This is a genomic window from Anaerostipes hadrus ATCC 29173 = JCM 17467 (genome assembly GCF_030296915.1).
GTDB lineage: Bacteria > Bacillota > Clostridia > Lachnospirales > Lachnospiraceae > Anaerostipes > Anaerostipes hadrus.
In genome coordinates this window covers 2,603,015-2,718,357 of the sequence record NZ_AP028031.1, presented here as the reverse complement: position 1 = coordinate 2,718,357, position 115,343 = coordinate 2,603,015, and the positions used below count along the sequence as shown (strand labels likewise).

Below are 115,343 nucleotides of genomic sequence, written 5' to 3'. Positions count from 1 at the left end.
ACAAAAAGAAATTGTATTAGATGACGATGGATTTGTCATTGGAAGTTCCGCACAAGGAACAGATCATCAATTAGAAGGAACCGGGATCAGTCGGAGACATATAAGATTTTATAAAGAAGATGGAAATGTATGTTGTGAAGATCTCGATTCGACAAATGGTATAAAGATCAATGGTGTAAAATTAAATGGGAAAAAGAATAAAAAAGCAGTATTAAAAGAAGGAGATTGCATAAAGATCGGACTTGAGGAGTTTTATTTTAAACAAGACTAGCCTCTGTGTTATAATAGTAGATACATAAATCAAAGCGGAGGAAATTATGTATCAGAAAATCATAGAATTGTTAAGGATTCATGGATATATGAAAAATGATACCGAAACAGGGCCATGTTATGTAAAGAATATCAATGGAAGAAATAAATGTGTGTTCGTGATATTTGATAAGAACCCGGATGGAAGTAGTATTTTAGAAGAAGATCTATATCATTTGGAAGACCATGCAAGGCAGCTGTTTGGTATGGATTGTGCTGTGTTGACGCTTATCTTGTCGCAGGATGATAAACCAGTATTTCTTGATCCAAAGGATCAGTTCGATGATCTGTATGGACCATTATCCATAGTATTAGCACAGAATGAGGCAAGTCAAGCAGGGCAAGGATTGGAAATAGAAGTGAAAGATAATAAAAGTGTCAAGGATTTCTGGAGATCGCTCTATCAATATAAAGCGACTCTTCTGATCTTTACAGCTAATTTGATCTGTTTTATTCTGACAGAAACTTATGGAGACAAGATCTATGATTCATTTGCCTGTAATGCATATAGGATAAAGAAACTGCATGAATATTATAGACTATTTACGTCAAATTATCTGCATTTTGGATGGGATCATTTCTTTAATAATATGGCAGTTTTCTTGCTCCTTGGATCTTCTTTGGAGAAAGTGATCGGAAGTGTGCGGTATGTCATTCTTTATACCGGAGCAGGCATTGCCGGAAGTATCATTTCTGTAGCATATTACAGCATGATAGGGCAAGATGTGTTGTCGGCAGGAGCTTCTGGTGCGATATTTGGATTAGTCGGTGCTCTTGCAGCAATATTTTTATTCTGCAAAGAACAACGACAGAGATTCGATGGATTTGGAATCTTTCTAATGATCGCAGGAAGCCTGTATCATGGATTCCAGAGTGGAACAACCGACAATGCAGCTCATATCGGAGGATGTATTGCTGGATTTATTTTGTCAATGCTTCTGTACGTGTTGGGCAGTTTAATTGCTGCTCATAAGCAGGGAAGATCAGTGTGAAAGTTGTTCCCTGATTCGGTGCAGAATCAATATGGATCTTAATATGAAGATCGCGAGCAATATTTTGTACAACGGATAATCCAATTCCGTTTCCGCCGGGATGGAAGGATACACCACGGTAGAAAGCTCTCGATTGCTGTTCTGTGGTCATTCCGATTCCAGTATCGGATAAATTTAATACAATATGTCCCTGTTCTTTGCTTAAGTGGACTGTAATATGTGTAATATAAGGAGATCGGCAGGTCTCCTTTTTTTGTTGGATCGCTTTGACGGCATTGGAGATCAGATTATGAAATAACTGAAAAAGTTTTGATCTTGCACCGTAAACGTAAAAAGCGGTTCCGGGGTCTGCCTGAATAAAGAAGCGAATCTGTTCTTTATGGAGATAATAAGACCAGGAAGAACGGATTTCACTGATCACGCTGATCAGGTCGAGTGGTTCCATGGCGGCAGAAGATTCTTCTGCTGGTGCCAGAAACTGATGAATGAAATCAAATAAAGAAGAAAAATCATCTTTCATACGGTTCCAATGGTCATTTCTGGTAAGTGTATCATATGTTTTTTCAATGCACTGAATCTGTCCGTAGATGAGAGTCAGAGAATTGTTTATCTCATGTGAAAACGTAGAAAGTTCTTGTAAATCGTTCATTGTTGGCTCCTCTTGTAATTAAATTTCCTCTTTTATTATCGGAAAAAATAAGATTAAGGGCAAGAAAAAGCGTTCAAAAAAGTTCGATGTTTTCTGTCAAAAAACAATCATTGAAAAAGGATAGATACTCATGGTAAAATATAATGAAGTATGGCTATATGTCATATTTCAAAATAGAAGGGGGCATATGATATGTCTTACATGGCTTTATATAGAAAGTTCCGGCCAACACGTTTCAGTGAAGTAAAAGGTCAGGATCATATTGTGAAGACGCTTGAGAATCAGATGAGGACTGGGCGGATTGGTCATGCATATCTGTTTTGTGGGACAAGAGGTACTGGTAAGACAACAGTAGCCAAGATCCTTGCGAAAGCAGTAAACTGCGAACATCCAGTCGATGGGGAACCATGTGGAGAATGTGAAGTTTGCAAAGCAATCGCAGAAGGAAGTTCCATGAATGTGATCGAGATCGATGCAGCATCCAATAATGGTGTTGATAATATCCGAGAGATCAAGGAACAGGTACAGTATTCACCTGCAACAGGAAAGTACAAAGTTTATATCATCGACGAGGTGCATATGTTGTCTATAGGTGCTTTTAATGCATTGTTAAAGACACTGGAAGAGCCGCCAGAATATGTTATATTTATTCTTGCGACAACAGAAGTTCACAAGATACCGATCACGATCTTATCCAGATGTCAGAGATATGATTTTCATCGTATCACGGCAGCAACGATCAAGAAGCAGCTATCAGATCTGATGGAACAAGAACATGTTGATACAGAAGATAAGGCGTTGGAATATGTGGCACGAATGGCAGACGGTTCCATGCGTGATGCGTTGAGTTTGCTGGATCAGTGTATTGCATTTTATCTCGGTGAGAAATTAACATATGATAATGTTCTGGAGGTGCTGGGAACTGTTGATATTCAAGTGTACAGTGATCTGTTGGATATGATTCTTTCGCAGGATATCAATGGCGTGATGGATCTTCTGGAAGATGTGGCGAGACAGGGAAGAGAATGGTCACAATTTATTACAGATTTCCTATGGTATTTAAGGAATCTGCTCTTAGTTGGTCAAGGAAATGCTGCAGAGGAGGCATTGGAAGTATCAACAGATCAGTTGAAATTGCTGCAGGAGAAAGCACAGCAGGTGGAAGAAAACACACTGATCCGTTACATCAGAATCTTATCCGAATTGTTAGAGCGTATACGTTATGCGACATCCAAGAGAGTCCTTGTGGAAGTTGAGATGATGAAGATGTGCAGGCCACAGATGGAAGCAGACACAAACAGTCTGGCCGACAGGGTGAGACAGTTAGAACAGCAGTTAGAACAGTTGCTACAGTCAGGAATCCCAGTACAGCAGGCGGCACAAGCAGGACAAAATCAAATAGCACTGCAACAGGAAGTAAAATCAGAACAAGATCCTGTCGAACAGTTAAATGAGAAGTTTCCACCAGCAAAAGTTGAGGAACTTATAGAACTTGTGAATCACTGGAGAGATGTCAAACGCAATCTGTCACCACAGATGAAGTATTGTTTACAGAGAGCAACACTTTCGGTCAACGAAGAAGGAACTGCGTTAAGAGTACTGTTCCCAAAAGAAATGAACGTGGAAAGTGGATATTTCTTAGAGGAACCAGAGCGTATTGAACAGCTTAAGCAGGAATTATCAAGACAGTCTGGCAGAGATGTCGAACTGGAAGTTAGTGTGATGAATACAGATAATGATGACAGTGATATGATCAATTTAGACTGCATTCATATGGATGTAAAAATAGAAGATTAAAATGAAACTTATAAAAATGAATTTTCAGGAGGAATGAACAATGGCAAAAAGAAGTGGTGGATTTCCAGGTATGGGTGGAAATATGAATCAGCTGATGAAACAGGCACAGAAGATGCAGAAACAGATGGAGGAAACAACAAAAGCGTTAGAAGAATCCACATATGAAGCAACAGCAGGCGGTGGAGTCGTAAAAGTTGTTGTATCTGGTAAAAAAGAAGTAGTTTCTGTACATTTAGAAGAAGAAGTTGTAGATCCAGATGACGTTGAAATGTTAGAAGATCTGATCGTAGCTGCTACAAATGAAGCACTTCGTAAGATGGAAGAAGATTCTCAGGAGAAGATGGGAAAAGTCACTGGTGGATTAGGAGGAATGGGTGGAGGATTCCCATTCTAGATAGAGTGAGAGACTATGGATTATTACAGTAATCAGATCACACAGTTGATCGAAGAACTTGGGAAACTCCCCGGAATTGGACCTAAATCCGCAGGAAGACTGGCATTTCACATTATCAATATGCCACAGGATCAGGTGCAGAAATTGTCAGATACGATCATTTCCGCAAAGACTAATGTACATTATTGCAAAGAATGTTGTACACTGACAGACAATGAGATCTGTCCGATCTGTGCGAGTGACAAACGTGATCACAGCACGATCATGGTCGTTGAGAACACGAGGGACTTAATGGCGTATGAGAAGACAGGAAAATACGAAGGTGTCTATCATGTTTTACATGGAGCAATTTCTCCGATGCTTGGAATTGGTCCAGATGATATTCGTCTGAAAGAGCTGATGGCGAGACTGCAGGGAGATGTCAAAGAATTGATCATAGCAACAAACTCCAGTCTGGAAGGTGAGACAACAGCGATGTATATCAGCAAACTTGTCAAACCAACAGGCATCAAAGTCAGTAAGATCGCAAGCGGAGTTCCGGTTGGAGGAGATCTGGAATATATAGATGAAGTAACGTTACTTCGGGCATTAGAAGGACGTACCGAAATATAAAAATAAAAAAGAAGCTTTGGCTAAAGAAAAATGTTGATCAACGACATAAAACTTAAGTCAAGGCTTCTTTTTACATTATATAATCATAAAACAAAAAGAAAGAACCGACTAGCTAGGTCGGTTCTCTCTTTTAAAACAATAAGGAGAGGATTTTCATCCTCAAGAGGGGTAGGATTTGAAAGTATTAACTACTTTACGATTTTTATTATCACATAAAAATGTGTCCAAATTGTGAACAAAATACACATTTTTTGTGAAAATGGAATAATATGATATAAGTGTCAAAAGCATAATTGATCAGAGGTCTTTTCTTGAAAAACAATAGTAAATGGGATAAAATACATCTAAACAGAGTAATATGTAAACTCTCAAAATAAGAACACACAGGAAGGAAGATATATAATATGAAGAAAGAAGATTGTATTTTTTGTAAGATCGCAGGTGGAGAGATTCCATCAAACACAATTTATGAAAACTCTGAGTTTAAAGTGATCATGGATATTGCACCAGCATCCAAAGGGCATGTACTGATCATTCCGAAAGAACATTTTAAAGATATCTATGAGATTGATGCGATCACAGCAGGAAAATTATTCCAGTTAGCAACAGTTGTTGCGAGAGCATTAAAAGAAGTGCTTCACTGTGATGGATTAAATGTTTTACAGAACAACGGACTGATCGCAGGTCAGACAGTATATCATTTCCATATGCATTTGATCCCAAGATATGAAGGGGATGACGTGACGATCGGATGGAAAGAACATTCCACAGAAGATATCGATATGGAACAATTAAGACAGGATATTAAAAAGGCACTCTAGGAGAGAAATATGGCAAAAACTTCATGGAAACCTGGAAATATGATCTATCCTTTGCCAGCAGTTATGGTGACTTGCAGAGATAAAGGTCAGGATAACATCATTACGATCGCATGGACAGGGACGATCTGTACGAATCCGCCAATGACGTACATTTCTGTCCGCCCAGAGAGACATTCTTATGAAATGATCAAGAATAGTGGAGAATTTGTGATCAACCTGACAACAAAACAGTTAACAAGAGCAACGGATTTCTGCGGAGTACGTTCAGGAAGAGATGTTGATAAATTCAAAGAAGCAAGATTGACAAAAGAAGAAGCACAGGTTGTGGATGCACCGATCATCGCAGAAAGTCCGGTAAATATCGAATGTAAAGTAGAGAAGATCGTACCACTTGGCTCACATCATATGTTTATGGCGAAAGTTGTCAATATTATGGTGGATGATGATTATATGGAAGACAACGGACGCTTTGCACTGGAAAAAACGAATCCGTTGATCTATTCACATGGCGGATATTATGAAACAGGAAAGAAATTAGGAACCTTTGGCTACTCAGTAAGAAAGAAAAAGAAAAGGAAGAAACCAAATGGCAGAAAAAAATAATAACTACATATTGATCGGGATGCCAGGTTCTGGAAAGAGTACGATCGGAGTACTTCTTGCCAAAGCCTTGGGTTATGATTTTGTGGACACAGATCTTGTGATTCAGCAAAAAGGAGGTGGTTTGCTAAAAGAGATCATCGCAAGAATCGGGAATGACGGATTCAAACAATTGGAAGAAGACGTCAATGCTTCGATCGATGTAAATAAATCCGTGATCGCACCTGGAGGAAGTGCTGTTTACAGTGATAAAGCAATGAGACATTTTAAAGAAATCGGGACTATAATTTATTTAAAACTAGATTACCAGACAGTAAAACGCCGCCTTGGGAACCTCAAAGCAAGGGGGGTAGTACTAGAAAAAGGTCAGACATTACGTGACCTGTATAATGAAAGAATTCCATATTATGAAAAATACGCAGATATCACAGTAAAACTGGATAAATTATCCATCGGGAACTCCTTAGAAAAAGTGTTGGAAAACCTCTAATAGTATGCTATAATATAATCTGTATGATTTTAAATAATTACCGAAAGATAGAAATTAGGTTTAATAATATAGATAGATAGAGATAATTGAGGTGTATCATGGAACAGTATATCATTAAAGGTGGTAACCCATTAGTAGGAGAAGTAGTAATTGGCGGTGCGAAGAATGCAGCACTGCCTGTTTTAGCTGCGGCAGTAATGACAGACGGAAAATGTATGATAGATAATATGCCAGATGTAAGAGATATCAATGTTTTACTTCAGGCGATGCAGGAAATTGGAGCAGATGTAGACAGAACAGGAAAACACGAAGTAACGATCAGCGGAAAAGGAATTCATCCAGAGTGTGATGTAGACAATGAATTCATCCGTAAGATCAGAGCTTCTTACTATTTGATCGGTGCTTTACTTGGTAAATACAAGAGAGCAAGAGTTGCACTTCCAGGTGGATGTGAGATCGGAAGCCGTCCGATCGACCAGCATATCAAAGGATTTAAGATGCTGGGAGCCCAGATTGAGATTGAGAATGGTATGATCAGTGCAACAGCAGAGGAATTAAAGGGAGCCCATATTTACATGGACGTTGTTTCTGTAGGAGCGACGATCAATGTTATGATGGCAGCATCGCTTGCTAAGGGAAATACGATCATCGAGAATGCAGCAAAAGAGCCACATGTCGTTGATGTAGCGAATTTCTTAAACAGTATGGGAGCAAAAATTCGTGGAGCAGGAACTGATGTCATCCGTATCAAGGGTGTTGAGAAGTTTGGAGATTGTCAGTACTCCATTATTCCAGACCAGATCGAAGCTGGAACATTTATGACAGCAGCAGTCGCAACAAAGGGTGACATTATGATCAAGAATGTTATTCCAAAGCATTTAGAAGCAATTTCTGCAAAATTAATCGAAATTGGAGCAGAAGTTGTAGAATTCGATGACGCAGTACGTGTATCAGCGACAAAACGTCTGGAATCTACAAACATTAAGACATTACCATATCCTGGATTCCCAACGGATATGCAGCCACAGATGGCGGTAACACTTGCATTATCCAATGGAACAAGTGTGATTTCAGAGAGTATTTTTGAAAATCGTTTTCGCTATGTGGATGAACTGACAAAGATGGGAGCAACCATTCAGGTCGATGGAAGAACTGCGATCATCAGCGGAGTTGAGGGATTTACAGGAGCTGATGTACACGCCCCAGACTTAAGAGCTGGAGCAGCCCTTGTCATTGCAGGATTATCTGCAAAAGGATTTACAACCGTCAGCGATATTGGATATATTTATCGTGGATACGAACAGTTTGAACAGAAGCTTAAACAATTGGGTGGAGAGATTCAGCTGGTTAACAATGAAAAAGAAGTTGCAAAGTTTAAGTTAAAGATAGGATAAAAGGAGAATTGCCTGAATGAGACAATACCTGAAAAACGAAGTGTTCAAAGTATCCAAGTGGGTAGAATTATTTATATCAGCGATCATTATGATCGCAGTCATCGGAGGAACAATCTATCTGGTAAAAGATGTGGTACAATTAATGATGAATTACCCAACATCCAGAGATATTTATAAATTTGTTGGTGTAGCGTTTAATCTCGTCATTTGTATCGAGTTTGTAAAGATGCTTTGTAAACATACCCCAGATACGTTAGTAGAAGTTATGATGTTTGCCATTGCAAGGCAGATGATCGTGGAACATACGAGCCCACAGCAGAATCTTATAGTAGTTTTAGCGATCGCGATTTTATTTGCGATCAAGAAATTCTTTTTTGGAAAGTTTGATGATATAGATAAGACAGTATTTTTGCCAACTCAGAGAATTTCAAGTGTCAATGAACTGGTTCATGTGGAAATTCCAAAAGAAACACAGCATCAGACATTGGGAGAATTACTTGAGAAACGAATTGGAACAGAGAGTGGGAATTTTCAGGTAGGTCAGTGTTGTTTCTTTGAAGGAGGAGCACTTCGTGTTGCCAAGGTAAAGAATGGTAAGATAACACAGATCGAAGTTATCCGGAGTAAGAATGCACCGGTTGTGTTAAAGAGGTAAATAAAGGCCCGGAATCCTTCGGGTCTTTTCATGATATTTTACAAATAACAGATATATTTTAAGAAAGGATAATAGAATGGATAAAGTATTATTCACATCAGAGTCCGTGACAGAAGGACATCCAGATAAAATCTGTGATCAGATTTCTGATGCAATCTTAGATGCACTTTTAGAACAGGATCCAATGAGCCGTGTTGCATGTGAGACTTGCACAACAACAGGAATTGTTATGGTCATGGGAGAAATATCTACAAAAGCATATGTAGATATTCAGAAAATTGTCCGCGATACTGTTCGTGAGATTGGATATACAAGAGGTAAATATGGATTTGACGCTGATACATGCGGTGTTATTACAACAATCGATGAACAGTCCAGTGACATTGCCATGGGTGTAGACAAAGCACTAGAAGCAAAAGAGAATAACATGACAGATGAAGAGATCGACGCAATTGGAGCCGGAGATCAGGGAATGATGTTTGGATTTGCTACTAATGAAACAGAAGAGTACATGCCATACCCAATCTCTCTTGCACATAAGCTTTCAAGACAGTTAACAAAAGTGAGAAAAGATGGAACATTGTCATATTTAAGACCAGATGGTAAAACACAGGTAACTGTAGAATATGATGATGGAAAACCAAGTCGTCTTGATGCAGTTGTGTTATCTACACAGCATGATCCAGATATCACTCAGGAGCAGATTCATGAAGATATCAAACGTGAAGTATTTGATAAGATCCTTCCAGCAGATATGGTTGATGATGAAACAAAATTCTTCATTAACCCAACAGGAAGATTCGTGATCGGTGGACCACACGGAGATGCAGGGTTAACAGGAAGAAAGATCATCGTAGATACATACGGTGGATACGCACGCCATGGTGGTGGAGCTTTCTCTGGAAAGGACTGTACAAAAGTAGACCGTTCTGCAGCTTACGCAGCACGTTATGTAGCGAAGAACATTGTAGCAGCCGGATTAGCTGACAAATGTGAGATTCAGTTATCTTATGCGATCGGTGTAGCAGAGCCAACATCTATCATGGTTGATACATTTGGAACAGGAAAGAAATCCAATCAGGAATTGGTAGACCTGATTCGTAAACATTTTGATCTGCGTCCAGCGGGAATCATCAAGATGTTAGATTTAAGAAGACCAATCTATAAACAGACAGCAGCATATGGACATTTCGGAAGAAATGACCTTGATCTTCCTTGGGAGAGACTTGACAAAGTTGATCTGTTAAAAGGTGAATAAAACGAAACACATCACTAGGCAACTCAGGAGGAAATCGAGTGAAAAATGAATTAGTGATCGTCATCGATTTTGGTGGTCAGTATAATCAGTTAGTTGCACGCCGCGTTCGCGAGTGCAATGTATACTGCGAGATTTATTCTTACAAGATCGGTATCGATAAAATCAAAGAAATGAATCCAAAGGGAATCATCTTAACAGGTGGACCAAACAGTTGTTACGAACCAGATTCCCCAACATACAGCAAGGAATTATTCGAACTTGGAATTCCAGTTTTAGGATTATGTTATGGAGCACAGCTGATGCAGCATGTCCTTGGAGGAAAAGTAGAGAAAGCCGAAGTCAGCGAATATGGTAAAACAGAAGTGCTGATCGACAAGAAAGATTCCAAGTTATTTGAAAATGTATCAGAAAAAACAATCTGTTGGATGAGCCATACAGACTACATCTCACAGGTAGCTCCAGGATTTGAAATTTCTGCACATACAGCAGATTGTCCAGTTGCAACAGCTGAGAATGCAGATAAATCTTTATATGCGATCCAGTTCCATCCAGAAGTACTTCATACAGTCGAAGGAAAGACAATGCTTTCCAACTTCGTATTAGGAGTCTGCGGATGTGCAGGAGATTGGAAGATGGATGCTTTCGTAGAAAGCACAATTAAAGAAATCCGCGAGAAAGTCGGAGATGGAAAAGTATTACTTGCCTTATCAGGAGGAGTAGATTCATCCGTAGCAGCCGGATTATTATCAAGAGCCATTGGAAAACAGTTAACATGTGTATTCGTCGACCACGGATTATTACGTAAAGACGAAGGAGACGAGGTAGAAGGCGTATTTGGAGAAAATGGACAGTTTGATCTAAACTTTATCCGTGTCAATGCACAGCAGAGATACTATGACAAATTAAAAGGAGTCACAGAACCTGAAGCAAAACGTAAGATCATCGGAGAAGAATTCATCAGAATCTTCGAAGAAGAAGCAAAGAAGATTGGTGCAGTAGACTTCTTAGCACAGGGAACGATCTATCCAGACGTCGTAGAAAGCGGATTAGGTGGAGAATCAGCAGTCATCAAATCCCACCACAACGTAGGAGGATTGCCAGACTTCGTAGATTTCAAAGAAATCATCGAACCATTACGTGACCTGTTCAAAGACGAAGTAAGACAGGCAGGACTACAGTTAGGAATCCCAGAAAGACTCGTATTCCGCCAGCCATTCCCAGGACCAGGACTAGGAATTCGAATCATCGGAGAAGTCACAGAAGAAAAAGTAAAAATCGTTCAGGACGCAGACGCGATCTACAGAGAAGAAATCGCCAAAGCCGGATTAGACAGAGAAATCAACCAGTATTTTGCAGCATTAACTAATATGCGAAGTGTTGGAGTAATGGGAGATTTTAGAACATATGATTATGCAGTAGCATTAAGAGCTGTTAAGACAATCGACTTTATGACAGCAGAAGCATCTGAGATTCCTTATGAAGTATTGAATAAGGTAATGAACAGGATTATTAATGAGGTTAAGGGAGTTAACAGAGTAATGTATGATTTAACTTCTAAGCCACCTGGAACTATTGAGTTTGAGTAGCTTGAAAAATCGCGGAAAAGCCCATAAATAAAGGCTTTGCGGGATGTCGAAAGACCAAATGGAGTGCAAATGGAGTTTAAAAATTATTTTTTTCTCTTGTTTATATTCCAGATTCACCTGCAAATTTCGTGAAATCAGTTATTCTCATAAAATAAAATTAGAGTAAATATGAAGAACAGTTTGTTTTGATTGAAGTGATTTTCGTCAAGGCAGACTGTTTTTTTGTTGCCTGCATTTAGAAAACAGATACCACAGAAAGGTTCTTTATTTTCGATGAGCTTAAACTCCATGACACAGTAATCACACTGATGGAGAATTAAAAAACAAGAAAATTTGATAAATTTCGGAAAATGATGTCCGATTTTGTATCTGCCAGTACAGAGTATATGAAGAGATAAATATTCAAAACACAGGAGGTACTGATTATGCAGAACAAATTATTTTTAAAGGCAGCCGATATATGTGAACTTCTGGAAGTAAAACAGACATCGGCTTATGAGATCATCGGAAATCTGAACAAGGAACTGGAAGAACAGGGCTACCTGACGCTTAGAGGAAAAGTTCCGACAAAGTATTTTGTGAAGCGTTTCTACGGTGTGGAAGATACTTGTGAGATTCCACAGGAAGAGGGAAAGGAATGGTTTCATGCGTAAGAGAAAAATGTATTTATCAGTGGAAGACATTGCAGAACTCTTTGGATTATCAGTTTCGTTTGCTTACCGGGTGGTGGAAAGAATGAATGCCGATCTGGCAAGCAAGAACTATTATGTGATTCTCGGTCGGGTGCCAACCCGCTATGTAGAGGACAAGATCTATGGTCTGGAACACGTTGAGCAGTATTTGAAGGAGGATAAAGCGGTATGAGTATGATGCAGGAAAAAATGTATATGGATGTGGATGATGTGTGTGCAATTCTTGGAGTTTCAAAAACTTATGCATATAGTCTTAATGGGGTTTTGGATTTTTATGTTGATTATGGATTTACTTCTTCCATTTACGATGATTGGTTTTGGAAGATATTTTATGAAAAAGGCTCCAAAGGAAATAAATTCAGTATTTGGATATCGGACTTCGATGTCTATGAAGAACAAAGACACATGGGAATTTGCTCATAAATATTGTGGTAAAGTTTGGTATGTCTGTGGAATGGTTATGTTGCCGATAACAGTAATATTCATGCTTTTAGTAATTGGAAAAAATGAAGATTGTGTTGGGAGTATAGGAGGAATTATCTGTGGTGTTCAACTTATTCCTTTAATTGGATCTATTCTCCCAACAGAAATAGCATTAAAAAAGAATTTTGATAAGAATGGAACAAGACGATAAATTCAAGTTTGCCGAAATATCTTTCTAACTTTCCCCATTTTACAGGCTTTCCAGCCTATTCATTAGTGAAATGATATGTATTTTCCCTTATTTTTGCCCTTATGAGATAATCGTAAGGGAAATAAGGGAAAGTTTTATTTAGTCGTTGCCTGCCACTTTATCAAGTAGTCTTGCAGATTCACGCTTGGCTTTTCTTGTAGAGTGTGCATAGACATTCATGGTGGTACTGACATCTGAGTGTCCTAACAGTTCCTGTACATCTTTTGGTGCTGCTCCATTTGCCAGAAGGTTGCTTGTGTAGGTGTGCCGCAGCTGGTGAAAATGAAATCCTTCAAATCCATCCAGTTTCTGAGCAATCTTCCTGCAAACAATTCCTAACGTGCTTGGCAGTTCCAGACTTCCATCCGGTCTTAAGCAGACAAAGGATATTTCCTTATAATCCTCTGGAACGTTCTCTGTTCCGTCCAGATGATAGAACTCATAGTAAACTCTGTTTTTGTCCTTTACTTCTCTGTAGTAGTTTTTGTGGTAAAGTTCTCCGTACTGCATTCGGTTTTTAAGCTGTTCCTTTCGGGCATTGCGAAGAATCTCAGTCAGCGTATCTCCAAAATCAACAATCCTTACTTTCCTCCTCTTGGTCGGTCCGATGATATTCTTATGCCTTGAACCATCATAGCGGATACTGCGTCTGATTGTAAGGCACTGTTCTTCAAGATTTACATCCTGCCATGCCAGACCACAGGCTTCACCGATACGAAGTCCTGAATAATAAGCTATCTGGATTGGAAGAATTGCCGGTGGATTGTAATCCTGTAGAAATTCAATCAGTCTTTCATAATCCTCTCGTGGAATTGGCTGTATATCACCATCCATGTCATCATCAGAAAACAGGTCAACCTCATCCGTCTGGTATTTCAACTTAATATACTGCATCGGATTGAAAGTGATATATTGCTTTGGTGATACTGCAAATCGGAATGACTGCTGTAATACTGCCGAGAAAGAACGAATGTAATCTTTGCTGTAACCTTTTCTTTCTGAACCATCGGGATAAGTACCACCAAAGGAAAGCAGATCGAAGAAGGCTTGTAAATGCTCAGATGTTACATTTTTGAGCTTTCTTTCTGAAATTGGATGTTTCTTGATATTGGTAATAGCACCGAGGTAATTCTGGACTGTCCCATTACTGAGAGTACCGGTCTTTAATTCTTCCTCTGCCCATATATCAAGTAATTCTCCAACTGTAATATTTTCCGACTTTGCAATGAATTTCTTGCTTTCGTAATCGTCCATTGCCTGACGGAGCAGTTTTTCTGTTTCACTCTTGCTTTCTGTTCCAGCGTATTCTTTCTGAACCAGATTGCCGCTTGCATCTTCTACATAGAAGCGGTAGTACCATTTCTTTCCTTTTTTTCTTACAGATCCTTTTGCCATAATCGTGTGTCTCCTTTCGATATTAGACAATCGGAACTGATGAAATGCTTCTTGCGTGTAAGTATATCATAACTCCGGTTGTCGTTCTATACCGAATCGGAATCCTCATACAAAACTTCTGATAAAAGATTTTCAAGCCTTTGTTCTGCCATTTCTGGTTTCTTGGAATAGAGCCTTACAATATCTGCCATGTCATTAAAGGCATTAACAGTATGGGTGATCTCCCGGAGAAACATAATCTCGTTATATTCATCATTCGATTCAAACCCCATTACCTTTGCAATATCCGCTTCATTCGTGTTACCCTTGTAATTCTTGCAGGCAAACTGGAATGATTCCAGAAACAGGTTATATTGCTTTAACATTAACAGCAGTAAATCTTTTGAAAAAGCATCTTCCTTTTTACTAAGGTCGAGAGGTAACTGTTTGAGAATATCGCCCATTGCATCACGAATCTGTAATTCTTTCTTATCCGTAATATCGGTTTCGTATTCATCGGTTTCACCTCTGAGCCATTCAATAGATACATGAAGTGCTTCCGAAAGACCTTCCAACACCATCTTTTTGGTATTGTCAATCGAACCATTCTCATAACGCAGGATTGTGGAAGCTGTAACTCCCATCTTCTCTGCAACATAAGGCTGTGTCAGATTTAATTCCAGACGACGCTGTTTTGCCCTGCTGCCTATCAGCTTGCGTAGTTCTTTATCTTTCATGCTGATTGCCTCCTTTTTCGGTATGTATGAATTATAGCATGTACCTCACATAATTGCAATATGCAATCCGATAATTATTTTTAAAATTTCATAATGCTTGACAACGCAATATAAAACCGCTATACTAACAGCACAACAAAATTGCATAATGCAATTTGTGGGGAGGTGACAAGATGACGGAAAGAAAGATTGCATTATCCATCGAGGAAGCAGCCGACTATACAGGAATTGGCAGAAACACTTTGAGAAAGCTGGTTGAATGGAAGAAACTTCCGGTATTAAAGGTCGGAAGAAAAGTCCTTATTAAAACTGACATTCTGGAAAAGTTCATGGAAGCCAACGAGGGACGAGATCTGAGGGATAAAGGGAATGTAAAAGCTGTCACAAGAAATGTGGCAACTTAAAAAGGCGGCTTCCTACGAAACCGCCAAAGGTTCTATCAGACCGAAGCCATGATATACCTACACGCAAGGGGATTATACCATGTGCTTCTCCTGATATGCAACCGGGAACTGTTGTTTATCGGAAAAAGAAAGGATGAAGACGATATGGCGAAATCAACAAAGACTTATGAAGAAAGAATACGTGCATTAGAGAAAAAGGAACAGGAAAGCATTGAAGCTACAAAAAAGCTCATTGCACAGCGGAAGGAACTGGAAAAGCGAAAGAAAGCAGAGGAAAGTAAAAAACGAACCCACAGGCTCTGTCAGATTGGTGGCGCAGTGGAATCGGTTCTTGGCTGTCCGATTGAGGAGGAAGATTTACCAAAGTTGATAGGCTTCTTAAAAAGGCAGGAAACAAACGGAAAGTTTTTCTCAAAGGCGATGCAGAAAGAGCCACTTACAGATATGGAGGAAGTGTAATGGCGGAGGGAGTGGTTTTTCCATTCCCTTCATTGCCTTTGAATGAAGGGCGCACTTATGGACAACCAGAGGTCATCCTTATAAGTTTGCCACAAGTGGCAACCGGTCTGCGCTTACGCTTGCCGGGCTCGTTCCGTCGGCGGGGCTTTCAGCCAGACCTGCTCATGCCGCAGGGGGCACTCTTGCGCAGAGGGCGTTCCGACAGCTTCACTTCTGCCAAACCAGAAGAAGATGCTGTCGGAAATCAATGCCGGATACGGCAGAAAGGGGGAATCGTATCATGGCGATATTTCACTTTACAGTAAAGATTGTCGGGCGCAGTAAAGGAAAATCTGTCATATCCGCATCGGCATATCTTAATGGAGATGTGATGAAGAATGAGGAAACAGGCAGAATCAGTTACTATACTTCCAAAAAGGAAGTCGTCTACACCAGTCTGATGATGTGCGAAAATGCACCTCCTGAATGGCTGCATGTACCGGAAGAAAATATAAAAAGGTTTCAACAGTCTATCCGTTATAAAAGAGCGGATGATAAAGATGCCGCACTGGAAAAGTTTAAAATCACATTTCAGAAACAGCGTCTATGGAATGAGGTATTGAAGATAGAAAAAAATGCAGATGCACAGCTTGGACGCTCATTTGAATTTTCCCTGCCGAAAGAATGGAGCAGACAGGAACAGATTGATTATACAACCGAATATATTCAAAAGACTTTCGTGGACGAGGGAATGTGTGCCGACTGGAGCATACACGATAAGGGCGACGGGAACCCACATGTGCATTTACTTGTAACCATGCGACCATTCAATCCAGATCACTCATGGGGCAACAAAGAAGTCAAGGACTGGGATTTTGTCAGAGATACTGACGGAAATATCGTGGTTGATGAATCCCACCCGGACTGGTGGCAGGATAAGAAAAATCCTGACCGGCATGGAATCCGTATTCCGGTACTTGATGAAAACGGAGTACAGAAAGTCGGGGCAAGAAACAGAAAACAATGGAAACGTGTTCTGACCGATGCTACCGGCTGGAGTAATCCAAAGAATTGTGAGTTATGGCGAAGCGAATGGGCTAGGATGTGTAACCGGCATTTATCCATAGACAATCAGATTGACCACCGCTCTTATGAAAGACAGGGCAAATTAAAAATCCCTACGATTCATGAGGGTGCGGATGCAAGAAAGATTGAGGAAAAATATCTCACCGGACAGATATGGAATGGTTCATGGAAGATAGAGGAAAACCAGATGATTAAAAAACAAAATGCACTACTGCAAAAGGTAATCACAACCTTTGGTAAGGTATCCGGTGCATTGTCAATATGGAAGGAGTGGTTGAATGACATTAGAAGAAAGCAAAGAAGTAATTCCCATGATGGAAGCAATGATTACACAGATAGAGGAACAGCAGAATATCATGGCAGAGATGCTTCAGGAGATACAGGAAAAGGACGAGAAGCTGATGTGCTTTCAGGAGCAGGAAGAACGATTGCAGCAATTAGAGAAAGAATTGTCAGAGCTGCTACAAATCTTACCGGATACAGAAGAACTGTTGATGCTTCTGGAAGAAAAGACAGACCAGATACAGAAACTCACAGACGAAAATCAGCAATGGCAGGAATTAGCACAGAGATTAAACAGCGAGAATCGGCTATTGCAGAAACAGAACAGCGAATTACTGACATTGAACAGCAGATAGAGAAAGCGAGGGATATAGATGACAGAATACGAAAACTCAAAGAGCGACGATCAACTGGAAGAATTGCTACTGCTGACGGAGCAGATGCAGGAAGAACTCGACCAGAAAGACCGGACTATCGAGGAACTGAAAGTGCAGCTCGACGAATCGCTGACCTTGAACGAGAGGTTAAACAGCGAGAACAGAGCAGGGAACATTCAAGCCTTAAAGAACGACTTGAGGAAAACAAAAGAATTGTTGCAGAGCGAGAAAGAGAAAACGCACGCTGCCGAAATCATGACAGAGGAATGTCAAGATAAGCTAAGGCAGGCAGAACAGGAACGGGACTATGCACTCTCTCATCAGAAAAAAGTAGAGATACCGGTTGAAAAGCCGGTACTCTATCAAAAGTGTGGGAACTGTAACCTGACAGCTTATCTGAAAGCCAAGGAAAAGTATGATACGCAGAGAGAAAAACTGGCAGGCAGATATAAAACAAAAACAGCCATGTATGAAGCATTGATGTTTCTGCTGATATGGTATTCCGTATCAACTACTCTTTTTCAGATGATACGGTCAAAAATATTTATTTCTGATTGCGTGGTATTCTTTGATACAATCGCCACTTTTATACAGACCATTGCAGGGTGGATTATACTGACAGGAAAGAACATGGCACAGATTAGTAATGGAATATCCAATCCTGTCGTTGCCGGAATTGTATATTGGCTGATAAGAATACTGATCTGCGGTGGATGTTTGGTGGGTGCTGGAATACTTGTAGCATTTATAGAGATAAAGATTGCAGAGTTATATAAGAAGTGCTGTTGGGATATGATTACCATACTGGTAACACTTATAAGCCTGGAAATAGCAATCTACTTTGGAGATTGGATAAAGACAGTTTTGCCGATCAATATGCTATTTCTCTTATTATTGGTGCAACTGGTATATGTTGGAATTAGGTGGTATGTAAAAGGATGGCGGGAAACAAGGGGATATTATTAAAAAACTATTAGAAACTATTCATATTTACTTTCGTGCTAGGACAGATTATTCTAAAAATTCAGTGATGAGCATGCACATGAAATCTTACTTCGTTTAGGTACGAAAAAGGGCAATGGAAACTTTGTGTTCAGATGAGCTCTCACTATCTTGGTAACAACCGCAAGCAGCAGTGGAATATTGACGATGCATTCCGTATATATTCCACAACACATGGCTAAGCCCGACTAGAATGTGGGTGAAAAATTTTACAAGCGCCAGAGTTCCCTCTGGCGCTCATTTTACTTTCGCTGTGCGTTTTTTCTGTACTCTAATGGCAACAATCCCGTGCTTTTTCGGAATAATTCTGCAAATCGGCTTGAAGTGGAATAGCCTACTGTTTGGGCAACTTGCCCGACTGTCAGCTCTGTATATGCCAGCAGATATTCTGCTTGGCTCATGCGCCGCTGTTGAACATATTCCGTGATGGTGCAGTCGTAGTATTTCTTAAAACAGCTTTTGAGCTTTGTTGTTCCCATGCAGGCAATCTGTGTTAGCCGTTCCAGAGGAATATCAAAAGCATAGTGATCGCTAAGATAAGCGGCAACTATTTGGAGATTTTCAATATCCTGTTGAGAGAGCTTATGGGCTGGTTTATCAGGATGTTTCTTCTGATATTCCACCACCATTGAAACAGCTTCTGCAACTTTACCCTCATAAAAAAGTTTTGCTGCAATCCCTTCCCCGCGATAGTCTTTGATTTCTGTGAGTAACCGTGACATTTCTGGAAAGTCGGATGTTTGGTCGATCTTCCGAAATGCATCCACAGGATTGATCTGTGCCTCCGGGTACAGTTTTTTCAGGTAGTCCTCATAATATGCCGGTGCAATCTCAATCCCAACCGAACGGATTGGAATATTTTTATGTATCAAAGCCTTGTATGGAGCGTAGCCTCCAATAAATGTTTTGATACAACCGGCAGACAGTCTACGGTATGGAGATAATTCCTCCCCGGAAATAGAATCATACCGAGTGATACTCAGACATTCCGGCATTGAGCATTCCAACATGAAATCTTCGTGGAAGGAAAAGTTATGGATTTTAATATCATATAAGTCTTTCTGTCCATAAGTCCAGTAGGTGCCTTCTCCAACTTCGGGAGAAAGTTTCCAGCAGTCACCTAATGCCCCATATTGCTGGTTGTCTGGGTCACGGATAAAACCGTGTTCAATCAGTAGCGGTGTATAAAACTGGTCAATAATTTCAGACATGAAAACAGACCGCCTCCTTTTTGCAACGATTAGACGAACTTTTGAAAGGAACAGACGAACATTGCCGGAACCTATTGAATGTTGTTCGATAAATGCGTATTGTATTAGGCGAAGATTAGAGGTATCTAACCGAAGAATATCACAAACCACTTGTCGAGTCAAGACAATGAAAGGTAGGAGGTCAAAATGAGTAATCAAGTAAATTCTATGAACAAAGGTCTGACAGTGAAAGACCTTGTAACAACAGGTATTTTTACTGCGCTGTTATTTGTTTTTGTATTGGTGGGCGGTGTCTTTTTTGCAACGAATCCTGTACTTACTTTTTTCATGCCAGCAGGAGGTGGGCTGCTTGCTGGCCCCATTTATCTTTTGCTGATTGCAAAAGTACATAAGCGTTGGAGCCTTTCTATAATGGGCGTTATCATGGGTATTATTTGGTTCGTGACTGGTATGCACTGGGCTTTTGCATTGGGCTACATGATCATGGCGATTGTCGCGGACTTTGTTGCTGGTGCAGGGCAGTACAAAAGCAAAAAACTCAACAGCCTGTCTTATATCTTGTTCTCTCTCGGTGGCACTGGTTCATATATCGTGTTCTTTGTTGACCCCAACGGCTGGGCACAGACCATGCTGGGAAACGGAACTGAACAGAGTTACATCGACACCATGCAGGCAACTGCAAATACCGGCATCCTGATTGCCATGTTTGCTGCTGTTATCATTACATCTGCAATCAGCGCTTTTGTAGGCTGCAAAATGTTGAAAAAGCAGTTTGAAAAAGCAGGTATTACAGCATGAGCGGTAAACGCCACAAGAAAGAGCTTTGGCTCGACCCACGGGCCAAGCTCTTTCTTATTCTTATGTGTGTTTTATCGTCCATGTTTGCGCCCTCACTTGCATATCAATTTATCCTTGTTATCCTGATTGCGATATTGGGGGCTTTCTTTGGAAAGTGGAAATATGTCATTAAGGCTGTATGCTTTTATGCAGTCATCTGTGCCCTGACAGTTTGGATCATGGCAGAAATGACAGGCACGCTGCGGACAATGTTTATTGCCTTTTTAGGCTTGTTTCATAAGGTCTATGCGTGCGGAACCTTGGCTGGGATTGTTCTGACTACTACAAAAGTCAATGAGTTCCTGTCTGCTATGAACCGTGTCCGCGCACCCAAAAAGTTAGTAATTCCTATGGCAGTTATGCTGCGGTACATTCCAACTATTCAAGAGGACTGGCGCTATATCACAGACGCTATGCGGATGAGAGATGTTTCACCATCTCTGGCGGGCTTTTTAACACATCCGGGCATGACAGTTGAGTGTATTTATGTGCCTTTATTGATGGCAGCTTCAAAAGCGGCGGATGATCTTTCTGTTGCTTCTGTCACTCGTGGAATTGAAAATCCCAATCCACGCACCTGTCTTGTCCAGATAAAATGCGGAATTTCCGATTGGGGCGTCATGGCCGTTGCCGTAGCTTATCTGATTTTTGAATTATGTGTGCGAGGAGGTGTGATCGGTTGATTGAGTTTGAAAATGTATCGTTTTCCTATACGGGGCAGGAACATGGTGGGCTGCGCGACATCAATTTGAAAATTTCGGACGGAGAATGCGTCCTGTTCTGTGGCCGCAGCGGGTGCGGAAAAACAACGATTACAAGGCTGGTGAATGGATTGATCCCTCAGTTTTATCAGGGGGAGCTTCATGGCCGTGTGCTGGTAGATGGTCAGGAAATCAGCAATATCCCCATGTATCAGATTGCCGCTAAGGTCGGCTCCGTTTTCCAAAATCCACGGACGCAGTTTTTTAATGTTGATACAGACAGCGAGATTGCCTTCGGAATTGAAAATGAAGCTCGCCCTCCTAAGAAATTGGCTGAGCGAGTAGAGCAGACAACTGAAGATTTACATATTCAAAAGCTACGGAACAGGAATATTTTTGAGTTGTCCGGCGGAGAAAAGCAGAAAATCGCTTTTGCTTCTGTTTATGCCATGAACCCACAGATTTATCTATTGGATGAACCATCCTCTAATCTGGATATGACTTCGATCCAAGAACTAAAGGAACATTTGCGGCTGATAAAAAAACAGGGCAAAACAGTTTTGATAGCGGAACATCGTCTGTACTACCTGATGGAGTTGGCTGACCGAATTGTTTATCTGGAAAAAGGAAAAATCAAAGGAATATACACCCCGGAAGAATTTTGGCAGCTATCTGAACCTGATCGTGAACACATGGGGCTGCGAGCTGTTGATCTACAGGCGGTATTCCCGCCAAAAGCCCACTTGCCTGCGCCTCCCCCTGTATTGGAGCTGCGGAATGTGACGCTCCGTTACAAGAAGCAAACAATTTTGCATGACATTGAGCTATCCGCCGGAAAGGGCGAAGTGATTGGTGTGGTCGGCCACAACGGAGCTGGAAAGACTACATTTTCCCGCGCTCTCTGTGGGCTTCACAAAGACTGCGATGGACAATTTTTGTGGGAAAGCGAGCCGATTGAGCGTAAGGAAAGGCTGAAACGCTCTTACATGGTTATGCAGGATGTGAATTATGAACTTTTCGCTGACAGCGTGGAGGCAGAGTGCTCCTTTGGTATACGCAATCCAGATCAAACACTGGTAAATGCAACTTTGGAGGAATTAGGCCTTACCCCATATCGGGAGCGCCATCCAAACACGCTTTCTGGCGGTCAAAAGCAACGAGTAGCTGTAGCTGTCAGCATGATTTGTGGGAAAGACTTGCTTGTATTTGATGAACCGACCAGCGGTCTTGACTTTGACAGTATGACGCAGGTGGCGGGACTGATTCAACGATTATCCGATATGGGAAAAGTCATTTTCATTGTCACTCATGATTTTGAGTTTGTCTGCCGTACCTGTTCTCGTGTCTTGCATTTTGACGAGGGCGAAATGCCCGATGATGTACCAGTTACAATGGATGCCCTCCCGAAATTGAGAGAGCTGTTCTCTGTTTCAGATGGAAAGGAGAGGTGATCTATGAAACAGAAAAAAGAAAACAGAGTAGCTTTGCTGCTCCACTGGGCCGGTGAGCAAAAAATCTGGCTGTTCCTGGCAATTTTTCTATCGGCGGTCAGCGGTCTTTGCATTATCGTCCCTTACATTGGAATTTACCGGCTGATGGACGCCACCTTCAATCATACCTGCACGCAGGAACTTGTTGTACATACCGTGGTAATGATTGCAGTGGCGGTAACTTTGCGGTTTGCCCTGTTTGGCTGTTCCGGCGTAGCAGCCCACAAAGGGGCCTATGGCGCTCTTTTCAAAGTGCGCTGCATGGTTGCAGAACACATGGCCAGAGCGCCTTTAGGGGCCTTGAATGAACGGCGCACCGGGGACATAAAAACGGTTCTGAATGAAGATATTGAAAAGTTGGAGCTGTTTCTGGCCCATAACCTTCCTGACCTTGTGTGCTATCTGGTGGGGCCGGTAGTCATCTTTATTTATCTGATGACCGTCAATATTCCTCTGGCATTGATTTCCCTGGTTCCGCTGATCCTTGCTGTTGTTGTAATGGGGATGATGTTCCGCAATACGGATGACCTGATGGAACGGGCCAATCACTCCATTACCACACTGAACTCGGTTATGATTGAGTACATCAGCGGCATGAAATTGATTAAAGCCTATAACATGGGGAGCAAATCGTTTCAAAAGTTTTCAGACGCTATCCAGGAAGAAAACGCCATGTGGAATGAAACTTCCCGGCGCATGGGGCCACCTTATGCGGCCTTTGTTGTTATCATCGAATGTGGGATGTTGCTGATGGTTCCAATCGGCGGAATGTTTTTCCTCAAAGGCTCACTGGCGGCCAGCGCATTTTTGCTGTTCGTCTATGTAGGTTCCATGTATCTGACGGAAATCCGCCCCCTGCAAGAACTGGGGACTAATTTTGCTAATGTACTGAACGCTGTTACCAAGACCAAAGAAATCCTGGATATTCCGATTTATGAGGGTGGAACGGACTTTCCCCAAAATCACGATATTGAACTTCGCAATGTCCGATTTTCCTATGACGGCAAGACCGATGTACTGCAAGGCGTCAACCTCAAAATCAATGACGGGGAACGCATGGCTCTTGTGGGACAGTCTGGTGCCGGTAAAAGCACTGTGATTGAACTGATCTCCCGCTTCTATGATGTGCAGGAGGGCGAAGTGCTGATTGGTGGAAAAAATGTCAAAGAGCTTGACTACGATACCATTCTGAAAAATGTAGCCATCGTATTTCAAAAGACATTCCTGACCCGTGACAGCGTTTTAGAAAATATCCGAATGGGCAGCAACGCCACTCTGGAAGAAGTGCGGGCTGCTGCAAAAGAGGCGCAGATTGACGATTTTATCATGTCCTTGCCAGATGGATATGACACGAAAGTGGGTAGCTTTGGCTCTCGCTTCTCCGGCGGTGAAAAACAGCGGATTGCGATTGCCCGCGCAATTCTGAAAAATGCACCTATCTTAATTTTGGACGAGGCCACAAGTGCCTCTGACCCGGAAAATCAGATGGAGATTGATAAAGCTATTCAAAATCTATGCAAAGGCAAAACAGTCATTGTAGTAGCACACCGTTTGAGTGCTTTGAAAATGTGCAACCGGGTGGCTGTGGTGGAAAATCATACAATTACCAGCGTTGGCACCCATGAGGAAGTTCGGAAGAACAACGCCTACTATCGAAATGCGTGGAAAGACTACGAGACAGCCCGGAATATCACTTATCAGTTGGAGGGAGGCGAGCAGCATGAATGAGCATGATGTATTGAAAAAAAACCGCAATTTCTATATTGGTGTCGGCGGAACCGTTCTGGAAGGACTTCTCTCCGGCAGCCTGTTTATGCTGCTTTACTCTGTTATGCAGTTTTTGTGGTCGGGTCAATTTGACATGAACCGCGTTCTGGCTCTGACCGGTATTATTGCAGTGGTTTTTCTTCTCCGTATCCTGATTTACAGCTATGGCTATACCAAAGCGCAGATCGGCGGTGCAGAGGTCAGCAAGAATACCCGCCTCTTTATGGGCGACCATTTGAAGCGTATCCCGCTTTCCCGGTTTACCCAGGGACAGACCGGCGATTATATCAATACCATCACAAGCGATGTAAACAACTATGAAAAAATCCTGACCCATAAGATCGGTGATATGGCAAAGAGTTTTGCACTTTCGCTCATGCTGATTATTTTTGTGATGACCATTTATGTGCCTGCCGGAATTATCCTGCTGATTGCCGACTTGCTTTTGATCCCTGGACTGTGGCTTTCCTTCCGTATGGTTCGGAAGTATGGTAAAGAAAAGAATGATATTTGTGCAGAGAATGTCAGCAGCATTGTGGAGTATGTGTCTGGTATTCAAACTTTCCGGGCCTATGGCGTAGGTGGTTTGAAGAATAAAACCGTTATCAACGCTATGCGGGAGTTCTGTCGGATCAGCTTTGTGTACGAATCAAAAGTGCTTCCTATTGGTGCGGTCTTTGGTATTTTGAGTTGGCTGTCCTGCCCGCTGGTTATCTTGCTGGCCTATGCACCCTGGGTCGCAGGGACACTGAACACGGTGGACTACCTTTTGATTTGTATGCTGCCCCTGTTCTGTGCAAAGCTGGCTAACTCGATTTTTGTAGACCTCACCAGTTATAAGAACCTGATGATCTCGAAAAACAAAATCTTGAGTGTAATGAATGAGCCGGAGGAAACTGGCAGCATGGAGCCGCTTCACACAGCTACCCATGAAATCACATTTGACAATGTAGATTTTGCATATGTTCCCGGTGAACCGGTACTAAAACACGCCACCTTTACGGTGCCAGATCAAAAGCTCACGGCCATTATCGGAGACTCTGGCTCCGGCAAATCTACTATTTTGAACCTGATTGCAAAATATTATGAAGCAACGGGCGGGACGATTTCTATTGGCGGTAAACCCATTAACCATGTTGCCGCAGAGCGTGTACTGGAGCAAGTTTCTATGGTAGACCAGGACATATTTCTTTTTGACGATACCATCCGGGATAATATCCGACACGCTCGCCCTAATGCTACGGACACGGAAATCGAGGCTGCCTGCCGGGAGGCTAACTGTGACAGCTTCATCCGTAAGATGGAAAAGGGATACGATACGCCGACTGGCGAGAATGGAAATCTTCTCTCTGGCGGTGAGCGTCAGCGAATTTCAATAGCCCGCGCTATACTGAAAAATAGCCCCATCCTGCTCTTGGATGAAGCAACAGCATCTCTTGACATTGAAAATGAGCTTGCCGTAAAGCAGGCCATCGCTAATCTATTAAAAGAGAAAAAGACTGTGGTAATGATTGCTCATACCCTTTCCATCGTCAAAAATGCAGATCAAATCCTTGTAATGGGTGATGGCAGGATTGCTGAATCTGGAACCCATGAGGAATTGCTTGCGAAAGGCGGAAAATATGCTGCTATGTGGAACGCAGAGCAAAAAATATCGGCTTGATAGAAGCTAAAGAAGAATAATTGCATAGCGCATGAACCTGCCCCGACTACGGGGAAAGAAAAAAACGCTGGCTGGGGCAGGTGATTTTGCGCGCCTATTTTAAGTTATTATCCTAACGGCGGTTTTGAGAAATCAGAGCCGCCGTTTCTTGCGTATACCTAAAAGGAATCTTCCGCATCTATCCACATTTGCATCGTTCCATCAAGATACAATCTTGCATACTCAAGTGGTTCATCAATGGCAAGTGCGTTTAATGCACAGTCAGATCCGGGAGTAGTTGTTAAATTCTTCTCCGCTTCCCAGCAGTCAATGCGGAGCATATAGCCAGCAGAAGTATAAACATCAATGCTGTTGCGTTGTGGATTGTATTCTGCAAATATCGTTCTCATCGTATCAAATCTCCTTATCGTTCAATCAATCATTTGTTGCAAAAATCAGAAGCATTTCAATCAGTTCACCATGTCACTTTTATTTTGTGTTATACTGTTTTATAAGATTTTCTTTCCCTTGTTTTTTCCCTTATCAGAGTTCGTAAACACTCATGGGACAATATAATACAAGGGAAACAATAAGGGAAAGCTCACCTGCGACAAACTTAGTGTTTTCAAGGGCTTGAGAGATATTTGATAATAAAATATAACAGTTATTAAATCCCTTTGAATATATGAAATCTCAATTCAAGTTTACAGAACTGAATCAAAAGAGCTCGAAGGAGCTCTTTTTCCTTTTTTATAATAGTATCATTATGGTATAATAGAGACATTAAAATCGGAATTTCAGGAGGTGTTTTTATGCCACAAATGAATAAGGGAGGAAAATTTATTTTCGGGAAATCACTCATTCGGACGGATGGAACATTGCGGATTCCACCGCAGGCAATGGAAGAATATCACATTACAGATGAAGGAAAAGTATATCTTTTTACCGGAAGTAAGATTACCGGTGGCTTCTGCGTCACCCGGAAAGGCCTTTTGCATCCGTCAAAACTTGGTCACATTTTGGACGATACTCCGCCGTTGCTTGACTACTCAGCAGGTTCTGGCGAATTTATCAAATACAAGGGGCGTTCCTACTGCTGGGTAGAGATTTCACAGGAGGGGCAAATTCTTCTTACGAAGAAAATGATGGATTTTTTGAAGGTGAGACCCGGAATGGAGCTGCTCTCTATCCGCAGTAGCGACATCGCGTTTACGATGGGAGCTAAAGGACCGCTATTGGAAAAAGCAGAAAACTATGATGGTGAAATTCCGCTTTTTTAAGTGTAACAATTTAAATTTGTGGAGGATAACTATTGTGGATAAAGCAGTTATTTATATACATGGAAAAGGTGGTAATGCTGAAGAAGCTATTCATTACAAACCGCTCTTTAGTAATTGTGATGTGATTGGTCTCGACTATACTGCACAGTTTCCATGGGAAGCAAAAGAAGAATTTCCATTACTTTTTAATTCAATTTATAGAAACTACAAGACTGTTGAAGTAATTGCCAATAGCATTGGAGCGTATTTTGCTATCAATGCCTTATCAAATCAGCAAATAGAGAAAGCATATTTTATTTCGCCCGTTGTAGATATGGAAAGGCTTATTGCTGATATGATGATTTGGACAAATGTTACAGAGGATGAACTCAAAGAGAAAAAAGAAATTCAGACAACCTTTGGAGAGACTCTTTCATGGGATTATCTTTGCTATGCAAGAGAAAATCCTATTATATGGGAAATCCCAACGCACATTTTGTATGGTGAAAAAGATAATCTTACCGCTTATGGAACGATATTTGAATTTGTACAGAGGACTAATTCAACACTTTCTATTATGAAAAATGGAGAGCATTGGTTTCATACGGATGAACAAATGAAATTTCTTGATGAATGGATAATAAAATCTTCCAAATAAATTCAAGTTTTTGAAACTGAGAAATTGGTATTTTAAGAGGAGGTATGTATTATGAATATAGGATTTTGGTCATGTATAATTTTGGTTATACCATTTGTAATTATAGGTGTGTTATTTGCGATTTTTAAGGAAAAAGCAACTAAATTTGTTTCAGGATTTAATTCATTTTCTAAAGAAGAACAGGCAATATATGATAAAGCTCAGATCTCTCGTGATATAAGAAATCAGTGCTTCATATGGACTGTTATAATGTTAGCAGGAGCGACATTATCCTGCTTTTTAACCCCATATATGGTTATACCAACCTATATTATTTGGTTAGTTCTGTTTTTTAGAGAAGTCCACTTTGATAATCATAAAGCATTTAAAAAATATTTATTAAAATAAATTATTGTTTGCAGGAGATGCTTATTTATGAAAAAAGGAATAAACAAATCAATCTTATTTTATGTTGTATCAGCTCTGTTTTTGATAGCCTCAGCTATTGGCTTAACGACTGGAAATGAAAATACTATGGCTATAATATGGTTAAGTCTTGGTTCCGCATTTCTTTGCTTAGGTTCGACTTATAAGAAAAAGGAAAACAATAAAACAAATACAGATGATAAATAATTTCCTGCTTGTATTGTTGAAAAATCGGGATTCATAGAATCCTTTTGTGATTTGCAACTTCTGGTTGACAGATTTACAGCCTGAAATGGTGGAATGCAAACAGCAAAACTGTTATATTTAGCTCATAAAATCTGCAAAAGGAGGAAAAAATGATTTTAGCTGATAAGATTACAGAGGAAAGAAAAAAGAATGGATGGTCACAGGAAGAACTAGCCAATCAGTTGGGCGTATCCAGACAGGCAGTATCTAAGTGGGAAAGTGCAGGAACTGTTCCAGATTTGCAAAGAATTTTACAGATGTCGGAGCTTTTTGGTGTTAGTACAGATTACCTATTAAAAGATGAAATGAAAGCAGAAAATATCACCTATCACGAAAGTACTGAAAGCTATGCAGAACCGTTGAAAAAAGTAACTATGGAGAATGCAAATGAATTTCTTGACATGAAAAGAAATGGATCCAAAGTAGTGGCAAACGCAACAAGTATGTGTATCTTAAGTCCAATATTATTGATTGTTCTTGTGACAATGGCAGAAGATAGCGTATTTCATGTTTCGGAATCTCTGGCAACAGTATTTGGATGTGTTTTTTTGCTTGGAATGGTTGCGGCAGCCGTCTTTTTGTTTATTACATATGGAATGAGTGAATCACATATGGAACATTTTGAAAAAGAATGCTTTGAAACAGAGTATGGTGTATCTGGAATGGTACGAGAAAAAAAAGATTCCTATGAACCAATTTTTATCAGAGGAACAGCTGTTGGGGTAGTGCTTTGTATACTGGCAGTGATTCCGACAATTATTGCCGAATCTATGGAAGCGTCCGACTATTACTGTGGTCTTTCCGTTGGATTACTGCTATTCATACTTGCAATAGGAGTGAATCTGTTGGTTCGTGTTGGGATGGTAAAAAGCAGTTACGATACCCTTCTTCAGGAAGGAGAATATACAAAAGAAGAAAAACTGTTTAAGAAAAAGACTGACACGTTTTCTGGTGTATATTGGTGCTTGACTACAGCGATTTACCTTGCATGGAGCTTCTGGACGATGAGCTGGGATATTACATGGATTGTATGGCCGGTTGCTGGTGTTTTGTTTGCAGCATTGCTTGGTGTGGTGAAAATGGTGTTAAAGAATGGACGGACATAAAAGACGTCCATTACACTATCGGAAAATCAGCAAGGAAGTTTCATAGTAACCTTTGCGCCGCCGGTTTCTTTTGAATTTTCTAAAATAAGCTGACCATTATGTTGTTCCATAATCGAATTTGTAATATATAGACCCATACCAAAGTGTAACTTTGAATTGCGGCTTTGATCGCCCATATAGAACCGTTCCTGTGCGTGGCATAATGCCTCTTTAGAAAACCCCGTTCCCTCGTCTGTGACTGAAATTTCCACGAAACCGTTGTTACTCTGAACATCCACATAAAGCGTTCCGCCTTGCGGGGAGTAGTCCAGCCCATTACTGATAACATTCATAATAGCACGTTCTATCAGCACCCTATCAAATTTCAGCATTTGAGGGAGTGAAACAGTATTCATTTGCAGCCGGATTTCTTTTGTCCGGCATAGTGATTCCATATAACCGAACAAGTGCTGCATGAACGCTGGCAAGTCTATACTTTCAATATGGAGCTGATAACCAACCGCCGCCCGTGATATATCAATCAGGGTTTGAATATATGACTGCATCTGGCCGGAGCTTTCCACGACGTAACCAGCGTATAATCGTTGCTCATCATCAAGATTTGTTTCTGTGAGTAAATCAGCATTTCCTTGAATAACCGTCAGAGGCGTTTTCAAATCATGGGCAAGCGCGGCGATTTGCTCTTTCTGTGTCTGTTCGGTTTTCCATTGCCGTTCTAACGAAATTTTCAGATTATCTTTCATATCTGAAAAAGATGCAAGGACATCTTCAAACTCTTTGATTTTGGCGTGTCCTACTTCAAAATCAAGGTTTTGCTTTGAAACCTCCGCAGTTGCTTCAAAAAGCGGGGTCAGTTGTGTACGCAGGTTCTTAGCAAATCTGGCGGTCAGTATGATAATGACCAGCAGCGAATTTACAGCCATCAGGATAAACGCAAGCGTGTCAGGAGATGGAAAATATTCCGGTAGCCATGACACTGTAAATTGAGAACCAATATAATACCTTAAAACGCAAAATTCGTTTTCCCGGACAACAAGTGCAAACTGCCTCCCCGTAGCATATTCAATATATTTTCCCTTTGCGTACAGCAGGGCAATTTCTTTTTCATCATCGTCCATATTGCTGTAAAGCTCATTAAAGTTCTTGTCCAGAATTAAGTAGCCGCATCCCTGTGGAATCACAACCTTTGTAATATCCGGGGCAATCGTCAGCGTTGGAATGATCTCTTTTACTTGCAATTCACTTAGATTTGCTCTTGTAGCTAATCCAGCATTTATAGCAAGTCCCTCCAAACCAAAAGGGACAATAATTGCCGCTACCAGCATGACAATGAGGGAGATAGCAAACTGGCGAAACAATATTTTCAATGTAGGTTTCTTTTTCACTCCCATTTATATCCTATCCCCCATACGGTGCTGATCGGACTTATTTTGAAATGCTCCAATTTCGCACGAATATTTTTTATATGCGTTGAGATCGTAGAGTTATCGCCTATTCCATCAAACCCGAAAACGGCTTCATAGATTTGTTCTTTTGTAAAAACCTGTCCCCGGTTTTTCGCAAGGTATTCACAGATTGAATACTCGCTTTTGGTAAGGGGAACCGGCTGTTCTGAAACATACAGTACCTTTGCGGAAAGGTCAAATCTTATATCAGGCTCAAATGAAAGTGTGCTGTGATGCTCCCTTTTTTCTCTGCGTAAATGTGCCGCGACACGGGCGCGAAGCTCCTGAATACGAAAAGGTTTCGTAATATAATCATCCGCACCGATGCCCAATCCAAACAATATATCTTCCTCTAATGTCTTTGCGGTCAGAAAGAGAATCGGGCAGTCTACCATATTCCTGATCTGTTTGCAAAACTCAAACCCGTCTGTGCCAGGCATCATCACATCCAAAAGAATGAGGTCATAGAAATGCAGCTTTTTGATGTCTACATCATCCGCATTTTGACAGACTGTTATCAAATATCCATCTTTCCCCAAACTGTTCTTAATCAATTCCAAGATAGAAACTTCATCGTCAACTACAAGTAAGTGGGTCAAAAAATCACCTCCCGCCCCATTATACCACATTGTCGAGGTTACTCATCATTATTTTTAATGCCAGCTTTCCGATATTCATTGTTGATATTTACAGCTACGGCATTGCTTATATCCACATCCACAATACTGTAAACGTAGCCGAAACTGAAATCTTCCCCCGCCACATTTTTGAAGCGTTTCGATACCTGCCCGATTTCTTCTTGCAGTTCTGACATTTCAAGACATTCATCCGTTATGGTATATGTCAGGCCGTTATATGAAATTTCATCATAGTTTGCGGCGTTCAGCTCATAATACGGCAGAGATTCATTTAACGCCTTATTTTTATCGGCGGTATCGCGGAGCGCACCGCAGGCCGATAAGCATATAAGACTTACAAGCACAATTACCACGGCAAACAGGCACTTTTTATTCACTGTTTTTACCTCCCTCCCAACCATGAAACCAAACCAAACTGGCAATCAGCAGACAAACAGTGCAGCATACAGAAATAATCATACCGCTGAAAAAATCGGTTTTTACCTGTGCATACAGTTGGGGGCTATCCCATGCAAGCACAGTGTAATCCATAGCACGAACGCCCCAGGCCCAGGGAATATATTTCCATGTAGCGTCACCAAGCCCTGTTATCATAAGAGCAGCTATTAAACTCCCTGCAATTCCCAATCCCATAGATGCACCTTTTCCGAAGCTCATTCCCACAAACAAATGAATCAGGTAAATGGGAAGCATGGTAATCAACAATAGAATCCCTGCTTTCAGGTAAAGGCTTGCCGGAGCATCCCTATATAGTGCAGCGAATGTTCCTAACGCTAAAAATGTTGCGCCAAAAGCACAGATCATCAGAAAACCAAGTTTACCAATATACGTTGCCATGCGAGATGGGATTGTTCCCAACAAAAGCTGATAATGCCCGGCCTGATTTTCGATCTGAACAACCAGGCCCACAATAATGCTGATCAGAAACGGGAACGCAACGGCCAGCACTTCCAGATAGGCACTGATTTTGGTTGCCAGTTCCCATCTGGATATATGATAGTAACCCGCAAAAATCGCCGCACATATAATCGGAATCATGCTGTGCATATAGAGCAAAATGCTATGTTTACACTTCTGATATTCTGCTTTCCAGCAGCGAACCACAGATACCATAGTTACCCCACCTCCTTTTTCTCAAACCATCTTGCAGTTAAAAATGACAGCGCCGCAAACCAGGCCAGCGAAATGACCAATACAAGTATAATCATCCAAAATGCCATTGCCGTACTCTGATCTGCAACCGGCTCACCATTAGGCAAAATACCTAACACGGAAATCATAAGATGCGGCACCCAGCTATACGGGCAGATCATCCACAAAGAGGTTGTAGCCGTGAAAATCCCTAAAACGCTTCCAAGTCCGGCATTAAGAATAACCGTGACAAAGATACCAACTTTTTTTGATAACCATAAGCACAGCGGAACTTCCCATAGGCTTGCAATGACAATACAAGCTGTTCCGGCCGCAGCCTGCCAAATTCCGATTGTCAGGGGAATTTCGTTGATAACTAATATTGCAAAACCGCCCAACAGATTTAGCGCCAGGAAAATGAAATTCCCCACACAGGAGTAAATACCGGCCACTCCAATTTTTGCTTTCCAGACTTTGTTCTGCGAAACAGGCAATGAAGCAACGGCACGATATTTTAGTTTGCCATTATCCCGCTGTTCAATCAAGGCACAGGTGAGCGTAAGGAATCCAGGATAAAGCAGGATATACCACCAATTATAAGAATTGAGCTGGAACCAAAGAGGGGCAAAAAAGTTCATAAGCGCAGTTACAAACGGGGCCAGAACGATCAGCGTTTTTGTGAAAGTTCTCTTATGCTTTAGGTTCTCTGCCTGAATATATGCCATCTCCATTTAATATCCCTCCTTACCATTTCTGCGAATAACATCCATAAAGAGTTGTTCCAAATCTTCACCGGCGCGAAGCTCTCCCTCATATCCAAGGACGCCGCCAGCAATGATACCCACATGATCTGCAATCTGCTGGACTTCCGACAGAATATGGCTGGACAAAATAACTGTAATCCCTTTGCAGGGAAAAGAGCGAATTAACTCTCGAAGTTCCTCAATCCCTAAAGGGTCAAGGCCGTTAGTCGGTTCATCCAGAATCAAAAGCTGGGGACTGTTCAGCAATGCAATAGCAATACCAAGCCGCTGCTTCATACCAAGAGAAAACTGCCCGGCCCGTTTCTTGCCGGTATTCGTGAGCTGGACAATTTGCAATACCTCGTTAATTCGTGCATCGTCCAGGCCGAGCAATGTAGTTCTGACTTTGAGATTTTCGTATGCAGTCAGATTTTCGTAAAGCGGGGGCATCTCAATCAAAGCACCGATATGCTCCAGATCATTCCGCTTCCACGGGTGGCCGTCAAACTCGATGCTTCCCGATGTGGGGCGCAAAATGCCGGTGAGCATTTTTAAGATCGTGGATTTGCCAGCCCCATTCGGCCCCAGCAGACCATAAACCGAGTTGCGCCGGATGTTCAGTGACACATTGTTTACCGCCATTTGCCCCTTGAAATTTTTGCAGAGGTCAGTCGTTTTCAAAATCATATCCATATAATCAAGTCCTTTCTTTGATTTTACGGATAGCATACCGGGCAATTTTGAAGATTTCATAAAGATTCCCGAAAACAGAATATGAACAATACACCGTAACCGTGGAGCATATCGCAACAAAGCACCAACCTACACATTTAGGGCCTTAAAAAGCCCTATATTTCAAGGTTTTTCCCGCATAGTCGGCGGGGTATGTGAGTGTTTTTATAGAAATAATCGAAGCAGAATGTTGCAGTGATCACATCCATATGTTGGTAAGGATTCCCCCAAAATATTCTGTATCAGAAATAGTGGGATACTTAAAAGGGAAAAGTTCGCTAATGACATTTGAAAAGCATGCGAATTTAAAGTACAAGTATGGAAATAGACATTTCTGGTGTCGTGGATATTATATAGATACAGTAGGAAAGAACACAGCTGCGATCAAAGCGTATATTCAGAATCAGTTGAAAGAAGATTTAGAATACGATCAAATGTCATTAGTAGAGTATATCGACCCGTTTACGGGTGAGCCGGTGAAGAAAAACAAGAAATAAACCACTTGGAGTGGTAGTAGGAAATCAAAGCAAACCAGCAAGCCCCTTTTGGGGCTGCGCCGGAGTAAGAGAGCACTGAATAAGCCCATTTAGGGGCAGCTGTGAATGTGGTGCAGTTGGCAGGCTATTAATTTCTAAAGAACAATATTATAAAGTTTTATTGATACATATTGAAAATTATCGTGCGTTTCTTAAAGGAGAAGATGAAGTGGTAAATTCAAAAGATTTGTATCAAACATTAAATACGAGATATGTATATTTACCGTATTTACAGGAACTTGTCAAACAAGAAAATTTGCAACATTCATTTTCTTGTTTTGAACTTCAGAAAGAAATTGATTGTGCGTTGCAAATATTTCTTTGGATGATGAGCTTTGGCAAATGGGTGCATATATTTTAATAGATGGAATTACTTCAGACTCACAAGAAGAAATTCAACGCAAAATCAATCAAAATAGAAGCATAGGTATATGCAAAAGAATTATATGAGAAAGTAGGATTTGTACAGAAATTCGAATCATTTCTAGAAGATGGAATACCACATGTATTAATGCAATATACAGAATAAAGAAAAACGTTACAAAACTAAAGATTCACTTCACAATACATCTCAATATATTCCTCAAATCGAGGCAGCGCTAAAGTCAGTTCTCCACGAACAGAACCATTCACAACACCACGTTCCATCAATCGCTTTCGATAGGTATTCAATAACTGTGGAGATATCGATAATTTCTCACGAATTTCCCCAGTTTTATAAACTCCCGTAGAAATTACATAAACAATCTTCCGGTCAAGTTCAGAAAGTTCACTCCATATCTTCTCATAAGCATAAATGATCAATTCCTCGTCAAACTTAGGAAGCAGTTTTTCAAGATCATCATTTGTCTCCCACTTCAAATAACCAAGAATCTGAAAAGCAAAAGGATACCCCTTTGTAAGTTTCGCCATCTCAACAGCCTCACTTGGAGAAATGTCAAATACAGAACGATAACTTGTAGTAATTGCAGGAATGCTAAGTGGTTCCAGAAAAATTTTTGGAGCACGATATAAAAATGTCAGACTCTTCTCGTTTTGAAGATTGCTGATATTATCAAACAAACCAGCCATTACAAGATACACAGGGTAATTCTGTGTAATATAAATCTGAAAATTACTAGCAAATACTTTGACATAAGAATTATTTATAATCTCATCAATGATAAAAAGAACTTTCTTTCCTTTATTTTTTAACTTCTCAAGAATATTACGAAGCATAGCTTCTTTTTCCAAAGAATCATTTGTTTTGTTTACCGACAACTCAGCAATTCCGAGATTTAGATTTAATCCAAGATCCAGATCATAAAATTGTGAAACGCGGGTAAGTTCGGAAACTGCACCAGCGATCAAATCTGTATCAGCACTCAATCTTAAAACAATCCATTGATCATTTGAAGAATAATGATCAGCAATTTCAGCAAGAGAAACCGTCTTTCCAGACCCCCTGACACCAGCAACCATATAAACTTTATTTGAAGGATTTTCCATATCAAATGTATGAATGATCTTTCCAATTTGGTTAGTGCGCGAAATGAATTCCGTAGGTTTTTGACCAAATGTTAAAGTAAAAGGATTTTCCATTTTCTATTCACCTCCATATTTATTTGTGTTTATTTATGTTTATTATATGAATATATGTTTATTTATATTTATTTATGTTTATTATAATAAATAAATATAAATAAAACAAGAATATACACAAAAGACACTCCAAAAATGTTAAAATAAGAATAACAATCAAAAAACGACGATCAGGAGGAACCAAAAAACAATGAACATCAAAAAAGTAGCAGTTCTTGGAGCAGGTGCCGTAGGTTCTTACGTTATCTGGGGACTGTCAAATAATAAAAATATTACACTGGGAGTTGTAGCAGATGGTGAGAGAAATGAACGCCTCAAAAACCAAGGATTAATGATCAACGGAACAAAATACACACCGCAAGTGTGGACTCCAGAAGAAGCACACAATGTGGATCTTCTGATCGTATCTTTAAAATACGGAAGTCTGAGAGGGGCATTAAAGGATATTCAGACGATCGTAGGAGAAAACACAACGGTCATGAGTCTGATGAATGGAGTTGACAGTGAAGAGATCATAGCGGAGAAAATTGATAAATCACATATTTTATACTCCTTTATCAAGGTGGCATCACAGAAGAAAGAAGATGGATATCATTTTAATCCAGAAACAACGGTCGGGATTTATTTTGGAGAACTACAACAACCATACGAAAGCGAACGAGTAAAAGCAGTAAATGATATTTTTGAAAATACAGGTCTCCACTGGATCATCACAGATGATATTCAGGCAGAAATCTGGGGTAAATTCAAATTAAATGTCTGCAATAATCTGCCACAGGCAATCTTAGGAGTTGGAGTTGGATGCTATGAAGATAGTGAACATATGGCAGCGATTCGAGATGGATTAAGAGCCGAAGTTGAAGCAGTTGCTAAAGCGAAAGGGATCGACTTAAGTATGATCAATGCAAAGTCTGGACGGGGGAGTGCGGTCAAAGCATCTGCAAGATACTCGACATTACAGGATATTGATTCTGGTCGCCATACAGAGATTGATATGTTCTCTGGTGCAATGATGAGAATGGGGAAAGAATTGGGGATTCCAACCCCATATAATGAATATACATATCATATGATCAAAGCATTAGAAGAAAAGAATGATGGAGTATTCGAATATCAAGGGGAGAATGATAGAGTATCTTGGTCTAAATAATAATGTAAAATAAGGGAAAATGCATGTATAACAAAAAGAAAAAAATAAAACATAAGACGTTGAAGATTTTCTGTTTGCTGATAGGTATGATCGTGACAGCAGTATTTTTGGAAGCAGGAATTCTTTATATTGTAAATAGTAAGAATGTATATAAAACGTCCAAAGTGTTGTTAGATCAGACGATTGAAATCGTAGAGAAAAACAAACAAAGTGAAGTGGGGACTGTTGTAGCAGATATTCCAGTATATAAAGGAATTGCTTTGTATGTAGCGGATAAAGAAACTGGAAGAATCTATGGGGCTACAGATGCTTCAAAGATAGGAGTGAAATTAGATGATATGGGGCTTCGCAAGCAGAGAAAGAAGATTGCGAAGGAGAAGATCGCATCGGGAATCATTCGTGTCGATGGAAAAAAGAATTATTATATCTTAAAGAAAACACAGAAATATATCGTTGGTATTACATATTGGATTGCGGTAGACAACAAGAGTAATTTGATCGCAATATTGATCATGGTTGTATATTTGAGTATTGCAGCAATCGGTATTCTATTTATGGTACTAAGATTATCGAAAGTTAAAAAGAAGAATAAGGAACAATCTGTGATGATTTCCTCTATTTCAGAGATGTCGAATATCGATAAGATGACAGGATGTTTTAATCGAAAAGCATATGACGAAGACATTTCAGAGATACGCATGGATTCTCAATTTATATATGTTTCTATGGATGTGAATGGACTAAAGATTATCAATGACAGACAAGGACATGCAGCGGGAGATGAATTGATCTGTGTAGCAGCATCTTGCATGAAGACCAGGTTTGATAGATATGGAAAAGTTTATAGAATGGGTGGAGATGAATTTGCAGCAATTCTATTTGTGAAAAGAGAACAGTTTGAATGGATCAGACGGCAATTTGATGGAGATATCAAGTACTGGAGCTGTAACCGGATCAAGGAGCTTTCGATTTCTTATGGATATGTTTCAAGCAGTGAATGCCAATGGGATTCCATGAAAGAGATATCAGATGTTGCTGATATTCGTATGTATGAAGAAAAAGCGATGTATTACAAGAAAAATGGAGTAGACCGTCAGGGACAGCCAGCCTCCTATGTAGCTCTTTACAGATTGTATACACAGATTCTCCGAATCAATCTGGAAAAAGATCGTTATAAGATTATAAATTGGGAAGAAACCAAGAATAAAAAGAAACAAGATTCCATAGGAGCTCTGTCAGAATGGTTTCACAATTTTGAAGATATACGGCTTATTCATTCAGATGATTTGGTGAAATATCTTAGGAAGACAAAGATTGAATATCTGAAAAAGCAATTTGCAAATAAAAAGAAATTTGTAACGATCACCTATCGAAGAAAAGAAGGAGATGGTTACAAGAGGATAACGTTAGAAATTATTCCAGAAGATGAGAATTCACAAAATACATATGAAGGATTTTTATATGTTAAAGAATGATCTATAAAAGGAAACAATAGAAATTAATAAAAAGGCGTGACGGCAGAAAACAAAATAATGACACAAAATTTACTGAAAAAATTAGCACTACTAAAAATAGACGTAAAAAAATTTCATTGCTATAATAGAGATAGAAAAAAATAATGGAATAAAAATTGGATTTAGAAGGGAGATAATTATGGGATTCTTTTTTAAGAATAAGAAAAAAAATAAAGAGGAAGAAACAGTAACACCAGTTGTAGAAACAACACCAGAAGTACCAGCGAAAGAAGGTATGATTTTGGTAAGGGAAGGAATTAAACTGGGACTTCCAACGGTAAGCATGGAAGAAGCGATCGTGGCAGCAGGGGAACTTTTAAGAGATCTTGGATATGTAGATGATGATTATATTCCAGCAATGATCCGAAGAAATGAAGAAGCATCTGTATACATGGGATTAGGACTTGCAATTCCACACGGAACAGAAGATGCAAAAAGAGACGTAAAAAGAAGCGGAATTATTGTGATGCAGTATCCAGACGGAGTCGAATTTAATGGCGGAACAGCACAGCTTGTCATTGGAATTGCTGGAGTTGGAGATGAACATTTAGAGATTCTTGGACAGATTACAGAAGCAGTGACAGAAGAAGAAATTCTGGAAGAATTAAAGAAGACGACGGACGTTGATTATATTCTTAATACATTCACGAATTAGTTTCTTTCGTAACGTCAGGAAGTGGAAAAACTGTGTTAATTGGATAGAAAATAAAAAGAAAAAAATGTCAGGTACATCTAAGTTTTCGAGAAACTTAGATGTACCTGACATTTTTACAGTTAAAAATTTATCATGACTTTTTCAATTCATCTCTTTTTTTCTTCAGGATGCGTCGTAACTGCCCAAATTCTCTTACATGTTCACGAGGCATCATCTTAGGGAATGCACGTAAAATACGGCGTGATGTAAATGTAGGAAGTTTTGCCATCTTTTCGTATTTGCTACGAAGTTCCTCAGCTCGCTGTTTTAAAGAATCCATACGAGCTTTGAGTTCATCTGCATTTTCCTGTTTGGCTTCATCAACTTTCTCTCGAATAACATCTGCACGAGCTTTTAATCGGTCTTGAGCCTCCAGACCATCCATCATACTATCGTAGATATTTTCACCAATCTGATCAGAAATATTACGCAGTTCTTTTGCAATATCCTCCATAAGGGCAAGACGTTTGTTGAATTTTAAAATACCCTGAACTGTGATGCAAATATCAACTATAAGAGCAATGCTTAATAAAACAAGCAAAAATTTTCCAAGCCATATCGGGAAAAAAGAAACTAGTTTATCCGTAAAAGGATAGATAAGTTTCACGATCAATACACAAGCGACGCCCCAGATCGCAGAAAATAAAGGACATACATAGCCGCCGATATTCAATGGCATTTCAGAATAATCCCACCATCTGTGATGAAACATCTTTTCAAGAAGAAAACCCGTTAGCCATTCAAGAAAAGTAACGAGAATGGTGGAGGTAATATAAAGCAAGATCAAGTTTCCGACGTAAGGCTGAAGAGAAGCAACGACAACCGTCACTCCAATTCCATAAATCGGACAGATCGGACCATTTAGAAATCCACGGTTTACAAAGGAATGTTGTTTAAAAGCTGCAAAAGCGACTTCAGAACACCAACCAAGAAATCCATATATAAAAAAGCTAAATAAGATATCGTAATAAGTCATAAAATCTCCTTCTTTATATCTTTTTTACAGTATAACAACAGTTACACCAAGATCTCCTTCACCATATTCACCATCACGGTAACCGGAGATACGTTTTTGTTTCTTCAACTGTTTAAAGTAATTATGAAGCCCTTTACGTAAAGCACCAGTTCCTTTTCCATGGACAACAGTGATCTGTGCTAAGTTGGCCAGGCACGCATCATCGATGTACTTATCAAGCTGTGCGATTGCTTCATCAACCGTCATACCCATAACATTGATCTCAGGTCGGATGGAAGCGGATTTGTTGATCGCAGTACGTCCTCGGTTACGACTTTCATTTCTTTGATTTTCACGTTTTACATCTTTGGCCGTTTTTGTGATCTCAAGGTCTTTGATGTTAACAAGAGAACGCATCATACCCATCTGAACATACAGATCACCTTTGGCATTTGGGAGCGTGGAAACAGTTCCGGCAAGGGAAAGACTTGTTACATAAACTTCATCACCAACATGGAAATCATTCGCCTCGTGACGTTTCTTGTTCTTTTTCTTGGATTTGTAAGCCATTTGACCTTCTAATTTTGTCATGCGGCCGCGAAGATCGCTTCGCATATGTTCCATCTTCTTGTTTGTATCTGGATTCTTGTTTTGTTTCTTTAATTTGTTATATTCACGGATCGTAGAATCTGCGATCTCTTTCGCCTCAGAGATGATATTGTGAGCCTCTTCACGGGCGTCGCGAAGCATCTTATCACGTTTTTCTTTTATATTATCCTGACGAGATTTTAAACTCTTACGGAGAGTTTCGATTTCCTTACGGTATTCAAGGATCTCTTCCTGTTCTTTTTCAATCGTCTGTTTACTCTTTTCAAGGTCAGCTAAGATCGTTTCAAAATCTTTGACAGATTCATCAATCTGATCTGCAGCACCTTCAATGATATGTTCATCCAATCCTAATTTGCGGGAAATTGCAAACGCATTACTTTTTCCAGGAATACCGATCATCAGACGGTATGTTGGAGAAAGCGTTTCCACATCAAATTCGCAGGAAGCATTTTCGATATCATCGGTGGAAAGTGCGAACATTTTAAGTTCACTGTAATGGGTTGTCGCCATTGTTTTAATTCCACGTCCGTGCAGATCACTTAAAATAGAGATCGCAAGTGCGGCACCTTCGATTGGATCAGTACCACCACATAATTCATCGAGTAATACTAAAGAATCTCGATGAGCTTGCTGAACGATCGATACAATATTTGTCATATGAGAAGAGAAGGTACTTAAGTTTTGCTCAATACTCTGCTCATCGCCGATATCTGCAAAAATTTCACGAAAAATTCCAAGAGAAGATCCTTGGAATGCAGGAATATGAAGGCCTGCCTGTCCCATCAAAGATAATAATCCAACGGTTTTTAAAGATACAGTTTTACCACCTGTATTTGGTCCGGTCACGATCAGCATGGAGAAATCTTTGCCGAGAGATACGTTGATCGGAACGACTTTTTTGCGGTCTAGTAAAGGATGACATCCCTGTTTGATATTGATAATTCCATCTTCACGGAAAATAGGTTTGGATGCATCAATATCCTTCGCATATTTTGCCTTTGCAAAAATGAAGTCTAATAATACAAGGGTCTTCTGGTTATGTGCAAGATCATCAACACCATAAGAAGCCTGTTCACTTAATATAGAAAGAATATGCTCAATCTCAGACTGTTCTTTTCCTTCCAATTCTTTTAATTCATTATTTAATGTTACAACAGACATTGGTTCAATAAACAGCGTATTTCCAGAAGCAGACTGATCATGGATCATACCTTGGAATGAACTTCTGTACTCTTGCTTGACTGGTATGCAGTAACGCCCATTTCGCATTGTAACGATCGCATCCTGTAATTTATCCTGATTGGATGCAGAGCTTACCAGCGTAGTTAACTGTGTATGAATCTTCTGGTTTGTCTGTTTCATTGCACGACGGATATGTTTTAAAGTAGAAGAGGCATCATCACTGATCTCTTCTTCAGAAATAATACAGCGGCGGATCTCGTGCAGAAGATCATCTAAAGGAACAAGGCTTTCAAAAAGCTCGTCGAGAGAATCTGCTTCAAGATCGTCTTCCATGCGGACTCCGTAAGAAACGGCATTCTTTACAGATTCCAGAACACGAGCGATATCAAGAAGTTCCCCAGTTCCAAGTGTACCTCTCATCTTCAAACGGGCAAGAGAAGGGGAAAGATCACTTACTCCAAAAAAAGACACATTTCCACGTTTATAGATACGTGTCAATGCATCCTGTGTCTGATCCTGAGCGTTTAAGATATCAGCTTCTTCAGTCATTGGTTTTAAATTGGCACACATCAACTTACCTAGTTCGGTTGTTGCGTATCCTGTTAAAATATTTATAATCTTATCAAATTCAAGTGTTTGTAATACTTTCTGATTCATGAAAAATTCCTCATTTACATTAAATTATTGCAACTCACTAAAGAGTTTAACACAGATTGTTTGGACTGTAAACATAGGGAAAATGGCAATTCCAGACGTTAATTTACGATAACTTAACATAAAAAGCAGTATGATTTTACATTTGACCAGTACAATAGAAATTACATCGTATAGAGATTTGGAGGAAAAGATGAAAACACAGCAGAAGATTTTTATGAACCGGGAACTGTCCTGGCTTAAGTTTAACGAACGCGTATTAGAAGAGGCTGAGAATAGAGAAGTACCACTATGTGAACGATTGACATTTGCATCCATTTACCAGAGCAACTTAGATGAATTCTTTATGGTAAGAGTTGGATCTTTGATCGATCAGATGTTACTTGATAAGAACATGAAAGAAAATAAGACAAAGATGACACCACAGGAACAGATTGATGCGATCATTCCACAGGTACAGAAATTAAATAGAAGAAAAGACAGCGTATATGAGGAGATGATGGATTCTCTGAAAGAACACAACATCCATCTGGTAAATTTTCAAAAAATATCTAAAAAAGAAAGCGAATATTTAAGAGCTTATTTTCAAGCAGAAATCGCGCCATTGATCTCTCCTACGATCATAGGGAAGAGACAGCCATTTCCTTTTTTAAAGAATAAAGAAATCTACGCAGTTGCTGTGTTAGAAACTAAAAATAGAAAAGAAAAATTAGGAATTATCCCATGTGGAAATGAAACGTTTGACAGATTGATCAATATTTCTGGAAAAGATGCTTATATGTTATCAGAAGAAATGATTCTTCACTATGTGCCAAGGATCTTCAAAGGATACCATGTCAAAGCAAAAACATTGATCCGAATTACAAGAAATGCAGATATTGATGCAGATTCCATGTATGATGAAGATCTTGATTATCGCGATTTCATGGTGGAACTGATCAAGAAAAGAAAGAAATTAGCACCAGTCCGAATGGAATTATCAAGAGAGATGGATGGAGAGATCATTGATCTTTTATGTGAATATCTGGAACTTGAAAGAAAATATGTATTCTATACACAGACACCGTTAGATCTGTCTTTTGTATTTAAGATTCAGGATATTTTAAGAAGAGAGACAGACTTGTTTTTTGAGAAAAGAGTTCCTCAAAGATCACCACAGTTTAACGAAGAAATGCCAATTATGGATCAGATTGAAAAAGAAGATAAGTTACTCTCTTATCCATATGAAAGTATGCGGCCATTTCTAAAAATGCTTCAGGAAGCGGCAGAAGATAAAGATGTTGTTTCAATCAAAATGACATTATATCGTGTCGCAAAGCAGAGTAAGATCATTGCATCTTTGATCGAGGCAGCAGAAAATGGAAAAGATGTCACGATCCTTGTAGAATTAAAGGCTAGATTTGATGAGGAAAATAATATTGAATGGTCCAGACAGTTAGAAGATGCAGGATGCCGCGTGATCTATGGATTAGATGGTTATAAAGTACACTCTAAATTATGTCTGATCACAAGAAAGAAAAAAGGAAAAGTATCTTATATTACACAGATCGGAACAGGGAACTATAATGAAAAGACAAGCAGACTTTATACAGATCTTTCCTTGATGACAGCAAATGTCGATATTGCGTTGGAGGCTGCGGAAGTCTTTCAGGCGTTATCTATGGGAGAAACTGTAGAAGAAACAGATCATCTGTTAGTAGCTCCACACTGTCTGCAGAATAAGGTGATCCATATGATCGATCGGGAAATTGAACATGCAAAAGCTGGAGAACCAGCTTATATTGGATTAAAAATGAACTCCTTAACAGACAAAAAGATCATGGAGAAGCTGATCAAAGCATCCAAAGCAGGTGTGAAGATTGACATGGTCATTCGAGGAATCTGTTGCCTGATTCCGGGAGTAAAGGGTGAAACAGATAATATTCAAGTAAGAAGTATTGTTGGAAGATACTTAGAACATTCAAGAATCTATATTTTTGGAACGAAGGGCAGAGAAAAAGTTTATATAGCGTCAGCAGACTTTATGACAAGAAATACATTAAGAAGAGTCGAGGTAGCTGTACCGATCTACAATACAGATATTAAAATGCAGCTGATCGAGATGTTTATCACAATGTTAAGTGATAATGTAAAAGCAAGAGAAGAAGATCACAATGGAAATTATAAAATTCCTAAAAATCAGGATACACCACTAAATTCACAGGAATTTTTCTATAAGCAGGCATATTTGAATGCGAAAAATGTAAATTCATAAACAGTTTTGTGCCTTTTGAAATCATGACGTTCATAATAAGTAAATTTCACTAGATTTTACAACTAAACTGTGGCATAATAACATAGGTAAAAAATAGAGGATTTAAAAATCGCCAGGAGAGTTGGCTGGCGAAGAACGAATTTAGAAAGGCACAAAGCAATGAGATATATTAGTGATTTGCACGAAGGAGATCAGGTTTCCGAGATTTATTTATGTAAGACAAAATCACCGGGAACATCCAAATTTGGAAAATCATATTATTCCCTGACACTACAAGATAAAACAGGAATGATCGACGGAAAGGTATGGGAACTTACCAATGCGATCGGACATTTCGAGGCGATGGACTACATTTTAGTCAGAGGACAGGTAACAAGTTACCAGGGTTCTAACCAGTTAAACATCCAACAGATCCGTAAAGCTCAGGAAGGTGAGTTTGACATGGCAGATTATATGCCAAGTACCAAGAAGGATATTGATGGGATGTTCAAAGAGCTTCTTGCAATGATCAGCAAGACAAAGAACCAGTATTTAAAACAATTAGCAGAGAAGATCTTTATAGAGGATAAAAATTTTGCAAGAGAATTTAAAGTACATTCCGCAGCAAAAAGCGTACACCATGGGTATATCGGAGGGCTTTTAGAGCACAGTTTATCTGTAGCGAAAATTTGTGAAAGCTATGCAAATCTGTATCCACAGTTAAACAGAGACTTGATCGTAATGTGTGCATTATGGCATGATATGGGGAAAGTCGAAGAATTATCAAGCTTTCCAGAGAATGACTATACAGATGAAGGTCAGTTAGTTGGACACATTGTGATGGGAGCGATCAAATTAGACCGCCTGATCCATGAGATTCCAGGTTTCCCACCAAAACTTGCAAATGAAGTAAAACACTGTATGTTAGCACATCACGGAGAATTAGAATTTGGTTCTCCAAAGAAACCTGCATTATTAGAAGCAATTGCACTAAGTCAGGCAGATAATTTAGATGCGAAGATGGAAACATTTGCAGAGATCATGGAGAAACAAAAAGAAGATCAGGAATGGTCAGGATTCCAGCGTTTATTAGATACAAGAATTCGTAAGACATCTATCTAAGAGAATTATAATAAAACAGGATCAATACAACAGTTTAACCAAGAAAAAGATACAGAGGTGCGTATGGAATTTAAGAAAAATCAGATCGTAGAACTCTATATCGATGACATTGGGAACGAAGGAGAGGGCATCGGCCATATAGATGGTTATGCCCTCTTTTTAAAAGATGCAGTCATCGGAGACAAAGTTCGTGCAAAGATCATCAAAACAAAGAAAAATTATGGCTTCGCAAGAGTAGAAGAAGTCATAGAAGCATCCAAAGACAGAGTCAGCCCACGCTGTTCCAAAGCAAGACAGTGCGGAGGATGTACATTACAGCATTTAGCTTATGAAAAGCAGTTAGAATATAAATTTAATAAAGTGAAAAACTGTTTAGAAAGAATTGGAGGCTTAGAAAATATTGAAGAAAAAATGGAACCGATCCTTGGGATGGAAGAACCATTTTACTATCGAAACAAAGCTCAGTTTCCAGTCGGATATGACAAAGAAGGGAATCTTATCACAGGATTTTATGCAGGAAGGACGCATCATATTATTGATTGCACACACTGTATGATCCAACATCCAGTGAACGAACAGATTTTATTAAAAGTCTTGGACTATATGAAGAAAAACAATATTACAGCTTATGACGAAAAGACCCATAAAGGATTGGTCCGCCACATTGTAACAAGAGTCGGATTCAAAACAGGTGAGATCATGGTCTGTCTTGTTGTGAATGGGAGCAAAAAGAATCTGAGAAACTTAGAAATGCTCGTAGATTCCTTAACAGAAGTCGAAGGAATGACAAGTATCTGCGTCAATATCAACAAAGAAAAGACAAACAGGATCTTGGGAAGCAAGACTGAAGAAGTATATGGTAAACCATACATTTATGATTATATTGGCAATGTAAAATACCAGATCGGACCACTATCTTTCTTCCAGGTCAATCCAACACAAACAAAAGTATTATACGAAAAAGCTATGGAATACGCAGATTTAAAAGGCGAAGAAACCGTATGGGATCTCTATTGCGGAATTGGAACTATTTCCTTATTCCTGGCTCAGAAAGCAAAGAAAGTTTATGGAGTAGAAATCGTCAAAGAAGCCATCGACGATGCAAGATTAAATGCTAAGATGAATGGCTTTGATAATGCAGAATTCTTCGTAGGAAAAGCAGAAGAAGTACTTCCAAGAGAATACGAGAAAAATGGAGTCTATGCAGACACGATCGTCGTTGACCCACCAAGAAAGGGATGCGACAGTAAACTGTTAGAAACAATGGTGAAAATGACACCCAAACGAATCGTATATGTAAGCTGTGATCCAGCAACACTAGCCAGAGATTTAAAAGTACTATCAGAACAAGGCTACGAAGTCGAAAAGGTCTGCGCCGTCGACCAATTTAGCCACAGCTCACATGTAGAGACTGTGGTGAGATTAAAACGAAAATAGGTTATTTTATTTGTATGAGTTGAAGGTCATCGAGTATTTAGAGAAAAAATGAAAGATAGCATGTGAGCAACACGAATTCCATTGACGGAGTTTGATCGTTGCTCACATGCTATCTTTCATTTTTTCTCTAAATACCTGAAGACTTTCAATTATAAAATTAAGAAAATTCAAGCTGGTGGACGTTATTGGTTTTCAGGTTATGTTGCAGTAGACAGGAAATTATAATAAATACTCATACATGACCAACACTACTTACAAATCACAACTTGAAATTCTCTCGATCTGCCAATATACAATTAATAATATAAGCAATTCCATCACGAGTATTCGCACGTGTCTGGTAAACACAGATATTGCGGATCATATCACAAGCATTCTCCATAGCAACGGAATGAATACCAGGGATAGATAACATAGAATAATCATTTTCACTGTCACCGATCGCGATGATCTCTTCTGGTTTTAATCCATCTTTTTTTGCATAATCTAGTAAAGAGCTTCCCTTCTGAGCATTGATAGAAGTAATCTCAATATCCGTTGGAACCGTAGATACAACAGCAAGTCCCGGAATTTTTTCGAGTTCTACACGTAGTTTCTTTAGGGATTCATGATCTGGAGAGTTTGATGTGATCTTTAGGATGCGGTGGTCACTGTTTAATAACGCCTCCTGACCATCAACAAAGATAACATCATCAACTAACTCACGGTAATCATCTAAAGTATATTTCATATCTGGGTGATTGACCTGAATGGCAGGAATGAATACATCTCTTGTATAAATTTCACGTTCTTCTAATGGAAGAAGAGAAATACGTCCTTCTGTTGTAAATAATGCAGGTTCCATTCCGTATTTATTAAATGCATCAAAAATGGTGCGGACAGTTTCTTTATCAAGAATATGCTCGAATAAAAGATTTCCATCTTTATCAAAAGCACAAGCTCCATTACTGCAGATTAAGTCGCATTTTAATCCGGCTGCTTCCACAAGACCGCGTGCATTTGGATATTCACGTCCTGTGTTGATAATAAAATTGATACCATTTTCCTGAGCTCTTTTGATCGCTTCGACATTGATCGGGGTAATCTGACGATAGCTGTCAAGAAGAGTACCATCCATATCGGATGAAATTAATTTAATCATGTGATAGCCTCCTGTATTGGGTGTAATTTCTTCTCATCTTTATAGTATCACAATTGGAATAGATAAAACATTCCAAATTGCTTTAAAATATATTTCAATGATCATTGTTTGGAAAGAATCTGTTCCAACACGATTGCAACGCCATCGTGATCGTTATCTGTTGTGTGATGGAGACAAATCTCCTGAATGATATCATCTGCATTTCCCATGGCAATGCTTTCGATATAAGGAAGTCCAAGCATAGAATAATCATTTTCACTGTCACCGATCACCATGGTATCTTTCAGTGAAATCTGATATTTCTCAGTATAAAAATGAACGGCTGCACCTTTTAATGCATTTACAGCTGTGATATCGAGACGATATGGACTCTGATGGGATACTGCAAAGTGTGGGACCTGCGTATGAAGGCTGTTTGTAAGCTGTTCAAGTTTCTGCTGGTCTAAGGACTGTGTCGTGATTTTAATGATCTGTGGATTCTCAGAAAGAAGAAGTTGTCCATTATCATAAAAATGAGCATTTTCAAGTCGTTCACAGATATAAGATTCTTCATCTAGTGTTTGACTTGGAAATTCTTCTCTCAAAGCGGGAACAACTTCAGAAGACAGATAATTTGCATATCCTTCCTTGGAACCCAAGACACATAATCCACGAGTACTGTGGATCTCATAAAAAGTACGACAGGAACCGAAGATCCGCAGCATCTCAGGGATACGTTTGGTTGGAATATAAGAAGCATGCAGCTGGTGCCCAGAAGTATCAAAGATGCAGGAACCGCCAAAACATGCGATATCACAAGAAATATCGTATGCATCGAGGAGTTTTTTGGCATCAAAATAATTCTGTTCCGTATTGATCAAAAGACGGAGTCCCTTTCTTTGAATTTGTTTGATCGCACGGAGTGTACGATCACTGATTTGTTGTTTGCTGTTAAGCAGTGTTCCGTCAAGATCAGAAACGATCAGCTTTATCATCTTGCCGTCCTCCTTTGTTTTCTAATTATATCTAGGTTAATCGTAACATAAAAAAGCATAAAAATATAGTAGAAAACAGGGTTGAGGCAAAAAGTTGATTTGTGTATAATATGATGTAAGTGTCAATAAGTATAAATTGCGTTTGTGCTTGCACAAATAAGTATAAATTCTCAGAGGTAACGACAGATGAAAGATTATGTTGCATTTGATCTGGAGACAACGGGGTTATCCCCAGATTCAGATCAGATTATTGAAATTGGAGCTGTTAAGATCAGAGATGGGAAGATCAGTGGAAAGTATAACTGTATCATTCATCCAGAGATCGAAGTCAGTGATTTTATCATCAATTTAACAGGAATCAGCAGGGATATGTTAAGGAAGGGAATTCCACTGAAAGAAGGTGTTGAGGAATTTTTGGAATTTAGCGGGGATCTTCCGGTTCTTGGACATAACGTCATGTTTGACTATAAGTTTATGAAGATGGCAGCAGCTTCATTTAAGTATCCGTTTGAGAAAACAGGAGTTGACACGCTAAAAGTAGCAAGGAAGTTATTAACTGGACTTGAAAATAAGAAGCTGGAGACACTCTGTGCTCATTATCATTATGTAAATCAGGCAGCACACCGTGCTTACGATGATGCATTAGCAACAGCTGTTGTGTTTGAGCAGATGAAGAAAGAATTTCCAACAGAAGAGGAAATCTTTCAGCCACAGCAGCTTCAATTTAAGGTAAAGAAAGAACGTCCGGCTACATCAAAACAAAAGAAGTATCTAGAGAATCTGATGAAATATCATGCGATAGGGGAGTGCTTAGATATTGATCAGATGACACAGAGAGAAGCATCAAAGAAGATTGATCATATTATATTAAATTATGGAGTGATGAAGAAATGAAAAAGAAAAGATTTTTTGTATCCGTTATTGCGATTCTTCTGATCATTGTGATGGTTGGAACAATGGTAGCAGGATATTTGATGATGTAAGAATGAATTTGGAGAGGAAGAAGGAAGAGACGATGAAGAAAAAAATTATCATTGCGGTTGCAGTGATCGTTATTTTGGCAGCAGGTGGAACTTTTTACCTAAACCATAAGGTGAGCAGTGCAGTAAAAGATGGAAAGATCATAAAAGGGGTTTCATGTGAGGGAATTTCTATCGGTGGAATGACAAGATCAGAAGCAAAAGATGCGATTGAATCTCATATGAAGGAGATTCATCAGGAAAAGATCACACTTTATGTAGACGATGAAAGATCAAGTGCCAAGATCGAAGATCTTGGAGCATTCGCTGAGGCAGACAAGACAGTGGAAGAAGCTTATGCACTTGGGAGAAGTGGAAGTATTTTTACAAAGTATTCCGATGTAAAAGAGAAGAAACATAAACTTCCGGTTTATCGCAAATATGATAAAGCGAAGTTTGAGAAGAATGTAAAAAAAGCAACAAAGAAGATTGTTTCAGAACCAAGAAATGCAAGTGTGAAACGTAAGGCTGGCAAATTTGTCGTGATCAAAGAAAAGACAGGTTATACATTAAATATGAATGAAACATTTGCGAATTTCAAAAAAGCAGTTGAAGCTGGAAAACATCAATTTGAACTGGATGTTGTAAAGAAAAAAGCAAAATATACATCAAAAGATATGGCAGAGATCAAAGATGTACTTGGAACTTATACAACCGAATACGGTGGATCTCCATATGGTCGTAAAGTAAATGTTGCTAATGGTGCAAGTAAGATCAATGGAAGCATGGTTTATCCAGGAGAGACATTATCTGTATATAAAACCGTATCACCATTTACAAAAGAAAATGGATATGCACTCGCAGGTTCCTATGAAAATGGACAGACGGTTCAGACATATGGTGGTGGAATCTGCCAGGTATCTACTACTTTGTATAATGCAGTTATCCGTGCAGAATTAAAGATCGTAGAACGTTTTCCACATTCCATGACCGTACATTATGTGCCAAGATCTGCAGATGCAGCAATCGCAGGAACGCATAAGGATATGAAGTTTAAGAATACATTCGATACTCCGATCTATATTGAAGGAAAAGCAAATGGTTCAACGATCACATTTACGGTCTATGGAAAGAAAAAAGATTCAAAACGTACGGTAGAATTCTTATCTGAGACAACACAGGTAAAAGAAAGTTCTGAAAGTACAGTTAATGATAATACGCTTGCCGAAGGACAGAAAGTTGTGGAAAGTTATGGACACACTGGATACAGTGCAAGACTTTGGAAGATTGTGAAGATCAATGGTAAACAGGTATCCAAAAAGGTATTTAATACTTCCACATATATGTCAACACCAACGGTTTATCGTGTAGGAACAAAGAAAGCGGAAGATAAAAAAGACGATAAAAAGGATAAGAAAAAAGATTCAAAAGAAACAACAGCACAGAAGTCTGAGACAACAACAGCAGCACAGAAATCTACAACGGCAGCACAGAAGTCTACAACAGCGAAGAGATCAGCGGCTGTGAAATCTCAGGGAAGCACAGGAAATTAAGGATGAAAATAGGAAAATTATCAGAATCTGCATTGCAGAAAGTTGTGTTTGAGCAATTGCATACAAGGAGAGATGAAGTCTTAGTAGGACCTGGAATCGGGGAAGATTGTGCGGCATTGAAACTTCAGGAAGGAGAAGTATTTGTCACATCAACAGATCCGATCACAGGCACGGTAAAAGAGATCGGACATCTGGCAGTTCATGTAACTGCCAACGATCTTGCATCCGCAGGAGCTGAGACGATCGGACTTATGGTGACAGCACTTCTGCCACCAATGATCAAGGAAGCACAGATCAAGAAGATGATGCAGCAGATCAATGCAGAGTGTGAGAAATTAAATATCATGGTATTAGGCGGCCATACAGAGATTACGGCAGCGGTTACGCAGCCAGTATTATCTGTGACAGGGATTGGAAAAGTGAAAGAAGATGAATTGATCCTATCTGGCGGGGCGAAACCAGGTCAGGATATCGTAGTCACAAAATATCTTGGTATGGAAGGAACGGGAATCATCGCAAATGAAAAAGAAGACGAGTTAAAAGAATGGTTTTCTGATACATTTATTGATGATGCAAAGGCATTTCTAGATGATATCTCTGTCGTGCCAGAAGGTCTGATCGCCAGAAAAATATGCATCTTGTATGCATGATATCACCGAAAGCGGAGTTTATGGTGCTTTATGGGAGATTTCCAAAGCATCTGGTGTCGGGGTGGAGGTTTGCATTGAAGATATTCCATTAAGACAACATACGATCGAATTTTGTGAACGATATGATCTGAACCCATATCAATTGATCTCAAGTGGATCTATGCTGATCACAACAGATCATGGAAGAACATTAGTCAATGAACTGGAACAGGCAGGCATCAAAGCAACCATTATTGGTCATACAACAGATTCCAGAGATAAAGTAATCTATCGTCAGGGAAAGGCAGCGAATCTGGAGGCACCTAGACAGGACGAGTTATATAAAATATATTCTGAAAATAATCGCAGATAATTTTCAGAGAGAAAAATGGAGGAAACAGTATGAACACAGAATTAAGAGAACTGATTTTAAAATTGATCGAGAAAAACAGTCGTTTAGCGATCCATGATCTGGCGGTGATGCTAGATGTCGCGGAGACGGAAGTCGCCAATGAGATCGCAGATATGGAAAAAGAACATATCATCTGTGGGTATCATACTTTGATCAACTGGGACAATACAAGCAAGGATCAACTGACAGCGATGATCGAGGTAAAAGTAACACCACAAAGAGGTCAGGGATTCGACCGCATTGCAGAACGTATTTATAATTTTCCAGAAGTAAAAGCCGTTTATCTGATGTCTGGGGGATATGATTTCATGGTTATGTTAGAAGGAAAGACGATGAAAGAGATCTCTATGTTCACATCATCCAAATTAGCACCACTGGAATCTGTTGTCAGTACAGTAACACATTTTGTATTGAAGAAATATAAAGATCATGGAACTGTTCTTGAAGCAAAGAAAGTGGATGAGAGACAGGCGGTGACTCCATAATGAGAGATTTTTTATCAAAGAGAGTTGTAAGTCTGGAACCATCCGGAATCCGCAAGTTTTTTGACATTGTAAGCGAGATGCCAGATGCCATTTCCTTAGGTGTGGGGGAACCGGATTTTGATACACCATGGAGAGTCAGGGAAGAAGGAATTTACTCATTGGAGCGAGGCAGAACCTTTTATACATCGAATGCAGGGTTAAAGGAGCTGCGATATGAGATCAGTGAATATTTAGAAAGAAAATACGAGTTGGTTTATGATCCAAATCATGAGATCATAGTGACTGTTGGTGGAAGCGAAGGAATCGACATTGCGATGCGTACGATCCTTGATCCAGGAGATGAAGTCATCGTTGTACAGCCATGTTTCGTTTCTTATGTGGCATGTGTTGTTATGGCAGGTGGAACTCCTGTGATCGTAAGTCTTAAGGAAGAAGATAAATTTAAGCTTAAAAAAGAGCAGTTAGAAGCCGCTGTCACAGATAAAACAAAAGCAATGATCATTTCATTTCCAAACAATCCAACGGGTGCGATCATGACAAGAGAAGAGTTAGAACCGATCGCAGAGTTTGCAAAAGAACATGATATTGTTGTGATTTCTGATGAGATTTATTCAGAACTTACCTATGGAAGAGATCACGTCAGTATCGCATCCTTGCCAGAGATGAAAGACAGATCGATCGTGATCAATGGATTTTCCAAGGCATTTGCAATGACTGGATGGAGACTTGGTTATGTTGCAGCACCAAGGTACATGATGAAACAGATGGTCAAGGTTCATCAGTTCTGTATCATGGCAGCGCCGACGACTAGTCAGTATGCAGCGATCGAAGCGATGCGTTCCTGTGATGATGAAGTCGAAGAGATGAGGACTGCATACAATCAGCGCAGACGATTTTTGGTACATGAGTTTCAACGAATGGGAATCGAATGTTTTGAACCAGAAGGTGCCTTTTACATCTTTCCATCTATTAAGAAATTTGGCATGACATCTGAAGAATTTGCAACAAAACTGTTAAATGAAGAGAAAGTAGCAATCGTTCCTGGATCTGCCTTCGGAGCCTGTGGAGAAGGATATCTCAGAGTTTCCTATGCATATTCCATTGAAGAACTAAAAGAAGCTTTAGGGCGTCTGGAACGATTTATCAATCATCTTTCAAAGAAGCAATAGATAAAAAGTTAAGAGATTGGAGAGTTAATAATGCTTCACATAGTATTACATGAGCCGGAGATGCCGGCAAACACTGGAAATATCGGAAGAACCTGCGTGGCATGCGGTGCTGTTCTGCATCTGATCGAACCACTAGGATTTCGTTTAAACGAAAAGATGATCAAGAGAGCCGGTCTTGATTATTGGGATAAATTAGATGTACGTACATATATCAATTTTGAGGATTTTCTAGAGAAGAACAATGATCCCAAGATTTACATGGCAACAACAAAAGCAAAACATGTATATTCGGCACCAGCATATGAAGATGACGAAGATGTATATATCATGTTTGGAAAAGAAAGCGCTGGAATTCCAGAAGAAATCTTATTGAATTATGAAGAGACTTCTATAAGAATCCCAATGCTGCCACATATCCGGTCATTAAATTTATCTAACTCTGTAGCGATCGTTGCCTATGAAGTGCTGAGACATCAGGGATTTAAGGCATTTCAGATGGAAGGACAGCTGCATCACTATAAATGGTAGTATGAGAATAAGAATTGTATATATTTAAAAACAACAAAGAAGACGAGACTTGGAGTACGAAATAAGAAAGGATAAGAAAAGTATGGCAAAAGAAAATAATAAGGATCGTATTCTGAAATTGTTGAAGGAATGTAAGAATCATCAAACGGCGGAGAGTATTGCGGTACAATTAAATATTCAGAGAAACACAGCGAGTGGAATTTTAAACGAGTTTGTAAGAGAAGGAATTGTCCAGAAAGAGAAAACACGGCCGGTTATATTTTCTTACATACAACCAGAAGATCAATTACCAGAGGATCCATTTACAACATTTATTGGAGCAGATCAAAGTTTAAAAGACGCAGTAGAGAAGTGTAAGTTATCGGCAGGTTATCCAAACAAGGGTATGCCGATTTTATTATTTGGATCAAGTGGAGTTGGAAAAAGTCTTTTGGCAGAGTACATCTACCAATATGCAAAATTCATTGGAACAATTCCAGAGGATGCCCCTTTTGTTGTATTAAACTGTGCGGATTATGCGAATAATAAAGAATTATTATCGTCTGTCTTATTTGGATACAAAAAAGGAGCGTTTACAGGGGCCAATAAGGATACAAAAGGCCTGATTGAAGAAGCAGACAAAGGGTATCTGTTTTTGGATGAAGTTCATCGCCTATCGCCAGAAGGACAGGAAAAGTTATTTCGATATATGGATAAAGGGATCATTTCCAGAATGGGAGACAGTGGACAAAATTGTGAATTGAATGTTCGACTGATCTTTGCAACAACAGAAGGCAGAGAAACTATGCTGGATACATTTCTAAGAAGAATTCCAGTAGATGTAGTGCTGCCAGATTTTCAGGAAAGAACTTTGGAAGAGAAGTATGAATTGATCTTGTTTTTGATCCATCAGGAATCCAAAACGATGAATACTGCATTTCAGGTGAGCAGTAATGTGATCAATCGATTGCTGACATTCCAAGGAAAAGGCAATATTGGAACGTTAAAAAATATCATTCGATTATCCTGTGCAAAGGCATACAATGAAAGAAGTAAAGGACAGGAAGTGATACCTCTTAATTTAAGCCACCTGTCTTCCGATACATTACTTCATGGAAATGGAGAATCAATTCCATATATCAATGAAATGATCGAAGTGTCACCAGATCAGGACGCAGTGTGGAAGATTTCTATGACAGAACAGGCGGATGTGGATTTTTCGGAGAAAGTGATCAATGATCTGATCCAAGAATATCTTGAGAAAGATATATCAACCATTAAGTTTCGAAAGATCATTTATGATGAAGTGAATCGAATCGAAGATATCGTGATCGATCAGGAAATTCATCCATATGTGCAGAATCTGTATACACAGGCAGTGAGAAATATTTTGATCTATCTTCAAGATAATTACGGTCTCAAATACAGTGGTGTGATGGAAATGGTATTTGTAAAGATGCTTTATGTACTGAATAATCAGAATAAGCATACAGACGACAGGAAATACGAACATCTGGCAAAACAATTGCAGAGAGTGATGTACCGTTATTATAAGATGGGACTTATTTTCTATGAGATGCTTCATCAGGCAGTAGATTATGAGACAAATCCATGGTTTGTAAGGATGTTTGCGATGTTATATTTTTACAGTATTGCAAGGGATGAGATGGATTATACAAATGCGATCATCGTATCACATGGACCAGCGACGGCATCTAGTATTACAAGTACTGTCAATAAGGTATTTGAAACTTATATATTTGAAGCTTTTGATATGGAATATGATACGCCAAAGAAAGATGTAGTAAAACGTATTAAGCGATATCTCAAAAATACGAATACCTCCAAAGGGTTGTTGATCTTTGTTGATATGGGATCATTACTTGATATTTCAGAAGACATAAAAGATGATGTCGAAGGAGATTTGGGGATTGTCAATAATATTACGACAGAAATGGCATTAGAAGCAGGAGAATTGATCTTAAAACATGAAGATCTTCAAAATATTATGGATACGATCATCGAGCATCATGTTACAAAGAAATCATTTGTTCCAAGCAAACAAAAACCAAAAGCAATTCTTTTATGCTGTACGACAGGTTTAGGAACGACAGATAAGATGAAGATGTTGCTGCAAGGATGCCTGGAAGGCATTGATATTGATGTTGTGGAGATGACTTATGCAGAATTAAGTACGGAGGGAAACCGATGCGATGTCTTTCGTAAATATGATATACAGTTTATCATAACGACAAGCAAGCTTATGATCCAAGGCGTTACGACACTTATGTTAAATGAATTGATTGACGAGAGGGGAGAGAAAGTTATTTATTCCACAGTAGGACGATATTGTGACAAGGACAAGACACAACGATTTATTGAGAATATCGTAAGGAGCTTTACAATAAAGAATCTGATCGGGCAGCTTACGATCCTGAATCCAGATAAGATCATGGGAGATGTCGAAGAAACTGTCAGCAAGCTGGAGATTTTAGAAGATACAACCTATTCGATCGATCAAAAAAAGATGCTGTATATTCATATGTGTGTCATGGTAGAACGATTGATACTTGAAAAAGGAAGGCTGCCACAGGAAGATATGACAGATGATCTGAAGTGTCGGGAAAGTTTCATAAAAAATTTAAAAGAGAGTTTTAGTGTCATAGAAAACAAGTACAATGTGTCGCTGAATGAGCGGGAGATCTTGATGATCTATTATCTGACAGAAAATAATTAAAAATTTTAAGATGAAAAAAGCACGTATTTATGCGAAAAAATGAATATGTGCTTTTTTTATTTTGCAAAAAAATAAAAAGTTGGCACGGATCTTGCTTTATAAAAAAGTGTAAGATGTGAAAAACAAAAAATTAAAATGTGTCGAAATAGAAATATGGATGACCAAGAGAGGAGGTATGATGATCGGATTAATCATTGCAACACACGGCAATTCAAGTGTTGAATTGATCAAAGGAGCAGAGATGTTTGCAGGACCATTAAGTCAGTGCAGAGCATGGACCCTAAACCCTGGGGATGATATTCAAAAAGGGGAGCAGATGTTAGAAGAATACGTAGACGAATTAGATCAAGAAGAAGGAGTCTTGATCATGGCAGATCTGTTTGGAGGAACACCTTCCAACCTGGCAACAAAAATTGCCTTGAGGAGAGAAAACGTTGAAACAGTAACAGGAGTGAATCTTCCAATGATCATTCAGTTTGTGACAGAGCGAGAAACGCAGACATTAGATGAACTGGTAGAAAGTTGTATCGAAACAGCACAGGATGGAATTAAATGTCCAACAAAAATAATGAAAGAGCGGAGGTAAGAATTATGGCAGAAATTAAATTAGTGAGAGTAGATTACAGACTGATCCATGGACAGGTAGTGGCAAGATGGTTAAAGGTTTGCCCAGTAAGACGAATCGTATTAGTAGATGATGTACTTGGAAATGACGAATTTATGAGTGACATTTACAAGATGGCAGTTCCAAAAGGAACAGATGTTGATATTGTAACCATTGATAAAGCAAAAGAGGTGCTAGATAACACAGACGATACGGTATTTTTGATTTCCAAAGATATTGAGACATGTCTGAAATTAGTAGAGAAAGGAGTTGAATTACCTGCGATCAATGTTGGAGCAGTACCAAATGAGGAAGGAAGAAAACTGATCACAACAGGAGTTGCAATTTCACAAAAGGAACTTGATATGCTGGAAGAATTAAATAGTAAAGGTATTGAGATCACTGTCCAGCCAATGCCTGAAATATCAGCAATAAGTTTCGATGCAGTAAAACGTAAGATGTAACAAAAGGAGGAAAAATATATGAATACTGTAATCATAGCAATTGTCATGGGAATTATGTATTGGTGGTGCCGAGGAATGATCTTATCATATTTCGGATTCCTGTTTATCTCAAGCCCTGTAACGGTAGGACTTGTAGCAGGGTTACTGATGGGACAGCCAATGCAAGGATTAATTATCGGTGGTGGTATCGCACTGGTATTTGCAGGTATTTTTGCACCAGGAGCGAACCTTCCAACAGACGAGTGTCTGGCAGCAACATGCGTTATTCCGATCGCGATCGGATCAGGAATGAATGCAACAACAGCAATCGCATTAGCAGTACCAGTTGGATTACTCGGATCATTCGTAACTAATTTAAGAAAAGTGATCAACACATACTTTGTAGCAAAAGCAAATAAATATGCAGAAGAAGGAAATGCAGATGCTATCTGGAGATGCGCAACGATTTATCCAGCGTTATTAGCAATTCCACTACTATTCTTACCAGTGTTTATTATTAACATGGTAGGTCAGGATGTAGTAATTAACATTATGAAGGCACTTCCAACATTTGTGACACATGGATTAGAAGTAGCAGGAGGAGTTTTACCAGCCTTAGGATTCGCACTGATCATGAATATGATCGGAAAGAACAAACTGATTCCTTTCGTATTCTTAGGTTATATCGTAGTATCCGTTGGAGGAGTAAACTCATTAACAGCTGGAATCATCGCAATCTGTATTGCATTTATCACAGTATTCCAGAGACAGGAAATTGCAGAGGAGGTAAGAGAACATGAGTAATGAAATGAATACACAAGAAGAAAAGAAAGTCTTAACACAAAAAGACTTAAATAAAGCAATGTTCCGTTGGTACATGTCCGCTGAGATGCCTCTGAACTTTGAAAATATGCAGGGAATTGCATTTTGCGGAAGTATTTCACATATTTTAAAGAAATTATATACCAAAAAAGAAGATTTATCAGAAGCCTTAAAACGTCACCTATTATTATATAACTGTAATGTAACAGCAGGTGGTCTGATCCTTGGAACAACCATCGCAATGGAAGAGCAGAGAGCGAAAGATCCATCTAAGATGCCCGATATGGCAATTACAGGTTTAAAAACAGGATTGATGGGACCTGTCGCAGCTTTAGGAGACAGCTTTGACTGGGGAATCATCGGAACATTGATGAAGATCGCAGCAGCAACACTTGCGGCAGCAGGAAATCCACTGGCATTAGTCGTATTATTACTGTTTGTTGGATATTGTATTGGTGAATTGATCTTAACAACAAATATGACATACAAAAAGGGAAGAGAATCTATTAAAACGATCATGGGATCTGGTTTAATGCAGGATGTTATCTCCGGAGCCAATGTACTCGCCATGTTTATGATGGGTGCTATGACCGCTTCCATGGTAACATTAAAAACTGTGTTAAAGATCAGTACAGTCGTAGTACAGGATAAGTTAGATTCTATTTTCCCAAATGTATTCCCACTGATCGTTTTATTCTTGATCTACTGGTTGATCAGAAAGAAAAAAGTAGGAACCGGAAAGATCGTAATTGGAATCATCGCAGTTTCCATTTTGCTTTCTTTTGTAGGAATTTTCTAGAAAATTAAAGTGTCATGTAGTTAAAAAGGAGATTTAAAATGAAGGTTATGAATGTTGCAGTAGTAGGAGCAGGAATCTATGGAATTAACCATGTAAATGCATATACATGGAATCCAAACACAAATTTAGTTGCAGTATGTGACTTAAATAAAGAGATCACAGACCGAATTGCAGAAGAATACAATGTAAAAACATACAATGACGTAAATGAAATGTTGGATAACGAAGAAATTGATGCTGTATCTATTGCAACACCAGATGCTTTCCACATGGACCCGGCATTAGCAGCGATCCGTCATGGAAAACCAATTCTGGTGGAGAAGCCATTAGCAACAACATCAGAAGATGCGAAGAAAATTTTAGCAGAAGCTGAAAAATACAATGTAAGAGTTGCGGTCGACTATCATAAGAGATGGGATCCAGCGGCGATCAATGTACGAAATGAACTTCAGAACGAAGAATCAGGAGCACCAATCCGTGGATATATGTGCATGGACGATATCATTGATGTTCCAACAGAATGGTTCAACTGGGCAGACAAATCAAGCCCTGTACATTTCTTAGGAACACATTGTTACGATCAGGTTCGTTGGTATATGGGATGCGAAGTAGAAGAAGTATACGCAGTAGGAACAAAGAAAGTGTTAAAAGCAAGAGGAGTTGATACATATGACTCTATTCAGGCAACATTAAAAATGGAAAATGGATGCTACTGGACAGTAGAAAATTCTTGGATCTTACCAAAAGGATTCGCAAAAAATAATGATGGAAGAACACAGATCCTGTGCGAAAATGCAATGTTTAGGATCGACTCTCAGAATCGTGGAGTAGAAATCTATAACAATAGCAAATTACGCACACCAAACTCTTATTTCATCTTAAATAACTGTGGACGGCCAAGTGGATTTGGAATTGAACCAATTAACGATTTTATCTACTGTTTACAGAATGATCTTCCATTTATAGCTGATGGAAACGATGGATTACAGGCAGAATTGATCGCAGAAGCAGTTCATGAAAGTCTTGAAAAAGGTGTGGCAGTGAAATTAAAGAGAGATTAAGACTCTTTCGTCTATGGCCCTATGATAAAAAGAAAAGTCTGGAAAAGTATTAGAATTTTCCAGACTTTTCTTTTTTTAGTTCAAACGGATCGCAGCAAGAGCTTTCTTAAATTGTACAGAAAACAAGATCGCTGTAAATGTTACTGCAATAAAATCAGCAACAGGTTCCGCCATATAAACAGCCATGGTCTGATCTGTTGTAAAAATATGAGGCATGATATAGATCAAAGGAATTAAAAGTACAAATTTTCTCATAATAGCAACAACAATAGAAGAAATTGCTTTTCCAAGAGAGTTAAATGCCATCTGGCAGGAAATCTGAATTCCAAACATAAACATAACTGCCATGTAAACACGAAGAGCCTTCTTTGTAAATATAACAAGAGCTGGATTTGAAGTAAAAATACCAGCAAACACTTGAGGGAATAACATGACGAGGCCCCATAAGATGATAGAGTAAGTCAAACTTGCCTTTAATAAGAGTAAGAAAGTACCCTTTACACGCTCCGTATTCTTTGCACCATAATTATAACTCATGATCGGCTGTGCACCCTGTCCAAGTCCCTGAAGAGGAAGCATCGCAAACTGCATCACGCTGGTAAGGATCGTCATGGCACCAACAGCCACATCCCCACCGTATTTCAGCAAAGAAGAGTTAAAGCACACAGAGATGATACTCTCGCTAGCCTGCATGATAAACAAAGAAAGACCAAGAGCCAGACAAGGTAAGATCACAGGAGCTTTCAGTGTCAGGTTTTGTTTCTTGATACGAAGTGTCGATCTTGTCCCAAATAAGAAACTCAATACCCAGATGCAAGAACAAGCCTGAGATATGATTGTAGCCAGTGCGGCACCACGAACGCCCATATGGCATGCGAAGATAAAAATCGGATCCAATATGATATTGATCACGGCTCCAATCAAAACAGAATACATACCAGTTTTCGCAAATCCTTGCGCAGTGATAAATGCATTCATTCCAAGTGTTAACTGTACAAAAATCGTGCCAAGAGAATAAATATTCATATAACTGACTGCATATTCGATCGTATTCTCACTGGCTCCAAATGCCATCAAAAATGTACGGTTGCCAAAAAACATGATCAAAGTTAAGATCACAGAGATAATGATTTGCATCGTAAAACAATTTCCAAGAATATTTTCAGCAGAATCAAGATCTTTCTTCCCCATCAAAATCGAAGCACGAGGTGCACCACCATTTCCAACGAGAGCAGCAAATGCTGAGATGATCATGATCAGGGGCATACAAACTCCAACTCCAGTTAAAGCCAAAGCACCGCTTCCTGGAATATGTCCGATATAAATGCGGTCAATAATGTTGTAAAGCATGTTGATCATCTGCGCTGCCAAAGTCGGGATCGCAAGTCTTAGCAGTAACTTTCCGATGGGTTCGGTTGCCAAGAATTCTTTATTATTATTCATCTTTATTTTCCTTTCTTCATGTAGAATACAAGAATCAATTGTAACACATATAAATTGGAAAATGTAGACAAAAAAACAGAAATGAATTCTTACGAACCAAGAATTCATTTCTGTTTGGTATCAATATATTATTTTATATGTTTTGCAATCTCAAGAATACAGTCTTTTGTCTGTTCACAATATCCAAGTCTGTCATAAAATCCGTGATCCATTCCCTGATAGCGGATAACTTCACAAGGAATATCAGCATTCCATAGATGTTCGGCAAACAGATCATTAGATAATCGAAAATAATCATATTCTGCTTCAATCATTAATACATTAGAAAGGTTTGATAAATCTGTGGCATACAAAGGAGATGCCGTAGGATTTTTTGCATCTGAAATATCATTAAGATATAAGTTTTGTAATGTACCATTTAAATTTCGAAAACGATTTAAACGAGTGATAACATATTTTTTATGTTCAGGAATCACGTCGTATAGATCATAATCCCAATAATCAAGATCAGAAGCGGAACATACATCCAAAGCTCCATAAATAGGAATCACAAGTTTTAAGTATTTTCCAACTTCAGATAAACCGCAGGAAACAGCCAGAGCACCACCAGCACTTTCACCAGCGATAGAAAGGTTATTAGGATCAATATTCCAGTGATCAGCATGATGTACTAACCATTTGACCACATCTTTACAATCATCAAAAGCAGCTGGGAATGGAGCTTCAGGTGCTAGACGATAATCAATGGAGATTACAGTTGCACCAGACTGCTCAGCAAGAAAACGGCATTGATTTTGTAAGACCAAAGTGCTGCCTCCAATATACCCGCCACCATGAATAAACACGATGGCAGATTGTTTTTCCTTATTTGGAATTCGGAAAAAAGTAATCGGAATTTTCCGGTCAGATAATGAAACAAGATATGGAATTTCTTCGATTTCCTCAGTACACAGATCAAGGTTTGGAGATCCCATCTCTTTTCTTAATTCATGAATATTCAAATAGGTTGTATCAGGTTCTTTATATGTAAGAATATATTTTCCAGAAGATTCTACCTTTTGGATCACGTTAGGATCAACAACGTGAAAACGTGTTTCATCAGGAATTCTTTTAAAAGTACATGAATGTAGGGAGCCTTTCGATAAAGGCATCGTTGTTGTTTGTAACATGATATCACTTCCTTATATAGATTCAATTAGGACAAGATCGTCTTTTGCATGAACCGTACTTTTTGCTAATAATGTAACATTTCGTTTAGAACTGTCAGCTGTATCAATAACCATAACGGTTGGATCATAACCAGCTTCAATAATCTTATCTAATTCAATCGTTGCCAGAAGATCTCCAGGCATTACAATATCATTTGTTTTTACATTTGATGTAAAATATTTACCTTCTAATTTTACAGTATCAATTCCGATGTGAACCAGGATTTCTTCGTTATTATTTCCTTTAATTCCATATGCATGAGCTGTTGGATATACAGCAGAAACGGTTCCAGCAATCGGTGAAACAATTGTTCCATTGGTTGGTTTTACAGCAATTCCTTTTCCTAAAGCTTCTGAAGAAAAGGCCTGATCAGATACTTCTGTTAAAGGTACAACGTTTCCATCAGCAGGGCTGTAGAATTTCATTGCAATAGCCCCATTGTTTTCAATAGAAGATGCAACAGGTGTAACAGTTCCTTTTGCATCATAACGTTCAGATTCAGGGATCATGGAATCATTAAATCCTACAAAATAAGTTAAGACAGCTGAAATTAAGAATGCTCCAAAGTAAGCAATGATAAATCCAGTAAATCCCGTTCCAAAGTAAGCAGGGAAGGTTGGAACTGCAGCAACAGCGACAGCCATAGCACGAGCACCGCAAGACCCAGCAATCGCACCACCGATACCACCACCGATAACAGCACATGCAAATGCTTTACGATATTTTAAAGTGATTCCATAAATCGCAGGTTCTGAAATACCAAAGAATCCCATAATAGCTGCAGGGGATGCAATCTGTTTTAAACGTTTATCTTTTGTCTTTAACCATACACCAAATGCAGCACCAGACTGAGCGATGATACTTGGTCCAAAAACAGCTAAAATTGTATCAAATCCAAATTTCTCGATATTGGAGAAGATAATAGGGAACAGTCCCCAGTGAATACCAAAAATTACTAATACCTGAGCGATTGCACCAATGAAACCACCAGCAATTGTTGGATTAAATTTGTAAAGACTCATATAAAAGTTAGCGATTGTATCACTTAACATAGATCCTAAAGGTCCAAAAATAACAATTGTTACTGGAACTACGATCAGTAATGAGAAAAAAGGAGCAATTCGGCTTCTAATAGAATCAGGAAGAATCTTTTTTAGTCCTTTCTCTACAAAAGATAGCAACACAATAGCAAAAATAATTGGAAATACACTGCTCTTAAATGCAGTCAAATGAACGGGAATTCCTAAAAAAGTAATTGCAGTTCCTGCATCATATAATGCAGTTAAATTTGGGTATAATAGCGCACCAGCAATTGTTACAGAAACAAACATATTTGTTTTTAATTTCTTAGAGCATGTGATTGCAATAACAATTGGTAAAAAATAATACAAACTGTCAGCGGCTGCATTTAAAATCTGATAGGTACCACTTGCGTCAGTTAATAAATTGGTAGCTGTAAGGATACTTAAAAGCCCCTTTAGTATACCTGCACCGATTAACACATCAATCAGCGGAGTAAATAAGCTTGAGATTAGTTCTAGAGCAGATCCGAAGACTCCCTTTTTTTTACCGTCTGATTTTTCAGAAGATGTATTACCTTGTGGGAGTAATGTGGCAAGTTCATCGTATACATATTGAACATTTGAACCAATTACAACCTGTGTTTGCCCGGCAACTTCCATTACCTGTAATATGCCATCGGTTCTTTCTAAGGCAGCTTTGTCAATAGAATTTTTATCTTTAAGATCAAAGCGAAGCCTTGTGGAGCAGTGAGAGTAAGAATTAATATTTTTCTTACCTCCTACTTTTTGCAAAATTTCTTCTGCGAGTTGTTTGTTAGTCATTTTCTTTTCCTCCTTAAGATTTAAAATTTATCTTAAGTCTTGCCTACTCGAAGTAGTCACAATCTTAGGTACATAATGAAACTTATAATTTTTGCCCTTGTGTTAAAAGGCGTTGAATATGGATTGTCAGATAAACAATTTCACTTTTTGATATTTCGTATTCATAGCTTTTTTTAATATAAGTAGAGATTTTCTTAGCACATAAAAAAGCTTCTGACATATTTTGCTCTACTTGGTCATAAAGAAAATTAGCTTCTTCCATAACATTTTCATGAAGCAGTAATCGTTGTGAAAAGAATTTTAAATGAAGAATAAACCGGGTATAAGTTAAAGATTCCTCATCAAATGCTATGTTAAATTCATATTGAACGATGTTACAAATATCTTTGATTAGTTTGGTCATTTCAATAACAGATTGAAGTTCTTTTCCGTTGATCTCAGCATTAATGATATGTAACGCAATAAAGCTTGCTTCATCTTCAGAAAGTGAAATATTTAAAGCATCATTGACAATAGCAATTGATTTTTTGGCAACCTGATACTCTTCAGGATAAAAACGCCTAATTTCCCAGACCAGCTGGTTTTGGAAGATCAAGCCCTTATGATATCTCTCAACGGCATAATAAATATGATCACAAAGTGTAACATAGATATTATCACTTAACTCTTTGTTAAGATCATCTTCGGCTAGTTTTTTGATGCAATCTGCAATATAGAAGTAATCAATAGGAATCTGTTCTAATAATGCGGATAATTTTGTGTTGATATCATCGCTTTCAATTTTAAAAATATGCTCAATTTTATTTTCATCAACAAATTCTCCTTTTTTCTTTTGAAAGCCTAATCCTAAGCCAGTTAAAATAATATCTTTTCCATCTTTGTTTTTCGAAAATACTACATTATTATTGAGCACTTTCTTTATGTAGTGTTTTTCTTTCATACTTGTATCCTCCAAAATAAAAAAGAGACCAGAAAATATAATAAGGGTATAAAAATAACCTTATCATAAATTCTAGTCTCGCCTATTCATATAATAGTCACGATCCACGTTCAATTATGTTCGTATTCTAGCACAAAAATAAAATGTTGTCAAATATTAACGTAAGAAATGCATAATACAATATTTCTTATTATTTTATAATATCAAGGCCGATCTTTTATGGGCGGCAACCGACTTGTTAAGTGCAGTTTATGTCATTGTCACATTGATCTTTATTTACAGCAAACGAAAAGAGATCATGCGACTATATAATGATTTTTGGGATCGTTTTATTCCAGCATTAAAAAGAGGAGAACATCCAGAAAAAGTATCTTATGAAACAGTCGAAGAAAAAGGAGATGTTTTATGATGAAGAATTCTATTGAAAACATCATCAAAGAAAATAAGATCATGGTCATTGATGGCTCTATGTCCACACCACTGGAAAATAGGGGGAGTCTCTCTGAATTCCAAGTTGTGGACAGCTAAGATCTTAGCGGAACAGCCAGAACTGATCAAACAGGTTCACAAAAATTACTTCAAAGCAGGAGCAGATATCATTTTATTTGAAACAGTACCATCTCTAAAAGAAGCTAAAGTTGAGGCAGAAATTGCTGAAGAATATGGATATGATTACTGGATCAGTTTCTCATGTCTAAGTGAAAATATTATCTGCGAAGGAACACCGATCGCAGAATGTGCAACAACATTTGCAAAAGGATATCCCCATTTAAAAATGATCGGTGTCAACTGTACAAAACCAGAATATATCACAGGATTGATCCATAAGATCAAAGAAAACTGTGATATTCCGATCGGAGTTTACCCAAACAGCGGGGAAGAGTACGATGCAGTGAAGAAAGTCTGGTTTGGCAAACAGTCAGCCCTGTCATTTGAACAATACGCATACAATTATATGAAATCTGGAGCAAGTGCAGTTGGAGGATGTTGTACAACCGTAGAAAAACATGTAGAGGAAGTCGTAAGAGCCAAAAAACGGTTTTCTGAAGAACAAAAATAACTGAAAAAAATGAAATCATAAAAATGACCTCAGGATAATCTCTAAATAGATTGTCAGAGGCCATTTTTTTCTTTATAATGAGTATATTGGAAATCTAAAAAGAGAAGGAAAATATATGGATAAAAAGAAAAGATTAATTCAGTTAACAGAAGGAATATTACTCTGTTGTGTGATTGTTGTCATGACGTTGCTCTGCATAGGGATCATAAAAAAAGAGGTAAAGAATACAAAAGGAAAATTAACAGAGACAATTGGGTGGTATCGAATACAAGATAATAAAAAAGTGCAAGTAGATCTAAATCAGAAGATAAAGGCAGATCCGCAAGGAAAACTTGTACTATATAATGATACGATTGCCCAGAAATACAAAGGATATCTGATGACAACAAAGGCAGCAAAATATTCTGTCAGAATTTATGCTGGAGATCAGTTGATCTATCAATACAGTGATTCTAATTTTCATCGCAATGATCAAATGAAATCTAAATTAAGCTGCGATGCGAGAATCCCAGAACAGGGAAAAAAAGGAACCGTTATCAAGATCATATATCAGAACGGAAGCAACGGAATCTATGACCTTGATGATATTTTAGTTGGACGTGGGGATGTAGTTATGGGATTTCATGTCCAACAGGAAATAGTCGGTATCGTGATGATCGCGATCATGTTTTTCTTAAGTTTTGTAGCGTTGACCACGGGAATTTATCTGAAGCATTTTAAATTAAACAGCACCAGATTCTTAAACATAGCAGCATTTCTGGCACTAAGTGGGATCTGGTTTTTGTCAGATTCAGCATTAGCACAGGAATATACATCATTTCCGGCACTGACAGGAATGATTTCTTTTTATGCATTTATGCTGATGTCAGTACCGATGGTTCATTTTGTAAAAAATACACTGAAGTTTGAAAAATATAAAGTCTTAGATGTGATTAATTTGTTATTTTATGCGAATGCGTTGATTCAGGGAATTTTAAACAAATGTTTGAAAATCCATATGGTCCATATGCTGTTCGTAACACATGTGCTCTTGTTCATTGCAGTAATAACCATTGTTGTTTTGATGATAGAAGAATACCGAAGAACAAAAGATAGCGAACTTAAGATCATTATGAATGCCTTTGGGATCATGGCCGTTGCAGGGGTATTATCATTATGCATGTACTGGAAACTTGAGATTCCTTTTTATGGAACCATTTTTGAAGTGGGTGTTTTGATCTTTGAACAGTTGTTATTAACTAGTATTTTTGTAAATCTTGTTGAACAGGCGAAAACAAGATCTGAGCTTGAAGTTTATGAAAGACTTCTAAAAGAAGATCGTATGACAGGTATTAATAACAGGACTGCATTCGAGGAACAGCTTCAAGACATTGAGGATCACGCACAAGATTACGATAATGCTGCATTGATCTTTATGGATGTAGATGGATTAAAAAATACAAACGATCTTTATGGACATAATGCAGGGGACGAACTGATCATTTCTGCGGCGCTATGTATAAAAAATGTATTTGCAACATATGGAAAATGTTACAGGATCGGCGGGGATGAATTTTGTGTGCTTATTTTTGATTCAATAGAGAATATGGATGAATTATTGAAACAAATGGATCAAGAGATCATAAAGTATAATAGAAATAACAGATATTATCTTTCAATTGCAAGAGGGGTAAGTTTCTTAAAAGATACAGAAGGAAAACAGAAGAAGATCAGTGATTGGAAATATGAGGCCGATCAGGATATGTATTGTAACAAAAAGAGGAGAAATATAAATGACAGATTATAATATAGATTTTTTGATCGCAGGACTTGTATTTTTAATATTTCTGTTGATTCATTTTCAGCGTTATAAAAAACTGAATAATATCAGTGGAAGAACATTCTGGTTCTTAATTATTGCAGGAATATTTGATATCATATTTGATCTGTTAAGCTCCATACTATTGGTAAAAAGTAATCCTGCTTATAATTCATGGATGATCTTTTTTTCCACGATGCTTTATATCCTGCAGATGATCGTTGTATATATTTTCTATAATTATACACAGGCATTAAGACACTGTGATGAAGATATAAGAACAAGAAATATAAAGATCATGGCAGTACCAATACTATGTATGGAAGTAGCTATCGTGACCAATGTTTTACATAAACAGTTTTTTTATTGTAATGAACAGGGGCAGTATGTTCATGGAAAAGCATATTTGGTAACATATATTTTTACATTGATCTGTATAGCTGCTGTCATTATAAATTGCTTTATCAATCAGGAAGAATATCAGAAGAATGAGCTTCGGGCAATCAAGGAATTCCTTGGAGTTGCATTGGTCTGTGTTACGATACAGATGAAATTTCAATCTGTATTAATGACAGGATTTGGGTTATCCTTAGGGATTACGATCTTATTTTGGGCACTTTATAATCCACAGTTATATATAGACAGCCTGACCGGATTGTATTCTAAAGGCTATTTCAGGAGATGGTTTCCAGAGCAGATCAAGAGAAAGAAGGAACTTCATCTGCTTATGATCGATTTGTGGAAACTAAAACAAGTTAATAAGCTATATGGAGTTACAACAGGAGATGAATTGCTGATCCAGATTGCAGAATACCTTCACAAGATTAATGAAGCAAACCATGTTTTCAGGATTCATGGGAATCGTTTTTTTGTGTTCACAACATCATTGATGGATTATGAAACGAATAAAGATGCGATTATGAAACTATTTAAACGACCTTTTAAAGTAAAAGGGGAACGAATTTCTTTTTCCGCTGCGATATGTGGAATCATCAACGTTCAAGAAGTCAAAGAGATTGATGTATTGATCGATTATCTGGAATATCTGGTACAGTTAAAACCTAAATCAGACAGAACGATACTGATTCAGAATGATCAACATACAAAAGAAGGATTTCTTTATGAACAGGAAGTTAAAAAATATATGGCGACAGCAATTGAAGAGGATCTTTTTGAAGTATATTATCAGCCACTGTATGATCTAAAAGAAAAAAGATATCGTACAATGGAAGCATTAAGCCGATTGAGACATCCGTCACTTGGAATGATCTCACCAGAAGTTTTTATCGGAATCGCAGAGAAACATGGACAGATCGCAAAGCTTGGGTATCTTCAATTCCGAAAGGTCTGTAAGTTCATAAAAGAACATCCACAGATCATGGAAAAGATTGAAAGTATAAAGTATAATCTGTCTCCATTGGAATTATTAAAATCAGGATATAGCAAAAAACTACTCCGTACGATCGAAGAGTTTGATATACCGTTTTCGTATTTTCAATTTGAGATTACAGAAACTGTTGCGACAGAGTATAGTGAAGCATTGTATCAGACGATCGCAGATTTCAAAAAGTCAGGAATTCAGATCTGCCTAGATGATTTTGGATCTGGATATGCGAATCTAAATACGGTACTAAAACTACCATTTTCAACGATTAAACTGGATCGCTCTTTGCTAAATGGAATCTGCTATGATGACCAGGTCGCATTATTATACAAAAATATTGTTGCAGTCATGCAGAATCTGGGACATAAAGTCGTAGCAGAAGGAGTGGAAACTCAGGAAGAGATCGACCTGTTAAAACAATGGGGTGTTGATCTTGTACAAGGATATTATTATACAAAACCATTAGATTCAGAGCAGATCATTCATAAATTAGAGAAAGATGTTTGTTAGGACATCATCATTTTTATAATAGCAGCAGAAGCAAAAAAGAAGTTTTGTTTCTGCTGCTATTATTTTCTTTAAATTCTTGTGAAAATAGAACAAGTACAAAAAATATTGTATACAGTATCGAACCAAATAATATACATCATGAACAAAAACAATACAAAAAAATTGTATAAAACCCCAAAAATAAAGTGAATTCGCATAATCACGACAAATGTCGTTTTTGAATTTATTGTGGATTTATATAATAAACGAGAAATGGAAACAATATAAGTTGTCTAAAACAAACAAAGAACAAAGGAGAGAAGTTATGTACAAAAAATTGATGATATGTTTGGAAAGCGTACAAAAGAAAATTGATTTCAAACCAGAGGTTGCACTGATCTTAGGATCTGGACTTGGAGATTTCGCAGATGGGATTAAGATTGAGCAGACGATCGATTACACAGACATTGAAGGATTCCCAGTGTCTACAGTCAAAGGACACAAAGGACGTTTTGTATTTGGTTATGTAGAAGAAACTCCAGTTGTGATCATGCAGGGAAGAGTTCATTACTATGAAGGATATGATATGACAGATGTTGTGCTTCCAACAAGATTAATGGGAATGATGGGAGCAAAGAAAATCCTTCTTACAAATGCAGCAGGTGGTTGTAATCCAAATTATAAACCAGGAGATTTTATGATGATCACAGATCATATCACAACAGGAATCCCAAGTCCATTGATCGGACCAAATGCCGATGAATTAGGAACAAGATTCCCAGATATGAGTGAAGTATACAGCAACAGACTTCAGGATGTGATCAGAAACTGTGCGAAAGAATGTGATATCGAACTTCAGGAGGGTGTATACGTACAGTTTAGTGGACCAAACTACGAAACACCGGCAGAAGTAAAACTTGCACAGATCTGGGGTGGAGATGCAGTTGGAATGAGTACCGCATGTGAGGCAATGGCAGCTCGTCATATGGGAATGGAAATCTGTGGAATTTCATGTATTACCAATATGGCAGCAGGAATTTCCAAGGGAGAATTAAATCACAAAGAAGTACAGGAAACAGCGGACAAAGTCGCAAAATCTTTTAAAGAATTAGTTGCGAAAGTTGTTGTAAATATGTAAAGATAAATTTAAGAAAAGTAAGAGACATCAGAAAGGAAAGAAAGCAAAATGAGACGATTTGTAATGAAAGGAAACATCTGTTACAGCAATGACAACAAAGAACTTTGTGTCATAGAAAATGGATATGTAGTCAGTGAAAATGGGATATGTCAAGGAGTCTACGAACAACTGCCAGAAAAGTATCAGATGATACCATGTTATGACTATACAGACAGACTGATCATTCCTGGATTTACAGATCTTCATGTTCATGCACCGCAGTATTCATTTAGAGGCTTAGGAATGGACCTTGAATTGTTAGACTGGCTAAATACCCATACCTTTGTGGAAGAAGCGAAATATCAGGAACTAGCATATGCCGAGAAAGCATACGATATTTTCGCAGATGATATGAGAAAGAGTGCTACGACAAGAGCCTGTGTATTTGGAACGATCCATAATGAGGCAACTTTACTTTTGATGGAGAAGTTAGAAGAAGCCGGGATCAAAGGATTCGTTGGGAAAGTTAACATGGACAGAAATAGTCCAGATTACTTATGTGAAGCTAGTGCAGCACAGTCAGCCAAAGATACCGAAGAATGGATCAAAGCCTCCAAACAATTTGAAAATATCCGTCCGATTTTAACACCAAGATTTATTCCAACATGTACGGATGAACTAATGGAAGAATTATCAGATCTGCAGAAGAAATATGATCTTCCAATGCAATCACATCTGTCAGAAAACTTTGGTGAAATTGCTTGGGTGCAGGAACTTTGTCCTGACACTTCTTTCTACGGAGAAGCCTACAATAAATATGGGATGTTCGGAAATGATTGCAAAACGATCATGGCACACTGTGTACACAGCACAGAAGATGAGATCAAGATGATGAAAGATCAAGGAGTATTTATCGCTCATTGCCCAGAGTCAAATACAAACCTTTCCTCCGGGGTAGCTCCGATCCGAAAATATCTTGATATGGGAATGAAAATAGGTCTTGGAAGCGATGTGGCAGCAGGTTCTACATTATCCATGTTTACAGCAATGTCTATGGCGATCCAGTGCTCCAAACTTCGCTGGAGACTTTCAGATCAGGAATTAAAACCATTAAATATTGAAGAAGTATTTTATTTAGCGACAAGAGGAGGCGGAGAATTTTTTGGCAAAGTAGGAACTTTTGAAAAAGGATATGAATTCGATGCAGTCGTATTAGACGATTCAAGTCTTCGACACCCGCAAGAGTTAACAGTGAAAGAACGATTAGAACGAATGATCTATCTTGCAGATGATCGAAATGTAGTTGCAAAATTTGTAAATGGAAAGAGTGTTCCGAGGGATAAAGATGGAGACGAAACAGCAATTTTTGGAGGAAATCAATAAAGTCAAAGGAAGCAAAAGAGATTACTTAAATAAGTTATTTCAATATGTATTAGAAGCAGTCATCCGGGCGGCGGTACATAAAAATGTAAAAAAAGATGAGTTTATTATTCGAGCAGGAGAGCCATGCGATACTGTCTATATCATCTTAAAAGGCGATGTTGCAGGGGTAGATTATCAAAAATTAGGAAAAGTATATTATTTTATGGATTTCGCAAAGATGTATATTGTAGGAGATTTTGAAATTTTTTCCGAAGATACAAATTATAATGTTTCCATCTGTGCATCTAAAGATAGTGAGCTGTTAGCAATTCCAGCATCGATCTACTGGAAATGGATCAAACATGATGAAAATGCATTGCTGTTAAGAATAAAAAATATAATGACCATTTTGACATCAGAAAAAGCAAGTGATCGAAAATATATGTTTATGAGTTGCAAATCCGTTCTATGATCGCTGGTGTATTCGTAAGTTTAATGAGTGCATTGATCGTCAGCATGGTAACACTTTTTTAAATTCATTTAAATGAGGCATCAGATATTAGATAAAATATGAAACAGCATCCGCATGTATTCCAGCAGCTTATGTAAAACAAGCAGCCGAATATGTAGAGGGAAAACTTCCAATTTGTACAGTTATCGGTTTCCCGAATGGTTACCATACAACGGCGGTTAAAGTGTTCGAGACAAAGAATGCGATCGCAAATGGTTCATCTGAGATCGACATGGTCATTAACATTGGATTTTTGAAAGACGGAAGATATGAAGAAGTAGAAGAAGAGATCAGACAGATTCATGAAGCATGTGATGGAAAAATTTTAAAAGTTATCATCGAAACATGTCTGTTAACAGAAGAAGAAAAGATCAAAGCAGCTGGTGGAATTTCAAGTTTTGATGATGCAGAAAAATTCATTAGTCTTGGAGCGAGCCGTTTAGGAACAAGCCGTTTGATCAAGATCATGAAAAATACAGACAATGGTGCAGGATATTAATTTCAGAAAATGAGGAATTAAAAAATGAGTACAGCATTAATGATTGAGATTTTTGGATATATCGGATGCATTTTTGTTATCATTTCTATGCTGATGACATCCGTAGTAAAACTAAGAGTGATCAATACGGTCGGTAGCTCTATATCTGCAGTCTATGCAATGATCGGACATTCCTACCCATTGGCGGTGGTCAATGCCAGCCTTGTGGTGATCAATATTTATAATTTGATCAAGTTAAGTAAAGCAGATGGAAATCACTATGATATGATTCGTGGGAACAAAGAAGATTCCTACTTAACATATTTTATAAAACACTATAAAGAAGATATGAAAAAATACTTCTTAGAGAACACCTTGGAGCTTTCAGCAGCAGATACAATATATACAGTCTGCTGCGAGGGGGTTCCAGCCGGAGTATTAGCGGGAAAGAAAGAAGGAGATGCGTTAGAGATCAGCTTTGACTACACAACACCAACCTACAGAGACTGTTCCGCAGGACGTTTCCTTTATGCGAAATTAGCAGAAGAGGGATATAAGAAATTTATCTGTAAGGAAGTGACAGAAGGACATAAAAGTTATCTTGAAAAAATGGGATTTGTGAAAGAAAACGGCGTTTATGTAAAGAACGCATAGTACAAAAATTATTAACTAACACCGTTTAACATACACACCTTCAGTTTTGATTTATTGGATTTATTATCTGTAAACTTTAGGTATCTTAGAAAAACGAAATAAAAGAATCGAAGATCCAGAACCATTGAAATTTTGCCGTCATTTTGACTGGTTCGCAGCAAATTTGGTGCATTGTCTGAGCGAAGCGAGTTATGCAAGGAAAATTTGCGAATCAGCGACCGGTCAAAATGGCGAGTAAAATTTCTGGTCTGGATCTTCGATTCTTTTATTTCGTTTTTCTAAGATACGGAAAGACTACAGTGAATCAAACCAACAATCACAAATTAATCAGATTCTACTTCGCATGTAAATCCAGCATCCGTGATCGTCTTGATCGTATCTTGAATTCCCTGTCCATCTGCAGTCAGATATCCTGAAGCAAAGATAGAATTTACAACGGTCAATAATTCCTTTTCCCTTCCTTTAAAATAAATTTCACGTCCAGCGGCACAGCGGATATCAGATGTTGGAACCAGTAATCTTGCCAGACATAATACTTTCAGGCAGTATTCTGGTGTCAAATTTGAAGTATCTTTATCCTGCAGAGGTGTTCCTTTGATCGGAATTAAGAAGTTGATCGGAAGTGCTTCTGGATTGATTTCTTTCAGATCCAATAACATATCAACAACATCTTCCTTACTCTCACCCATACCAATGATACCACCGCTGCAGATTTCAAATCCAAGGTCCTGTAACATATGAATGTTGTTTACACGCTGTTCGTATGTATGTGTTGTGCAGATATTTGGATAATTGGAACGGCTTGTATTTAAGTTATGGTTGATACGGTCTAATCCAGCTTCTTTTAACATTAAGGCCTGTTTCTTTGTTAAAAATCCGATAGAGCAGCATAAATGTGTACCCTCTTCTTTCATCTTACGAATTTTAGAAGCAAGTTCTTCAATCTCATCATCGCTGAATTTCATACCGCTTAATCCGATACAATGACGGGAAAGTTTATGATCATGGACAAATGTGTTATCTCCATATAATTTTTCATCATCGACCCATTTATATTTTTCAATATCTGCATGGGAACGACAGGATTGTGCGCAGTAAGCACAGTTCTGGGAGCAGTTTCCGCTTCTGGCGTTTGTTAAAAGATGAATGCTTACATGGTTCCCTTTATATTTTTTACGAAGTGCTCCGGCATGTTCGATCAGTTCATTTAATTGTTCATCAGGTGTATTTAAGATCGCGATGGCTTCTTCACGGGTTAAATTTTGTTCTGAATTCATATAATGTATACCTTCCTTTATTTAAATTCGAAATATCTTATTAATCTGAACTTTAGCATGGAAAAAAACAATTGTCAACACGGTAAGTAGATTTGGTTAACGATAATAGAGATAATAAAATAACGATTGACATTCATTTTTATTCTCTGTATAATACTAAAAAGTTAGGAAGCTAACCATTTTGAAAAGAAAGGGATGAGTGAATGCAGGATATAAATGATAAGATCAATAACATGCACATGGGAAAACTGATCCATATGTTATCACATGAGATGAAGAGGAATCAGCCAATTGATAAAGTGATCAAGGCTGATCTTACCATCATGCAGAAACATATTTTAAAGTTTATTTTATTAGAAACAATGCATAAAGATCTTTATCAAAAAGACATTGAAGAAGAATTTCAGATCCGCAAATCAACTGTGACAGGATATGTACAGTTGATGGAGAAGAATGGATATCTGACAAGAGAAAGTGTCAAAGGAGATGCTAGAAAGAAGCGGCTGGTACCAACAGAGAAAGCCGAAGGATTAAGACAGGCAATCTTGGAAGATATTAAGCTTAGTGAAAAAAGAATGGAAAAAGGCATTCCTGAGGAAGATGTCATAACATGCAAACATGTTTTATATCAGGTATTACAAAATCTTATAGAAAAACACAAGGAGGAAGGAAAGAAAGATGAATAAGACCCTATTAAAATCAGTCCGAGAATACAAAAAACAATCCATACTTGCTCCAATCCTGGTAATTCTTGAGGTACTGATGGAAGTTTTGATTCCGATGGAGATGGCAAATATCATTGATATCGGAATGACAAGCGGAGATTTACATTATATTATCCAGCGAGGAGTGATCCTAGTTGTTATGGCAATGTTATCCCTGTTTTTCGGGATTTCAGCTGGAAATATGGCAGCCGTTGCAGGTGCTGGATATGCAAAGAACTTAAGACACGATATATTCTACAAAGTGCAGGAGTTCTCATTTAAGAATATCGACCACTTTGCAACATCAGGACTTGTCACACGTATGACAACAGATATTACAAATATCCAGATGGCCTATATGATGAGTATTCGACTACTTGCCAGAGCACCGATCATGATCATTTTATCATGGGTAATGACATTAAAGTACAGTGTGAAAGTAGCATTATTATTTTTGATCGTGATTCCATTACTAGGAGGAACATTGATCTTTATTGCGAAAAAAGCACATCCACACTTTATCAAAGTATTTGATGAATATGATATCTTAAATAATTCTGTACAGGAAAATGTAAACGCATCCCGTGTGGTAAAAGCATTTGTACGTGAAGATTATGAAATCGATAAATTCCACGGAATTTCCAAGTATGTATATACACTGTTTACAAAAGCAGAAAAGATCGTTGCATGGAACTCACCAGTTATGCAGTTTACAATGTATGTTGTTATACTTCTGCTTGTAGCGATTGGTGGAACAGGGATCATCCATGGAACAATGGGAACTGGAGAATTAACAAGTATCATCGTATACGCATTACAGATCATTGGTTCTCTGATGATGGTAACCTTCGTATTCGTAATGATCATGATCGCAGAAGCATCTACAGACCGTATTACAGAAGTTTTGGAAGAAGTACCAGAAATGCAGGATAAAGTAGATGCAGTAACAGAAGTGAAAGACGGAGAGATCATCTTTGATCATGTAAACTTCAGTTATGCAGGAGAAGGTGGAAATCTTTCCTTAAAAGATGTTGATCTTCATATCAGATCCGGACAGACAATCGGAATCATCGGTGGAACAGGTAGTGCAAAATCTACATTAGTACAGTTGATTCCAAGACTTTACGATGTTACAGAAGGATGTGTCAAAGTCGGCGGCATTGATGTCCGTGATTACAACTTAGAAGCATTAAGAGACCAGGTATCCATGGTACTCCAGAAGAATGTATTATTTACAGGAACAATTTACGATAATATCCGTTGGGGAGATGAAAATGCATCCGATGAAGAAGTTCAGAGAATGTGTAAATTAGCACAGGCAGACGGGTTTGTAAATGAATTTCCAGCTGGATACAATACACAGATCGTACAGGGTGGAAACAATGTTTCTGGTGGACAGAAACAGAGATTGTGTATCGCAAGAGCGTTATTAAAGAAACCAAAGATCTTGATCTTAGATGATTCCACAAGTGCGGTTGATACAAAGACAGATGCATTGATCCGTAAGGCATTCCGTGAAGAAATTCCGAATACAACAAAGATCATCATCGCACAGAGAGTATCTTCCATCGAAGATGCAGACCAGATCATCGTATTAGATGATGGAAAGATCATGGGTGTTGGAACATCCGAAGAATTATTAAAGACAAATGATATTTACAGAGAAGTCTATGAATCACAGGTGAAAGGGGGAGAAGACGATGAGTAAAAGACCAGAAAAGACGATCAACAAAAATACGGCGAAGACAGCAAAACGTCTTTTAAAATATGTAACAGATACTTATAAATTACAGTTTATTCTCGTGTTTGTCTGCATTTTCATCAGTGCAGCAGCTTCTGTATCTGTATCTTTATCATTGAAATTTATGCTCGATGACTTCATCCTGCCTTTGGTTGGACAGAGCAATCCAGATTTCACAAATTTTTACCACGCAATGATCGTCCTTGGATGCATCTTTGCAGCAGGTGTCATTGCAACATTTATTTATACAAGGATGATGGTATTTATCGGACAAGGAGTCCTAAAACGTGTCAGAGACGATATGTTTGAACATATGCAGACATTACCGATCCGTTATTTCGACCAGAATACAAATGGTTCGATCATGAGTTTATACACAAATGATACGGACACATTAAGACAGATGATCAGCCAGGCAATTCCTCAGGCATTGATGTCATTTTTCACGATCATTGTAACATTTATTTCTATGTTAGTATTAAGTCCGATTTTAACGATTCTTGCAGTTGTTGTTATCGGAATCATGATCACGGTGACAAAAGCGATTGGCGGAAACAGCGGAAAATACTTTATCCGCCAGCAAAAATCATTAGCCGATGTGACAGGATTTATCGAAGAGAGAATGAATGGACAGAGAGTTGTCAAAGTCTTTAACCACGAACGTAAATCAGAAGAAGAATTTGACAAGTTAAACGAATCTCTGTTTGAAAGTGCTGCAAATGCCAACAAATATGCAAATATCATGGGTCCAGTTGTAGGTAATATCGGAAACCTTCAATTTGTATTAACAGCGGTATTAGGTGGTGTGTTAGCTATTGAAGGTATTGGAGGGATCACATTAGGTGTCATGGCATCATACCTTCAGTTTACAAAGAGTTTCACACAGCCATTTATGCAGGTCGCACAGCAGTTTAACTCTATTGTAATGGCACTTGCAGGTGCAGAAAGGATCTTTGCCCTGATCGATGAAGAACCTGAGACAGATGAGGGATATGTAAGATTAGTAAATGCGAAGAAAGATGAAAATGGAAACATTATCGAATGTGAAGAAAGAACAGGAATGTGGGCATGGAAACATCCACACTCTGCAGATGGGTCTGTAACATATACAGAATTAACTGGAGATGTAAGATTTGAAGATGTAACGTTTGGCTACAACGAAGATAAAACCATCCTTCATGACATTAGTCTGTTCGCAAAACCAGGACAGAAGCTAGCATTTGTAGGATCCACAGGAGCCGGAAAAACAACGATCACAAACCTGATCAACCGCTTCTATGACATTCAGGATGGTAAGATTCGTTACGATGGAATCAACATCAAGAAGATCAAAAAAGACGACTTAAGACGTTCCTTAGGAATTGTATTACAGGATACACACCTGTTTACAGGAACGATCAAAGACAATATCCGCTACGGAAATTTAGGGGTAACCGACGAACAGATCTACGAAGCGGCCAAATTAGCACACGCAGACCAGTTCATCAAAATGCTTCCAGATGGTTACGACACCGTGATCAGCGGAGACGGAGAAGGATTATCTCAAGGACAGAGACAGTTACTATCCATCGCCAGAGCAGCCGTAGCCAACCCACCAGTACTGATCTTAGATGAAGCAACATCAAGTATTGATACAAGAACAGAAAGCATTGTACAGCGAGGAATGGATAACCTGATGAAAGGTAGAACTGTATTTGTAATCGCCCATCGACTATCTACGATCCGAAATAGTGATGCGATCATTGTACTTGAACATGGTAAGATCATTGAACGTGGAGATCATGAAGATCTTATTAAGAATAAAGGAACCTACTATCAATTATATACTGGTAAGTTGGAATTATCTTAAATTTGTGATTGGCCAACTGTAGATTTTGAGTATATGATAAAAAATAAATAAACGATCGGAAGAGCAGCTAGAGAATTTTCCTCACGTTTTTTACAGATCGCTGATTCGCCGGCTTTCCTTGCGTAACTCGCCTTCAAGGGTATTCAAAACAGAAACTCTTTGAGGCTCAGACAACGCACCAAGCCGGCTGCGAATCCGTAAAAAACGTGGCAAAATTCTAATGCTGCTCTTTCGATCGTTTATTTATTTTTTATCATATACCTAAAGTCTATAGAGTGGACAATTCACAAGATTGAAAATTTAAGTGGGTGTGTATGGAGAACAGCATTGATTGTAAAATAGGAAATTTTCAGACAGAAAGTAATGTTATTATGCTTCATAAACATTCCAACAAATCAAAATTGTATAAAAAAAGAAGCATCAAATATTCTTGACAGTATTACTAGGAAATGATATTATACGAATAATTCCTACTGGAAAACTATGAAAAAGAAAAACTATAAGAGAGGATGTGTAACAAAATGAGCATTAACACAGCAGATTTTGCCGCACTAGCAGTTACAATTGTTTTGTTTGCGGTTATCTATTATTTAGATTATAAGAAAGGCGTAGACTTCGGACTTTTAACATTATTAGGAACAGTTTTTGGAATCGCAGTTGGTCTGGGATTTGGAAATCATTTTACATATGTTGAGATTTTCGGACGTATCTATACCAATGTATTGACAGCACTTGTTGTACCAATGCTGTTATTTAGTATCATCGCAAGTATCACAAATCTAAGCGAATCCATTCATTTAAAGAAAATCGGTGGAAAGTCAATCTTTTATCTGATCTTAAATACAGCGATCGCAAGTACGATTACAGTGATCGCAGCAGTCATCTTAAAAGTCGGTGATGGATTTGCTTACAAAGTAGCTGATGGATATCAGAAAGTGGAAGTTCCATCTGTTGTTGATACGATCGTAAACTTATTCCCAAGCAACTTCGCAACAAACTGGAGTGAAGGACAGATCATTCCGATCGTCGTATTTGCGATCATTATTGCATTATCTTACAATGCAATTTCCAAAGAAAATGAATCCGTAAAACCATTTAAAGCATTTATTGATGCAGGAAATCAGGTGATCGGACAGGCAATTGACTGGATCATTGGATTTACACCATATGCAGTATTATCTTTCTTGGCAAGAGCCGTTGGAAGAAGCAGTGTCACGGAATTGCTGCCATTATTAAGTACATTAGTTTTATCTTATATCTTATGTGCAGTTCAGGCATTTGGAGTAGAAGGATTATTAATTAAATTTGTAGCAAAATTAAGTCCTGTTAAATTCTTTAAAGGAATCGCACCAGCTCAGTATGTAGCATTTACGACACAAAGCAGTGTTGGTACGATTCCGGTTACATTAAGACAGTTAAAAGAAGCACTTGGAGTTGATGGAGATGTAGCATCATTTACGGCAGGTCTTGGAGCCAATGTTGGAATGCCAGCATGTGCAGGAATCTGGCCAGCATTAACAGCGGTATTTAGTGTTCATATGTTAGGATATCATTACGGAATTGCACAGTATGCATTTCTGATCCTGATCACATTAGTAGTATCTGTTGGAACAGTCGGGGTTCCAGGAACAGCGACGATCACATCAACAGCTGTATTTGCAGCACTTGGCTTACCAATCGAATTAGTTGTCGTATTTGCACCAATCTCAACGATCGTTGACATGGCAAGAACAATGACAAATGTAACAGGAGCAGCAACAGCAGCCGTTATCACAGCAGCAACAGAAGGTCTGGTTGATGAAGAAGTTTACAATTCAGATCAGGCAAAACATGTTGCAGTAAACAACTAGGATAGAAGAAATTCTATATATAATCACTGTATGAAAAGACACTTGATCGTAACGTATATTTTATGTATGTTATGAACAGGTGTTTTTTCATTTCAGGTAATCAATATAAGTTGAGGCGGCTAAAATTTCGTGCTATCATAATCAATATAGATAAGAGCACGAAGTTTTTTCATATTATAGAAAATTGATTCAAGGAGGTGATCGTATGGGAAATTATCTAAATCCAGGGAATGAAAAGTTCAGAAGAATGATTCAGTCTGAAATTTATGTAGATAAGACAGGGATGATAAAATATACGAATTCCGTACTAGATACAGCACAAAACTATGTCTGTGTCAGCCGTCCAAGAAGATTTGGGAAGTCAATGGCTGCGAATATGCTGACAGCTTATTACAGCCGCGGTTGTAATTCAAAAGAATTATTTGGAAAGTTTGAAATTGCAAAAGATAAAGATTTTGAAAAATATCTGAATCAATATAATACCATATTCTTAAATATGCAGGAATTTCTAAGTCGAAGTCATAATGTAGAAGAATTGATCGATCGTGTGAAGAAGCTTGTGATCAGAGATTTGAAAATGGAATATCCAGAAGTTGATTATTTTGACGATACAGATTTGATTGAGTGTATGCAGGATATTTATGCACAAATGCAGTACCCATTTGTTATGATCATTGATGAATGGGATTGCATTTTTAGGGAATATAAACAAGATAAAGAAGCACAGGAAAAATATTTAGATTTTCTACGGGACTTATTAAAAGATAAGGCATGTATTTATCTATCTTACATGACAGGAATTTTACCGATTAAGAAATATGGAACACATTCGGCACTGAATATGTTTGATGAATTTTCCATGATCGACCCGGGACCTTTAGCATGTTATGTCGGGTTTACAGAACAAGAAGTCAAAAAGCTCTGTGAACAATACGGAATGGATATGGAAGAAGTCAAGAACTGGTATGACGGATATTCATTTGATGGAGTACCGTCTGTGTATAGTCCAAGATCAGTTGTAAATAGTATGAGATTTCAAAAGATATCAAATTACTGGAATCAGACAGAGACTTTTGAAGCATTACAGATGTATATTGATATGAATTTTGAGCATCTAAAAGATGATGTTTTAAGTATGATCGCTGGAGAAAGTGTAGCGGTAAATACCGAAAGTTTTACCAATGATATGGCAACTTTCAGAACGGAAGATGATGTGCTGACATTATTGATCCATCTTGGATATCTTGCATATGATGATAAGACGAAAACAGTCAAGATACCAAATAGTGAGATTCGGGCAGAATATGTAAATACAGTTTCAGTATCAGACTGGGGATCTGTTTCAAAAGCACTAAAAGATTCTGCAGATACATTAAATGCAATCTGGCAAGGCAGAGAAGAACAGGTATCGAAAGCCATTGAACAGGCACATTTTGAGACATCACATATCCAGTATAATGATGAAAATGCATTGAGTTATACGATTTCACTCGCATTATATGCAGCAAGGAATTTTTATACCATTCACAGAGAACTGGCAGGTGGAAAAGGATTTGCAGATTTGGTCTTTATTCCGAAAAAACAATTTGCAGAGAAACCGGCATTGGTAGTTGAATTAAAATGGGATCAGAGCGCAGAAGGTGCGATCAAGCAGATCAAAGATAAGAAGTATTTTGAAAGTTTGGAAGAATATCAGGATAATCTGTTGTTGATTGGTATTAATTATGATAAGAAAACAAAAGAACACGTGTGTAAAATAGAGAAATATTAAAAACAGGTAAAAGGAATTGGAGAGGTATAAAATATGGGCAGATTTGTTAATCCAGATAATAGTGCGTTTCAAGCAGCACTTAATTCCAGAATTTATGTAGATAAAACAGGATTGATCGTATGTATGAATGAAGTTCTGGATTCTACAGATGCGTATATTTGTAATAGCCGCCCAAGACGTTTTGGAAAATCATATGCAGCGAATATGCTTGCAGCATATTACAGTAAGGGAGCAGAATCAGAAAAGATGTTTTCTGATCTTGAGATAGGACAATCAGAAGATTTTAAGAAACATTTGAATAAATATGACGTGATTCATATTGATGTACAATGGTTTTTGATAAATTGCGAAGATGCGGATAATGTTGTGCCATATATCACAAGAGTTGTGCTGGATGAATTGCGTGAAGTTTATCCAGAGATTTTACGTCAAGAAGTGGTATCTTTGCCAGATGCACTTTCTCTGGTTAAGGATAAGACAGGACGGAAATTTATCATTATCATTGATGAATGGGATGTGCTGATCAGAGATGAATCAGCGAACAAAAAGGTGCAGGATGAGTATATCCGATTCCTAAGAGGTATGTTTAAGGGAACAGAACCAACGAAATATATTCAACTTGCTTATCTTACAGGCATCTTGCCGATCAAGAAAGAAAAAACACAATCAGCACTTAACAATTTTCGAGAATATTCCATGTTGAATGCAGGATGTTTAGCTTCTTACATCGGTTTTACAGAAGATGAAGTAAAAGCACTTTGTGAGACATATAAGAAGGATTTTACAGAAGTCAAACGTTGGTATGATGGATATCAGTTAGGAAAATATCATGTCTATAATCCCAATGCAGTTGTAAACTTGATGGCGGATGGAAACTTCCAAAGTTATTGGTCAGGAACAGCTTCTTATGATTCGATTGTTCCATTGATCAATATGGATTTTGATGGATTGAAGACCGCAATTATTGAAATGGTGTCGGGAGCATCTGTTGAAGTAGATGTTGGGTCATTCCAAAATGACGTTGAGAATATTGTAAATAAAGATGACGTTTTAACATATTTGATTCATATGGGATACTTAGCGTATTCAAGTGTTAATAGGATGGCATTTGTACCGAATGAAGAGATAAGACAAGAACTGATTCGTGCAACAAAAAGAAAAGAATGGAATGAAATGCTGAAATTTCAGCAAGAATCAGAGGATTTACTGGATGCAACTTTGGATATGGATGGAGAAATAGTTGCAGCTCAGATTGAGAAGATCCATGAGGAATATGTTTCAGCAATTCAATATAACAATGAAAATTCACTCAGCAGTGTATTGGCATTAGCTTATTTGAGTGCAATGCAGTATTATTTTAAACCGGTCAGGGAATTTCCTACAGGACGTGGGTTCGCAGATTTTGTGTTTATTCCAAAAACAGAATATCGAAATGATTATCCGGCACTTGTTGTGGAATTGAAGTGGAATAAGAGTGCTGTTAGTGCATTGCAACAGATTAAGGATAAAAAATATCCAGATTCTATTCAAAAATATGCAGGTAATGTTTTGCTTGTGGGAATTAATTATAGTAAAAAAGAAAAGAAGCATGAATGTATGATTGAAGAATACTTGAAAAAATAAGAAACAATAAAATCCATGAGAACAACAAACCAAAAAATCGTGTTCTCATGGATTTTATATTTTACAGATATTTTTACGAAATCCCAGAGGCAGAAGCGACCCGCCGCAGGCGGAGAATCCTGTAAAGCAGGATCCTTTCTTGAAATCATATTATGCTCCTTTTTTCTTTATACAATCTTAATACAAGAGAACATATCCTTACACTATCTTTTTATCATAAAAGATATAATAATGATAAGATCAAAAAGTCATAAAATAATTTGAAAAAGAGGTAAGATCATATATGCCATGGAAGATTTATAAAAAAAGACATTTAACATCATTTCAGGTGATCATATTAGGGTTCGCAGGAGTGATCCTTTTTGGAGCATTGATCCTGATGCTGCCAATTTCATCGGTTCAGGGAATCATAACACCATTTCATAAAGCATTATTTACGTCAACTTCTGCAGTATGTGTGACAGGGCTTGCAGTCGTGGATACTGGAAGTTACTGGTCTGCTTTTGGACAGACAGTGATCATGTTTCTGATACAGATCGGAGGTCTGGGAGTTATAACAACAGCAACAGCCGTATTTATATTATCAGGAAGAAAAATATCGATTATGCAGCGAAGCACGATGCAAAATGCGATCTCTGCACCAAAAGTAGGAGGGATCGTTCGATTGATGAGTTTTATTTTAAAAGGAACTTTATTGATCGAATTGATCGGTGCGTTATTCATGATGCCTGTTTTCTGTCATGATTTTGGATTACGGGGAATCTGGATGTCGATCTTTCATTCTGTATCAGCCTTTTGTAATGCAGGATTTGATCTTCTTGGAACAAAATGGCATCCATTTGTATCATTGACATCATATGCGGTAAATCCAGTGATCAACATTGTGATCATGTTACTGATCATCATTGGTGGAATTGGATTTTTTACATGGGAAGACATTTATCTCCATAAATTTCATTTTAAGCATTACCATATGCAGAGTAAGGTTATTCTAACTACAACATTATGTCTGATCTTGTTACCAGCTGTTTTCTTTTTCTTTCAGGATTATGGAAATCTATCAGGGATTCACCGGTTGCTTGCATCATTGTTTCAAGCTGTGACACCGAGAACTGCAGGATTTAATACGACAGATCTTTCGATGCTGACAGGAGCATCAAAGGCAATGATGATTTTATTGATGTTGATCGGAGGTTCACCAAGTTCTACAGCAGGAGGTATGAAAACAACAACATTTGCTCTGTTACTTTTAAATGTACTGGCGACCTTTCAAAGTTGTGATGATGTGACAGCATTTGGAAGAAGAATCGATGCTAGTGTGATAAAAAATGCAACAACGATCGCAATGATGTATTTTATCTTGTTTTTTGCAGGCGGAATGACGATCAGTGTGTATGAGGGACTGCCGCTTTCAAGCTGTCTGTTTGAAGCAGCATCTGCAGTTGGAACCGTAGGTTTGACATTAGGAATCACACCAAAACTTCATATTTTGTCACAGATCATTTTGATCATACTGATGTATCTGGGACGTGTTGGCGGTTTGACGCTGATCTATGCAGTATTTTCAGATAAAAATAAACGAAAAGCAAGACTACCACTTGATAAGATCATAGTGGGATAAAAGAAAGAGGGAATTGATGATGAAGAATATTTTATTGATCGGACTTGGACGTTTTGGAAAACATATAGCGATACAGTCAAGTCAGCTTGGACATGAGATCATGGCAGTTGATCTGGATGAGGAAAGAGTGAATGATGCACTTCCATATGTTACGAATGCACAGATCGGGGACAGTACGAATGAGGAATTTTTAAAATCTCTGGGGATTGCAAATTATGATATCTGTTTTGTTACGATCGGTGGGAATTTCCAAAATTCGTTGGAAACCACCTGTCTGTTAAAAGAACTTGGAGGCAAAATGGTTATTTCCAGAGCTGAACGAGATGTACAGGAAAAATTCCTCTTACGAAATGGAGCCGATAAGGTAGTCTATCCAGAAAAAATGGTGGCAAAATGGGCAACGATCCGTTATACCGATGATCATATTCTTGATTATATGGAAGTCGATGCCTCACATGCGATCTTTGAGGTAGAGGTTCCGAAGGAATGGATCGGAAAGACAGTGGGAAAACTTGATATTAGAAAAAAATATGATATTAACATTATGGCAGTAAAAGATGATGGAAAAGTAAGTATGGCGATATCTGCGGATACCTGTTTTAAGGAAGATGTTACATTATTGGTATTAGGAGAATATAAAGCGATCAAAAAGTGTTTTTGTATCTGATGTCATGAAAAAGAGGTGAGAGCTTATGTCAGATTTCATTTTAGCATTGGCGGTAATACTGATGTTTGCATTTGTGTTATTCTTTTTGAAAAAAGTAAATTATTTTCTTGGAGAAAATCGGAAAGTAATTGACAGGGAGCAAGATGATGACGATGATTGATGTGTTTATGGATTATTATTGACGATCGTGATATAATGCATCCGATAAGGAAAGGGGGCCAAGATGAGCACAGGAGAATTTGTAGAGCTGAACAAAGAAAACGAACACATTCTTGTTTGTCTTTCTTCTTCACCATCGAATGAAAAGATCATACGTACAGCAGCAAAAATGGCAAGAGATATGCGGGCACGTTTTACGGCATTGTATGTACAGACAGGAAAAAGAGAAAGAGAATCGGACAAAAGAAGACTGGAAGCTCATGTACAATTTGCAAAGGAATCTGGTGCGGAAATCGTAATGACACATGGGGAAAATGTTCCGGTACAGATCGCGGAATATGCACATTTATCAAATGTCACAAAAATCGTGATCGGACAAAGCAGTGCAAAGAGAAATCACTTTTTCAGCAAACAGACATTAACAGAGAAGTTGATCGAGGCTGTTCCTGATATTGATATCCACATTATTCCAGATGCGATGAACTTAGATAATTATCGAAAACCGCATGGAGCGGTTTATGTAGGAAAGCCTACGATGAAAGACAGTTTATTGACATTATTTATATTTGCAGTTTGTACGTTGATCGGTCTATTCATCCAGAAACTTCAATTTACAGATACAAACATCGTTACAATTTATATTTTGGGTGTTTTATTAACGTCAATCCTTACAGATGGATATTTATACAGCATTGGAGGTTCTGTCTTAAGTGTATTTTTGTTCTGCTTTTTCCTTACGGAACCAAGAATGTCATTTCAGACATATGCAGTTGGATATCCGGTAACTTTTGTGATCATGTTAATATCTTCTGTCATTACTGGAACACTTGCAGCAAAATTAAAAACACATGCAAGGCTTTCAGCACAATCTGCATTTCGTACACAGATTTTATTTGACACAGACCGGTTACTTCAAAAAGCAAAAAACGATACGGATATTTTAAGTATTACATGTACACAGCTTATCAAATTATTAGACCGCAGTATTGTAGCATATGTTGTGGAAGGCGATGAATTGTCAGCACCACATATATTTTCGAATAAAAAGAAAGAACAGACAGAAGATTTATTGACAAGCAGGGAGCAGGAGATCGCAAAATGGGTGTATGAAAACAAGCAGCGTGCTGGAGCAACGACCGAACGTTTTAAAGATGCACAGTGTCTATACCTTGCCATTTGTATTGAGGATAATGTGTATGGTGTGATCGCAATACCAGTTGACGAATATACATTAGATTCCTTCGAATATAGTATCTTACTTTCTGTGATCAATGAATGTGCACTTGCCATGGAAAATAAAAAGAATATCATGGAGAAAGAAAAAATCTCCGTTCTTGCCAAAAATGAACAGTTAAGAGCAGATCTGCTTCGTGCGATCTCACATGATCTAAGGACACCACTTTGTTCCATTTCTGGGAATGCAGACATGCTGTTAAATAGTGGAGAACGTCTTGATGATATAACAAAACATCAGATTTATACAGATATTTATGATGATTCAGAATGGTTGATCAATATCGTTGAAAATTTATTATCGATCACAAGATTAAATGATGGAAGATTAAAACTGAAATTTACAGATCAATTATTAGATGAGGTGATCGCGGAATCATTACGGCATATCAGCAGGAAACATGAAGAGTATCAGATCGTTACAGAATGCGATGAATTGATACTTGCACGTATGGATGTGCGGCTGATCCTGCAAGTGTTGATCAATCTGGTCGATAATGCAATTAAATATACACCGAAAGGATCTACAATCCGCATTTGTGCCATGAATGAAAATGGAAAAGCAAAGATTCAAGTAGAAGATAACGGCCCTGGAATTTGTGATGAAATGAAGCCGCATATATTTGAAATGTTTTATACAGGGAAAAATACGATCGCAGACAGCCATCGAAGTCTTGGTTTAGGTTTGGCACTTTGCCGTTCGATCATAGAGGTGCATAACGGGAAACTGGTGTTGGAGGACAATACACCACATGGTTGTATTTTTTCTTTCACACTGCCATTAAGTGAGGTTACATTAAATGAATAAAGCATTAATTTTAGTCGTGGAGGATGACCGGCCAATCCGTAATCTGATCGTGACAACATTAAAAACACATGATTATAAATATATTACAGCAGAGAATGGAAGTTCAGCTATTTTAGAGGCATCTTCTCATAAACCAGAGATCATTTTATTAGATCTTGGATTGCCTGATATGGAAGGTGTGGATGTGATCAAAAAAGTAAGAACATGGTCTAACGTACCAATTATCGTTATCAGTGCAAGAAGTGAAGATGTAGATAAAATAGAAGCACTGGATGCAGGAGCAGATGATTATATCACAAAACCATTTTCAGTTGATGAACTGCTTGCAAGGATCAGGGTTACACAGCGCCGATTAGCATTGATCCAGTCAGGCGAGGAACAAGAACAAGCAGTCTTTGTAAATGGAGAGTTAAAGATCGACTATACAGCAGGATCTACATATTTAAAAGATAAAGAACTGCATTTAACACCAATCGAATATAAATTATTATGTTTGCTGTCTCATAATGTTGGAAAAGTACTGACTCACACTTATATCACGCAACAGATCTGGGGCAGTTCACTGGAAAATGATGTTGCATCACTTAGAGTGTTTATGGCAACATTACGGAAGAAATTACAGCCAGATAAAGATGGCATGCAGTATATACAGACACATATAGGTATTGGATATCGGATGCTTAAGATATAGTAAATAAAGAGTGTCTGCATCATTAAGTGATGCAGACACTCTTTTAGATACCAATATATGAAAACACCCAAAAGAGGCAAAAAAGAGATTGATTTATTACCTACTATTTAAAAATGTGTTCTGAAGGAATTTTTACGCACAACCTCCGCATGCAGCACATGCAGAAGGAGTTGCAGCGCAGCCTCCCTGGGCGGTTTCTCTTAGTTCAGCTGGCAGTCGTTTACCAACGATATACATTGCGTTTAACATTTCGTCAAACGGGATGAGCTGATGGATTCCAGATAAAGAAATCTCAGCTGCGATGATCGCATTTGCAACACCTGCGGCATTACGGTTCTGGCATGGATATTCCACCAACCCGCCAACGGGGTCACAAACAAGACCTAACATATTCATTAAAACGGTAGAGGCAGCTCCAAGACATTGTTCTGGATCACCGCCAAGCAGTTCGACAATGGCAGAAGCAGCCATCGCAGAAGCAACACCGACTTCCGCCTGACACCCGCCGACAGCACCTGCAACCGTTGCATTTCTCATAGCAAGATATCCGATCGCACTGGCATTAAACAGTGCCTGAATGATTTGTTCATCATCTAATTTATGAACTTCCTGAAGCCCAAGTAAAAGTCCAGGAACGATTCCGGCAGACCCTGCGGTTGGGGATGCTACGATCAACCCCATGGATGCATTCGTCTCAAGAGTCGCCATCGCATAGATCATACTTTTTTCTAACAGATCACCACAGATTCCAAATCCAGAATGATACCGGGAAGCAATCTTCTTTGCCTCGCCACCGATCAGTCCACCCATGGAACGAACCGGTTCTTTGATCGGAGTAAAAGCAGCATTTTTCATGATCTCAAGAACTCTTGCCATTGCATCATGAACCGTATCAGCTTCTTTTTCCCCTTCTATGATCTCACGCTGTCTCATCACTTCGGAGATTGGAAGATCATGTTTTTTACATAAATCAAGCAATTCATTTGCGTTTTTAAAATCCATAATATTTCAGTCTCCTTTCTACAGCTGAATGATCATAACATCTGAGACATTTGGGCTTTTCCTAATCTCCTCTGCGATGTTTTCAGGAAGAAGCCCATCGGATTCAACGATAGAATAAGCTGTATTTCCTTTAGATTCTCTGAAAAGACGCATAAAAGCGATATTAACATCCTGATCACTCAGACATTTTGTGATATAAGTAACAACGCCAGGTTTATCTTTCTGGATCACGATCAAGGTACTGTATTCCCCGGTAAAATCAACTTCTACATCATTGATACGGCAAATTCTGGCTTTTCCACCGCCTAAAGATTCCCCACGGATCATGATGTGATCTCCGTTTTCATTTGCCATTAAGATATCCACTGTATTTGGATGGACATCAGTTTCTATTTCATTTGGTACAAAAGAGAAATCAAGTCCAATGTCTTTTGCAATCTCGAAAGAATCACGGATTCTCATATCATCGGTTCCAAATCCCATGATTCCACCTAATAAGGCACGATCCGTTCCGTGTCCATGATAAGTTTTTGCAAAAGATCCATAGAGTGTAAACTGAACTTTTTTCAGTGTACTATTTAACATTTTTCTTGCGAGAAATGCAATCCTTGCAGCCCCAGCTGTGTGGGAGCTTGAAGGACCGATCATATTTGGTCCCATAACATCAAATGCACTGATAAAAGACATAAATTAAGCCTCCACTGTATCTTCTTTTAAAATAAATTTCTTGTAAATAGAATCTACAACGATTCCAATCGCATTATCTCCGGAAATGTTACATGCAGTTCCGAAAGAATCCTGTGTGATATAAAGTGCAACCATTAAAGCACAGATTGGTCCGTTTGTATCTCCTGCTGTTGTACCAAATACCATGTAAAGGAAAGGTAATGCAGTCATGATAGATCCACCTGGAGCTCCAGGAGAAGCGACCATTGCAACACCAAGTGTCATAATAAATGGAATAACAGTTGCAAGGCTGATCGGTAACTGATTCATCAAACATACAGCAGTTGCACATGCTGTGATCGTGATCATAGAACCTGCCATGTGGATATTGGCACAAAGAGGCACTACAAAGTTACGGATCTGAGCACTGACACCGTCATTCTTTGCACATTCCAGATTGACAGGAATTGTAGCAGCAGAAGACTGAGTTCCTAAAGCTGTAGTATAACCAGGAACCTGATTTTTAATAAGAGAGAGAGGATTCTTTTTGCTGACAGAACCTGCAATTATAAACTGGATCGTGATACATACAAAGTGCATGATGATCACTACAAGGAATACTTTCCATAAGATTCCAAGGATTGCAAATGTTTTCCCTGATTTCGTCATATCAGTAAATGTACCACAGATATACAATGGCAATAAAGGAATGATCGTTTTGTGAAGGACTTTATCGATGATCGTTGAGAAATCGCTCATTCCGTTGTAAAGGCTGTTTCCGATCTCTTTACTTTTCATTGTGGATAAGCATAATCCTAAAATGAAAGCAAGAACAACAGCAGATAATGTATCAAACAGCGGTGTGATCGTCAGTGAAAAATAAGGTTTCAGTGACGCATCAGCAGTCGCAGCAATCTGATCTAATGCCCCAGAAGTCATAAAGTGTGGGAACAGATTGGATGATACAAGGTAAGAAGCTGTACCAGCAAGTAAAGTTGAACCATAAGCAAGAGCAACGGTAATTAAAAGCAGCTGTCCAGCACCTTGTGACAGATCAGCGATTCCCATAGTTACATAAGCAAGGATCATCAGTGGAATGATGAATTTTAAGTAGGTACTGAAGAATCCAGACAGTGTTACAACAAAGCGGCAGAATCCAGTTGGAAGGAACTGTCCAAACAGGATACCAATAATGATGGCAATAATGAGTTTTGGTACCAGACCAAGTTTAAATTTTTTCTTTTCCATTTTTAATTACTCCTCTAAAAGCTTAATCACATATCATCGTAGTTTGTTTAATGTGCACAAAAAATGTTTGACGTCTTTATGTTTGTATTGTATCATCCACGTATAGATGAATCAAATTCATAGATTTAATGATAACATTGAAAATTATTCATAATAGTACAAAGGAGAAAAAATGGAATTCCGTCAGATACAGACATTTATGCAGATAGCACAAGTGAAGAACTTCTCAAAAACCGCAGAATTACTAGGTTATTCGCAATCTGCTGTAACAGTACAGATCCGTCAGTTAGAGACAGAATTAGGAGTGCGGTTATTTGACCGTACAGGAAAAAAAGTGATACTCACACCGAAAGGAAAAGAATTTTTAATACATGCAAATAAGATCATTGATGAAATGCACAAGGCAAAAGATGCAATGAATGATACTGCAGAGTTAAAAAATCCATTACATATCGGAACGATTGAATCACTCTGCACTGTCAAATTGCAAGAAATTGTACAGCGGTTTCGGAAAGAACATCCACAGGTTAGAATTCAGATCACGATCGGTTCTCCAGAACGCCTGATCCAGAAGATGGAACACAATGAACTCGATGTCATTTATATTCTGGACACACCAAGATGGAATAAAAACTGGGTGAAAGTCATGGAAAAAGCGGAGCCTGTGATCTTTGTGTCTGCACCAAATTATAAATTAGCAGGGAAAAAGGATATTGAGATCGAAGAAATTTTAAATGCACCATTTTATCTGACAGAACGAAACGCAAATTACAGACAGGCATTAGAACAGGAACTGGCACTTCACAAACAGACATTATCACCAGTGCTTGAATGCAGTGATACGGCCTTTATCAAGAAAATGTTAAAGACAGGGAAAGGGCTTTCTTATCTTCCATTATTTGTTGTAGAAAAGGATATTGAAGAAGGGAAGATCGCAAAATTAGATGTGAAAGATATTGATATTACAATGTATCGACAAGTGTTTTATCATGCAAATAAATATATGACAAAAGAAATGGAGAAATTTGTGGAGTACTGCAGGTTGTGATTTGTTGGTTTGATAACATGTTAGAAATAAAATTTTAAAAAAATTAGCACTCACCTCTTGACAGTGCTAATAATAGATGTTATAGTACAACTAGAGCAAGAGGGAAGGGCTTAAGAGAGAAGCCAAAGAACCGAAGGCTCCATAAGATACAACAAGTCATATTGAGAACTTCTCAATATGCTTCACATAAAAGGCAAGTGTCAGGAATTACCCTGACACGCCCAAACATTATTATAAAGAAAAGGAGAGATGACTTATGATGATGATGCCTAGTATTTTTGGAGGAAACTTATTTAACGACGACTGGATGGATTTTTCTTTCCCAGATATTGATAAAGAACTGTATGGTAAACACGCAAAGAACTTAATGAAGACTGATGTGAAGGAAAAAGACGGAAACTACGAAGTAGCGATCGACCTTCCAGGATTTAAGAAAGATGAGATCACAGCTGAGCTGAAGGACGGATATTTAACGATCAGTGCAGCAAAAGGATTAGATAAAGATGAGAAAGATAAAGAAGGTAAATATATCCGTCGTGAACGTTACGCAGGAAACATGAGCAGAAGCTTCTATGTTGGCAAAGATATCACAGAGAAAGATATCCACGGTAAATACGAGAATGGTATTCTGATGCTGGATATTCCGAAGAAAGCTCCGGAAAAGAAAGTAGAAGAAAAGAAATTCGTAACGATCGAAGGATAAGCGAACTTTCCCCGGGATGATCAGATTCCCGGGGAATCTTTCTATCTATTTGAGAATGAAAGGAAAAGAAGGTGAAACGAAATGGCAGCAAAACGTGATTTATATGAAGTTCTTGGAATCAGTAAAACTGCAGATGAGAAAACGATCAAGAAAGCATATCGGAAACTGGCAAAGAAATATCACCCAGATATGAATCCCGGAGATAAAACAGCAGAACAGAAATTCAAAGAAGCAACTGATGCTTATAATATATTAAGTGATCCAGAGAAGAGAAAATTATACGATCAATATGGTCATGCTGCCTTTGACGGAACTGGAGCAGAATCTGAGTTCTATAAGAATTACCAAAACTATGGTGGTACGCATGGAGGATATCAGGAATTCCACTTTGAAGGTGGAGATGGAGATGATATCTTTGGTGACATCTTTGGAAGTATGTTCGGTGGAGGAAGAAACAGCAAAGGATTCCATCGAAGCAGTTTCCATCAAGGAGGTTTTGGCTCTTCTGATGGATTTGGAGGCGGTGGATTCGGAAGTGGATCCTTCAGACAGAAAGGTTCCGATGCACACGCAGATATCTCTATTAGTTTTGATGAAGCGGTTACAGGCTGCGATAAAGTCATACATCTGCAAGATCAAAATGGTGCAATGCAGTCATTACAGGTTCATATACCCGCCGGAATTGATACAGGAAAAAGTGTCCGCTTAAGAGGAAAAGGAAATCCAGGAATCGGAGGCGGTGAAGCAGGTGATTTATTCCTGAAAGTAACAGTAGGTGAGAAACAAGGATTTGAGCGAAAAGGAAATGATGTGTATACAACGATCAATGTTCCATTTAGCACAGCCGTTTGTGGAGGTGAAGCAGTGATCAAGACATTATATGGAAATGTTATCTGTAAGATCAAAGAAGGAACTCAGTCAGGATCTAAGATCAGACTGCGTGGAAAAGGAATGCCACTTATGAAGAATCCATCTCAGAAGGGAGATCAATACGCAGTTGTTCAGATTCAGGTTCCAAGAAATGTCTCCCAGCAGGCAAAAAACAAATTAAAAGAATTCGAAGCACTTTGTGGTCAAAGAGGAAATGCCTCTTATTAAACATGAAACTTCTTGATAATAGATAAAAAGGTTGTTATTTGAAGCAGATAATAGCCTTTTTTGCCTTTATAAATGGTGTCAAATAAGGTACAATAAAACCATATATGAAAGAAGGTGGGACGAGATGGACGTATCAGAGAAAATGAAATATAAATTAGCAAATGCAATGAAAGATCTGTTGGTGCATACGCCAGTAGATAAGATTACAGTCAAACAGATCGTAGATCAGTGTGATGTAACTCGTCCAACTTTTTATCGGCATTTTAAGGATAAATATGATCTGATCAACTGGTATTTTGATGTATTGGCTCAGATGTCGTTTAAACAGATGGGCATCAGTCTGACATTAAGAGAAGGGTTGATCAAGAAATTTGAATTCATCAAAGGTGAAGGACAATTTTTCGCAGCAGCTTTTTCAAGCGAGAGTCAGAACTGTCTGATGGAGTATGATTATCAGTGTATTTATCAATTTTATTGTGATATCATTCACAAACAGGGCGTTGATAAAATTCCAGAAGAATTAGAATTCTTATTGAGAATGTATTGCAGAGGTTCAATTGCCATGACCGTAGAATGGGCGACAACAGGAATGAAGATGTCGCCGGAACAGCTTACAGATCAGTTGATTGATGCGATGCCTCCAAAGTTATATGATCTATTTAAAGATATATAAAGATGAGAAAATGTTACACTTTTGATGAAGTGTAACATTTTTTACATTTCGCTAAATGTGTAACTTGTATTTATGAAAAAACAATTTTATACTGGAGATAGTTAAAAAAATGTCAATACAAAAGGAGTGTATAAAATGGTAAATCGTATCGTATTAAATGAAACATCTTATCATGGAGCAGGAGCAATTCAGGAGATCGCAACAGAAGCAACAAAACGTGGATTCAAAAAAGCATTTGTTTGTTCTGATCCAGACCTTGTAAAATTCGGAGTTACAAAGAAGGTAACAGATGTATTAGATAATGCAGGACTTGCATATGAAGTATATTCACAGATCAAACCAAATCCAACAATCGAAAACGTACAGACAGGAGTTGCAGCATTTAAGGCAGCAGGAGCTGATTACCTGATCGCTATTGGTGGTGGATCTTCTATGGATACAGCAAAAGCTGTTGGAATTATCATCAACAACCCGGAATTTGAAGATGTGAGAAGCTTAGAGGGAGTTGCAGATACTAAGAAACCTTGCGTACCAATCATCGCAGTTCCAACAACAGCCGGAACAGCTGCAGAAGTAACGATCAACTACGTTATCACAGACGTTGAAAAGAAACGTAAATTCGTATGCGTAGACCCTCATGATATTCCAGTGATCGCAGTGATCGACCCAGAAATGATGTCTTCTATGCCAAAAGGATTAACAGCAGCAACAGGTATGGATGCATTAACACATGCCATCGAAGGATACACAACAAAAGCAGCTTGGGAAATGACAGATATGTTCCATATCAAAGCCATCGAACTGATCTCTGACAGCTTAAGAGGAGCTGTTGAGAATACACCAGAAGGAAGAGAAGGAATGGCAATGGGACAGTACATTGCAGGAATGGGATTCTCAAATGTAGGACTTGGAATCGTACATTCTATGGCTCATGCATTAGGTGCAGTTTATGATACACCTCATGGAGTAGCGAATGCGATCTTACTTCCAACAGTTATGGAATACAATGCAGATGCAACAGGAGATAAATACAAATATATCGCAAAAGCAATGGGTGTAGAAGGTGTCGAAGATATGACACAGGAAGAATACAGAAAAGCAGCCGTTGATGCGGTTAAAAAATTATCAGCAGATGTCGGAATACCAGCAGACTTAAAAGAAATCGTGAAAGAAGAAGATATCCAGTTCTTAGCAGAATCCGCTTATGCAGATGCATGTGCACCTGGAAACCCTAAGGATGCAAGTGTTGAGGATATTATTGGATTATATAAATCTTTACTGTAATATTTAAAAATGTGATAAAGTATAAAATGTAAGGTAGCAGATTCCAATTTCGTCGGAAAAGGAATCTGCTACCTTTTTTATTTTCACAGGAGTGAGTTTTTTTAATACAAGAAATAATAATTTTTATTGTGGTTTTGGAATAACAGTTTGTAATAAAACAGCCACAATAAACACTAAAATTTCTGTTACAGGAAATGAGATCCAAATCCCATTTATCCCAAACATATGATTAAACAGACACATCAAAGGCACCAATAAAATTCCCTGCCGTAAGATGTGGATCAACATACTAGATTGGATCTTCTCCATTGCCTGCTGATAAGTAGCGATCATAATAGAAAATCCACAGAAAACTAAACCGATCGACAGGATCCGCATGGCTGGAACTCCGATTTTGATCATTGATTCAGAAGCTGCAAACAGGAACAAGATCTGTTTTGGTAAAAACAGAAGCAGGCATGTTCCACCGATCATCATAACAGTTGCCGCCTGTGTGCCAAAATGAAAAGCTTCTTTTAAACGTTCTGGCTGTTTGGCACTGTAGTTGAATCTCATGACAGGCAAACATCCTTGGATCAAGCCATTTACTGTCATGAAGATCATCTGTTGTACTTTGAAATAGGCGCCAAAAAAGGCAACAACAGTATCTGAATAAGCTGTTAAAAACAGATTGGTAAATGTCAGCATAAAAGATCCAAGAGCATTCATAACAAATGAAGGAAATCCATAGGAAAACAGATTCTTTAACATATGAGAATCAACATGGAATCCTTTGATCTTGATACGAACTTTCTGTTTTGTAAAAACAAGCAGAAGAAAAGCAATCACCATAGATAAAGCATATCCAAGGACAGTAGCCAGTGCAGCACCACGGATTCCCATCTTAGGGAATGGTCCGATTCCAAAGATCAGTAATGGATCGAAAACAAAGTTAAAGATAACTCCTGCGATCTGAAACCACATAGGAGTGATCATATTTCCAGTACCCTGAAAGACCTTTTGGATGGCGATATGTACCATGTTTGGAACCTGCATAAAAGCACAGACGGACATATACTGCATCGCATAGTCAAAAATAGCTGGATTGTTTGTGAATGCTGAAAAGTACGGTTTCATGATCAATAGTGCAAGGATATTGATACAGATACCGACGATCAAGGCTACCAACAATCCAAGTGTTGTTGCACAGTCAGCAAGGTCTTGTTCTTTCTCTCCAAGATAACCTGCGATCAAAACGTTGATACCGACCCCAATCCAGATGGACAGGGAGATCATAAGGGTTGTGATCGGGAAGGAAAGAGAAACTGCCGCAAGTGCATTTTCATTGATATTAGCCACGAACATGCTGTCAACAAGGTTGTAAGAATATTGCAGAAACATGGAACACATCGGAGGAAGGGACATCTGCAATATCAGCTTTTTGATGGGAAGATACCCCATCTTGTTTTCATTTGCCATAAAAAACTCCTTTTTGTGTAGTTAAATAAAACGTCACCCCTTGAAAAATCCGACATTTTACAGTAATATTATTCTTAGTATCATTGTACACAAAAACTGTGTATATAACCATAGAAAAGGAGACATTTTGCAATGGCAAAAGATAAGAAATTAGTAGAAGCGATCACTGCGATGGAAGATGATTTTGCACAGTGGTATACAGATGTTGTTAAGAAAGCAGAATTAGCAGATTATTCAAGCGTTCGTGGATGTATGATCTTACGTCCGAATGGATATGCGATCTGGGAGAATATCCAGAAAGTTTTAGACGCTAAATTTAAAGAAACAGGTGTGGAAAATGTTGCAATGCCAATGTTTATTCCAGAAAGCCTTTTAAAGAAAGAAGAAGACCATGTTGAGGGATTTGCACCAGAAGTTGCATGGGTAACTCATGGTGGAGATAAAGAATTACAGGAACGTCTTTGTGTAAGACCTACATCTGAGACATTATTCTGTGATTTCTATTCAAAGATCATCCAGTCTCACAGAGATTTACCTAAATTATATAATCAGTGGGTATCTGTTGTACGTTGGGAAAAAACAACAAGACCATTTTTAAGAACTTCAGAGTTCTTCTGGCAGGAAGGACATACAGCACATGCGACAGAAGAAGAAGCTGAAGCAAGAACGGTACAGATGTTAAATATGTATGCAGATTTCTGTGAGCAGTATCTGGCAATTCCAGTTGTAAAAGGACAGAAGACAGAGAAAGAGAAATTCGCAGGTGCACATTCCACATATACGATTGAAGCATTAATGCACGATGGAAAAGCATTACAGTCTGGAACAAGCCATAACTTTGGTGATGGATTTGCGAAAGCATTTGATATTCAGTATACAGATAAAGATAATAAACTTCAGTATGTACATCAGACATCATGGGGAATGTCTACACGTATCATCGGAGCGATCATCATGGTTCACGGAGATGATTCAGGTCTTGTACTACCACCAAGAATCGCACCAGTACAGACAATGATCGTACCGATCATGCAGAAGAAAGAAGGAGTGCTTGATAAAGCAGAAGAGATCAGAAAGAGACTTGCTTCTTCTTACAAAGTAAAAGTTGATGATTCTGATAAGAGCCCAGGATGGAAATTCAGTGAACAGGAAGTACGCGGAATTCCTACAAGAATCGAGATCGGACCAAAAGATATTGAGAAGAATCAGGCGGTGATCGTTCGTCGTGATACAAGAGAGAAGATCATTGTATCTTTAGATGAGATCGAGACAAAACTTGGTGAAGTATTAGAACAGATGCAGAATGATATGCTTGAGAGAGCAAAGAAACATCTGGAAGAACATACAGTAGAGGCTAGAAACTGGGATGAATTCAAAGCCCACATCGAGAAACAGGATGGTTTCGTAAAAGCAATGTGGTGTGGAGAAACAGAATGTGAAGAAGCGATCAAAGACGAGACAACAGCTACAACAAGATGTATGCCATTTGAGCAGGAACATTTAAGTGACGTATGTGTTCATTGTGGAAAACCTGCGAAGAAGATGGTTTACTTTGGAAAAGCTTACTAAGAGTATAATGATAACAATTGCCGGGGATTATGAAGATACATTTCCGGCAATTCTTCCGTTTGCGAGATACATTTGTAAGAATAGTAAATAAATATGAGAAGCAGATATAAGAACAAAGAAAAGGAGAGGTGATAGGATGAAGATCAAGATGCCCGCACAGGCAGCAAAGGTAATACAGACATTAGAACAACATGGATTTGAGGCATATATCGTTGGGGGCTGCGTCAGAGATTCCATACTAGGAAGAACTCCGGGTGACTGGGATATCACAACATCAGCTTCACCTCAGGAAGTTAAAGAAATCTTCGATCATACGGTAGATACAGGAATCGAACATGGAACAGTCACGGTTCTTATGAATCATGAACCATACGAAGTAACAACCTATCGTGTCGATGGAAAATACGAAGATCATAGACGTCCCAATGAAGTGCATTTTACAAAGTCATTAAGAGAAGATCTGTTACGAAGAGATTTCACGATCAATGCGATGGCATATAATGACAGTGAAGGGATCATTGATATGTATGATGGTATGACAGACCTTAAAAATCAAACGATCCGCTGTGTCGGGGAAGCAAAGAAACGATTTGATGAAGATGCATTGAGAATTTTAAGAGCTCTAAGATTTCAGGCTCAATTAGGATTTCAAATCGAAGAAAAAACCGAAGAAGCAATTAAAAATCAGGCAAAATTTCTAAAAGATATCAGTGCTGAGCGAATTCAGGTAGAGCTTGAAAAACTGATCACATCGGCACATCCAGAAGTATTGGTCAATGCATATAAACTAGGTGTGACGAAGATCATTTTTCCAGAATTTGATATTATGATGGAAACACCGCAGAATAATCCGCATCACAAATACAATGTTGGAATCCATACGATCGAAGCAATGAAACAGATCGAAGCAGAACATATTTACCGGTGGACAATGCTGCTTCATGATGTGGGAAAACCAACAGCGAGAGTTGAAGGTCCAGATAAAGATCATTTTAAAATACATCCAGTGATCGGAGAAGAGATGGCAAGGAAGATTCTCCGAAGATTAAAGTTTGACAACCAGACGATCAAGCAGGTAACAACTCTTGTCAGATGGCATGACCGAAGATTTGCTTCAATAGAAGAAGTCAATAAGAAAACAGTCAGACGATGGGTCAGCCAGTTAACCCCAGAATTGTTTACAAGACTGATGGAGGTTCAGAAAGCAGATATCAGTGCACAAAGTGATTATCAGAGAGATAAGAAAGAACAAGTATTACAAGAAACAAAGAAATTATTCGAAGAAATCATCGAAGAGAAAAACTGCCTTTCCATCAAAGAATTAAAGATCAATGGAAAAGACTTGATGGATATGGGAGTTCCACAGGGAAAAGAAATCGGTCAAATTTTATCTTGGCTGTTAGATCAAGTATTAGAAGATCCACAGTTAAATCAACGTGAAACATTAATGCAGATGGCAGAAGAAAAGAGGGATGTGAAATGATCCTGTTATGGATACCAGTCTTAATCTTTGCATACATCAAGATGATCGATCCGGGAGAGAAAAGAAAACATCCGGTATTAAATGTAAAATACTATGCACACAGAGGATTTCATGGAGAAGAAGGAATTCCAGAAAATTCCATGGCAGCTTTCAAGAAAGCAAAGGGATCAGGCTATGGAATAGAATTAGATGTTCAGCTGACCAAAGACGGTGTAATGGTAGTTCACCATGACTATGATCTTAAGAGAACATGTGGAGTAAATAAAAAGATCACAGATCTTACTTATCGTGAATTATGCAGATATCGATTGATGGGAACGAGAGAAAGAATTCCAAGGTTTGTGGAAGTTTTAAGAGAAGTTAATGGCAAAGTACCATTATTAGTAGAATTAAAAATGGAAACATGCAACCGTAAATTATGCAAGAAAGTTGCAAAAGCTTTAGATCAATATAAAGGATTATATTGTATAGAATGTTTTCATCCGTACGCTCTGTATTGGTTTAAGAAAAACCGTCCAGAAGTGATCCGTGGGCAGTTAAGTGAGCAGTTTTTGAAAGAAAAAGAAGAAGGGACGCTTACTCGCAAAATCGGTTATTTTATTGTGAAGAATTTATTGACAAATTTTATTACAAAACCAGATTTTATAGCCTATCACTATAAATATAAAGACTGTCTTCCACTCAAGATCTGCCGCAGATTTTACAAGATTCCAATTTACGGATGGACATTTCGCGATAAAAAAGCATATAAAGAGAATGAACCTTACTTTGAAGGATTTATTTTTGAAAAATTTGTGCTATAATCAAATGATAATGATGAAATACTTTTTATAATGATAAAGGAGTTTAGATCAATGAAAAAGAATGTAGTAGTGATCTTCGGAGGAGATTCCTCTGAACATGATGTTTCATGTCTGTCAGCAACAACAGTCATCAAAAACATGGACACTGAAAAATATAATGTAATTTTAGTTGGAATCACAAAAGAAGGAAAATGGCTATTAGTAGATAGTGTTAAAGACATCGAAGATGGAAGCTGGAGAGAAGGAGAAGTGAAAGCATTTATTTCTCCTGATACAACAACTCGTTCTTTAGTGATCCTTGCAGAAGGTACATATAAACTTCAGAAAGTTGATGTGATCTTCCCAGTTCTTCATGGTATGAATGGTGAAGATGGAACCGTTCAAGGGTTGTTTGAATTGTCTAAAATTCCATATGTTGGATGTGGTGTATTGGCATCTGCGGTTTCAATGGATAAAGTATACACAAAGATCATCGTAGATCATATTGGAATCGATCAGGCAAAGTTTGTTCATGTCAGAGAAAGCGATTTTGAACATTTAGAAGAAGCAATGGATCGTGTGGAAAAGGAAATTCCATATCCGATCTTCGTAAAACCATCTTGCGCAGGATCTTCTAAGGGAGTTTCCAAAGCAGAGAATAGAAAAGAATTGGAAGCGGCATTATACGAAGCAGTGAAACATGACCGTAATATCCTTTGTGAGGAAACAATTGTCGGAAGAGAAGTGGAATGTGCGGTGTTAGGTGACAGAACACAGGTGAAGAGTACATGTGTTGGAGAGATCCTTGCGGCCGAAGAAGCGGCATTCTATGATTTTGATGCAAAATACAACAATGCAGAGTCTAAAACGGTTGTTGATCCAGAGATGCCAGAAGAATCTAAACGCAAGATCAAAGAAGATGCAGAAGCAATCTTTAGAGCTGTTGACGGATTTGGATTATCAAGGGTTGACTTCTTCTTAGAAGAATCAGGAAGAGTTGTATTTAACGAGATCAACACATTGCCAGGATTCACATCGATCAGTATGTATCCAATGTTATGGAAAGCATGCGGACTTGATATTCCTGAGTTACTTGATACATTGATCGATCAGGCAATGACAAGATATCGTTAGGAGGAATTTGATATGAATGCACCAATCGGGGTGTTTGATTCTGGAGTTGGCGGGCTCACTGTTGCAAGAGAGATCATGCGCCAGCTCCCGGAAGAAAGTATGATATATTTTGGGGATACTGCACGTGTACCTTATGGAACGAAGTCCAAAGATACGATCGTGCGCTATTCCAGACAGATCGTCAATTTTCTGTTGAGTAAGGGTGTTAAAGCAGTGGTCATCGCCTGTAATACAGCGAGTGCGCTCGCCTTAGCTGATTTACAGGAACTTTATAATGTGCCGATCATCGGTATGGTACAGCCAGGTGCGATCGCAGCAATGAATGCGACGAAGAATAAGAATATCGGGATCATTGGGACAAATGCAACGATCAAGAGTGGACAGTATGGCCAATATTTAAGGAAACTAGATCCATCTGTAACTGTCGTTACAAAAGCATGTCCATTATTTGTTCCGCTAGTAGAAGAAGGACTGATCGATGACCGTATTACAGAAGATATGGTATCCAGATATTTAAGAGAATTTAAGCAGTATGATATTGATTCTTTGATCCTTGGATGCACGCATTATCCATTGTTGATCAATCCGATCCAGCGATTTGTAGGGGATAAGGTCACACTTGTAAACCCTGCCTATGAAGTTGCGAAGACTTTAAAGCAGATGCTCGCACAGAGAGATATGGCGGCATCAGAAGATCATACTGCGAAGTATGAATATTATGTCAGTGATATGGCGGATCAGTTTTTATCATTTGCCGACAAAGTACTTCCATGCCGTGTGGATCAGGTACAGCCGGTAGATATTGAGAATTATTAGGAAGTGAAGATAAGATGACAAAAGATATATTAATTAATATTTCAGGACTTCAGATGGATGTAGATCCAAATGATCCGATCGAGATGATGACGACAGGTGCCTATTACCTGAGAAATGGAAAACATTATATTTTATACGATGAACTTTCTGAAGACAACGAGATCGTAAAAAATGTCATAAAGATCGGACCAAAGAGTGTGGAACTTACAAGAAAAGGAGGACAGTCTTCTCATATGGTCTTTGAAGAGGGAAAAGAAAACCTCTCTTACTACGATACACCATTTGGAAGTCTTTTGATGGGGGTTAATACAAGCAATATTGACTGGATCGAAGAAGAAGAACAGATGCACCTTAAAGTGGATTATGATCTGAGTATGAACTCTGATCACGTCTCAAAATGTAAGATAGATGTGAATATCCGGCCGAATGGAGAATAAACATGGAGCAGAATGAAAAAGGTTTGATGCAGTGGGAGAAGGATTTTTTGATCTCGATCACGATCCTGATCATTGCGACCATCATTGCGCATATTTTTTTCTATCAGACAGCTCACAACATTAATGTGCCAATGATTTATACATTGGCAACTTTTTTTATCTCAAGATATACAAAAGGATATGGATGGGGAATTGTTTCTTCACTGTTAAGCGTTATTTTTATTAATTGGAGATTTACGTTTCCATACTTTAAGATTAATTTCATGATTGACGGATATCCGATGACATTTCTTGGAATTTTAGTGATCGCAATCATCACGAATATGACAACAACAAGCTTAAACCGAGAGAAAGAAGCAGCTGTCAAGAGAGAGAAAGAACTTGCAAAATTAAATGAATATAACAAGCAGATCAATGAGCTTCAGATTGAGAAAGAAAAGGAGAAGATGCGCTCAAATTTATTAAGAGCGATCTCACATGATCTTAGGACTCCGCTGACTGGAATGATCGGGGCAAGTTCGACATATTTAGAAGCTAAAGACCAGCTGGATGAAGATGCAAAAGATCAGCTTGTCATGGGAATCAAAGAAGATGCAAACTGGTTGTTAAACATGGTGGAAAACCTGCTTAGTATCACGAGGATCCAGAGCAATGGAAGTGACACACAGCCACATGTAAAGAAAGTACCGGAACCTCTCGAAGAAGTTGTAGCAGAAGCGATCCAGCGTTATCAGAAGCGATATCCAGACAGTGAATTAAAGGTAAAGATTCCAGAAGATTTTTTAATGGTTCCAATGGATCCGACTTTGATCGAGCAGGTAATTATGAACCTTTTGGAAAATGCATGGGTACATTCCGGAAGTGATGCACCTATTGAACTTGATATCAAAGAAGAAGATAACAAAGTTGTATTCTATATCCGTGATCACGGAAATGGTATCGCACCAGAGCGCTTGGACCAGTTGTTTGACGGCTGTGCAGGTGCATTAGACCATGAAAGCCGTAAGGGCATGGGTATCGGATTAAGTATCTGTAAATCAATCGTTATGGCACATCAAGGTGATGTCTATGCAAGAAACTATGAGGATGGAGCAGAGTTTAGTTTTAGTCTGCCAATGGATGAAAAAGAATTGACGGAGGAAAAGGAACTATGACAGAGATAAAATTTAATGTATTGATTGCTGAAGATGAAGAAAACATCGGCAATTTTATATCAGCGATCTTAAAAACCAATGGCTACAAACCAATCATAGCAACTACAGGAAATCAGGCAATCCAGTGTGCGGAATCATACTGTCCGGATGTAATCTTATTAGACCTTGGACTACCGGATATGGATGGAATCGATGTGATCTCCGAGATCAGAAAATGGGCAGTTACTCCGATCATCGTGATTTCTGCAAGGAACAGAGAATCAGAGAAAGTAAAAGCCCTGGATGCCGGAGCAGATGACTATATCACCAAACCATTTGGCAATCAGGAACTGCTTGCTAGAATCCGTACTGCCCTAAGACATAGAAGACAGCCAATGGGAGCAGAGACGAAGACACCAATGTATCATGCAGGTCAGTTAAAGATTGATTTTGATAAGCGAAGAGTCTTTCTTGGAGAAGAAGAAATCCGTCTTACACAGATTGAATATAAACTGGTATCCCTTCTTGCAGAGAATGCAGGAAAGGTTATTACATATGAGTCTATCATCAAAGATATCTGGGGACCTCATGCAGATACGAACAATAGGATTTTGCGAGTAAATATGGCAAATATCCGCCGCAAGATTGAGAAAAATCCAGCAGTTCCAAAGTATGTTTTTACAGAAGTCGGAGTTGGATACCGTATGCTTGAGAACGAATTAAATAGTTAAGATTGTGCTAAAAAAGATACATTCTTTGCATAAAAATATTATTGACAAATAAAAATAAGGCGTTTATAATTCCAACCATAACAAAGGCGTTATGAGATGACACAGATCATTCTTCATAACGCCTTTTCTTTTTATCAAGAAGGATTTCTAAAAGCCTTCAATCAATTCATTGAGTAAAGACACGCGCGTTTCTCCTGAATGAAAAAAAAAACTTTCGAAATGGGAGGACAAAGATATGACAAAAGAAATTATGAACGCAGTAAATACCCAGATCTTTGGGGTATGGTTCCTGATCGGAGCCGCATTGGTATTCTGGATGCAGGCCGGATTTGCAATGGTTGAAGCCGGATTTACAAGAGCTAAGAATGCCGGAAACATTATCATGAAAAACCTGATGGACTTCTGTATTGGTACTTGTGTATTTATTCTGATCGGTTTCAGTTTATTACTCGGGGAAGATATGATCGGATTGATTGGAAAACCTGGATTTGACATTTTTACATCTTATGCAAATTTTGACTGGTCAAGTTTTGTATTCAACTTAGTATTCTGTGCAACAACAGCAACGATCGTATCCGGAGCCATGGCAGAGAGAACAAAATTCTTATCTTACTGTATTTATTCTGCAGTAATCTCTGCACTGATCTATCCAATTGAAGCACATTGGATCTGGGGTGGTGGATGGTTATCTCAGATGGGATTTCATGATTTCGCAGGATCTTGTGCAATTCATATGGTTGGTGGATTATCCGCACTGATCGGAGCAAAATTCTTAGGACCACGTATTGGTAAATTCACAAAAGATAAAGATGGAAATATCACAAAAGTAAATGCATTCCCAGGACATAATATTCCACTTGGAGCATTAGGAGTATTTATCTTATGGCTTGGCTGGTATGGATTCAACGGTGCAGCAGCAACATCTGTTGAACAGTTAGGATCTATCTTCGTAACAACAACAATTTCACCAGCAGTCGCAACAGTTGTTTGTATGGTATTTACATGGGTAAAATATGGAAAACCTGATGTATCAATGTCATTAAATGCATCTCTTGCAGGACTTGTAGCGATCACAGCACCATGTGATGTCACAGATGCTTTTGGAGCAATTGTGATCGGAGCAGTTTCTGGATTACTTGTTTGTTTTGGAGTATGGTTATTAGATTATAAATTAAGAATTGATGACCCAGTTGGAGCCGTAGCGGTTCATTTTATGAACGGTTTATGGGGAACATTAGCAACAGGATTATTTGCAACAAAAACTGCACCAGGAAGTGAATTAAATGGACTTTTCTATGGTGGTGGATTTGGATTATTAAAGATTCAGATTATCGGTATTGTTTGTGTCTGCGCTTGGACAGCCGTGACGATCAGTTTAACATTTACAATTATCAAAGCAACGATTGGTCTTCGTGTAACAGAAGAAGAAGAGATCATCGGTCTGGATGGACCAGAACATGGTTTAACATCAGCATATGCTGGATTCAGTATGATGGATATTTCTAACACAATGATCATGGAAGAAAATGCAAATACTGTTCTTGGAGAAGAAGATTACGAAAGAGCTTCTAAAGTACAGAAAGCAGCAGCTGTACAGGTCAGCAAAGCTCCAGATCTTGTACCTACAGGAATGTATAAAGTTGTTATTATCGCAAAATTAACAAGATACGACAAGTTAAGAAAAGCAATGAACGATGTTGGTGTAACTGGTATGACAGTCACTCAGGTTATGGGCTGCGGTATCCAGAAAGGTGCCGGAGAACGTTACAGAGGTGCTGAAGTCGATGCAACATTACTTCCAAAAGTTAAAGTTGAAGTTATCGTAGGAAATATCCCAGTAGAAAACATCATTGAAGCTGCGAAGAAAGCTCTTTACACAGGTCATATCGGAGATGGTAAGATCTTTGTATACAACGTAGATAAAGTTATTAAAATCCGTACAGGAGAAGAAAATCTTGCAGCATTAGCAGACGTTGAATAAGAAATAAATTTAAATTTTTGTAAGTTGGTCAACTGTAGATTTCGAGTATATGATAAAAAATAAATAAACGATCGGAAGCGCAGCTAGAGAATTTTACTCACGTTTTTTACAGATCGCTGATCCGCCGGCTTTCCTTGCGTAACTCGCCTTCAAAAGTATTGAAAACAGAACTCTTTGAGGCTCAAACAACGCACCAAGCCGGCTGCGAATCCGTAAAAAACGTGGTAAAATTCTAATGCTGCGCTTCCGATCATTCAGGAGCTTAGTACAGCTGCGTAGTGAGTCGAGCGAGAGCGCGTCGCAGACATATAACCATTTTTATAATATTCCACCAATAACTTCAGTTCATCAAACTACCCTACAAATCGGTGCTGTAAAAGTTCTTTTACCTTCTGTTAACGAATACAAAAATTATTAACCAATACCGTTTAACATACACACTATGTAGTGATTTGAATAGCGTTCCGTTGTATGAGTCAGAAAGAAGATAAGAAAAAACATTTATAAGAATACAGGGTGACAACATGAGCACTTTTTGAATGCGTTTTTTACAAATTCGCAGCGCCCTGTGGTTGATTGTCTGACCGTAGCTGCGGGCATTTTGGCTCGCAGCCAGGGAGTTATCAAAGGAACAGGCGCGAATCAGCGATTTGTAAACAACGCTTTCAAAAATGCGGAGTGTCACCCTGTATTCTTATAAATGTTTTTTCTTATCTTCTTTTTGACTCATACATGCAACACTATCCACAAATCAGAATTGTCTTGATAAAAATACATAAATAAATCTTGCATTTTAAAACACCTTTTGTTACTATAAACGTGACGAAGGAGTCAAAGCATAAAGAAAAGTGTGCTTTGGCTCCTTTTTTATTAGCTAGAATTAGTTAATAAAAACATTCTCTCGAGAGATTTTCAATAATGTCAGAACCAGCTACTCTGACGAGCATAGAAGCATAGTTGAAAATGAGAATGGAGGAATATACTATGAACACAGGAGATACAGCATTTATTCTGCTATGTGCAGCATTTGTATTTATTATGACACCAGGTCTTGCATTTTTCTATGGAGGAATGGTACGAAGGAAAAACGTTGGGAACACGATGATGCAGTGTGTATTTATCATGGGAGTTTCCGTGATCATGTGGGTACTTGTTGGATATGCACTATCTTTCGGTGGAAACCATGCAGGGATCATTGGAGGAGCAAAATGGTTTGGTTTTAACGGAGTTGGAATGAAACCAGGACCATACGCAGATACGATTCCAAACCTTGCATTTGCAGCATTTCAGATGATGTTTGCAATGATCACACCAGCACTGATCACAGGATCTGTTGCAGGAAGAATGAAATTTAAAGCATTAGTTCTTTTTATTATCTTATGGTCATTGATCGTGTACTACCCAATGGCACATATGGTATGGGGAGAAGGAGGATTCTTAGCAGAGATCGGGTCTGTCGATTTCGCAGGAGGAAATGTCGTTCATATCACATCAGGGGTCAGCGGTCTGGTATTAGCTTTAACACTTGGAAAACGTCGTGGATATGACCAGGGAGTCTACCACGTACATAATACACCATTTGTATTTTTAGGAGCTGCACTGTTATGGTTTGGATGGTATGGATTTAATGCAGGAAGTGCTCTTGCAGCAAATGGACTTGCAGCACATGCATTTATGACAACATCTGTTTCAGCAGCCGCAGCTCTTGTTTCATGGATGTTGATCGAAGTATTTTCAGAAGGAAAAACAACTTTAGTCGGAGCTTCCACAGGATTAGTTATCGGACTGGTAGCAATCACACCGGGAGCCGGATTTGTTCCAATGTGGGCAGCAGTGATCTGTGGATTATTAGTAAGCCCAATCTGCTATTTCGGTGTAAAACTGATCAAAGGAAAATTAAAGATTGATGATGCATTGGATGCATTTGGATGTCACGGAATCGGTGGTATCTGGGGTGGTATTGCAACAGGATTATTTGGAATGACATCCATCAATGGAGTCGCAAAATGGAATGGATTAGTGTTTGGAGAAACAAGATTGTTTGTAGCACAGATCATAGGGATTCTTGTATCTATCGCAGTTGCAGTAGTCGGAAGCCTGATCTGTATCGCGATTGTCCGTATCTTTACTCCATTAAGAGTTGAAGAAAGAGCTGAGAAAGTCGGATTGGATGTATCAGAACACGGAGAGAATGCTTACCCAAGTTTTAATGGTTTAGATTAAAAGAGGTGAAAATATATGTTGATCAAAATTAATGCAATTGTTCGAGAAGAGAAATTCGAAGATGTCAAAGAAGCTTTAAATAAAATCGGAGTTAATGGAATCACAGTATCACAGGTTATGGGATGCGGAGCACAGAAAGGTTTTACAGAAGTTATCCGTGGAACAAAAGTTGATATGATGATGCGTCCAAAGATTAAATTTGAGATCGTCGTATCTTCTGAAGAATGGGAAAGAAAAACGATCGATGCTATTCAGAAATCTGCATTTACAGGAGAAGTTGGTGACGGGAAGATCTTCAGTTACGAAGTAAGGAATGTAGTTAAGATCCGTACCGGAGAACGTGATGTAGATGCATTACAGGATTAGTTCTTAAAATATCTACTATTATATAGAAGAAACAGGTGATTTTTGTGGAAAAAAATAAAAATCACCTGTTTTATTGTGTATAAAATTATAAAATATAATAAGAAAGATTCATTTCTTGTAATGTGATAAAATTCGTGATAAGATGATAGCCAATCAGAGAAATAATTTTGACATTAGGAAGAGAAACATATTATATAGAAGAAAGAAGACAAGGAAAGAATGAAATTAGTAACACTAGTATCAAATAATGTAGGAGTTGATACGTATCTGGAATTAAGAAAAGCGGTCAACTTTAAACCATTATCAAGAACACAGGCGAGGAAAGCCTTAGACAACAGTTTGTATATCGTCTGCGCATACATTGATGCCAAGATCGTTGGAATGGGACGACTTGTAGGTGACGGGGCGGTCATTTGTTACATTCAGGATTTAATGATTCATCCAGATTATCAGCATTATGGAATCGGAAGTGCAATCATAGAAGATCTGATCGAGTATGTAGAGAATCTTTGTGAAGAAGGAACCGAGATCATGCTGGATCTGATGTGTGCGATCGGAAGAGAACCATTTTATCACAAACATGAATTTATTTCTCGTCCAACGGATAAATTAGGGCCTGGAATGATTCGC

The 115,343-nt window shown here is 38.4% G+C and carries 110 protein-coding genes and 4 pseudogenes (2 of these 114 running past the window's edge); 89 read left to right on the top strand and 25 right to left on the bottom strand.

Annotation, left to right across the window (positions count from 1 at the left end; genetic code table 11):
• Positions 1-271, top strand: the final stretch of a protein-coding gene (locus QUE18_RS13215) for a DUF6382 domain-containing protein (RefSeq protein WP_009204117.1). It extends 1,016 nt beyond the left edge of the window; the window shows 271 of its 1,287 coding nt (coding positions 1,017-1,287); its start codon lies beyond the left edge, outside the window; its stop codon occupies positions 269-271.
• A 46-nt stretch (positions 272-317) separates the two neighbouring features.
• Entirely contained in the window at positions 318-1,301 is a 984-nt protein-coding gene (locus QUE18_RS13210) for a rhomboid family intramembrane serine protease (protein ID WP_009204116.1), read from the top strand.
• Here the strand turns inward: QUE18_RS13210 and QUE18_RS13205 are convergent.
• On the bottom strand, positions 1,231-1,950 hold the full coding sequence (locus QUE18_RS13205; RefSeq protein WP_009204115.1) for a sensor histidine kinase: 720 nt from the start codon (positions 1,948-1,950) through the stop codon (positions 1,231-1,233). The genes QUE18_RS13210 and QUE18_RS13205 overlap by 71 nt on opposite strands.
• Positions 1,951-2,142: 192 nt before the next feature.
• Between QUE18_RS13205 and dnaX the strand changes: the two genes are divergently transcribed.
• From dnaX to QUE18_RS13135, 14 genes are all read left to right on the top strand, one after another.
• The gene (gene dnaX, locus QUE18_RS13200; protein ID WP_009265207.1) at positions 2,143-3,747 is read left to right on the top strand and encodes a DNA polymerase III subunit gamma/tau; all 1,605 of its coding nucleotides are present in this window, start codon (positions 2,143-2,145) and stop codon (positions 3,745-3,747) included.
• Between the two features lie 40 nt (positions 3,748-3,787).
• Complete coding sequence (locus tag QUE18_RS13195; protein WP_008393132.1) at positions 3,788-4,141, top strand: YbaB/EbfC family nucleoid-associated protein; 354 nt, start codon at positions 3,788-3,790, stop codon at positions 4,139-4,141.
• A gap of 15 nt (positions 4,142-4,156) precedes the next feature.
• On the top strand, positions 4,157-4,753 hold the full coding sequence (gene recR, locus QUE18_RS13190; protein WP_008393131.1) for a recombination mediator RecR: 597 nt from the start codon (positions 4,157-4,159) through the stop codon (positions 4,751-4,753).
• 404 nt (positions 4,754-5,157) lie between these two features.
• Positions 5,158-5,574, top strand: a complete 417-nt coding sequence (locus QUE18_RS13185; protein WP_008393130.1) for an HIT family protein — start codon at positions 5,158-5,160, stop codon at positions 5,572-5,574.
• Positions 5,575-5,583: 9 nt separating this feature from the next.
• Positions 5,584-6,177, top strand: a complete 594-nt coding sequence (locus tag QUE18_RS13180) for a flavin reductase family protein (protein WP_008393129.1) — start codon at positions 5,584-5,586, stop codon at positions 6,175-6,177.
• A complete protein-coding gene (locus tag QUE18_RS13175) occupies positions 6,161-6,664 on the top strand; it encodes a shikimate kinase (RefSeq protein WP_008393128.1) in 504 nt (167 codons plus the stop codon). The genes QUE18_RS13180 and QUE18_RS13175 overlap by 17 nt, the downstream gene beginning before the upstream one ends.
• A 98-nt stretch (positions 6,665-6,762) precedes the next feature.
• Entirely contained in the window at positions 6,763-8,058 is a 1,296-nt protein-coding gene (locus QUE18_RS13170; RefSeq protein WP_009204114.1) for a UDP-N-acetylglucosamine 1-carboxyvinyltransferase, read from the top strand.
• 16 nt (positions 8,059-8,074) lie between these two features.
• The gene (locus QUE18_RS13165) at positions 8,075-8,713 is read left to right on the top strand and encodes a phosphate-starvation-inducible PsiE family protein (protein WP_009204113.1); all 639 of its coding nucleotides are present in this window, start codon (positions 8,075-8,077) and stop codon (positions 8,711-8,713) included.
• Positions 8,714-8,789: 76 nt separating this feature from the next.
• Positions 8,790-9,971, top strand: coding sequence for a methionine adenosyltransferase (gene metK / locus QUE18_RS13160; RefSeq protein ID WP_008393125.1), 1,182 nt, complete (start codon positions 8,790-8,792; stop codon positions 9,969-9,971).
• Positions 9,972-10,009: 38 nt separating this feature from the next.
• The gene (guaA, locus tag QUE18_RS13155; RefSeq protein WP_009204112.1) at positions 10,010-11,557 is read left to right on the top strand and encodes a glutamine-hydrolyzing GMP synthase; all 1,548 of its coding nucleotides are present in this window, start codon (positions 10,010-10,012) and stop codon (positions 11,555-11,557) included.
• A gap of 425 nt (positions 11,558-11,982) precedes the next feature.
• Positions 11,983-12,210, top strand: coding sequence for a hypothetical protein (locus QUE18_RS13150; RefSeq protein ID WP_008705329.1), 228 nt, complete (start codon positions 11,983-11,985; stop codon positions 12,208-12,210).
• On the top strand, positions 12,203-12,421 hold the full coding sequence (locus QUE18_RS13145) for a hypothetical protein (RefSeq protein ID WP_008393122.1): 219 nt from the start codon (positions 12,203-12,205) through the stop codon (positions 12,419-12,421). Before QUE18_RS13150 ends, QUE18_RS13145 begins: the two co-directional genes overlap by 8 nt.
• Entirely contained in the window at positions 12,418-12,672 is a 255-nt protein-coding gene (locus tag QUE18_RS13140; protein ID WP_243873004.1) for a helix-turn-helix domain-containing protein, read from the top strand. Before QUE18_RS13145 ends, QUE18_RS13140 begins: the two co-directional genes overlap by 4 nt.
• A complete protein-coding gene (locus tag QUE18_RS13135; RefSeq protein ID WP_244091134.1) occupies positions 12,557-12,883 on the top strand; it encodes an SdpI family protein in 327 nt (108 codons plus the stop codon). Before QUE18_RS13140 ends, QUE18_RS13135 begins: the two co-directional genes overlap by 116 nt.
• A 138-nt stretch (positions 12,884-13,021) precedes the next feature.
• Here QUE18_RS13135 and QUE18_RS13130 read toward each other — a convergent pair whose 3' ends face one another.
• Both QUE18_RS13130 and QUE18_RS13125 read right to left on the bottom strand, forming a co-directional pair.
• The gene (locus tag QUE18_RS13130; RefSeq protein ID WP_009203552.1) at positions 13,022-14,317 is read right to left on the bottom strand and encodes a tyrosine-type recombinase/integrase; all 1,296 of its coding nucleotides are present in this window, start codon (positions 14,315-14,317) and stop codon (positions 13,022-13,024) included.
• Between the two features lie 86 nt (positions 14,318-14,403).
• Positions 14,404-15,033, bottom strand: coding sequence for a helix-turn-helix domain-containing protein (locus QUE18_RS13125; protein WP_003505395.1), 630 nt, complete (start codon positions 15,031-15,033; stop codon positions 14,404-14,406).
• A gap of 173 nt (positions 15,034-15,206) precedes the next feature.
• Between QUE18_RS13125 and QUE18_RS13120 the strand changes: the two genes are divergently transcribed.
• From QUE18_RS13120 to QUE18_RS13100, 5 genes are all read left to right on the top strand, one after another.
• Positions 15,207-15,437, top strand: coding sequence for a helix-turn-helix domain-containing protein (locus QUE18_RS13120; protein WP_003505382.1), 231 nt, complete (start codon positions 15,207-15,209; stop codon positions 15,435-15,437).
• A 144-nt stretch (positions 15,438-15,581) separates the two neighbouring features.
• On the top strand, positions 15,582-15,896 hold the full coding sequence (locus QUE18_RS13115) for a hypothetical protein (protein ID WP_014080633.1): 315 nt from the start codon (positions 15,582-15,584) through the stop codon (positions 15,894-15,896).
• A complete protein-coding gene (locus tag QUE18_RS13110; RefSeq protein WP_009203550.1) occupies positions 15,896-16,201 on the top strand; it encodes a hypothetical protein in 306 nt (101 codons plus the stop codon). The genes QUE18_RS13115 and QUE18_RS13110 overlap by 1 nt, the downstream gene beginning before the upstream one ends.
• Entirely contained in the window at positions 16,177-17,898 is a 1,722-nt protein-coding gene (locus tag QUE18_RS13105; protein WP_009203549.1) for a MobA/MobL family protein, read from the top strand. The genes QUE18_RS13110 and QUE18_RS13105 overlap by 25 nt, the downstream gene beginning before the upstream one ends.
• Positions 17,876-18,586, top strand: coding sequence for a DUF6040 family protein (locus tag QUE18_RS13100; RefSeq protein ID WP_009203548.1), 711 nt, complete (start codon positions 17,876-17,878; stop codon positions 18,584-18,586). Before QUE18_RS13105 ends, QUE18_RS13100 begins: the two co-directional genes overlap by 23 nt.
• Before the next feature lie 278 nt (positions 18,587-18,864).
• On the opposite strand, the gene QUE18_RS13095 is transcribed toward QUE18_RS13100, so the two are convergent.
• The gene (locus QUE18_RS13095) at positions 18,865-19,833 is read right to left on the bottom strand and encodes an AraC family transcriptional regulator (RefSeq protein WP_015513384.1); all 969 of its coding nucleotides are present in this window, start codon (positions 19,831-19,833) and stop codon (positions 18,865-18,867) included.
• Positions 19,834-20,019: 186 nt separating this feature from the next.
• Here QUE18_RS13095 and QUE18_RS13090 point away from each other — a divergent pair, with 186 nt between their 5' ends.
• Genes QUE18_RS13090 through QUE18_RS13070 form a run of 5 tightly spaced genes read left to right on the top strand, consistent with a single transcriptional unit; the run spans position 20,020 to position 26,291 of the window.
• Positions 20,020-20,631 (top strand): MptD family putative ECF transporter S component, encoded by a 612-nt coding sequence (locus QUE18_RS13090; RefSeq protein ID WP_009203546.1) that lies wholly within the window; start codon positions 20,020-20,022, stop codon positions 20,629-20,631.
• Positions 20,628-21,353, top strand: a complete 726-nt coding sequence (locus tag QUE18_RS13085) for an energy-coupling factor transporter transmembrane component T (protein ID WP_009203545.1) — start codon at positions 20,628-20,630, stop codon at positions 21,351-21,353. The genes QUE18_RS13090 and QUE18_RS13085 overlap by 4 nt, the downstream gene beginning before the upstream one ends.
• Positions 21,350-22,822, top strand: a complete 1,473-nt coding sequence (locus QUE18_RS13080; protein WP_009203544.1) for an ABC transporter ATP-binding protein — start codon at positions 21,350-21,352, stop codon at positions 22,820-22,822. The genes QUE18_RS13085 and QUE18_RS13080 overlap by 4 nt, the downstream gene beginning before the upstream one ends.
• Before the next feature lie 3 nt (positions 22,823-22,825).
• A complete protein-coding gene (locus tag QUE18_RS13075; RefSeq protein ID WP_009203543.1) occupies positions 22,826-24,589 on the top strand; it encodes an ABC transporter ATP-binding protein in 1,764 nt (587 codons plus the stop codon).
• Entirely contained in the window at positions 24,582-26,291 is a 1,710-nt protein-coding gene (locus tag QUE18_RS13070) for an ABC transporter ATP-binding protein (RefSeq protein ID WP_009203542.1), read from the top strand. The genes QUE18_RS13075 and QUE18_RS13070 overlap by 8 nt, the downstream gene beginning before the upstream one ends.
• Before the next feature lie 158 nt (positions 26,292-26,449).
• Here the strand turns inward: QUE18_RS13070 and QUE18_RS13065 are convergent, their stop codons facing one another.
• Positions 26,450-26,680, bottom strand: coding sequence for a DUF6061 family protein (locus tag QUE18_RS13065; protein WP_009203541.1), 231 nt, complete (start codon positions 26,678-26,680; stop codon positions 26,450-26,452).
• 402 nt (positions 26,681-27,082) lie between these two features.
• Here QUE18_RS13065 and QUE18_RS13060 point away from each other — a divergent pair, with 402 nt between their 5' ends.
• The 5 genes from QUE18_RS13060 (at position 27,083) to QUE18_RS13040 (ending at position 29,944) form a co-directional block, all read left to right on the top strand.
• Positions 27,083-27,550: a hypothetical protein gene (locus QUE18_RS13060; protein WP_009203540.1), complete on the top strand. Its 468-nt coding sequence runs from the start codon at positions 27,083-27,085 to the stop codon at positions 27,548-27,550.
• Positions 27,551-27,584: 34 nt separating this feature from the next.
• Positions 27,585-28,187 (top strand): alpha/beta hydrolase, encoded by a 603-nt coding sequence (locus tag QUE18_RS13055; RefSeq protein WP_040344253.1) that lies wholly within the window; start codon positions 27,585-27,587, stop codon positions 28,185-28,187.
• Positions 28,188-28,238: 51 nt separating this feature from the next.
• Positions 28,239-28,574, top strand: a complete 336-nt coding sequence (locus QUE18_RS13050) for a DUF3784 domain-containing protein (RefSeq protein WP_009203538.1) — start codon at positions 28,239-28,241, stop codon at positions 28,572-28,574.
• A gap of 27 nt (positions 28,575-28,601) precedes the next feature.
• On the top strand, positions 28,602-28,799 hold the full coding sequence (locus tag QUE18_RS13045; protein WP_009203537.1) for a hypothetical protein: 198 nt from the start codon (positions 28,602-28,604) through the stop codon (positions 28,797-28,799).
• 149 nt (positions 28,800-28,948) lie between these two features.
• Positions 28,949-29,944 (top strand): helix-turn-helix domain-containing protein, encoded by a 996-nt coding sequence (locus QUE18_RS13040; protein ID WP_009203536.1) that lies wholly within the window; start codon positions 28,949-28,951, stop codon positions 29,942-29,944.
• Positions 29,945-29,970: 26 nt separating this feature from the next.
• Here QUE18_RS13040 and QUE18_RS13035 read toward each other — a convergent pair whose 3' ends face one another.
• The 6 genes from QUE18_RS13035 to QUE18_RS13010 are packed head-to-tail and all read right to left on the bottom strand — an operon-like array spanning position 29,971 to position 34,594.
• Positions 29,971-31,335, bottom strand: a complete 1,365-nt coding sequence (locus QUE18_RS13035; protein WP_009203535.1) for a sensor histidine kinase — start codon at positions 31,333-31,335, stop codon at positions 29,971-29,973.
• Entirely contained in the window at positions 31,326-31,988 is a 663-nt protein-coding gene (locus tag QUE18_RS13030; protein WP_055056575.1) for a response regulator transcription factor, read from the bottom strand. Before QUE18_RS13030 ends, QUE18_RS13035 begins: the two co-directional genes overlap by 10 nt.
• A gap of 38 nt (positions 31,989-32,026) precedes the next feature.
• Complete coding sequence (locus tag QUE18_RS13025; RefSeq protein ID WP_009203533.1) at positions 32,027-32,404, bottom strand: NisI/SpaI family lantibiotic immunity lipoprotein; 378 nt, start codon at positions 32,402-32,404, stop codon at positions 32,027-32,029.
• Complete coding sequence (locus tag QUE18_RS13020; RefSeq protein ID WP_040344251.1) at positions 32,397-33,140, bottom strand: lantibiotic immunity ABC transporter MutG family permease subunit; 744 nt, start codon at positions 33,138-33,140, stop codon at positions 32,397-32,399. The genes QUE18_RS13025 and QUE18_RS13020 overlap by 8 nt, the downstream gene beginning before the upstream one ends.
• 2 nt (positions 33,141-33,142) lie before the next feature.
• Entirely contained in the window at positions 33,143-33,889 is a 747-nt protein-coding gene (locus tag QUE18_RS13015; protein WP_008705323.1) for a lantibiotic immunity ABC transporter MutE/EpiE family permease subunit, read from the bottom strand.
• The gene (locus QUE18_RS13010; protein WP_025580190.1) at positions 33,890-34,594 is read right to left on the bottom strand and encodes a lantibiotic protection ABC transporter ATP-binding protein; all 705 of its coding nucleotides are present in this window, start codon (positions 34,592-34,594) and stop codon (positions 33,890-33,892) included.
• A gap of 206 nt (positions 34,595-34,800) precedes the next feature.
• Here QUE18_RS13010 and tnpA point away from each other — a divergent pair.
• Positions 34,801-35,130 (top strand): annotated as a pseudogene (tnpA, locus tag QUE18_RS13005) (IS200/IS605 family transposase); the annotation flags it as partial.
• A gap of 481 nt (positions 35,131-35,611) precedes the next feature.
• Positions 35,612-35,698: pseudogene (locus QUE18_RS13915) on the top strand (hypothetical protein); the annotation flags it as partial.
• Between the two features lie 17 nt (positions 35,699-35,715).
• On the opposite strand, the gene QUE18_RS12995 reads toward QUE18_RS13915, so the two are convergent.
• The gene (locus QUE18_RS12995; RefSeq protein WP_009203528.1) at positions 35,716-36,750 is read right to left on the bottom strand and encodes an ATP-binding protein; all 1,035 of its coding nucleotides are present in this window, start codon (positions 36,748-36,750) and stop codon (positions 35,716-35,718) included.
• A gap of 190 nt (positions 36,751-36,940) precedes the next feature.
• Here QUE18_RS12995 and QUE18_RS12990 point away from each other — a divergent pair, with 190 nt between their 5' ends.
• From QUE18_RS12990 to QUE18_RS12980, 3 genes are all read left to right on the top strand, one after another.
• Positions 36,941-37,900, top strand: coding sequence for a ketopantoate reductase family protein (locus tag QUE18_RS12990; protein ID WP_009203527.1), 960 nt, complete (start codon positions 36,941-36,943; stop codon positions 37,898-37,900).
• A 23-nt stretch (positions 37,901-37,923) separates the two neighbouring features.
• The gene (locus QUE18_RS12985) at positions 37,924-39,375 is read left to right on the top strand and encodes a GGDEF domain-containing protein (protein WP_009203526.1); all 1,452 of its coding nucleotides are present in this window, start codon (positions 37,924-37,926) and stop codon (positions 39,373-39,375) included.
• Positions 39,376-39,553: 178 nt separating this feature from the next.
• Positions 39,554-40,069: a PTS mannitol transporter subunit IIA gene (locus tag QUE18_RS12980; RefSeq protein WP_009203525.1), complete on the top strand. Its 516-nt coding sequence runs from the start codon at positions 39,554-39,556 to the stop codon at positions 40,067-40,069.
• A gap of 130 nt (positions 40,070-40,199) precedes the next feature.
• On the opposite strand, the gene QUE18_RS12975 is transcribed toward QUE18_RS12980, so the two are convergent.
• The gene (locus tag QUE18_RS12975; RefSeq protein WP_009203524.1) at positions 40,200-41,084 is read right to left on the bottom strand and encodes a putative ABC transporter permease; all 885 of its coding nucleotides are present in this window, start codon (positions 41,082-41,084) and stop codon (positions 40,200-40,202) included.
• Positions 41,085-41,108: 24 nt separating this feature from the next.
• The gene (locus QUE18_RS12970) at positions 41,109-43,511 is read right to left on the bottom strand and encodes an endonuclease MutS2 (protein WP_009203523.1); all 2,403 of its coding nucleotides are present in this window, start codon (positions 43,509-43,511) and stop codon (positions 41,109-41,111) included.
• A gap of 190 nt (positions 43,512-43,701) precedes the next feature.
• Here QUE18_RS12970 and ppk1 point away from each other — a divergent pair, with 190 nt between their 5' ends.
• The 3 genes from ppk1 (at position 43,702) to rlmD (ending at position 48,300) form a co-directional block, all read left to right on the top strand.
• Positions 43,702-45,762 carry a polyphosphate kinase 1 gene (gene ppk1, locus QUE18_RS12965; protein ID WP_040344248.1) on the top strand — a complete coding sequence of 687 codons (2,061 nt, stop codon included), beginning with the start codon at positions 43,702-43,704 and terminating at the stop codon, positions 45,760-45,762.
• 159 nt (positions 45,763-45,921) lie between these two features.
• Positions 45,922-46,863 (top strand): 3'-5' exoribonuclease YhaM family protein, encoded by a 942-nt coding sequence (locus tag QUE18_RS12960; protein WP_009203521.1) that lies wholly within the window; start codon positions 45,922-45,924, stop codon positions 46,861-46,863.
• Between the two features lie 63 nt (positions 46,864-46,926).
• Positions 46,927-48,300 (top strand): 23S rRNA (uracil(1939)-C(5))-methyltransferase RlmD, encoded by a 1,374-nt coding sequence (gene rlmD, locus QUE18_RS12955; RefSeq protein ID WP_009203520.1) that lies wholly within the window; start codon positions 46,927-46,929, stop codon positions 48,298-48,300.
• A 259-nt stretch (positions 48,301-48,559) separates the two neighbouring features.
• Here the strand turns inward: rlmD and QUE18_RS12950 are convergent, their stop codons facing one another.
• The gene (locus QUE18_RS12950; RefSeq protein WP_008393037.1) at positions 48,560-49,441 is read right to left on the bottom strand and encodes a Cof-type HAD-IIB family hydrolase; all 882 of its coding nucleotides are present in this window, start codon (positions 49,439-49,441) and stop codon (positions 48,560-48,562) included.
• A gap of 101 nt (positions 49,442-49,542) precedes the next feature.
• Positions 49,543-50,415: a Cof-type HAD-IIB family hydrolase gene (locus tag QUE18_RS12945; protein WP_009203519.1), complete on the bottom strand. Its 873-nt coding sequence runs from the start codon at positions 50,413-50,415 to the stop codon at positions 49,543-49,545.
• 186 nt (positions 50,416-50,601) lie between these two features.
• Between QUE18_RS12945 and QUE18_RS12940 the strand changes: the two genes are divergently transcribed.
• The 12 genes and pseudogenes from QUE18_RS12940 to QUE18_RS12885 all read left to right on the top strand — a co-directional run bounded on the left by QUE18_RS12940 (position 50,602) and on the right by QUE18_RS12885 (position 62,595).
• On the top strand, positions 50,602-51,309 hold the full coding sequence (locus QUE18_RS12940; RefSeq protein ID WP_009203518.1) for a 3'-5' exonuclease: 708 nt from the start codon (positions 50,602-50,604) through the stop codon (positions 51,307-51,309).
• A 121-nt stretch (positions 51,310-51,430) separates the two neighbouring features.
• Positions 51,431-52,927: a VanW family protein gene (locus QUE18_RS12935; protein WP_227054139.1), complete on the top strand. Its 1,497-nt coding sequence runs from the start codon at positions 51,431-51,433 to the stop codon at positions 52,925-52,927.
• Positions 52,928-52,929: 2 nt separating this feature from the next.
• Positions 52,930-53,929, top strand: a pseudogene (locus QUE18_RS13880) (AIR synthase family protein).
• A gap of 29 nt (positions 53,930-53,958) precedes the next feature.
• Complete coding sequence (locus QUE18_RS12925) at positions 53,959-54,453, top strand: Lrp/AsnC family transcriptional regulator (protein WP_008393032.1); 495 nt, start codon at positions 53,959-53,961, stop codon at positions 54,451-54,453.
• Positions 54,453-55,622 carry an aminotransferase class I/II-fold pyridoxal phosphate-dependent enzyme gene (locus QUE18_RS12920; RefSeq protein ID WP_009203515.1) on the top strand — a complete coding sequence of 390 codons (1,170 nt, stop codon included), beginning with the start codon at positions 54,453-54,455 and terminating at the stop codon, positions 55,620-55,622. Before QUE18_RS12925 ends, QUE18_RS12920 begins: the two co-directional genes overlap by 1 nt.
• Before the next feature lie 30 nt (positions 55,623-55,652).
• Complete coding sequence (locus tag QUE18_RS12915; RefSeq protein ID WP_008393030.1) at positions 55,653-56,150, top strand: tRNA (cytidine(34)-2'-O)-methyltransferase; 498 nt, start codon at positions 55,653-55,655, stop codon at positions 56,148-56,150.
• A gap of 82 nt (positions 56,151-56,232) precedes the next feature.
• On the top strand, positions 56,233-58,866 hold the full coding sequence (locus tag QUE18_RS12910; protein WP_154663006.1) for a sigma-54-dependent transcriptional regulator: 2,634 nt from the start codon (positions 56,233-56,235) through the stop codon (positions 58,864-58,866).
• A gap of 175 nt (positions 58,867-59,041) precedes the next feature.
• Entirely contained in the window at positions 59,042-59,452 is a 411-nt protein-coding gene (locus QUE18_RS12905) for a PTS sugar transporter subunit IIA (RefSeq protein WP_242852711.1), read from the top strand.
• A gap of 5 nt (positions 59,453-59,457) precedes the next feature.
• Positions 59,458-59,934 (top strand): PTS sugar transporter subunit IIB, encoded by a 477-nt coding sequence (locus QUE18_RS12900; protein WP_009264222.1) that lies wholly within the window; start codon positions 59,458-59,460, stop codon positions 59,932-59,934.
• An 18-nt stretch (positions 59,935-59,952) separates the two neighbouring features.
• Positions 59,953-60,717 carry a PTS mannose/fructose/sorbose/N-acetylgalactosamine transporter subunit IIC gene (locus QUE18_RS12895; protein WP_009203511.1) on the top strand — a complete coding sequence of 255 codons (765 nt, stop codon included), beginning with the start codon at positions 59,953-59,955 and terminating at the stop codon, positions 60,715-60,717.
• The gene (locus tag QUE18_RS12890) at positions 60,710-61,534 is read left to right on the top strand and encodes a PTS system mannose/fructose/sorbose family transporter subunit IID (RefSeq protein WP_009203510.1); all 825 of its coding nucleotides are present in this window, start codon (positions 60,710-60,712) and stop codon (positions 61,532-61,534) included. Before QUE18_RS12895 ends, QUE18_RS12890 begins: the two co-directional genes overlap by 8 nt.
• Positions 61,535-61,572: 38 nt before the next feature.
• Positions 61,573-62,595, top strand: a complete 1,023-nt coding sequence (locus tag QUE18_RS12885) for a Gfo/Idh/MocA family protein (RefSeq protein ID WP_009203509.1) — start codon at positions 61,573-61,575, stop codon at positions 62,593-62,595.
• A gap of 75 nt (positions 62,596-62,670) precedes the next feature.
• Here the strand turns inward: QUE18_RS12885 and QUE18_RS12880 are convergent, their stop codons facing one another.
• The 4 genes from QUE18_RS12880 to licT all read right to left on the bottom strand — a co-directional run bounded on the left by QUE18_RS12880 (position 62,671) and on the right by licT (position 68,031).
• On the bottom strand, positions 62,671-64,038 hold the full coding sequence (locus QUE18_RS12880; protein ID WP_009203508.1) for an MATE family efflux transporter: 1,368 nt from the start codon (positions 64,036-64,038) through the stop codon (positions 62,671-62,673).
• Positions 64,039-64,166: 128 nt separating this feature from the next.
• On the bottom strand, positions 64,167-65,207 hold the full coding sequence (locus tag QUE18_RS12875; protein WP_009203507.1) for an alpha/beta hydrolase: 1,041 nt from the start codon (positions 65,205-65,207) through the stop codon (positions 64,167-64,169).
• A gap of 12 nt (positions 65,208-65,219) precedes the next feature.
• A complete protein-coding gene (locus QUE18_RS12870; protein WP_009203506.1) occupies positions 65,220-67,091 on the bottom strand; it encodes a beta-glucoside-specific PTS transporter subunit IIABC in 1,872 nt (623 codons plus the stop codon).
• An 82-nt stretch (positions 67,092-67,173) separates the two neighbouring features.
• Positions 67,174-68,031: a BglG family transcription antiterminator LicT gene (licT, locus tag QUE18_RS12865; protein WP_009203505.1), complete on the bottom strand. Its 858-nt coding sequence runs from the start codon at positions 68,029-68,031 to the stop codon at positions 67,174-67,176.
• 235 nt (positions 68,032-68,266) lie between these two features.
• On the opposite strand from licT, the gene QUE18_RS12860 reads away from it, so the two are divergent.
• From QUE18_RS12860 to QUE18_RS12815, 10 genes and pseudogenes are all read left to right on the top strand, one after another.
• Positions 68,267-68,440 (top strand): hypothetical protein, encoded by a 174-nt coding sequence (locus QUE18_RS12860; RefSeq protein ID WP_009264216.1) that lies wholly within the window; start codon positions 68,267-68,269, stop codon positions 68,438-68,440.
• On the top strand, positions 68,437-68,559 hold the full coding sequence (locus QUE18_RS12855) for a hypothetical protein (protein WP_274603837.1): 123 nt from the start codon (positions 68,437-68,439) through the stop codon (positions 68,557-68,559). Before QUE18_RS12860 ends, QUE18_RS12855 begins: the two co-directional genes overlap by 4 nt.
• The gene (locus QUE18_RS12850) at positions 68,546-69,091 is read left to right on the top strand and encodes a homocysteine S-methyltransferase family protein (RefSeq protein WP_286258050.1); all 546 of its coding nucleotides are present in this window, start codon (positions 68,546-68,548) and stop codon (positions 69,089-69,091) included. Before QUE18_RS12855 ends, QUE18_RS12850 begins: the two co-directional genes overlap by 14 nt.
• Positions 69,092-69,206: 115 nt before the next feature.
• Complete coding sequence (locus tag QUE18_RS12845) at positions 69,207-70,877, top strand: GGDEF domain-containing protein (RefSeq protein ID WP_009203503.1); 1,671 nt, start codon at positions 69,207-69,209, stop codon at positions 70,875-70,877.
• On the top strand, positions 70,864-72,783 hold the full coding sequence (locus tag QUE18_RS12840; protein ID WP_009203502.1) for a GGDEF domain-containing protein: 1,920 nt from the start codon (positions 70,864-70,866) through the stop codon (positions 72,781-72,783). Before QUE18_RS12845 ends, QUE18_RS12840 begins: the two co-directional genes overlap by 14 nt.
• Positions 72,784-73,087: 304 nt before the next feature.
• Positions 73,088-73,900, top strand: a complete 813-nt coding sequence (locus tag QUE18_RS12835; RefSeq protein ID WP_040344241.1) for a purine-nucleoside phosphorylase — start codon at positions 73,088-73,090, stop codon at positions 73,898-73,900.
• A 48-nt stretch (positions 73,901-73,948) separates the two neighbouring features.
• Positions 73,949-75,262 (top strand): guanine deaminase, encoded by a 1,314-nt coding sequence (gene guaD / locus QUE18_RS12830; RefSeq protein ID WP_051040959.1) that lies wholly within the window; start codon positions 73,949-73,951, stop codon positions 75,260-75,262.
• Positions 75,225-75,713, top strand: a complete 489-nt coding sequence (locus QUE18_RS12825; RefSeq protein ID WP_009203498.1) for a Crp/Fnr family transcriptional regulator — start codon at positions 75,225-75,227, stop codon at positions 75,711-75,713. The genes guaD and QUE18_RS12825 overlap by 38 nt, the downstream gene beginning before the upstream one ends.
• A 91-nt stretch (positions 75,714-75,804) precedes the next feature.
• Positions 75,805-76,251 (top strand): annotated as a pseudogene (deoC, locus tag QUE18_RS12820) (deoxyribose-phosphate aldolase); the annotation flags it as partial.
• Between the two features lie 24 nt (positions 76,252-76,275).
• Complete coding sequence (locus QUE18_RS12815; RefSeq protein WP_009203496.1) at positions 76,276-76,884, top strand: YgjV family protein; 609 nt, start codon at positions 76,276-76,278, stop codon at positions 76,882-76,884.
• A gap of 323 nt (positions 76,885-77,207) precedes the next feature.
• Here QUE18_RS12815 and bioB read toward each other — a convergent pair whose 3' ends face one another.
• Positions 77,208-78,161 carry a biotin synthase BioB gene (gene bioB, locus QUE18_RS12810; protein WP_009203494.1) on the bottom strand — a complete coding sequence of 318 codons (954 nt, stop codon included), beginning with the start codon at positions 78,159-78,161 and terminating at the stop codon, positions 77,208-77,210.
• Positions 78,162-78,364: 203 nt separating this feature from the next.
• On the opposite strand from bioB, the gene QUE18_RS12805 reads away from it, so the two are divergent.
• The 11 genes from QUE18_RS12805 (at position 78,365) to QUE18_RS12755 (ending at position 92,878) form a co-directional block, all read left to right on the top strand.
• Positions 78,365-78,847, top strand: coding sequence for a MarR family winged helix-turn-helix transcriptional regulator (locus tag QUE18_RS12805; protein ID WP_008391831.1), 483 nt, complete (start codon positions 78,365-78,367; stop codon positions 78,845-78,847).
• A complete protein-coding gene (locus tag QUE18_RS12800; protein ID WP_009203493.1) occupies positions 78,840-80,573 on the top strand; it encodes an ABC transporter ATP-binding protein in 1,734 nt (577 codons plus the stop codon). Before QUE18_RS12805 ends, QUE18_RS12800 begins: the two co-directional genes overlap by 8 nt.
• Positions 80,566-82,455, top strand: coding sequence for an ABC transporter ATP-binding protein (locus tag QUE18_RS12795; RefSeq protein WP_009203492.1), 1,890 nt, complete (start codon positions 80,566-80,568; stop codon positions 82,453-82,455). Before QUE18_RS12800 ends, QUE18_RS12795 begins: the two co-directional genes overlap by 8 nt.
• 521 nt (positions 82,456-82,976) lie before the next feature.
• Complete coding sequence (locus tag QUE18_RS12790; protein WP_008392163.1) at positions 82,977-84,305, top strand: dicarboxylate/amino acid:cation symporter; 1,329 nt, start codon at positions 82,977-82,979, stop codon at positions 84,303-84,305.
• 205 nt (positions 84,306-84,510) lie between these two features.
• Positions 84,511-86,076 (top strand): AAA family ATPase, encoded by a 1,566-nt coding sequence (locus QUE18_RS12785; RefSeq protein WP_009204221.1) that lies wholly within the window; start codon positions 84,511-84,513, stop codon positions 86,074-86,076.
• Positions 86,077-86,109: 33 nt separating this feature from the next.
• Positions 86,110-87,699 carry an AAA family ATPase gene (locus QUE18_RS12780; protein ID WP_009204220.1) on the top strand — a complete coding sequence of 530 codons (1,590 nt, stop codon included), beginning with the start codon at positions 86,110-86,112 and terminating at the stop codon, positions 87,697-87,699.
• Between the two features lie 283 nt (positions 87,700-87,982).
• A complete protein-coding gene (locus QUE18_RS12775; RefSeq protein WP_009204219.1) occupies positions 87,983-89,320 on the top strand; it encodes a TrkH family potassium uptake protein in 1,338 nt (445 codons plus the stop codon).
• Between the two features lie 19 nt (positions 89,321-89,339).
• The gene (locus QUE18_RS12770; protein WP_022091482.1) at positions 89,340-89,987 is read left to right on the top strand and encodes a potassium channel family protein; all 648 of its coding nucleotides are present in this window, start codon (positions 89,340-89,342) and stop codon (positions 89,985-89,987) included.
• Positions 89,988-90,012: 25 nt separating this feature from the next.
• Positions 90,013-90,147, top strand: a complete 135-nt coding sequence (locus tag QUE18_RS12765) for a hypothetical protein (RefSeq protein ID WP_009204217.1) — start codon at positions 90,013-90,015, stop codon at positions 90,145-90,147.
• Between the two features lie 63 nt (positions 90,148-90,210).
• Positions 90,211-92,187, top strand: a complete 1,977-nt coding sequence (locus tag QUE18_RS12760) for an ATP-binding protein (protein WP_009204216.1) — start codon at positions 90,211-90,213, stop codon at positions 92,185-92,187.
• A complete protein-coding gene (locus QUE18_RS12755) occupies positions 92,180-92,878 on the top strand; it encodes a response regulator (protein ID WP_008392170.1) in 699 nt (232 codons plus the stop codon). The genes QUE18_RS12760 and QUE18_RS12755 overlap by 8 nt, the downstream gene beginning before the upstream one ends.
• A 132-nt stretch (positions 92,879-93,010) precedes the next feature.
• Here QUE18_RS12755 and sdaAA read toward each other — a convergent pair whose 3' ends face one another.
• Genes sdaAA through QUE18_RS12740 form a run of 3 tightly spaced genes read right to left on the bottom strand, consistent with a single transcriptional unit; the run spans position 93,011 to position 95,794 of the window.
• Complete coding sequence (gene sdaAA / locus QUE18_RS12750) at positions 93,011-93,880, bottom strand: L-serine ammonia-lyase, iron-sulfur-dependent, subunit alpha (RefSeq protein WP_009204215.1); 870 nt, start codon at positions 93,878-93,880, stop codon at positions 93,011-93,013.
• A gap of 18 nt (positions 93,881-93,898) precedes the next feature.
• Positions 93,899-94,567 carry an L-serine ammonia-lyase, iron-sulfur-dependent subunit beta gene (gene sdaAB / locus QUE18_RS12745; protein ID WP_009204214.1) on the bottom strand — a complete coding sequence of 223 codons (669 nt, stop codon included), beginning with the start codon at positions 94,565-94,567 and terminating at the stop codon, positions 93,899-93,901.
• A 3-nt stretch (positions 94,568-94,570) separates the two neighbouring features.
• Positions 94,571-95,794 (bottom strand): dicarboxylate/amino acid:cation symporter, encoded by a 1,224-nt coding sequence (locus QUE18_RS12740; RefSeq protein WP_009204213.1) that lies wholly within the window; start codon positions 95,792-95,794, stop codon positions 94,571-94,573.
• Positions 95,795-95,966: 172 nt separating this feature from the next.
• Here QUE18_RS12740 and QUE18_RS12735 point away from each other — a divergent pair, with 172 nt between their 5' ends.
• The 5 genes from QUE18_RS12735 to fucO all read left to right on the top strand — a co-directional run bounded on the left by QUE18_RS12735 (position 95,967) and on the right by fucO (position 100,600).
• Positions 95,967-96,842, top strand: a complete 876-nt coding sequence (locus tag QUE18_RS12735; RefSeq protein ID WP_009204212.1) for a LysR family transcriptional regulator — start codon at positions 95,967-95,969, stop codon at positions 96,840-96,842.
• A gap of 259 nt (positions 96,843-97,101) precedes the next feature.
• Positions 97,102-97,545 (top strand): Hsp20/alpha crystallin family protein, encoded by a 444-nt coding sequence (locus QUE18_RS12730; protein WP_008392176.1) that lies wholly within the window; start codon positions 97,102-97,104, stop codon positions 97,543-97,545.
• Between the two features lie 81 nt (positions 97,546-97,626).
• Positions 97,627-98,643, top strand: coding sequence for a DnaJ C-terminal domain-containing protein (locus tag QUE18_RS12725; protein WP_009204210.1), 1,017 nt, complete (start codon positions 97,627-97,629; stop codon positions 98,641-98,643).
• A 124-nt stretch (positions 98,644-98,767) separates the two neighbouring features.
• The gene (locus tag QUE18_RS12720) at positions 98,768-99,316 is read left to right on the top strand and encodes a TetR/AcrR family transcriptional regulator C-terminal domain-containing protein (RefSeq protein ID WP_009204209.1); all 549 of its coding nucleotides are present in this window, start codon (positions 98,768-98,770) and stop codon (positions 99,314-99,316) included.
• Between the two features lie 135 nt (positions 99,317-99,451).
• Positions 99,452-100,600, top strand: coding sequence for a lactaldehyde reductase (fucO, locus tag QUE18_RS12715; RefSeq protein ID WP_009204208.1), 1,149 nt, complete (start codon positions 99,452-99,454; stop codon positions 100,598-100,600).
• Positions 100,601-100,723: 123 nt separating this feature from the next.
• Here the strand turns inward: fucO and QUE18_RS12710 are convergent, their stop codons facing one another.
• A complete protein-coding gene (locus QUE18_RS12710) occupies positions 100,724-102,058 on the bottom strand; it encodes an MATE family efflux transporter (RefSeq protein ID WP_009204207.1) in 1,335 nt (444 codons plus the stop codon).
• 132 nt (positions 102,059-102,190) lie between these two features.
• On the opposite strand from QUE18_RS12710, the gene proS reads away from it, so the two are divergent.
• The 12 genes from proS to QUE18_RS12650 all read left to right on the top strand — a co-directional run.
• Positions 102,191-103,627 carry a proline--tRNA ligase gene (proS, locus tag QUE18_RS12705; RefSeq protein ID WP_009204206.1) on the top strand — a complete coding sequence of 479 codons (1,437 nt, stop codon included), beginning with the start codon at positions 102,191-102,193 and terminating at the stop codon, positions 103,625-103,627.
• 136 nt (positions 103,628-103,763) lie between these two features.
• A complete protein-coding gene (locus QUE18_RS12700) occupies positions 103,764-105,110 on the top strand; it encodes a CCA tRNA nucleotidyltransferase (RefSeq protein WP_009204205.1) in 1,347 nt (448 codons plus the stop codon).
• Positions 105,107-105,913, top strand: coding sequence for a glycerophosphodiester phosphodiesterase family protein (locus QUE18_RS12695; RefSeq protein ID WP_009204204.1), 807 nt, complete (start codon positions 105,107-105,109; stop codon positions 105,911-105,913). Before QUE18_RS12700 ends, QUE18_RS12695 begins: the two co-directional genes overlap by 4 nt.
• Before the next feature lie 51 nt (positions 105,914-105,964).
• Entirely contained in the window at positions 105,965-107,026 is a 1,062-nt protein-coding gene (locus QUE18_RS12690; RefSeq protein ID WP_022091245.1) for a D-alanine--D-alanine ligase family protein, read from the top strand.
• A gap of 12 nt (positions 107,027-107,038) precedes the next feature.
• Positions 107,039-107,842, top strand: coding sequence for a glutamate racemase (gene murI, locus QUE18_RS12685; RefSeq protein ID WP_008392185.1), 804 nt, complete (start codon positions 107,039-107,041; stop codon positions 107,840-107,842).
• Between the two features lie 14 nt (positions 107,843-107,856).
• Complete coding sequence (locus tag QUE18_RS12680; protein WP_008392186.1) at positions 107,857-108,279, top strand: YwiB family protein; 423 nt, start codon at positions 107,857-107,859, stop codon at positions 108,277-108,279.
• Between the two features lie 2 nt (positions 108,280-108,281).
• Positions 108,282-109,433 (top strand): sensor histidine kinase, encoded by a 1,152-nt coding sequence (locus tag QUE18_RS12675; protein WP_009204202.1) that lies wholly within the window; start codon positions 108,282-108,284, stop codon positions 109,431-109,433.
• Entirely contained in the window at positions 109,430-110,143 is a 714-nt protein-coding gene (locus QUE18_RS12670; RefSeq protein WP_008392188.1) for a response regulator, read from the top strand. The genes QUE18_RS12675 and QUE18_RS12670 overlap by 4 nt, the downstream gene beginning before the upstream one ends.
• A gap of 235 nt (positions 110,144-110,378) precedes the next feature.
• Positions 110,379-112,124: an ammonium transporter gene (locus QUE18_RS12665; protein WP_009204201.1), complete on the top strand. Its 1,746-nt coding sequence runs from the start codon at positions 110,379-110,381 to the stop codon at positions 112,122-112,124.
• A 984-nt stretch (positions 112,125-113,108) separates the two neighbouring features.
• Positions 113,109-114,347 carry an ammonium transporter gene (locus QUE18_RS12660; protein ID WP_207641989.1) on the top strand — a complete coding sequence of 413 codons (1,239 nt, stop codon included), beginning with the start codon at positions 113,109-113,111 and terminating at the stop codon, positions 114,345-114,347.
• 15 nt (positions 114,348-114,362) lie between these two features.
• Complete coding sequence (locus QUE18_RS12655; protein WP_009202858.1) at positions 114,363-114,713, top strand: P-II family nitrogen regulator; 351 nt, start codon at positions 114,363-114,365, stop codon at positions 114,711-114,713.
• A gap of 219 nt (positions 114,714-114,932) precedes the next feature.
• Positions 114,933-115,343, top strand: the 5' portion of a protein-coding gene (locus tag QUE18_RS12650) for a GNAT family N-acetyltransferase (RefSeq protein WP_009202857.1). It continues 15 nt past the right edge of the window; the window shows 411 of its 426 coding nt (coding positions 1-411); it begins with the start codon at positions 114,933-114,935; the stop codon falls past the right edge of the window.

Bases quoted from the DNA above. Each gene is read 5' to 3' on its own strand.
- QUE18_RS13210 (WP_009204116.1), top strand. From the start codon at position 318: ATGTATCAGAAAATCATAGAATTGTTAAGGATTCATGGATATATGAAA.
- QUE18_RS13205 (WP_009204115.1), bottom strand. From the start codon at position 1,950: ATGAACGATTTACAAGAACTTTCTACGTTTTCACATGAGATAAACAAT.
- dnaX (WP_009265207.1), top strand. From the start codon at position 2,143: ATGTCTTACATGGCTTTATATAGAAAGTTCCGGCCAACACGTTTCAGT.
- QUE18_RS13195 (WP_008393132.1), top strand. From the start codon at position 3,788: ATGGCAAAAAGAAGTGGTGGATTTCCAGGTATGGGTGGAAATATGAAT.
- recR (WP_008393131.1), top strand. From the start codon at position 4,157: ATGGATTATTACAGTAATCAGATCACACAGTTGATCGAAGAACTTGGG.
- QUE18_RS13185 (WP_008393130.1), top strand. From the start codon at position 5,158: ATGAAGAAAGAAGATTGTATTTTTTGTAAGATCGCAGGTGGAGAGATT.
- QUE18_RS13180 (WP_008393129.1), top strand. From the start codon at position 5,584: ATGGCAAAAACTTCATGGAAACCTGGAAATATGATCTATCCTTTGCCA.
- QUE18_RS13175 (WP_008393128.1), top strand. From the start codon at position 6,161: ATGGCAGAAAAAAATAATAACTACATATTGATCGGGATGCCAGGTTCT.
- QUE18_RS13170 (WP_009204114.1), top strand. From the start codon at position 6,763: ATGGAACAGTATATCATTAAAGGTGGTAACCCATTAGTAGGAGAAGTA.
- QUE18_RS13165 (WP_009204113.1), top strand. From the start codon at position 8,075: ATGAGACAATACCTGAAAAACGAAGTGTTCAAAGTATCCAAGTGGGTA.
- metK (WP_008393125.1), top strand. From the start codon at position 8,790: ATGGATAAAGTATTATTCACATCAGAGTCCGTGACAGAAGGACATCCA.
- QUE18_RS13150 (WP_008705329.1), top strand. From the start codon at position 11,983: ATGCAGAACAAATTATTTTTAAAGGCAGCCGATATATGTGAACTTCTG.
- QUE18_RS13145 (WP_008393122.1), top strand. From the start codon at position 12,203: ATGCGTAAGAGAAAAATGTATTTATCAGTGGAAGACATTGCAGAACTC.
- QUE18_RS13140 (WP_243873004.1), top strand. From the start codon at position 12,418: ATGAGTATGATGCAGGAAAAAATGTATATGGATGTGGATGATGTGTGT.
- QUE18_RS13135 (WP_244091134.1), top strand. From the start codon at position 12,557: ATGATTGGTTTTGGAAGATATTTTATGAAAAAGGCTCCAAAGGAAATA.
- QUE18_RS13130 (WP_009203552.1), bottom strand. From the start codon at position 14,317: ATGGCAAAAGGATCTGTAAGAAAAAAAGGAAAGAAATGGTACTACCGC.
- QUE18_RS13125 (WP_003505395.1), bottom strand. From the start codon at position 15,033: ATGAAAGATAAAGAACTACGCAAGCTGATAGGCAGCAGGGCAAAACAG.
- QUE18_RS13120 (WP_003505382.1), top strand. From the start codon at position 15,207: ATGACGGAAAGAAAGATTGCATTATCCATCGAGGAAGCAGCCGACTAT.
- QUE18_RS13115 (WP_014080633.1), top strand. From the start codon at position 15,582: ATGGCGAAATCAACAAAGACTTATGAAGAAAGAATACGTGCATTAGAG.
- QUE18_RS13110 (WP_009203550.1), top strand. From the start codon at position 15,896: ATGGCGGAGGGAGTGGTTTTTCCATTCCCTTCATTGCCTTTGAATGAA.
- QUE18_RS13105 (WP_009203549.1), top strand. From the start codon at position 16,177: ATGGCGATATTTCACTTTACAGTAAAGATTGTCGGGCGCAGTAAAGGA.
- QUE18_RS13100 (WP_009203548.1), top strand. From the start codon at position 17,876: ATGACAGAGGAATGTCAAGATAAGCTAAGGCAGGCAGAACAGGAACGG.
- QUE18_RS13095 (WP_015513384.1), bottom strand. From the start codon at position 19,833: ATGTCTGAAATTATTGACCAGTTTTATACACCGCTACTGATTGAACAC.
- QUE18_RS13090 (WP_009203546.1), top strand. From the start codon at position 20,020: ATGAGTAATCAAGTAAATTCTATGAACAAAGGTCTGACAGTGAAAGAC.
- QUE18_RS13085 (WP_009203545.1), top strand. From the start codon at position 20,628: ATGAGCGGTAAACGCCACAAGAAAGAGCTTTGGCTCGACCCACGGGCC.
- QUE18_RS13075 (WP_009203543.1), top strand. From the start codon at position 22,826: ATGAAACAGAAAAAAGAAAACAGAGTAGCTTTGCTGCTCCACTGGGCC.
- QUE18_RS13070 (WP_009203542.1), top strand. From the start codon at position 24,582: ATGAATGAGCATGATGTATTGAAAAAAAACCGCAATTTCTATATTGGT.
- QUE18_RS13065 (WP_009203541.1), bottom strand. From the start codon at position 26,680: ATGAGAACGATATTTGCAGAATACAATCCACAACGCAACAGCATTGAT.
- QUE18_RS13060 (WP_009203540.1), top strand. From the start codon at position 27,083: ATGCCACAAATGAATAAGGGAGGAAAATTTATTTTCGGGAAATCACTC.
- QUE18_RS13050 (WP_009203538.1), top strand. From the start codon at position 28,239: ATGAATATAGGATTTTGGTCATGTATAATTTTGGTTATACCATTTGTA.
- QUE18_RS13045 (WP_009203537.1), top strand. From the start codon at position 28,602: ATGAAAAAAGGAATAAACAAATCAATCTTATTTTATGTTGTATCAGCT.
- QUE18_RS13040 (WP_009203536.1), top strand. From the start codon at position 28,949: ATGATTTTAGCTGATAAGATTACAGAGGAAAGAAAAAAGAATGGATGG.
- QUE18_RS13035 (WP_009203535.1), bottom strand. From the start codon at position 31,335: ATGGGAGTGAAAAAGAAACCTACATTGAAAATATTGTTTCGCCAGTTT.
- QUE18_RS13020 (WP_040344251.1), bottom strand. From the start codon at position 33,140: ATGGTATCTGTGGTTCGCTGCTGGAAAGCAGAATATCAGAAGTGTAAA.
- QUE18_RS13015 (WP_008705323.1), bottom strand. From the start codon at position 33,889: ATGGAGATGGCATATATTCAGGCAGAGAACCTAAAGCATAAGAGAACT.
- QUE18_RS13010 (WP_025580190.1), bottom strand. From the start codon at position 34,594: ATGGATATGATTTTGAAAACGACTGACCTCTGCAAAAATTTCAAGGGG.
- QUE18_RS12995 (WP_009203528.1), bottom strand. From the start codon at position 36,750: ATGGAAAATCCTTTTACTTTAACATTTGGTCAAAAACCTACGGAATTC.
- QUE18_RS12990 (WP_009203527.1), top strand. From the start codon at position 36,941: ATGAACATCAAAAAAGTAGCAGTTCTTGGAGCAGGTGCCGTAGGTTCT.
- QUE18_RS12985 (WP_009203526.1), top strand. From the start codon at position 37,924: ATGTATAACAAAAAGAAAAAAATAAAACATAAGACGTTGAAGATTTTC.
- QUE18_RS12980 (WP_009203525.1), top strand. From the start codon at position 39,554: ATGGGATTCTTTTTTAAGAATAAGAAAAAAAATAAAGAGGAAGAAACA.
- QUE18_RS12975 (WP_009203524.1), bottom strand. From the start codon at position 41,084: ATGACTTATTACGATATCTTATTTAGCTTTTTTATATATGGATTTCTT.
- QUE18_RS12970 (WP_009203523.1), bottom strand. From the start codon at position 43,511: ATGAATCAGAAAGTATTACAAACACTTGAATTTGATAAGATTATAAAT.
- ppk1 (WP_040344248.1), top strand. From the start codon at position 43,702: ATGAAAACACAGCAGAAGATTTTTATGAACCGGGAACTGTCCTGGCTT.
- QUE18_RS12960 (WP_009203521.1), top strand. From the start codon at position 45,922: ATGAGATATATTAGTGATTTGCACGAAGGAGATCAGGTTTCCGAGATT.
- rlmD (WP_009203520.1), top strand. From the start codon at position 46,927: ATGGAATTTAAGAAAAATCAGATCGTAGAACTCTATATCGATGACATT.
- QUE18_RS12950 (WP_008393037.1), bottom strand. From the start codon at position 49,441: ATGATTAAATTAATTTCATCCGATATGGATGGTACTCTTCTTGACAGC.
- QUE18_RS12945 (WP_009203519.1), bottom strand. From the start codon at position 50,415: ATGATAAAGCTGATCGTTTCTGATCTTGACGGAACACTGCTTAACAGC.
- QUE18_RS12940 (WP_009203518.1), top strand. From the start codon at position 50,602: ATGAAAGATTATGTTGCATTTGATCTGGAGACAACGGGGTTATCCCCA.
- QUE18_RS12935 (WP_227054139.1), top strand. From the start codon at position 51,431: ATGAAGAAAAAAATTATCATTGCGGTTGCAGTGATCGTTATTTTGGCA.
- QUE18_RS12925 (WP_008393032.1), top strand. From the start codon at position 53,959: ATGAACACAGAATTAAGAGAACTGATTTTAAAATTGATCGAGAAAAAC.
- QUE18_RS12920 (WP_009203515.1), top strand. From the start codon at position 54,453: ATGAGAGATTTTTTATCAAAGAGAGTTGTAAGTCTGGAACCATCCGGA.
- QUE18_RS12915 (WP_008393030.1), top strand. From the start codon at position 55,653: ATGCTTCACATAGTATTACATGAGCCGGAGATGCCGGCAAACACTGGA.
- QUE18_RS12910 (WP_154663006.1), top strand. From the start codon at position 56,233: ATGGCAAAAGAAAATAATAAGGATCGTATTCTGAAATTGTTGAAGGAA.
- QUE18_RS12905 (WP_242852711.1), top strand. From the start codon at position 59,042: ATGATGATCGGATTAATCATTGCAACACACGGCAATTCAAGTGTTGAA.
- QUE18_RS12900 (WP_009264222.1), top strand. From the start codon at position 59,458: ATGGCAGAAATTAAATTAGTGAGAGTAGATTACAGACTGATCCATGGA.
- QUE18_RS12895 (WP_009203511.1), top strand. From the start codon at position 59,953: ATGAATACTGTAATCATAGCAATTGTCATGGGAATTATGTATTGGTGG.
- QUE18_RS12890 (WP_009203510.1), top strand. From the start codon at position 60,710: ATGAGTAATGAAATGAATACACAAGAAGAAAAGAAAGTCTTAACACAA.
- QUE18_RS12885 (WP_009203509.1), top strand. From the start codon at position 61,573: ATGAAGGTTATGAATGTTGCAGTAGTAGGAGCAGGAATCTATGGAATT.
- QUE18_RS12880 (WP_009203508.1), bottom strand. From the start codon at position 64,038: ATGAATAATAATAAAGAATTCTTGGCAACCGAACCCATCGGAAAGTTA.
- QUE18_RS12875 (WP_009203507.1), bottom strand. From the start codon at position 65,207: ATGTTACAAACAACAACGATGCCTTTATCGAAAGGCTCCCTACATTCA.
- QUE18_RS12870 (WP_009203506.1), bottom strand. From the start codon at position 67,091: ATGACTAACAAACAACTCGCAGAAGAAATTTTGCAAAAAGTAGGAGGT.
- licT (WP_009203505.1), bottom strand. From the start codon at position 68,031: ATGAAAGAAAAACACTACATAAAGAAAGTGCTCAATAATAATGTAGTA.
- QUE18_RS12855 (WP_274603837.1), top strand. From the start codon at position 68,437: ATGATGAAGAATTCTATTGAAAACATCATCAAAGAAAATAAGATCATG.
- QUE18_RS12845 (WP_009203503.1), top strand. From the start codon at position 69,207: ATGGATAAAAAGAAAAGATTAATTCAGTTAACAGAAGGAATATTACTC.
- QUE18_RS12840 (WP_009203502.1), top strand. From the start codon at position 70,864: ATGACAGATTATAATATAGATTTTTTGATCGCAGGACTTGTATTTTTA.
- QUE18_RS12835 (WP_040344241.1), top strand. From the start codon at position 73,088: ATGTACAAAAAATTGATGATATGTTTGGAAAGCGTACAAAAGAAAATT.
- guaD (WP_051040959.1), top strand. From the start codon at position 73,949: ATGAGACGATTTGTAATGAAAGGAAACATCTGTTACAGCAATGACAAC.
- QUE18_RS12825 (WP_009203498.1), top strand. From the start codon at position 75,225: ATGGAGACGAAACAGCAATTTTTGGAGGAAATCAATAAAGTCAAAGGA.
- QUE18_RS12815 (WP_009203496.1), top strand. From the start codon at position 76,276: ATGAGTACAGCATTAATGATTGAGATTTTTGGATATATCGGATGCATT.
- bioB (WP_009203494.1), bottom strand. From the start codon at position 78,161: ATGAATTCAGAACAAAATTTAACCCGTGAAGAAGCCATCGCGATCTTA.
- QUE18_RS12805 (WP_008391831.1), top strand. From the start codon at position 78,365: ATGCAGGATATAAATGATAAGATCAATAACATGCACATGGGAAAACTG.
- QUE18_RS12800 (WP_009203493.1), top strand. From the start codon at position 78,840: ATGAATAAGACCCTATTAAAATCAGTCCGAGAATACAAAAAACAATCC.
- QUE18_RS12795 (WP_009203492.1), top strand. From the start codon at position 80,566: ATGAGTAAAAGACCAGAAAAGACGATCAACAAAAATACGGCGAAGACA.
- QUE18_RS12790 (WP_008392163.1), top strand. From the start codon at position 82,977: ATGAGCATTAACACAGCAGATTTTGCCGCACTAGCAGTTACAATTGTT.
- QUE18_RS12785 (WP_009204221.1), top strand. From the start codon at position 84,511: ATGGGAAATTATCTAAATCCAGGGAATGAAAAGTTCAGAAGAATGATT.
- QUE18_RS12780 (WP_009204220.1), top strand. From the start codon at position 86,110: ATGGGCAGATTTGTTAATCCAGATAATAGTGCGTTTCAAGCAGCACTT.
- QUE18_RS12775 (WP_009204219.1), top strand. From the start codon at position 87,983: ATGCCATGGAAGATTTATAAAAAAAGACATTTAACATCATTTCAGGTG.
- QUE18_RS12770 (WP_022091482.1), top strand. From the start codon at position 89,340: ATGAAGAATATTTTATTGATCGGACTTGGACGTTTTGGAAAACATATA.
- QUE18_RS12765 (WP_009204217.1), top strand. From the start codon at position 90,013: ATGTCAGATTTCATTTTAGCATTGGCGGTAATACTGATGTTTGCATTT.
- QUE18_RS12760 (WP_009204216.1), top strand. From the start codon at position 90,211: ATGAGCACAGGAGAATTTGTAGAGCTGAACAAAGAAAACGAACACATT.
- QUE18_RS12755 (WP_008392170.1), top strand. From the start codon at position 92,180: ATGAATAAAGCATTAATTTTAGTCGTGGAGGATGACCGGCCAATCCGT.
- sdaAA (WP_009204215.1), bottom strand. From the start codon at position 93,880: ATGGATTTTAAAAACGCAAATGAATTGCTTGATTTATGTAAAAAACAT.
- sdaAB (WP_009204214.1), bottom strand. From the start codon at position 94,567: ATGTCTTTTATCAGTGCATTTGATGTTATGGGACCAAATATGATCGGT.
- QUE18_RS12740 (WP_009204213.1), bottom strand. From the start codon at position 95,794: ATGGAAAAGAAAAAATTTAAACTTGGTCTGGTACCAAAACTCATTATT.
- QUE18_RS12735 (WP_009204212.1), top strand. From the start codon at position 95,967: ATGGAATTCCGTCAGATACAGACATTTATGCAGATAGCACAAGTGAAG.
- QUE18_RS12730 (WP_008392176.1), top strand. From the start codon at position 97,102: ATGATGATGCCTAGTATTTTTGGAGGAAACTTATTTAACGACGACTGG.
- QUE18_RS12725 (WP_009204210.1), top strand. From the start codon at position 97,627: ATGGCAGCAAAACGTGATTTATATGAAGTTCTTGGAATCAGTAAAACT.
- QUE18_RS12720 (WP_009204209.1), top strand. From the start codon at position 98,768: ATGGACGTATCAGAGAAAATGAAATATAAATTAGCAAATGCAATGAAA.
- fucO (WP_009204208.1), top strand. From the start codon at position 99,452: ATGGTAAATCGTATCGTATTAAATGAAACATCTTATCATGGAGCAGGA.
- QUE18_RS12710 (WP_009204207.1), bottom strand. From the start codon at position 102,058: ATGGCAAATGAAAACAAGATGGGGTATCTTCCCATCAAAAAGCTGATA.
- proS (WP_009204206.1), top strand. From the start codon at position 102,191: ATGGCAAAAGATAAGAAATTAGTAGAAGCGATCACTGCGATGGAAGAT.
- QUE18_RS12700 (WP_009204205.1), top strand. From the start codon at position 103,764: ATGAAGATCAAGATGCCCGCACAGGCAGCAAAGGTAATACAGACATTA.
- QUE18_RS12695 (WP_009204204.1), top strand. From the start codon at position 105,107: ATGATCCTGTTATGGATACCAGTCTTAATCTTTGCATACATCAAGATG.
- QUE18_RS12690 (WP_022091245.1), top strand. From the start codon at position 105,965: ATGAAAAAGAATGTAGTAGTGATCTTCGGAGGAGATTCCTCTGAACAT.
- murI (WP_008392185.1), top strand. From the start codon at position 107,039: ATGAATGCACCAATCGGGGTGTTTGATTCTGGAGTTGGCGGGCTCACT.
- QUE18_RS12680 (WP_008392186.1), top strand. From the start codon at position 107,857: ATGACAAAAGATATATTAATTAATATTTCAGGACTTCAGATGGATGTA.
- QUE18_RS12675 (WP_009204202.1), top strand. From the start codon at position 108,282: ATGGAGCAGAATGAAAAAGGTTTGATGCAGTGGGAGAAGGATTTTTTG.
- QUE18_RS12670 (WP_008392188.1), top strand. From the start codon at position 109,430: ATGACAGAGATAAAATTTAATGTATTGATTGCTGAAGATGAAGAAAAC.
- QUE18_RS12665 (WP_009204201.1), top strand. From the start codon at position 110,379: ATGACAAAAGAAATTATGAACGCAGTAAATACCCAGATCTTTGGGGTA.
- QUE18_RS12660 (WP_207641989.1), top strand. From the start codon at position 113,109: ATGAACACAGGAGATACAGCATTTATTCTGCTATGTGCAGCATTTGTA.
- QUE18_RS12655 (WP_009202858.1), top strand. From the start codon at position 114,363: ATGTTGATCAAAATTAATGCAATTGTTCGAGAAGAGAAATTCGAAGAT.